This window comes from Salinadaptatus halalkaliphilus (assembly GCF_006543045.1).
GTDB lineage: Archaea > Halobacteriota > Halobacteria > Halobacteriales > Natrialbaceae > Salinadaptatus > Salinadaptatus halalkaliphilus.
The window spans coordinates 222,552-310,862 of record NZ_RBZW01000076.1; the positions used below are offsets into that span (position 1 = coordinate 222,552).

The window sequence follows — 88,311 nt, forward strand, 5'->3', positions numbered from 1 at the left end:
GACCGCATCGAAGCCGGTGACGCCGAGGATCGCCAGGACGTAGAGGACGACGAGGACGGCAATCCACGCAACGAGCGTAATCGCTGCCGCGTCGACCCAGCCACCGGGATACCGGGCGTTGATGACGGCGAGGTACGCCACGAAGACCAGCAACGGACCCAAGAGCGGGACCCAGCCGAAAAAGAAGCCGACGACGCCCCAGACGACCGCACCGATCAAGGCCGTTATAAGTGCGTAGGTGTAGTCTTCCGAGTCGACGATTGCTTTGGCACCGACGTAGATGCCGAGCGCACCGATCAACAGGCTGACGACGAAGACGATGAGGCTGTCTATCATACCGTCGATGTGGCCGTGGATACCGTTAGTTATCACTCACGTACACGAACGTAACGTCGAACGAGGGAGTTCACCAACTGGAATAATACCGATATAGCAGCCACCAGCTGGTCGAAATGCGGCGATACCGCCGCAACGATTGCTGGCCGTTTAGTGGGAGTCGTCAGTCGAACCGCAGTAAACTACCCCACCCTACTTCGCTGAAACGTCCCCGTTTCAGCCGCCCAGTCGGCCCTCGAGAGGCTGTATCGGTAGCAATCGACCGGGTTGCCATTCATAACCCGCCAGTTTCGGAGTCGACCCTCGCAGTCACCACCGTAGCGATCGATGACCCGCCCGACAGCGCGGTTCGAGCGATCGTTATCGACGTGGACGGTGATGGGTAACCACCTCGAGGTCGAGTCTGTCAAACGCGAGCGTGAAAACGGCGGCGGCGCGCTCGCCGGCGTATCGCCGGCCCCAGAACCGTTTTCGAAACCAGATACCCGGCTGTAGCGTTCGCTTCTCCCAGTCGATCTCGACGCTCGTGGTGCCGGCGATTTCACCGGCGCCGTCCTCGCCGTCCCGAGGACAAAGCACGTACACCGCGCCCGCGCTGTGTCGTACTGGTCGGCCGCGTGCTCGAGGAACTCGAGCGTCTCTTTGGGCGTCTGGTGGGATCCCAGGGGAGGTATTCGGTGGTCCGATCGACGTCGGGATCGTCCGAATACAGCGGATACAGTTCGGAGACATCGACCGGCGACGGGGTCAGTAGCTCGAGTCGGAGCCGATCGGTTTCGATCACCTCGGGTAACAGCTCGCGTACGTCGGTTATGACCCCGATTCAGTCTCGCGTTGCAACGAGAGGACCGTGCGGTCGAACTCACAGACGAGGTCGTCGGTTTGCGTGAAGACCTCGACGTGCATGGTAACGATTCCGCGCTCGCCGTCGCTGGTCTCGCGTTTGTCGGTCACCGTCGACTGGGCGCGGATCGTATCGCCGTGAAAGACCGGGTTCGGATGCTCGACATCGTCGTAGGACAGGTTCGCGACGATCGTCCCGTCGGTCGTTTCCGGAATCGTGATACCGACGGCCAGCGACATCGTATAGAGTCCGTTGACGAGTCGCTCGCCAAAGTCGGTTTCAGCGGCAAACTCCCGATCGAGGTGTAGCGGCTGCTGGTTCATCGTCATATCGCAAAAGCGCTGGTTGTCGCTCTCTGAAATCGTTCGTTTTCGCTGGTGTTCGATCGTTTCACCGACCTCGAACTCCTCGTAGTAGCGTCCCGCCATACCGATGCCATCGTGAAAGTTCTACAAAAACGTGTTGTCGGTACCGGCTCCAGTACGTTCACAGTGTCGGAGCACGGAGACGCTGTATGGCTCGCAGAAGTCTGCTGTTTGCTCCCGGCGATCAACCCGAACTGCTCCGAAAAACCCCTGCAACTGGCGCCGACACGGTCATCTTTGATCTCGAGGACGCCGTCACGCCCGACCAAAAGGACGCGGCCCGAGCGACCGTCCGCGCGGTACTCGCGGATCCGTCGTTCGATCCCGACTGCGAGGTCTGCGTTCGCGTCAATCCGACGGGATCGGTGATGGACGCCGACCTCGAGGGGCTGTTCGGAACCGACGACGCCGACGCGGTCCGGCCCGATAGTATCCTGTTGCCGAAAGTCGACGCACCGGCCGACATCCGAACACTCGCGGCCGAACTCGAGACCTACGATCGCTCGCTTCCGATTCTCGCGTTGCTCGAGAGTGCGGCGGGCATTCTGGCGGCAGCCGACATCGCAGCGGCGTCGGCGACCGACGCGTTGGTTTTCGGTGCCGAGGACTTTTCGGCGGATATCGGCGCGACGCGAACCGACGAGGGGACGGAGGTGCTTCACGCTCGCGAGCAGGTCGTTCTCGCGGCCAGCGCACACGAGATCGATGCCGTCGATACGGTCGTCACCGAGTTCGACGACCCCGAACGCGTCCGCGAGGAGGCCGACTTCGCCGTACAACTGGGGTACGACGGCAAAATCGCCATTCATCCGAGTCAGGTCGACCCGATCAACAGCGCCTTCTCACCGTCCGCGGAGACGGTCGAGTGGGCCCAAGCAATCCTCGAGGCCAAGCGCGACGCCGACGCCGACGACCGCGGCGTCTTCGAGGTCGACGGCGAGATGATCGATCCGCCGGTTATTGCACAGGCCAAACAGATCCTCGAGCGCGCCAGTGCGGCCGATCGGAACACGTGACTCGAGCCACCCCACTGATACGGATTACTGTACCGATGTACCGGCCCAGCCGCCGCCCGGGTCGCGGCTGGGCCGGAACTGACGTACAGTAAACCGTATGAACGCTCTGTCCCCTGAGAGGGTTAGAATTCACACACATACATCCGCGATTAGTATAGATATCAAGACCTAATATCGAGGATCGCTGACTAATTTGCTTTCGGTATCCTTATTTTGGTAACACCGGAACTGCCACGTAATGACAGAGAGTGCCAATCCGTTCGAGAGTCTGCAGTCTCAGATCGACGAGGCGGCGGCGTATCTTGATATCGACGACGATGTCATCGAGCGACTCAAACATCCAGAACGCGTTCTCGAAACGAATCTGTCGGTCGAGCTCGACGATGGATCTCTCGAGCGGTTCAAAGCCTTCCGATCCCAGTTCAACGGTGATCGGGGGCCGTACAAGGGGGGCATTCGCTACCATCCACAAGTCAGTCGTGACGAAGTAAAGGCGCTGTCGGGATGGATGACCTACAAAACGGCGATCGTCGACATCCCCTTCGGCGGCGGCAAAGGTGGAATCGTCGTCGATCCGACGGCGTACTCCGAGAGCGAACTCGAGCGACTCACTCGCGCGTTCGCCGTCGAACTGCGACCGCTCGTCGGCGAGGACCGAGACATTCCCGCACCCGACGTGAACACGGGTCAGCGGGAGATGAACTGGATCAAAGACACCTACGAAACGCTGGAAAATACGACTGAACCGGGCGTCATCACTGGCAAGAACCTCGCCAGCGGCGGCAGCGAGGGTCGCGTCGAGGCGACCGGCCGATCGACCGTTATCGCCGCCCGCGAAGCCTTCGACTACCTCGATACGGACCTCGAGGGCGCGACCGTCGCCGTTCAGGGCTATGGCAACGCCGGCTGGATCGCCGCGAAGTTGATCGACGAGATGGGCGCGACCGTCGTCGCCGCCAGCGACTCGAGTGGCGGCATCTACAACCCCGACGGCTTCGATCCGGTCGCCGCAAAGGATCACAAAAACGAGACCGGCAGCATCGTCGGCTACGAGGAGGGCCAGGAAGAAATCACCAACGAGGACGTCCTGACGATGGACGTCGATCTCCTGATCCCCGCTGCGCTCGAGAACGCGATCGACGGCGATCTCGCCGAAGATGTCTCTGCCGACGTCATCTCCGAGGCCGCAAACGGTCCGCTGACGCCGGAAGCTGATCGGGTTCTGGAGGGCGAGGACGTTTTCGTCATCCCGGACATCCTCGCTAACGCCGGCGGTGTGACCGTAAGCTACTTCGAGTGGGTCCAGAACCGCCAGCGGTTCTACTGGTCCGAACAGAAGGTCAACGATGAACTCGAAGGTCTCATCGTCGACGCCTTCGACGCGCTCGTCGACACGATCGAGGAACACGACCTCGACAACCCACGGACCGCAGCCTACGTCGTTGCGATGCAACGCGTCGCTGACGCGTTCGAAGAAGGCGGTCGCTTCCCCTGATACGGCTCGGTGTACCGATGTACCGGCGCGACCGCCACTCGGATCGCAGTCGCGCTGGAAATGACGTCCGGTGAACTGTATGCGACGGTCTGCTGTCTCGACGCGTCGGCACAATCGCAGGACAGCTCGGAGACACGCCGATACTGACCGACACCAGCCCGTCTACGTCCGACGCCACCGTCGTGACGGATTGCTAACTCGTCGTTGCGGGACTCGACATCTTTTTGAGGGCTGGTACGGACCGACTGACAGGGACCGAATGCTACGTGACCGGCTCAGTCGTTATCGTGATCGTGTGCGCCGCAAACTGACGGCGGCGTTCCGGGAAGAACACTCGCCTCACGAAGTCGCCTCGAGTTTCGCGATCGGCGTCTTCGTCACGGCGTTTCCGACCGGCGGACTGGGTATCGGGCTCTTTTTTCTCTTCATCTCGCTGTGGTCGTGGATCAGCAAACCCGCCATCTTCGCCTCCGTCGCGGTGATGAATCCCCTGATCAAGCCGGCCGTCTACCTGGCGAGCTTTCAGGTCGGCGGCCTGTTCGTCTCGACGCCATCGATCACGGCGACCACTACCGACGGATCGGCGACCGACATCGCCTGGGGGGCGATCCAGCAGTTGCTCGTCGGGAACGTCATCGTGGCACTCGTCCTCTCGCTCGCGGGCTACGTCACGGTCTTACACATGACTCGAGTCCATCGCGAACGAAAGCGCAATCGACAGGGGCCATCGCGACTGGCGACCGTCAGGAACTTCTTCCGGCGGCTATAGCCCCTCAGACGGTGTTGGACGGCAGTTCCGGCGCGACCGCATGACGGGTCGCTCTCGCGCCAGTACATCGGTCCAGCAAGCCGACCACACAGCCGTTCTGACGGCCATCGTCAGGCGATCAGGCCAGACCGATCCGCTCGCTGTAGGCGCCGTGCTGGGTTTCGAAGACATCCATGATCTCGCCCATCGTCGCATAGGATTTTACCGCATCGACAATGTACGGCATCGTGTTCTCGCCGCGCTCGCTGGCATCGGCAAGCGCCTCGAGCGCGTCGGCGACGGCGTCGTCGTCGCGTTCGGCTTTGACCGACTCGAGGCGCTCGAGTTGGCGCTGTTGGGCAGTTTCGTCGACCTGCAAGATGTCGGGACTGGTGTCTTCGTCCAGGGTGTACTCGTTGACGCCGACGACGACTTCCTCGCCGCGTTCGACGCGCTCTTGGTACTCGTAGGAGGCGTCCTGTATCTCCCGGTGGAAGTAGCCGTCGTCGATGCCCGTGAGGACGCCGTCTCGAACCGATCCCTCCCCGAGGTCGCGAATCTCCTCGATGTAGGCCATGGTCTCGGCTTCGATCTCGTTGGTGAGCGACTCGACGGCGAAGCTTCCCCCGAGCGGATCGACGATGTCGGCAACGCCCGACTCCTCGGCGATGATCTGTTGGGTTCGCAGGGAGACACGGACGGCCTCCTCCGAGGGCAACGCGAGCGCCTCGTCGAAGCTGTTCGTGTGGAGCGACTGGGTTCCACCGAGGACGCCCGCCAGCGCCTGGATCGTCACCCGGACGACGTTGTTCATCGGTTGCTGGGCGGTCAGCGACTGGCCTGCCGTCTGGGTGTGGAACTTGAGCCGCCGGGATTCCTCACGTTCGGCGTCGTACCACTCGTCCATTACGCGCGCGTAAATCCGCCGTGCCGCGCGGAACTTCGCGATCTCCTCGAAAAAGGAGTTGTGGCAGTTAAAGAAAAAGGAGAGCCGAGGGGCGAACGCGTCGACCTCGAGGCCGCGCTCGATCGCGTCTTCGACGTAGGCGAAGCCGTCGGCGAGCGTAAAGGCGAGTTCCTGGATCGCCGTCGAGCCGGCCTCGCGGATGTGATAGCCCGAAATCGAGATGGGATGAAATTTCGGCGTCTCCGCGGTCGAGAACTCGACGACGTCGGTGACGAGATCGAGCGACGGCTCGGGCGGGATCACCCACTCCTTCTGGGCGATGAACTCCTTGAACATATCGTTCTGGAGGGTCCCGCGGATCTGCTCGCGAGGGACGCCCTGCTGGTCGGCCAGCGCGACGTACATCGCGTAGATCACCGGCGCCGAGGGGTTGATCGTAAAGGACGTCGAGATCGCCTCGAGGTCGATACCGTCGAAGAGGACCTCCATATCACGCAGGGTATCGACCGCGACGCCTTCTTTCCCGACTTCGCCATCACTCATCGAATCGTCCGAGTCCAGTCCCATCAGCGTCGGCATGTCGAAGGCGACCGACAGCCCGGTCTGGCCCTCGTCGATCAGATAGTGAAAGCGCTCGTTGGTCTCTTCTGCCGTTCCGAAGCCGGCGAACTGACGCATCGTCCACGTCCGACCCCGGTGCATCGTCGGATAGGGACCCCGCGTATACGGCTCCTCGCCCGGAAAGCCAAGATCATCGAGATAGTCCAGATCGGCGATATCGTCGGGCGTGTAGAGTCGCTCGACCTCGTGGTTCGAGACGGTCGCGAACCGGTCCTGTCGCTCGCCGTGACGATCGAGAGTCGGCTCGAGCGTCTCGTGACTCCAGTCTTCGTCCGCTTCGCGAATCGCCTCGAGGTCGTCGTCGTCGTACATACTCGCAAATATTGCTTCGCTCGGCATTAAGGATTCGGGGAATGATACCACGAAACAGTATTCGAACCGACGGGTATCGCGACGGCCACTGAAGGTAGCTCATCGCCGGCGCGTTCGCGCCACTACCGGTCGTCTGGGCAGGACTCACAATGATCCGGGACGTTCCCGGATTTGATCAGCCCTCCTGTGGTTCAGCGCGGTGCAGGTCGGGGTGTCCTCCAGGTCGCCGGCTTCCTGACCCTGTTTACCGGCGGCACGACGGTGTGTTCTACACTACCGGGCGAGCGGAGCGAGGCGAAGATCAGGGTGGGACGAACCACGTCGCCGACGTAGCGTCGTCACGTCTCACCCCGTCGCTGACGGCCGAAGCCGCTCGAGCACACGACCGATCGGCTCGAGGCCGGGATAGCCATCTCGTCGCCAGAGCGCGACCGCGACAGCGGCGAAGACGAACTCCGAGAGAAAGTACGGGTCAGACAGCGAGTCGACGAAAAGTGCAAGCACGCTCGGCGCGCCGCTCTCGTACGGTTCGACCGCAGTCAGGGGCCACAGCAGGTGGGCGACGCTCTCCTCGGAGTCCCAGAGGATGGGCACCGCGTCGACGAACGTATGCGAGAGTGCGCCCAACGCGAATGCCAGCCCGTACTCCCCGCGGCCATATCGGCGCGCGAGGAGGTAGACGGCGACCGTCAACGGGACGAGCAACAGTAACGAATGCCCGAGCGTTCGCCCGGTCGGCAGGACGCCGCCGTACCACGCAAGCGGCTTGTCGACCAGGTCCGGAAACTGGCTGCTGGCGACGAGAATCAGCGTCGCGATCGATCCGGGTGGGGCGTCGAACCGCACTCGAGTCGAAACCGTATAACAGATGTAGGCGACGGCGACGTGTCCCAGTGGCCACATACTGGCTGAGACGATGGGTGAGTTGCGTAAATTCCTTCCGGGAATCGATCGGCGAACTCCGGTACGACGCTTCCGACTCGAGTTACTCCTCTCGCGTCGTAATATCCGCCGACAGTCCTTGGGCCATCTCGATCTCGTCGGCGTTGTTCATCGTCCAGGCGGTCCGCTCGGTGACGGCTTCGATGGCCTCCCGTGCAGAGGGATACCCGTTACCGGACTTTTTGACGCCGCCGAATGGCAACTGGACCTCCGCACCGATACACGGGAGATTCGCGTAGGCGAGTCCCAGCTCCGCGCGATCGCGGAAGTAGTTGATCTGACGGTAGTCCTCCGAGATGATCGCGCCGGCGAGGCCGTAGGGCGTATCGTTGTGGATCTCGACCGCCCGCTCGATGTCGCCGTCGTACTCGAGCAAGGCCACGTGCGGGCCGAAACACTCCTCTTTCAGACACCTGAGATCGCTATCGTACTCGATCTCGTAGACGAACGGACCGACCCAGTGGCCGTTCGCGTAGCTGGCGCGACGCTCATCATCGGCGGCAGTGGCTGCCCCCTCGTGCCCGTCGGGAATCTCCGCGTCCTCGAGTTCGAACCGATCGACCAGCACGTCGGCACCCTCCTGTTGGGCCAGTTCGTTGTGCCGACGGATCTTCTCGACGTGGTCGGCCTCGATCGCCGGTCCCATGAAGGTGTCTTCCTCGAGGGGGTCGCCGACGGCGACATCTTCGGCGAGGTCGACGAACCGCGATTTAAATTCGTCGTAGACATCGGTGTGGACGATCAGACGCTCGCTCGAGACACACCGCTGGCCGGTCGTCTTGAAGCTCGACATCACTGCCGAGTGGACGGCGATGTCGAGGTCTGCGTTCTCGGTGATCACGATGCCGTTCTTGCCGCCCATCTCGCAGGCCGCGAGCTTGCCGGGTTCGCCGCCGACGCTGCCGGCGATTTCGTGGCCGACTTCCGCGGAGCCGGTAAAGAGGACGGTATCGACGCGGTCGTCGTCGACGATCGCCGCGCCAGCGTCGCCGTAGCCCTGGATCATGTTGAAGACGCCGTCGGGAACGCCGGCGTCGTCCATCATCTCGGCGATAACCTGGCCACACCAGGGCGTCTGTTCGGCGGGTTTCCAGACGACGACGTTGCCCTCGACCAGGGCGATAGCCATGTGCCAGAAGGGGATCGCGACCGGGAAGTTCCAGGGCGTGATACAACCGATCACGCCGCGTGGCTTGCGTCGCATGTAGGCATCTTTGCCGGCGACTTCCGAGGGGACGACCTCGCCGTGTGGATGGCGGGCGTTACCTGCGGCCCACTCGACCATGTGCCAGGCTTCGGTCACGTCAGCTTTCCCCTCGGAAATCTCTTTGCCGCACTCCTTCGTGACGATCTCGCCGAGTTCCTCGTGGCGCTCGCGGAGTTCGTGATAAATATCCCAGAGGAACTCAGCCCGATCGATGGACGACAAGGATCGCCACTCCTCGGCGGCGTCGGTCGCAGCCGAAAGCGCGGCGTCGACGTCGGCGTCGGTACCGCGATGGAACGTCGCGAGCGTTTCGCCCGTTGCAGGATTGGCACTCTCGAAGGTATCCTCGCCGTCGCCGTCCGTCCACTCGCCGCCGATGTAGTGGCCGTCAGTCTCGGTTGTAGCTCGCTGGCTCATAGCCGACTGTACGTCGGGTGAGAGCAAAAGCACTGGTGGTGATTCACACGTCGCGGAGGACTGTGGTGGAGAGCCGAATCACTCGTCGTTGCGTCGCGGGTGTCTCTCGAGGGTCTTCTGGACCTGTCTGGCGGCTTCGGTTGCGGCTCGAGCGCGTTCGTCGGGGGTGACGTGTCGTTTCATGGGTGGAGGTTAGGTAGGTGAGTGGTTGTGGCCGAGCACCGCACACGCACAGTAGGCTCCGAGGAACCCGACTGCCGCGGACGGCGTCATCGTCACGATTCCGACGACGACCAGCAGGGGGACGAGCACGGGCAACAACACCGTCGTCCAGAACGCCGTCCCCTGCACGGCGCTGACGACGATCTCGATTCCGCTCACCGGCTGCGTGTCGGCCCACCGTGGGCGTCGATCAGTGTTCGTTGACGACGACATCGGTCTCACCTACTCGTCAGCGAGTGTCGCTAGCCCTATATAGCGGGCCGATGGTTCGATGAGATTCATCTCGTTTTAGGACAGTCAGTTATTCGTGACACTCACTGAAGGTTTTACGTCGGTTTCATACGTTTTCTGTCTTCGAGAATAATGGGTTTTAATTGCTCCAGATATTTTAAAGCTGCTTCTAAACCGCCAGTTCGGGTTGTCAGACAGTGCCAGTTTAGTTCAAAAGGGGACTCGAGTGAGCCCCCAGCAGAGCGATTCCCGCCGCTACTGGGCAGTTCGAAACGACAGGTCCAGTGTGTCGGCCGAGTGCGTGAGCGATCCCATCGAAATAATATCGACGCCCGTCGCGGCGTAGTCGGCGACCATTTCGAGGGTAATTCCGCCGCTGGCTTCCGCGAGTGTATCGTGTGCCTCGAGCAGGTCCACGGCCTCACTCGTCTCGGCGGGCGTCATGTTGTCGAGCAGGACGATATCCGCGCCAGCCTCGGCGGCTCGCGGCGCATCCGCCACGGATTCGACTTCGACATCCAACTGGGTCGCAAAGGACGTTCGTGCCTGAAAGTGGTCGATCGCGCCCTCGAGACCCATCTCGGCGACGTGGTTGTCCTTGACCATCACCATGTGCGAGAGATCGAGCCGGTGGCTGTCGCCCCCGCCTGCGACGACGGCCCGTTTCTCGAGGCCGCGCAGGCCAGGAGTCGTCTTTCTGGTCGCGGCGATCCTGACGTCCGACGATTCGGTTCTGGCGCGGTCGACGACCGCGCGCGTCCGCGTCGCGATGCCCGAGGCGTGGCCCGCGAGGTTGACAGCGACCCGTTCCCCGCGCAGAACCTCGCGTGCGGGCCCCTCGACCCAACAGACCTCGTCGCCCGTGTCGACCTGCGTGCCGGCCTCGAGCGCGTCGTGAACCTCGACGCCGAGATACTCGAAGACCGCCGTCGCCGCGTCGACGCCCGCGACGACGCCGTCTTCCTTTGCGACGAGTCGTCCCGTCGTCTCGCCGGGGACCTGATTCGTCACGTCGTGGTGCCCGATGTCTTCGCGGAGCCAGCGTTCGATTTGCGTGTCGGTGATCATCGTCAGTCGTCCGCCGCCGACTCGGTTTCGACTGGTTCGGCGCTCGAGTCGGCGACGACGTAGTGACAGCCCTTCGACTCCGTGTTCTCGCTTGCCGCCCGCGCGACCAACAGCGCCGTCACGCTCGCGTTGCGCAGTTCGTAGAGATCCCGCGCCGTCCGCGTGCGGACGTAGGCGTCGACTTCCCCTTTGAGTCGTCGAAGCACGGCGCTCGCACGGGCGATTTCGTCGGGGTTACGCTCGAGACCGAGAGATTCGTCCATCGTCCGCTTCAGCCGGACGAACTTTTCGGCGGCGAACCGGTCGGGGAGATCAGGGTCGCTGTTGCGAAGGTCGGGTGCCTCGACGATTTCGGGTTCGGTCCCCACGTCTGTGGCGTCCGCTCCCGCTCGCAGCCCCCAGACCAGCCCCTCGAGCAGGCTCGTACTCGCCAGGCGGTTCGCGCCGTGGACGCCGGTGCGGGCGCACTCGCCGACGGCGTAGAGCCGGTCGAGCGAGGTGCGGCCGCGGTCGTCGACGTCGATGCCGCCACAGAGGAAGTGCTCGCAGGGCGCGACGGGGATCGCCTCGCCCTCGATGCCGCGGTCGCGACAGTTCCGGGCGATGGCAGGATACTCGCGCTCGAAGTCGTCCTCGAGTGTGCTCACGTCCAGAACGACTTCACCGGTTGCCTCGCGCTCGGCGTCGACGGCGCGGGCGACGACGTCTCGCGGTGCGAGGTCGCCGTCGGGGTGGTAGTCGGTCATGAACCGATCCCCGTCGCCGTTTCGCAGGACTGCGCCCTCGCCACGCAGGGCTTCCGAGAGGAGGAAGGGATCCTCGCCCGCGTAGGCCGTCGGGTGAAACTGGACGTACTCGAGGTCCGCCACGTCCGCGCCCGCGAGGGCCGCCATCGCGATGCCGTCCCCGGTCGCGTCGTCGGGGTTGGTCGAGCGCGTATAGAGCGCGCCGATGCCGCCGGTCGCGAGGACGGTCGATCCGGCGTAGATCGGGTGGCCGTCGCCGGATTCGTCGGTGACGATACCGTGGACGCGCCCCTCGTGGGTGATCAACTCGAGTGCGGCCGTATCTTGCCGGAGCTCGATGCGTTCGTGGTCGTCGACGTAGTTGAGAAACGGCCGCAAAATGTGCGTGCCCGTCGCGGCGTCCACGTGGAGGATACGATCCTCGGAGTGGGCGGCTTCGCGCGTGTAGTCGAACTCACCGTCGGCCGCCTCGTCGAATTCGATTCCGAGGGTGTCGAGTAGGACATCGTCGACGGCGTCGTCGGCGTGTTCGACGAGGACATCGACGGCGTCGGGATCGGCAGTTCCGTCGCTGGCTTCGAGGATGTCGTCTTTCAGGCTCTCAGGATCGCCCCGCGTCGTCGAAATCCCCCCCTGGGCCCAGTCGGTGCTGGCGTCGTCCGGACGTTCGGCCTTGGTGACGAGCACGACATCGCCACCCGCACGAGCGGCCTGTAACGCGGCCCCACAGCCGGCGATGCCGCTGCCGACGACGAGGACGTCTGCGGTGTCGTATTCGGCTGGTGTCTCGGTCATGGTTAGATCTCGAGCATGCGATCGAGCGCGACTTCGGCGAGTTCTTTCTCCTCGGGGGCGACCTCGATGACGTTGCGTTCGCGACCCGCCACGAGTTCCTCCAAGACCCACGTCAGGTAGTTGGGGTCGATCTGGCGCATGGCGTTGCAGTCCATACAGGCGTCCCCACACAGCGGGAGGACGTTCACCTCGGGGTGCCAGCGCTGGAGGTGGTTCGTCAGGTGAATTTCGGTGCCGATCGCCCAGGTGTCGCCGGGATCGGCGTTTGCGATGGTCTCGCAGATGGTCGCCGTCGAGCCGGCTTTGTCGGCGGCTTCGACCACCTCGCGGCGACACTCGGGGTGGACGACGACCTTCGCATCGGGGTTGGCGTCACGAACCTGATCGATGTGCTCCACGCGGAAGCGTTCGTGGACCTGGCAGTAGCCGTCCCAGAGGATGATATCGCTCTCGGCGACGTCGGCCGCGTCCTTCCCTTCTGGATCCCAGGGGTCCCACTCGGCGATATCGTTTTCCATGCCCAGTCTGTGTGCAGTGTTCTCGCCGAGGTGTTTGTCGGGCAGGAACAGCACTTTGTCGCCCGTCTCGAAGGCGTACTCGAAGGCCTTGTGAGCGTTCGAGGAGGTACAGACCAGCCCGCCCTGACTCGCACAGAATGCCTTCAGATCGGCGTAGGAATTCATGTACGTGATCGGGATGATGTTCGCATCGGGCGCGGCCGCGGTGATCTCGGCCCAGGCGCTGTCGACCTGGAGGGCTTCTGCCATCCCGGCCATCGGACACGACGCCTCCATCGACGGCAGGATCACCGTCTGGTCGTCGTCGGTGATGATATCTGCACTCTCTGCCATGAACGTGACACCGCCGAAGATCACGTACTCGGCGTCGGCCGCGGCGGCCTCTTTCGAGAGTTGGTAGGAGTCCCCGACGAAATCGGCGTGGTCGACGATCTCCCGGCGCTGGTAATTGTGGCCCAGAATCACCACGTCGTCGCCCAGCGCCTCGAGCGCCGCGTCGATGCGTTCGGTTCGGTCGGTCTCCTCGAGCTCGCGGTATCGAGACGGTAGCTGTTCTAAGTTGTCGTATTTGAACAAACTCAAATCGGTTTCCAGCTCCGCCGTTTCCATTTTGACCATTCTACGTCACCTATGGTTGACTATACCTCATAGATCGCTATTGAATAACTTTTTCCTTCGAAGGTCAATTCCGGTTGCATACCACCGAGTGGTGTAATCATCGAAGAGAGTTACGTACGGATCGTGGTTTCGCCGGCAACGGTCGACAATTCGTATCAGTCGTCGAGTCCTCGGAGGCGAGGCCCGACAAAGGATGTTACTACGGCGGTGCCGGGATCGCGACCGAAAACGTCGAGCCGACGCCCGGCTCAGAATCGACCCAGATGTCGCCGCCGTGGCGCTGGACGATCCGTCGACAAAGCGCCAGTCCGATGCCGGTCCCATCACCGTCGTCACGGCCGTGAAGTCGCTCGAAGAGTCCGAATATCCGATCAGTATCGTCGGGGTCGATACCGATTCCCTCGTCGGTAACCGAGACGATCCACGTCTCGCCACTCCAGGAACCGTCGACAGTATCCGGCTGAACGCCCGCTTGCGGACCGACACTGCCCTCTACTGCACTCGAGGAACGGTCGGTCGACGCTGCAGTCGATTCGTCTGCCCACCGGGACGCCGAGACGGTGACGGTCGGTGGCCCGTCGCCGCTGTACTCGATCGCGTTGGCGAGCAGGTTCTGGAATACCTGGCGAAGTTGACTCGCGTCGCCCCTGACACAGGGTAGCGACTCGACGGTCACGTCGGCACCGGATTCTTCGATCTGTACCTCGAGGTCCTTTCGGACATCCGCGAGGACATCGTTCAAATCGACGGGCTCGAACGGCTCACCACGGGTCTCGACCCTGGAGTATTCGAGCAAGCCGTCGATCATCGTCCGCATACGCTCGGCGCCGTCGACCGCAAAGTCGATGAACTCCTGGCCGTCCTGATCGAGTTCGTCCTCGTAGCGCTGTTCGATGAGACCGAGATAGCTCGTGACCATCCGCAACGGCTCTTGGAGATCGTGGGAGGCGGCGTAGGCGAACTGTTCGAGGCGTTCGTTCGAGGCCTCGAGTTTGCGCTCGTAGCGGACCCGTTCGGTGACGTCCTGAACGACGAGCATCCCGGTGTGGTCGCCGTCGGGAGTGTCGACGGGAAGCGTATGCGCCCGGAACTCGCGGCCGCGATACTGGACATCGAACGCCCGCTCCTCGCCCTCGAGTGTCGCTCGAAGCTCCGATTCGATGTCGTCGACGAGGTCGTCGGGATATCGCTCACGGATACGCTGGCCGATCAGAGTGGTGCGATCGATGCCGAGATCCTCGAGTAGCTGTCCACCGGCCGCGGTATAGCGAAGGTCCTCGTCGTAGAGTGCGACCATGCCGTTGGGGAAGTGCTCTGCTAGCGTTCGATACCGCTGTTCGCTGGCCTCGAGACGCCGCTGGCGGTCTTTGCGCTCCGTGATGTCTCGAACGACACCAACCCGTTCGGGTCCCGTATCGGTCCGGCTGAACGCCGTTATCGTCGCCTCGACCGGAACCCACTCGCCGGCGCTCGTCTGGAGTTCGGTTTCGATCGTCGAGACGCTGTTGTCGTCCGCGGCGAGCTGTCTGGCACGTTCGACGGTCGCGTCGGTCGCGACGAGGGAGGCGTGAGCGCCGATCAGTTCCGATCGATCGTAGCCGGTGAGCTCGGTGTAGGCCTCGTTGACCGCGGTAAACTGACCGTCAGCGTCGAGGACGTAGATACCGTCGTCGACAGTTTCGATGATCCGTTCGTACTGGAGCAGTTGGTGCTCGCGAGCCTTCCGATCGGAAATGTCGCGGAAGTAGACCGATAGCCCGCTTTCGGACGGGTACGCTTGTACCTCCATCCAGATGTCTAACGTTTCCGAATACCGCTCGACCGAAACCGCTTCTTGGCTATCCATGGCCGTCTGGAACCGGTCGTAGAGATCCGATTCCCGGCCGTGATGGAAGATATCCCAAACGACCTCCCCGACGAGTTCCTCGGCCGAGTAACCGAGCAACGATTCGGCGCGGTCGTTGACGTGGGTGAACCGCCACTCCTCGTCGAGCGCATAGAACGCGTCCGAAATGCGACCGAGAATCTCGCTCAACTCCGTCTCCAGTTCCGTCTTCCGACGCTCGAGTTGTCGTTCGTGTCGTTTACGCTCCGTAACGTCTTCGGCGACCGAGATAACGCGGGCGACCGAGCCGTCGGCCGCATGGACCGGTGCCGCATTGACCGACACCCAGATTCGGTCACCCGTCGGCCCCTCGAGGACGAGTTCGCGATCGGTCACCGGTGTGCCCGTCGTCCGTGCACGGGCGACCGGGGCGTCCTCGGGTGCGAGTCGCTTGCCGGACCGATCGTAGACGTTCCAGCCGTCGATCGTGCCTGCTTTCCCCAGTGGGAGGCCATCGCTGACACCGAGCAGCTCCCGGGTTCGTCTGTTCGAGACAACCGTGTCGCCGGCCGCGTCTTCGACGGCGATCGCGACCGGCGCCGTCTGCAGAAGTTGTTCGGTCTGGGCGCGCTCGCGCTCGCGAACGCGTTTCTGACGGATCTGATCGAAGATCACCTCGAGACCCGAGGCGACGACCGTCGCGAGCGAGCGGTCCCCGTCGTCGAACGCCCGTGGCCGTTGGGACCCAGCCAATAGAATCCCATGATCGCCGATCGGGAGACAGATCTCGCTTCGAATCGGCGTCTCCGGATTGTAGACATCGGGGTCGGTTCTGACATCGTCGTAGATCTCCGGCTCGCCGGATTCGAAGACGCGCCAGGCGACGCCTTCGCCCGCCGCGAAGATCGGAACCTCGTCGAACAACTCGGCTGCCGGCTCGGACCATCCGGCCGGTCGGAGTGAGTCAGTCGCCTCGTCGTAGAGATAGATCCCGTTGATCTCGAGTCCGAGTATCGATCGGAGCTGTCGGCTCGCCGTGCTGGCGACGTCCTCGCGGGAGGGTTTCGTGACCCACTCCCGCAGGGAGTCGTTGAGCTGCCGCAACTGGACTGCGCGGTCGTGTTGCTCAGTAATGTCGTAGTAGAGTTCGACGCGTCCGCCGGCGAAGGGGCCGTGCTCGATCGGTTTGCTCCGATGCTCGAGTCGTCGTTCCTCGCGGTCGTCGTACGGGGTGACGTGACACTCGAATCGTTCGACGTAGGTGTTATCGTCGTACGTTGCTGTGACGGTCTCCTCGAACCGATCGGGATCGGCCACGCAGTCCCGGATCGTCTCTCGGATTACCTGGCGCTTGTCTCGCCCGAGCACAGCCGCTCGATCGATACCGAAGTACCGTTCCGTCGTCTCGTTGATCCACGCGACGTCGAAGTGCTCGTCGAGTACGAAAACACCGATCTCGGCGTCCTCGAGAACTGTTGTGGCTGCCTCGAACGCACTCGAGGCAGTTACGTCCGTTTCGGCTGGAGGCCGAGCCCCGTCCGCGTCGGCACCTACCGTCTCGATGTCGCCGTTCGTCGTCGATGAGGCCCGCTCGAGGGGCGTCAGAACCCCGACCGCCCCGTGGCACTGGTCGTCGATCCGGACCGGCGTTACCCCGAACCGGCAGTGTCGCCTCGTATTTGCTGCAGTGTACAGCCCGACGTCGATCGACGGCTCTCCAACGGCGTCTTGCTGCTCCGTGTCGGTAACCGACTCCTCGAGGTGTGCCACCGTCGCATCCGACAGGAGCAACGAGGCGTGTGCGCCCACCAACTCATTGTGGCCGTAACCGGTAATCTCGAGGAGCGTCTCGTCGGCCGCACAGATCCGAAGCGACCGATCGAACTGCACGACGCCACCGTCGATCGCTTCGACAAGGGACTGACACCATTCGTCCGGTGCCGGATCCCCGTCGGGAGTCCAGAACGACGATGGTGACGCGTTCCGTTCGCTCATTGCCTCTGTAACAGGACTCGGAGGCATAAGTCCCACGCACCCAGCGAGTGGTTACGATCGGTCCGGAGTATCGGAACGGTCCCCCGCGCTCGGCTGGGGGTCGACGTGTGGCGCAGGGAGTAACTGCTCACGCGGTCGGTCGTCGAGCCACTCGAGCAAGGCGACCAGTTGTTCGGTGGCGGCGTCGAAGAGTCGCTTGCCAATCTCGGGCGTCGCGTCGGTCTGATCACCGAAAACGCCGTTTTCGCTGTTTTCGATCGTGTCGTAGAACGTCGTCGCACCGTGGACGCGACCGGCGCCGTCGTCGAAGACGGTCCCGCCATCGCGGGCGTCCTCGAGGCGGTCCTCGCGGACGAGTTCCTCGGCGATGTGCATGATCATCGCGGTCTCTTTGGGGCCGCCGTGAGGACCAGGCGTCTCGAAGACTTCCTCGATGAGTTCGGGGATCGACTCGTCCCACATCCACTCGATGGCGTAGGCGGTCCCGTCGTCGTGCAGTCGGCGACCGACCTCACGAAGGTGGGCGACGTTACCGCCGTGGGCATTGACGTAGACGATCCGATCGATCCCGTGGGCGGTTAGATTCCGCGAGAAGCTCTCGACGTAGTCGCGGAATATCGGCGGCTCGACCCACATCGTGCCGTGGAACTGCCGGTGATGGGAGCTGACGCCGATGCGAACCGGCGAGGTACACAGAAAGCCCGACCGTTCGGCCGCCGCTCGAGCGAGCGCCTCGGCGATCATGTAGTCGGTGCCCTCGGGGAGGTGTGGGCCGTGCTGTTCGGTCGATCCGAGCGGCACGATGGCGACCGACTCGGTACCGACGTAGTCGGTAAGTTCCTGCCACGTTCGGTGGGGAAGGTACATAGCCGTATCTGGGAGTGGAACTCCAAAACATTGTATGGCCGACCGCCGTTTCGATCGCCTGCGTCTCGAGTCGAACGGACCGCGAGCCGAAAAACATAGTAAACCTTAATAGCTAACCGCCGACGAGTTATTATATGGCAGTCGTCAGCGTCTCGATGCCGGACGAACTTCTCGACCGGCTCGATCAGTTCGCCGAGGAGCACGGGTACACCGGTCGCAGCGAAGTCGTCAGGGAAGCTTCGAGAAACCTGCTCGGCGAGTTCGAGGACACCCGACTCGAGGACCGAGAACTAATGGGTATCGTCACCGTCTTGTTCGACTACGAGACCACGAGCGTCGAAGAGCGCATGATGCACCTGCGCCACGAACACGAAGACCTCGTGGCCTCGAACTTCCACAGCCACGTCGGCGATCACTACTGCATGGAGCTGTTCGTTCTCGAGGGCGAACTCGAGGATATCTCGACGTTCGTCGGCAAGATCCGTGCGACCAAAGACGCCCTGACGGTCGATTACTCCGTGATTCCCGTCGACGAGTTCGATCCGATCTCGCAGGGACGATAACCCCAAAGACAGCACTCGAGGCTACTACTGATACGGATTCCTGTACCGATGTCCCGGCGGTGAGTCGAACGGTGTGCAACGAGCCTCGGTCGAGGGGCGACGCGAGTCGACCGGCCCAGCCGCCGCCCGAGTCGCGGCTGGACCGGAAACGGCGTCCAACAGTCCCTACGAACGTCTACGGACCCCACAGAACGTGATCTCTGTCGTTTATAGAATGTAATGGTTCGTCTATAATACGAGCTATTAATCATCTATCTTATAGGTAAGGGTAGATATACTTCAGCCACCATACAATATGTGTGATGATTCGAATGCTTCAGAGCTTTCGTTCAGTACAATATTCTCCGATAGAGCACCAGATGCGCCTAGCTATTGTCTTTCGAATAGTATCCCGAACATCTTCACTAGGATATCCTATCAGTAAACATAATGTTAGTCTTCGGAGGGAATGCTCACATACTATCAGCCCCTCTATATACATTCGAAATATAGATGAGTGATAAACAGATGCGGCCTACCCCTCGTGGGTATCACGGTGTACGTGACGTGTGTCGACAGCGGAATCGTTTCGGAGCCAGTAGTGCCACTTCGATCTGATTTTATATCGGTGCAACAGGGCAAACCTGAATCGCGGATGCCCGGCGAGGTCCCACGGTGCAGACTCGAGGGCGGCTGTGACCGCCTGCATGAGGGCTGCGAGTTCAGCACCGTGGTCGTCGGGAATCGGCGAGACATCGACGAGGCAAACGCCAGCCGTCGCTCGGTCTCGAGCGTCCGTACGCGTCTCGATCTCGAAGGCAACGGCAGCGTCCTCGAGTGCCCCTGTGAGCGCCTCGAGAAACGTTGGGTGCGAGCAGCCACAGAACGTACGCCAGCGGTTCCCGACGAGAACGGCGTCGACGAGCCGACGGCAGTGATGGCGGAGCGAGCGCATCGGTGGTTACCAGCCGGCCTCCTCGTGGCCGAGTTGGTCTCGGAGGCGTTCGATCTTTTCGACCGACGGTGCGTCGGTGAGCAGCGAGACGCCGACGGTAACACACAGCGAGAGCAGTAAGGCGAGCAGGATCGCCCCGAACAGCGGGAGGAAGAGCCAGGCGCCGACGTAGCTCAGCAGGCCAACGGCCATGCCAGCGAGTGCGCCGGTCGCCGTCGTGCGCTTCCACCAGATGCCGAGGACCAGCGGGAAGAAGAACGCGGCCGCCATCATCCCGGTCGCGTCGGTGTAGAGGACGACGAGGATGTCCGGCGGATCGAGCGCGGCGATGGGGATCGACGGTGCCGTCGACATCGCCTACAGACACGAGATCGAGTCGGCCGACGATCCCGAGGGCCGCCGACAGGAGCTGATCGACCGATTCGAGGACCGAACCGACGCCGTCCGGGCCGCTGCACGCGTCGGCATCGACGGCGTGGTTCAACCCGAAGACACCCGTGACAGAATCCGGCGCGCGTTCGACCGGGCCGACGCCGACCGCGATCGAGACTGGCCGCCGAAGAAGCGAGCGATCAATCCGATATAGGCAGTTGTGGACGGGAGCGTCTCGTCTCCGAACGCCTCTCGACGGCGGACGGACGCGTCCGATCGCCCCGGATTCGATCGTACTGAAGATTTATGTAAGCGCTCGTGGTAGTGTCGGTGTATGCAAGAGATCGGTGACGGAAACGTCTTGCTTCGTATCGAAAACCACCGCGCGGACGTCGTGCTCAATCGGCCGGAGCGACGCAACGCGATGAACCAGGCGCTACTGGGCGATCTCCGGACGGCACTCGAGGAGGTCGAGGCCCGAGACGACGTTCGGGTCATGGTACTGAGTGGGACAGGGGACGTCTTCTGTGCCGGAATGGACCTCGAGATGATGAAACGACGCGGCGAGGACGACGCACCCGACTTGGAGATGGGTCTCGACGATATCACGCACTTCATCGACGACATGAGCGTCCCCTCGGTTGCGAGCATCAAGGGGGCCGCCATCGCGGGCGCGTTCGAACTCGTGTTACCGGTCGACTTCAGAATCATCAGCGAGGACGCAAAGTACGGCGTCATCGAGGTCGAACTCGGGCTGTTCCCGTCCGGCGGTGCGACCCAGCGGCTCCCGCGGCTGGTGGGTCTCTCGAAGGCGAAAGAACTCGTCCTCACCGGCGAGTACATCGATCCTTACGAGGCCGAACAGTGCGGGCTCGTCCACGAGGTCGTCGAGGATCGGTCGGCGACCGACGACCGCGCTCGCGAGTGGGCTGACTCGTTGGCCGAGAACGCGCCGCTTGGGATGGCGTACGCACGACAGATGCTGAACGCCGCGCTGGAAACGCCACTCGAGCACGGGCTCGAGCGCGAGGGTGAACTCGGCGAGATGCTGACCGAGACCGACGACTACACCGAAGGGTTCACGGCGCGACTCGAAGGGCGCGAACCCGAATTCGAGGGCAGGTAGTGCCGTGGGAGGGTCGTAGTGGATCAACCGTCAGTTTTCGGTATGGTCGCGGTATACGTCGACGTACGTGACGGTGAGTTATCTCTCGCACACCCGCTGTCGTTTCTCTCGACCGACGGCCGTCCGACACTATCGGATAGATTTATTTTTCGACCGGCGTGGTATGTGGTATGGCACAGCAGGGCCCGGGAACGAAACAGCTCAAATCGGTCCGGACGACGTTCAAGATCGTCGAGTATCTCAAACACGAGACGACCGGAAGTGTCTCCGCAATCGCAGACCAGCTCGAGTTACCCAAAAGTACGGTCCACTCGCACCTGACGACGCTCAACCAATTGGGGTATCTCAGAAACGACGATGGCACCTACCGGCTCGGCTATCGACTCGTCCATCTGGGTCGGACGATCGAGCAGTCCGACGAGTTACGCCGGATCGTCGCGCCGACGATCGAAACCCTGGCCAACGAAACGGACGAACAAGCGTACTTCGCTATCGAAGAGAACGGATTGGCCACGAATATCGTCGTCGCAGAGGGTACCTGTTCGATACGGAGGGAGTTTTTGCCCGGCGGCCAGGCCAGAATGACCAACACGGCTACCGGGAAGGCCATTCTGGCACACTTGCCGCCCGAACGGATCGACGAAATCATCCAACGATGGGGGATGCCAGCCGAGGCACCGGGAACGATCACGGACGAGGACGAGCTCTACGCCGAACTCGAGACGATTCGCGCCGATGGCATCGCGTACGCTCGAGCCGAGAGCATCAAAGGGTTGCTCGAGATCGCGATGCCGATACTCGACGACGACGGGCAGCCCCACGGCGCCGTCGAGGTCGCAGGGCCGATCAAACGGCTCGACGACGAGTGCCGCGAGCGACTCGTCGACGACATCGAAACGGCCGTCAACGAAATCGAGGTCAATCTCTCACTCCGTTGATCGCGTCCACCGTCGATCGGAAATCCGCTCGAGGAGCGTCACGCTGGCGGACGGTAACTCGAACCGTCAGCGAGCTGGACGAGAGGCCGAAGATCGTCGTCACAGCACACCAATTCCTGCCCGGATCCCGATTTGTGACATCGGTGTGGGTGTAAACCGAAAACGGGCTCGAGAGGGCAGTCCTAGTCCGTCACGAACTCACGCACCATGCGCTTGTACTCTTCGGATCGAAGCAACTCGGAGCCGGCGACGTGTTCTCGCTCGAGAGACTCCTCGTATCGGACCTCGCTGCCGCAGTTGAGCAGCGCTTTCGTCGCGGCGACTGCGGACCCGGAGTTCGACAGCACCGACTCGATGACGGTCTCGACTCGCTCGGAGAGTTCCGCTTCGGGGACCGATTCGGCGATCAACCCCATGTCGGCCGCGTCGCGTCCCGAAAAGTACTCTCCGGTGAGCGTCAGGAGTTTCGCACGCTGGAGGCCGACCGCCCGCGGAAGCAAGTTCGTAACACCGTTCGTGATCGAGAGCCCGACGTTCGTCTCGGGGAATCCAAACCGCGCGTCGTCGGCCGCGATAGCGATATCCGAGATAACTGCCAGTTCCAGTCCGGCACCGAGGGCGTTGCCAGTTACCTCGGCGACGACGACCGTATCGGCGTCGCGGATCATCCGGCTGAGGTTCTGCAGCGCGACGATGCCGTCGACGTGGCGCTCGTAGTTCTCGTAGGACATCCCCGAGAGGTCGTCCTCGAGTTCGCCAATATCGAATCCCGAACAGAACGAGTCGCCACGACCCGTGAGGTGGAGTATCGAGATGTCGTCGTCCGCATCGATATCACGAAACGCCGACTCGAGTTCGACCGCGAATTCGCCGCTGATGGCGTTGAGAACGTCCGGTCGATCGAGTGTGAGGCGGCCGATATTCCCGTCCGTCTCGTAGGCATAGTTGTCTGTAGTTGCCATACCACACGATCAGAACGGAATTATATAAACATGGCGGGCATCCGTCTCAGCGAGACCCGTCAGAGGAGGGTGGCGTTCAGCATTGCTGGATTTTGCCGTCCGGTCACCACTGCTCGGCCTTCAACGTCACCGCGTTGGCGGTCGCCAACAGTGCCTCGATAACAGTCGAGTGGACGGTGTCGCGTTTCAATCGGTGCTCGGGCCCGGACACCGATATCGCGCCGAGGACGGTTTTGTCGACGACGATCGGCGCTGCGACGGCGTAGACGCCGTCGACCTCCTCGCCGTCGTTGATCGCGTACCCTCGGTCACGGACGCGCTCGAGCGTCTCGAACAACGCGTCGCGGGAATCGATCGTGCGGTCGGTCGCCGCCGGAAGCCCGTGTCGATCGACGATCGCGTCGACCCGATCGGCGGGTAGTTCGGCGAGGATCGCCTTCCCAGCGGCGAGGTAGTGCATGTGTGATTGCCGACCGATGCGACCGCGAGTGTGAAGCGCTCTGTCGCCGGTTGCGCTATCGAGATAGATACACTGACCGTTCTCTTCGGTGACGACCCAGACGGTCTCGCCGGTCTCGGCAGCTAACTCCTCGATTTCGGGGTGAGCCACGGTCGAAATCGGTTGGTCTTCCCTCGCCCGATACCCAAAATCGAGAAAGCGAAGGCCGAGTCGATACTCCTTGCCCTCCTGTCGGAGCAACCCCTCGTCCTCGAGGGTCTGGAGGTGGAGGTGGACGGTGCTCTTTGCCATCTCGAGGTCGTCGGCGATCGTCGACACTCTCGCACCGTTTTGATCGGCGACGATATCGACGATATCGAACGCCTTCCCGATCGATTTGACCCGGTTTCGGTTCTGGCTTTTCTCGGTCACAGGTACTGGTTGGGGAAAACACGATAATAATGTTTCCCAGTTCGTGTATCAACCGGTATTTACAAAAGTACAGTCGTAATTATATGTCGGCGGCTGCGGTCCGTTCAGTATTGCTGAACGGCTACCGGGATGGATCGTCTACCGAGACGTAAACCGTCTTCTCCTGGGTGTAGTGGCGAAGCGCGTCCTTACTCAGCTCTCGGCCGATCCCCGAGCGCTTGAATCCGCCGAACGGGCCGCCGGGACGCGGTGTCGCGTAGCTTCCGTTGACCCAGATCGAGCCAGCATCGATGTCCGCAGCGGCTCGATGTGCACGATCGATATCGCTCGTCGCGACGCCGGCAGCCAGCCCGAACGGAACGTCGTTGGCGAGGTCGACGGCCTCCTCGTACGTCGAGAAGGTGATCACGGTCAACACCGGCCCGAAGATCTCCTCCTGGGCGATTTGCATGTCGTTGGTCGCGTCGGTGAAGACGGTTGGCTCGACGAACCAGCCATCGTCTACTGGGCTCTCGTCTGCGACGCCGCCGGTTTCGAGCGTCGCCCCCGCGTCGGTACCGCGCTCGAGATACCCCGTGACCGTCTCGAACTGCGCTTGCGAGATGATCGGGCCGAGCGTCGTTCCCTCCTGGAGCGTATCGCCGACCTCGAGCGACTCGGCACGATCGACGAGCGCATCGAGGAACTCCTCGGCGATGTCCTCGTGGACGAGCAATCTGGAACAGGCATCGCAGGACTGACCGGCATTGTAGAAAATGCCGTGTGCAACGTCGCGGACAGTCTCGTCGATGTCGACGTCGGGAAACACCACGTACGGCGATTTGCCGCCGAGTTCGAGTGTCACCGGCGTGACGGTCGACGCTGCCGTCTCCATGATCGTCTCGCCGGTCGTATCCGCACCGGTAAAGGAAAGCTTCCCGACGGTCGGGTGGCTCGAAAGCGCTGCGCCCGCCTCCTCGCCGTAGCCCGTGAGAACGTTCACGACGCCGTCTGGGAAGATCGATTTCGACAGTTTCGCCGCGTAAAGTGCCGAAAGCGGCGTCTGTTCCGCGGGTTTCAGTACGACCGCGTTGCCGGCTGCCAACGCGGGCCCGAGCTTCCATGCAGCGATGATGAACGCGTAGTTCCAGGGAACGATGAGCCCGACGACCCCGTAGGGTTCGGTTCTGGTGTAGACGTGCTGGTCGTCGCTCGTCGGCAACGTGATCCCTTCGTCGGCGCGAACCACGTTGGCGTAATATTCGATGAATTCGATGCCGAACTCGATCTCCGCTCGAGCGTGACTCAGTGGCTTCCCACCGTCGAGACTCTCGACGAGTGCCAACTCGTCGATGTGCTCGCGCAGCGTCTCGGTCCACGCCAGGATGGCTCGCGATCGGTCGGCCGCCCCGAGCGATCCCCAGGTGGCGTCGAACGCCGACTGTGCGCTTTCGACCGCACGATCGACATCGGCCGCCCCACAGCGGGGGACCGAGCAGATCGGTTCCTGTACGACCGGATCGATCGTCTCGAACGTTTCCCCGTTGGCGGCCGGCGCCCATTCGCCGTCGATCCACGTCTCGAACGCGCCGAGTACCTCGAGGTCGGCGCGCGCATCGGCGTGATTCTGACGAACGCTATCGGTGTAGTACTGGATAGTCACGTGTATCGCCTCCGTTGGCTCTCTTGGTGCAGCCTGCAATAACTGTTGTGACTAGCTGCCACGCCGGGCGTGGGCCTGGTCGGACCGATCATTACCAGCTCATCTCTTCGATTTCGTGACAGTACTCGTTGACGATTTCCTCTCGTTCCATGACTGCATCGAGGTCGGCAGCGTGGTTGAGCACGTGTTTGTTCAATCTGAGTGCAGTGTGGGATTTGTTCTCGACGAGATCCAGTGCGACATCGCGCACCTGCTGGTCTAACTCCGTGCGGTCGTAGACGCCGGCAACCAGTCCGAGTTCCTCGGCTTCCCGTGCGTCTAACTCCCGGCTGGTGTAGATGAGTTCCTTGGCTTTGGGACTGCCGATAGCCATCGGCAGGAGCAACGACGAGCCGTTCGTGATCGTCACGCCGACCTCCGACTCGGTGAGTTTAAAGGTCGTATCCGGTGCTGCATAACAGATGTCGAACGAGAGTGTCCACTCGAACCCGCCACCAACGACCCAGCCGTGGAGTTTACCGATGACGATACCGTCGAACGCCCGAACCGCGTGTGTGATCTCCTGGAAGAGATCGCCGGCGCTCTCCTCTTCCTCGAGATCGGCACCGGCGGTAAATGCGTCGCCAGCGCCCTCGATGATCAGTACCTCGTACTCGCCGTCCGCCTTCGAAATCTCCGATGCGAGACGAGACAACAACTCGACGTTGAGCGCGTTGAGCGAATTCGGCCGATCGAGCGTGAGACGGAGTACCTCGTCGGTCATTGCCGCTGTCTGTAGGGGCATACGACTCTGAGAGAGAACCACACACAACTTAAATCTCGCGGTCGCCGAGTCACACGCCGTGTGCGATGTCGACCTCGATGACATCGACGGCTCGCTCGAGCGGCCTGAGCACCTGCTCGAGGAATTCCTCGTTTCGCATTCGGCGCGTACTACTGTAGACGCTTACGGCAGCGATTACGTCGTTCGACGGCGAAAAGATCGGTTTCGCGACGCCTTGCATACTGAGTTTCCCCTCTTCTCGATCGAGTGCGTATCCTTGCTCGCGAATCGACGCCAATTCGCGGTGCAGTTCGTTTTGGTCCGTGATCGTGTGCTCAGTGTTGCTCGGGAGCCCATAATCGTCGATCAGCTGATCGACCCGTTCACGGTCGGCATACGCCAAAAACACCTTCCCCAGCGCATTGGTGTGTAACCACGTGTGAGACCCATCCGCCTGCGTCGACCGGGTCGTATACTCGCCTTCCGTGCTGTAGACGAAGACAGCATAGTCGTCTTCCTCGACAGCAAGCGTCGCCGGTTCGCCCGTCTCTTCGGTTATCTGGCGCAGTTTCGGCCGTGCAACGTGATAGAGATCCTGATCGAACCGGACGTGTCCACCCAACTTCAGAAACTGCAGCGTCGGTCGGTACGTTCCATCGTCCTTTCGAACGTATCCGAGATCGCAAAGGGTCTCGAGGTGATCGTAAACGGTCGTCTGGGGCGTTTCGACCGCTTCCGTGAGCTCCGAAAGGCTCGCTTCTTGTTTGGTGACGAGTGTCTCGATGATCGCGAACGAGGTCTCCGTCGCCTTGACCCGATGTCGTCCCATACTCCCATCGAGACACCCGACTACAATATAGTTTGGGCATCGCCCAACGCTAGCTCGAGCGACAGCTGCCGAGACAGTAGCGAGATCGTGGTCTCGACAGCGCCCACACACTACATTCAATCGTATTTCGACCCAAGAGTTACGCATTCGAGAGACTTCACGGCCGAAATCACGCGGTTACTATCCGATTAGACAATGGGTGATGCCCAGCGAAATAGTATGTGAGTAAGACCCACAGCACGTGCGCCACATGTACACGGCCAGCGTTGTAGACCACAAATCATCAAATATTAATTTTCATGTTTTTTTAATGATATAGCAAACGGTCGCGAGCCGGAGAGTGGATCGGTATTGGGTGATGCCCAATCGGAGGCGTCCCGAGGCGAGCCCGGGAGGATTACCCGGCGCTGACGAATTGTTGGTCTGTGAGAATAGCGCCGATCGGCTGTCGGTCCCCCGCTACGGTGTGCGCTCGACGAGCGTTCGGGTTTCCGCGACCACGACCGCATCGTCGGTCTGATTGATGGCCGTTTCTTCGAGGACGACGACGCCACTATCCTCGTCTTTCGGCTCGAGGTCGAGAACTGTCAGTTCCGTATGGATCGTATCGCCAATCGCGACCGGTTCGACGAACCGTGCTTCGTCGATGCCGTAGAAGGCGATTACCGAATCCTCGATGACTCCCGTCTGGACTTTTTGCCCCTCCATGACGTTGAGCACGAGGTAGCCGTAGACGAGTCGCTCGCCGAACGGCGAGTCGGCCATCCGTTCGGCGTCGAGGTGGATCGGATCGTAATTCCCACTGAGTGCGGCGTAGTTCAGTTGATCGGCTTCGGTGATCGTCCGGCCGTTGGTCGTGATGGTCTCGCCGGTCTCGAAGTCGTCGAAGTATTTCGTCTCCATACACACTGTGGACGAACTGGTGTGGTAAGTGTTGGCTTCGCGGTCGTCCTCACCGCGTACTACTGGCGCTCGAGAAACGCCTGGATTCGTTCGTCGGCTTCGTCGGTCTCGAACGCTTCGTAGAAGTTGAGCAGTTGGTGCAGGGTCGCCTCCTCGAGGTCGTTGTCGCGGGCGGCGACGAGGGTTTCCTTGGTCAATCTGACCGACGGTTCGGTCTTTTCGACGACGCTGTCGGCAAGAGTCCGAATTTCCGCCTCGAACTCCTCGGGTTCGACGACGCGATTGAAGAGGCCGAGTTCACGGCCTTCCTGTGCATCGACGGTTCTGCCGGTGAGACAGAGTTCGGCGGCCTGCCCGTAGCCGATGGTGTCGATCAGTCGCTTCGCGAGCGGGACGACGCCGACGTTGATTTCGGCTTCGCTGAACGCAGCGTCGGTCGATGCGACCCGCATGTCACAGGCCAGAATCAGCTCGGCACCACCGCCGAACGCCACGCCGTTGACGCCCGCAATCGTCGGTTTCGACCCCGAATCGAGCAGGTCACAGAGCTCCGTCAGTCGCTGGTTGTACTCGAGTTGCTCGCTGGCTTCTCGTATGGCGAACTCTCCGACGTCCGCGCCCGCCGAAAACGCCCGCTCACCGGCGCCGCGAACGACGATGAGTCGAACGTCGTCGGTCGTCAAAAGCGTCTCGACGGCCGTGGTGAGGTCGTCGATGACAGCCAGACTGAGCGCGTTGTGCTTGTCGGCCCGGTCGATCGTCGCCCAGGCAATATTATCCTCTATTGACACGTCTACGACATCCAATTCGGCGTCCATACGTTCCTTCTACGGACAGGTATATTTATAGTTATGGACCAGCCGGCACTGGGTAGGACGCTCGCAGTCGCACGGCCCTGGGATCCACTACCAGGAATACGATTACTGGCGTACGGGTACACAGCGGGTACACAATCACCAACACAGTCACGCAGCTGATACGAGCGATGCCGGTGTCAGGTACCTTTATCAGGATCCATTCGGAGTACTGTGATATGGACGTCTACGACCACAAGCCGTTGATCTCTCACTACGACTCGTGGGAGACCGCACACGATCAGTTTGAGTGGGATATCCCCGAGAGGTACAACATCGCGACCGACCTCGTCTCGAGCCACGGCGATCGACGAGGGCGTCTCGCACTGGTTTTCGAGGATCAGGATGGCGGCGTCGAGAAGTACACGTTCTACGATCTCGACGTCCGCTCGAACCAGATCGCGAATCTACTTGCCGATCTGGGAGTCACGCGCGGGGACCGAGTTGCGGTGAGTCTGCCGAACGTGCCCGAGACCGTGTTGCTCCACTTCGCGGTGTACAAACTTGGTGCGGTGATCGTCCCGCTCTCGAAACTTTTTGGCACGGACGCCATGGCGTATCGGCTCCGGGACTCCGGCTCGACGGTCCTCGTGACGAACGACGCTGGCCTCGAGAAGGTCGAGGACATCGCGGAGCTTCCGGCTCTCGAGACGCTGGTGAGCCTCAAGGCCGACGAGCGAAGCGACGTGAATCTGCGCGAGCGCTATCCGACGTACAGTCGGTCCTTCGAGACCGTCGAGACGCACAGGGACGACGACGCGTTGCTCATCTACACGAGCGGGACCACCGGCGACCCGAAAGGGGTGTTGCACAGCCACCAGTACGTCGCCGGCTACTATCCCGGATTCGAGATGTGGAACGATCTCGACGTCGGCGACGATCAACTCTACTGGTCACCCGGCGATTGGGCGTGGGTCGGCAGCCTGGTTGCACACCTCTACTGCGCCTGGCACTTCGGCAAGCCGTACGTGACGCGGCTCAAAGGCGGCGGGTTCGATCCGAAGTGGGCGTTCGAGACGATCGAGCGCCACGGCATTACGAACGCATTCATCCCGCCGACGGCGCTCAAGATGATGATGGGCCTCGGCGACGAGATCGAACAGTACGATATCGACGACCTGGACAATATCTCGACCGGCGGCGAACCCTGTGGCGCCGAGGTCGTTCGATGGGTCGAAGACGAACTCGACGCGACCCTGGTCGATCTCTTCGGCCAGACGGAGGCGAACATGCTCGTCGCGAATGCACCGAGCTGGTTCGATATCAAGCCGGGAAGCATGGGGAAACCGGTACCGGGTCGGACGATCGAGCTGATCGACGACGACGGGGAGCCGGTCGATGTCGGCGAGATGGGCGAAATCGCCCTGCGACAGCCCGACCCGGTGATCTTCAAACGCTACTGGAACAAGCCGGAGAAGACCGAGGAGGCGTTCGTCGGCGACTGGATGTGTACCGGGGATATGGCCGAGAAAGACGACGACGGCTACTTCTGGTACCAGTCCCGGAAGGACGACGTCATCATCACCGCGGGCTACCGCGTCGGGCCCGCCGAGGTCGAGGAAACGCTCGTCGAATACCCGGACGTCGAGAACGCAGCCGTCGTCGGCGAGGAAGACGCAGAACGGGGCGAAATCATCAAAGCGTTCGTGAAACTCGCGGGAGAAACCGAGCCGTCGGACGACCTTCGGAACGATATCACGCAGTTCGTCAAGGATCGGCTGGCCAAGTACGAGTACCCTCGCGAGATCGAGTTCGTCGAGAGCTTCCCGACCACGACCACGGGGAAGGTACAACGGCGGAAACTCCGCGAGGAGTGACCGAACCGAACGCACCGGCGTTGCACCAGCTGGCGGTTTCGGTATCGAACGCTTCCACCCGACACCGGCCGGTCGATATGGTCGTCGAAACCGGCGATTGTAGCACCTGACGGAACAGTATTTTTCTCTAACAATCTTCGGCCGATATTTATTGTCCTGGTGACACTAACCGACATACATATATACTTGGAGTAAGTGGGAGTGAGACATGGTACGAGAAGGCCTCTCACGACGAGACGTGTTGGCAGCAACGGGAACCGGTGCTGTTGTTGGACTTGCGGGTTGCTCAAGCGACAGTGGTAACGGGAACGGGAACGGCGGTGGGGGCGGTGGCGACGATGTCTTCAGAGTGGGACTCGTCGCGTTTCAGTCCGGACCGTACTCGGCGTTTGCACCCGACATCCAGGACGCCTTCGAGATGCTCATCGACGACTGGAACGATATGGGCGGCGTTCAGGGAATGGAAGTCGAAGGGTTCAACCGGGACAGTGAAGCCGCGCCCGAGACGGCGATTCAACGGGCACAGGAGTTAATCGACTCGGAGGGAGTCGACATGTTAGCGACGTTCCTCAGTACCGACGAGGACGGTGGTGTGATGAACGTCGGCGGCCGAAACGGCGTGCCGACGGTCACCTGCGCAACCGGCGCACGACTCCTCGTCGACGAGCAGTGTAACCCCTACTCGTTCCGAGCACCGACGTCGACGCTGACGAAAGCGAAAGCCGGAGCGGCCGGTGGCGTCGACCTCTTCGGCGAAGAGGTCTTCCAGCTCAACCCCGACTACAGCTGGGGACACGAGATCCAGGAAGACTGGGAGCGAACCATCGAGGAAGCAGGCGGCACGGTCGTCGATCAGGGATGGGCCGAACTCGGCGCGAGTGACTTCTCGACGCACGTCGGCGCGATTCAGGATGCCGATCCCGACTGGATCCAGTTCGGGTTCGCGGGATCCGGCGCCGTCGCGTTCATGACCGAAGCCCAACAAACCGGTATCGACATTCCGCAGTTCCACCACGTCGCCTACGAACCAACGATCCTCGGCGCCGGCTCGAGTGTCTTCGACGAAACGCGCGTGTACACGCCGACGGAGTACACCTACGACATCGATACGGAAGCCAATCAGGACTTCGTCGATAGATTCGAGTCCGAAACAGGTCGATTGCCAGGGCTCGCCGCCGGCCAGGCCTACCGTCACATCGAAGCGGCCCTCCGGGCGGCAGACGGCGCCGACGGGACGGGTCCCGACACGTTGGTGTCGGCGATTCGAGAGTGGAGCGGCGAGGTGATTTCCGGCGAGTACAATATGCGATCGTGCGACCACCAGGCCTCCTATCCGATGTACATTGCAGAGGTCGACAGCGCGGACGACGACCAGATCTATTGGTCGGTCGAGGAGACGATCCCGGCGGACGAGGTCCTGGCCTCCTGTGACGAGGTTACGGGCCGAATGGAGTGTAGCGTCGAGTAATACGGACGGGTACGAATTACGAATTAGTTATGGTATTACCGCACAATACGCTACTGCAGATAAGTGTCGACGGGATCGTCCAGGGGCTGTACAGTGGCATCTCGTTCGGGATGATTCTCGTGCTCACAGCCGCCGGATTGACGCTGATTTTCGGTCTCATGGGCGTGGTCAATTTCGCCCACGGCGAACTGTACGCCGCGGGTGCGTACGCCGGGTTCGTTCTCTTTGGCGTGACGGGGAATTTCGCGGTCGCGGTCGTCGCCGCGGTCATCGCCGGCTTCGCGATCGGTGCGATCATGGAAGTGAGCATCATCCGGCCGCTGTACGACCGAGAGCCGCTGTATCAACTCGCCGTGACGTTCGGGGCCGCGATCATCCTCATCGAACTCATCGAGGTTATCATCGGCCCGCAAAGCCAGCCGTTTCCGATTCCGGATCTACTGTCGGGGTCGATCGCCGTCGCCGGCTACACCTTCGGGACGTATCGGATATTCCTGATCGTCGCCGGAGGGATCCTCGTGACGGCGCTGTGGCTGTTTCTTACCAAGAGCAAATACGGCCTCATCATTCGAGCAGCGATCTTCGATACGGAGATGGTCGAGTCGATGGGATACGACGTCAATCGTGCCTACACCTTCATCTTCGGCTTGGGTGCAGCCTACGCCGCCATCGCGGGCGTACTCGTGGCACCGCTTTTCGGGCTCTTTCCCGAGATGGGGGCCGAAATCATCATCCTCATCTTCGTCGTCGTCGTCGTCGGCGGACTGGGGAGTTTCAAAGGCGTCATCGTCGCCGGGCTGTTGATCGGAATTGCACAGTCCTTCGGACAGATCTACGTGCCGTGGGCCGCTGAAGCGATCCCGTTCGTACTAATGGTCGCCGTCATCCTCTATCGACCGCAGGGGCTGTTCGGCGTTGAAGGGGTGTTCACCGAATGACATCGATCGGACTCAAACCACGACTGAAAGCCACACAATCCAGATTCGTTACGGTCAAGACGGACATCGAAGAGACGCTACCGCCACAGGTACTGCAATTCCTCCCGGTCATCGCGGGGGTTGCGCTCGCAGCATTGGGATTCGTGTTGCCCGCCCATCCGCTGCAGGTGATGACCCATATCGTGATTCTCGCGATTTTCGGCGTCGCCTACGACCTGCTGTTTGGCTACACCGGACTACTGTCGTTCGGACACGCCGCGTTCTTCGGGACAGGCGCGTACGTATCGATCTATCTCACCACGGCGATGGAGTGGCCGCTGCTGGCGATCCTCGTCGTCGCGATCCTCGCCGGAGTCGTCTTGAGTCTCGTCATCGGCATCATCTCGCTGCGCACACACGGGGTCTACTTCGCCATGTTGACGCTCGCGCTCGCACAACTGCTCTACATCATCGCCTACCGGCTGGACGTCACTGGCGGCGCGTCGGGACTCCCGACCTTCATGCGACCGGAAACGATACTTCCCGTGGTGGATCTGGGGAACAACGTCCACTTCTATCTCCTCTGTGTCGCGATCCTCGTGATCACGTATCTCGTGATGAAGCGCATCCTCTCCTCGCCGATGGGCGACGTCTTCCGAGCGATCCGGGAGAACGAAGAGCGCGCACAGATGATCGGCTACCACACGTTTCGGTACAAACTCGCCTCACTGACGATATCCGGCGTCTTCTCCGTGCTTGCGGGCTCGTTGTTCGGCCTGTTTCTCTACTTCGCGTCGCCGCGGTTCCTCTACTGGCAGATGTCGGGAGAAGTACTCCTGATAACGCTGTTCGGCGGCGCAGGAACGCTGATCGGACCGTTCTTCGGTGCGACGTTCATCGTCCTTCTCGAAGAATTCCTGAGCCCGGTCACCGACCACTGGCTGCTGTTCGTTGGTATCGCGTTCGTCTTCGTCGTGATCCTCTTCCCGAAAGGTATCGTCGGTACGCTCACGCAGGAGGACTAATATCATGCTACTGGAAACAACCGATCTAACGAAACGGTTCGACGGGCTGGTCGCCGTCGACCAGGTCGATCTCTCCGTCGAGAAGGGTGAGATCCAATCGATTATCGGCCCGAACGGCGCTGGCAAGACGACGACGTTCAATCTGTTGACCGGAATGCTCTCGCCCTCCGACGGCGAGATTCGTTTCAACGGCGAAGATATTACCGACGAGTCGTCCGAGAAACGGGTCAAGCGCGGTATTTCGCGCTCGTTCCAGATCACGAATATCTTCCCCGAACTCACCGTCCGAAAGAACATTCGCATCGCCGTCCAGGAAGAGTACGGCTACGGCTGGAACTTCTGGACGAAGACCGAGGACATTCCGGAACTCGAGGAACGAACCCTCGAGATCATCGATTACGTCGGCATCACCGCCGACCCCGACGCCGAGGCATCGACGCTCTCACACGGCGAGAAGCGACTGCTCGAGTTAGCGATCGTCGTCGCCCGAGATCCGGAGTTGATCATGCTCGACGAACCCGCTGCGGGGATGTCCGAAGAGGAGACCAAGGAGGTCGTTGACTTGATCCACTCGCTCAACGAGGAGTATACGATCCTGCTCATCGAACACGACATCGATCTCATCATGGAACTCTCCGACACGATTACGGTCTTGGCCAACGGTGCGGTGATCGCCCAGGGAACCCCCGAGGAGGTCGGATCGAGCGACCGTGTCCAGGAGGCGTATCTCGGAGGTGAGTTCGTATGAGCCCGTTGCTCTCGGTCGAGGGGATCGACACCTACTACGGCGATTCACACATCCTCCACGGCACCTCCCTCGAGGTCGCCGAGGGGGAGGTCGTCGGACTCCTCGGTCGCAACGGCGTTGGGAAGTCGACGACGCTGCGAAGCATTCTCGGCCATACGCCCCCCGAACGAGGCGAGATTACCTTCCGCGGGGACTCGATCACCGATCTCAAGCCGAACGACATCTCCAAGCGAGGGATCGGCTGGGTGCCGGAAGATCGACGGATCTTCCCGGCGCTGACCGTCGAGGAAAACCTCAAGCTCGCCCGGCGGACCGACACCGTGCCGTTCGAGACGGCCTACGACTACTTCCCGAAACTCGAGGAGCTATCGTCCTCGACGGGCGGACAGCTAAGCGGCGGCGAACAGCAGATGCTCGCCATCGCTCGCGGCATCCTCGGCGATTTCGACCTGTTGCTGATCGACGAGCCGACCGAGGGGCTCGCGCCGATGATCGTCGACGACGTCGTCGACGCGCTCGAGGAGATCCAGTCGGAAGCGACGATTCTGCTCGTCGAACAGAGCGTCGACGTCGTCAACGCGCTGGCGGATCGGATATACATCATGGACAAAGGACGGATCGTCGCCGAAACGGACGACATCGAGCGTGACTCGGAACTGATCGACCAACACCTCAAGGTCTCGACCGAGTAACCGAACTACGCTCGCTGCTCGAGCGACTGTTTGTCGAGTTTTCCGACGTCGGTTACCGGGAGCGACTCGAGTATCGTCACGTCCCGCGGTCGCTTGTAGGCCGCCATCTCCGAGTCGGCCCACGAGAGGATATCGTCGGCCTCGAGCGAGTCGTCGGCGAGCGTGACGAACGCGACGACTTCTTCGCCTCGAGTCTCGTGTGCCCGACCGACGACGGCGGCGTTGTCGATGCCCTCGTGTTCTTTGAGGATGGCCTCGACCTCGGCCGGTGACACCGAGTAGCCGCTGGATTTGATCATCGCCTTGCGCCGCCCGAGGAAGTAGAGACAGTCGTCCTCGGTCAGCTTCCCGACGTCGCCCGTCAGCACGTACTCGCCGTAAAACGCGTCCTCGGTCCGGTCGGGTTTGTTCAGATAGCCGACCATCGTCGACGGCGATGCGACGCTGATCTCTCCTTTCTCGCCGCGAGGGAGTTCCTCGTGGGTTTGCCAGTCCCGGACGACGATGTCGACGTCGTGTGCGGGCCGACCCATGAAGCCGTCCTCGACGGTGCCGAGACCGCGAGTGAATGTATCCATCGTGTGGGTCTCGCTCAATCCGTAGGCAGCCTCGAACATCTCCCCACCAGTGATCGACTCCCATCGCTCACAGAGCGCCTCGGTGAGCGACTGGCCGAAACTCGTCGTCGGATTGCGTTCGAACGACGTGAGATCGTACGCCTCGAGCTCCGGATGGTCGACGACGCCACGAACCATCGGCGTCGTCAGCCAGCCGATCGTCGGTTCGTGGGCATCCGCGGCTTCGAGCAGTGCGTCCGGCGAGTACCGCGTCAACAAGACGACGGTGCTGCCGTGTATCAGCGGCGTATCGACGGCGAACAGTTTCCCGGCGACGTGGAAGATCGGCATCACCTCGAGTAACCGTGTGTCGTCACCGTAGCCGGTGACCGCCGCGTTGCTGGCGGCTTTGGTGAGGATCGTCTCGTAGGTGTGTTGACAGCCCTTCGGTTGCCCGGTGGTCCCGGAGGTGTACTGGAGCAAGACCACGTCGTCCATCGCCGTCGACGGCTCGTCGTACGCCGCGGGGGCGTCCTCGAGTGCCTGTCCGAAGTAGAGGGTCGAATCGTCCGTCGGTTGTCGGTTGACGGCGGTCGCGTCCGCCATATCCTCGTGGATCGGCGGCGTCGGATCGTCCGGGAGGTACGCCTCGAGGCGCGTATAGACCACGTCCGAGAGCGGCGACTCGTCGCGAACGTCCTCGAGAACGTCCGCGTAGGCGTCGAGTGCAAGCACGACGTCGACATCGCCGTCCTCGAGTTGATAGGAGACGCGGTGTGCTTTCGCCATCGGGCTGCAGGGACTCACCCGCATGCCGAGCCGGTGGGCGGCATGGTAGCCGACGTAGTACTGCGGACAGTTCTGGAGAAACAGCATGAGCGTGTCCCCCTTCCCGTAACCGCGGTCGGCGAGAACGCCTGCGAACGCGTCGACGGCGTCGTTCAACTCCCCGTAGCTGATCTCGGTGCCGTAGTAGATCAGCGCCGGTTTCCTCGGCGTTTCCTCGGCGTGGCGTCGAAGATACTCGTGAAGCGGTCGCGTCCCGTGTGGAACCGTCGGTTCAGCCGGGACCTCGTCGGGAAACTGCGCTGGCTGTGTCGTTACCATGTCTACGAATACCATGTGACGCACCAACTATAATAGGTGCGGAATACGAGACCGAGTGGCCGGCTGCTCGAGGGAGAGAAAGCGGTGTCGAAAAGCCGTGTCGGCAGTTAGAACTCGTTGATCACGGGAATGCCGGCCGTCTCGTAGTTCGTCATCGCGGCGAGTTTGTCGGAGACGTCCTCGAGACCGACGGTCTCGGAGACGACCCGGCTGGGATCGAGTTTCCCGCTCTGGACCATCCGGAGGATCTCGTCGTACCGCGGGGGCTGCATCCCGAACGAGCCGATGAACTCGATCTCTTTCATGACCATCAGGTCGGTCGTCAACGGGACGACGCCCTGTTCTTCTTCGGAGGTGAGGCCGATTTGGATGTGCTGGCCGAGTCGGCGAAGACACTGGACCGAGTTCTGTGCCGTCTCGGCAATGCCGAGCGCGTCGATCGAAACGTCTGCACCGCCGTCCGTAATCGCCTGGATCTCACGGGCGACGGTATCGACATCGCCGACGTTGACCGTCTCGGTCGCGCCGAGTTCCGTCGCGGTCTCGAGTTTGTCGGCTTTGATATCGACGGCGACGACGTGTGCGCCGAGCGCGTCGGCGATGTGGACCGCAGAGAGCCCGACGCCGCCACAGCCGTGGACGGCGACCCAGTCGCCGGCCTCGAGGTCGGCGCGGTGGGCCAGCGCGTGGAACGCGGTCATGAACCGACAGCCCAGCCCGGCCATGTCGACCGAGGAGACGCCCTCGGGGAGCGCCACGGCGTTGAAATCGGCGCTTGGAACGTGGACCTGTTCGGCGAACGCGCCCTGTACCGACTCGGCGAAGCCGAGCGGACGGACGTTTTCACAGATGTTCGAATGGTCGGTCAGACAGCAGTGACAGGTCCCGTCGGCGATGTTGAACGGGACGGCGATTCGATCGCCGACCGAGACCGTCTCCACGTCAGTTCCGACTTCGACGACGGTACCTGCCGGTTCGTGGCCGAGAATCTGGCCTTCCGGTGGCTGTGCGCCGATCCAGCCCCAGTCTCCCTGCCAGCCGTGCCAATCACTCCGGCAGATACCACAGGCTTCGGTTTCGATGACGACGCCGTCCTCGGCAGCCGAGGGGCTCGGAACGTCTTCGATCTCGAGTGGCTCTCCGTAGTCGCTGAGTACTGCAGCTCGCATGATTGTCACACGATGCCACATCGATAAAGCACTTTCTGTCCCGGCTATCGACGGCCGGCCACTGTCGCGAGGACGTACAGCCCGGTTTCGAGACCTTCGGGAGGCGACGATACTCCCTATGAACGAGATGTAGACACGGAAACGGCTCGAGTCCGGGCGTGTCGATACAAACGTTTATTGTGGTGTTATGTGTCATCAGCACCCATGAACGAGTGGACGACCAGTTACGATCAGCAGCCACTGCTTTGCGTCACGCTTTCCGATCTATTGCGAAATCGCGCCGATCAGATCGGCGATCAGCCCGCAATCGTGTACGGGCCAAGCGATCGAACGTACACGTTCGACGAACTGAACGACGTCGCGAATCGAATCGCGAACTCGCTGCTCGAGGCGGGGATCAATCACCAAGAGAAGGTGTCGGTCATGGCGAGCAACCCACTCACAGCCGTGCTCTCGATGGTCGGGATCAACAAGGCAGGGATGGTGTACTCGCCGATCAATTTCGAGTACAAGGGGGATGCGCTGTCGTACCAGATCAACGATACAGCACCAGAACTACTGATTATCGAGGAGCAGTACGTCGATCGACTCAACGCTATCGCCGACGGCATACGATCGGTTCCCGACGTCGTTGTCGTCGAGGCCGACGACGAGGGCGAGTCGCCTGCGGATCAGTTTTCGGCGACATCCTTCGACGAGCTTCGGGACGGAAACGACGACGAGCCGCCGGTCGAGGTATCCTGGGACGACGAAGCGAGCATCGTCTATACGTCGGGGACGACCGGGATGCCGAAGGGGGTCGTGATCCCCTACCGGTGGATTTTCGCCAACTACACGCTCTTTCGACAACAGCTGCTGAACAGCGACGACGTCGTCCACACCTCGTTACCGATGTATCACGTCGGCGGTGTGTACTTCGATCTTCACAGCGGCTGGATTGCGGGCGCGCCGACGGTCCTCTGGGATCGATTCAGTCCGACCGACTTCTGGGACCGCATCGACGAGTACGAGGCCACGACGGTGACGCTCGTGTCGGTAATGGCGACGTGGCTCGAGAAACAGGGCCAGCGAGACACACCGACGACGCTCAACAAAGTCCACATGCAGCCGTTGCCCGAACAGTACGAACGGATGGCATCCGATTTCGGCTTCGATTTCGTCACCGTCGGCTTCGGACAGACCGAATCGGGGATGCCCATCGCTGGAGCTATTCGCGCGGCCCGGGGTGACGATGCGACATCGACCGACGTTCGTCGCGGAAAGCCCCCGGAGACGATCGCCAACGATGTCGAGAGCATCGGCGCACCCGTGATCGACGCCGCCCCGGACGACCGATACATGGGTCGGCCGATCGAATCGATTATGGAGGTGACGACGCTCGACGACCGCGACGAACGGACGGATACCGGCGTCCCAGGGGAACTCGCGGTCCGTCCGAAACTACCCGGAATCATCCTGAAAGCATACTACGGCAAGCCGGAACGAACGGTCGCGGCGTTTTCGAATCTCTGGTTTCACACGGGTGATTCGGCCTACGCCGACGATCGAGACAACTATTTCTACGTCGATCGGCAGGGAGATGTCATTCGTCGACGCGGCGAGAATATTTCGTCCCTGCAAGTCCAGGAGATACTCAACAGCCATAGCGAGGTCGAAACGACGGCCGCGTATCCAGTTCCGGCACGCGAAGGCGGCGAAGACGAAGTCGCAGTGACGGTCGAACCCGTCGCCGGAGCCGAACTCACCGAGCGCGACCTGCGAGCGTTCGTCGACGATCGAATGCCCGAATTCATGCGACCGGCATACATCGATTTCACGGACCAGATGCCGACGACCAAGACGAACAAGTTAGAAAAGTATAAACTTCGACAGCGAACTGTCGACCGGGAAAATCTCTGACTCGTGATAGTTGTCGATAGCCACCCAGATGAACCCATAATAGAAGGTATGAATGATTAGCATAATAGATATATAAAATATATCTATATTCCGATCATTTATGGCAGGCACAGCTAGTCGCCACATAACGGCGCTAATACGTACAAATACACATACTTCGAATTTCTATCGCTCGATGTCTCATAGCCGAACGTTATCCATAACACCATCGTAAAAACTATCTGGGAGCATATTATCGTCTGCAAGCTTGTTTCTCCATTAGAGCAGACAATATATCACCCACTATATAAATCATCTGAATACCCAGAGTTCAAATATATTCTTCGGGCGACATCTGGTCACCTCGAGATCGGAGGACGAACGCGTAGTTTTACTGCTACGGGCCCGAAGACAGACGTATGACCTACCGGAAGGTGAACTACGAAGACGTCGATCAGGTCTCGAGTGCGATGCACTTTCTCAGCGACCCCCTCGAGACGGAACAGGTCGGCGTAACCGTCGCTCGCTGCGATCCGGGCTGGAACAGCCGCCCACACGATCACGCGGACAACGACCACGAGGAAGTGTACGTCCTCATCGAGGGCGAAGCGACGGTCGTCATCGACGACGAACCGATCGAGATGGAAACCGGCGACGCCGTCTGGATCTCGCCGGAATCGACCCGCCAGATCAAAAACGGTAACCAGGAGAGCGCGTTCGTTCTCGTGAGTGCGCCCAGTATCGGCGACGAGAACGGCGACGATGGCGAGTGGTTGCTCACTGGCTTTGCCGGATGATTGCGGTCGAGACGGTCCCCAGTATGATTTGAGTGGATCGACGAGGAGGCGAGGAATCGACGAGGTGCTTCGTGGTCGAACGCTCGCGGGAAGTACCTGACGCGAGAATCGGCGAGACGATTTAGTGTGTCCGTGTCGTCCATCGAGCGTAGGTGAGAACCGATCTACTCGAAACACCATGCCGCCATTTCCCTGCTCGTGACCGCCGGTCTCGTCGTCGTGCTCCCGCCAGTGTCGGTCTCCGGGGTCGCCGTTCCAACCATCGGCGTGCTCGTGTTCGGGACCGCACTCGGGGTGCTCGTCGACCTCGATCACTTCGTCATCGCGCGGTTCAAAACTGGCTCCTGGGACGCCGCCCAGTTCTGTCTGGGCCACCCTACTGCAGTCTTTACCGACCAGGGGCGGATTTTCGACCCGGGGGACGTCGGCGTCCTCTCGAGGCTGTTGAGTCACCTGCTCGTCACGGGCGTGCTCGTTTCGATCGTCGCCCTCTCGAGCGTCCCGTTGGCAGTCATCGTCGCTGGCGTCCTCTATGCTCACATCTGTGCCGATATCGTCTGGGACATCTGGCGCGTCGACAGTCACGCCAACGGGGCGGCCGACACTGGCGAGCTCGCTCGAGCGTTTCGCTGACCGAACCGACGGTCGTTGGGGCGCTGCCGCCGACGCCACGAAACACGAACGGCCGTCCAGCGCAGCCCCCGGCTATATTCCGCGTCCCGTGGTGGGCCACGGCATGAAGTTGCTCGAGGACAGCATCGTTCCCGACCACGCCCACGACATCAAACAGGAAGCCAGGGAGTTCGCCCACGAGCACATCGAACCCGCCGCGACGGAGTACTTTCGATCGGGCGAGTATCCCGAGGAGATACTCGAGGCCGGCCAGGACGCACAGCTCGTCGCCCAAGACATCCCCGAAGAGTGGGGTGGGCGCGGTCTCGACCTGCCACAGTTGCTCGCGATCACCGAGGAGTTCTACCGAGCGGACGCCGGCATCGCGCTGACGCTGCAACTGGCGAGTTTCGGCTGTGAGATGACCTACGAGTACGGTACCGACCAGCAGTGCGAGGAGTATATTCGCCCAGTCGCCGAGGGCGATCAGCGTTCGGGCCTGGCCGTCTCGGAGCCGGACACCGGCAGCGACCTCGCGGGGATGGAGACGACCGCCGAACGAGACGGCGACGAGTACGTCATCGACGGCGAGAAGTACTGGATCGGCAACGGCGTCGAGGCCGATTGGGTGACCCTGTATGCCCGCACCGGCGACGACGAGACCAACCGGTACGGCAACCACTCAATGTTCATCGTACCGACCGATACCGACGGCTACGACGCCGAACACATTCCCGAAAAGATGGCGATGCGCGCCTCGAAACAGGCCCACATCGAACTCGAGGGTTGTCGCGTCCCTGAAGAGAACCTGATCGGTACCGAAGGGGCCGGCTTCTGGATGCTCGCGGAGTTCTTCAACCAGGGACGGCTGGTCGTCTCGGGTCACGGCCTCGGGTTGGCAGCGGCCGCCATCGAGGAGGCCTGGGAGTTCGTCCACGACCGCGAGGAGTTCGGGCGGACGATCAGCGAGTTTCAGGCGGTACAACACGGCCTCGCCGACATGCTCCTCGACTTCGAGCGCGCTCGCGCGCTCACCTGGCGCGCCTGCGAGAAGGTCGAGAGCGGCGAGAACGCGGGCTATTGGGCGGCGCTGGCGAAGACGACCGCGACGGAGGCGGCAGTCGACGTGGCCGAACAGGGGATGCAGTTCCACGGCGGCCGCTCGATTCTCGACGAGCGACGGATCGCTCGCGTCTATCGGGACGCTCGGATCCCCGTCGTCTACGAAGGCGCAAACGAAATCCAGCGGAATCTGATCTACGGGCAGGCGTCTTGATGTGGACTGCTGTAGTCTGGTACCGTTCCAACCGTCGACTGATGGGCCGCAACCAGCACAGCTGGATTCGACCCACGCCGCGGATTCGACCCTGCAGTGCAGGCGTGGGACGCTACCAGCCAGCGCGACTGCGACCCGTCATGCGGTCGAACGGAATACCGGTACGAGAGGCCGTCTGAGACGGCGACTATCGTTCACCCCAGTCGATGTCGAGAACAGTTCAACACAGTGACCGGCTTGAGCGACATGTCGAAAGAACAATCTCGCTCGAAACGGAGTGTCCATTCGAACCCGTCGGATCGCACGGCTGGGTGCACGGACTGCTATGAGTCGACCACGCGTCCTCTGTGTGAGCAACGACCGGGCAACGCGGGCAGCCGTTACGCTGTCGCTGACGGACGTCCCAGTAGATGTCGTCATCGCGCAGGACTCGTCTCGAGCTGTCGAGCGCCTCGAGACCGAGGGGATCGACGCCGTCGTCATCGACGCGAGTACGGTGGCGACCGTCCCGACCGTCGTCGACGCCGTCGATACCCAAGCGCCGGATATTCCGACGTTCGTCCACTGGGGCGAAGACGGCGATTCCGTTGCCGTCCTGAGCGAGGTCGTCGCCCGGAGCGACGAGACGGAATCCAGGACGCGGCTGACGGACGCGATTACCGATCGCATCGTCACCGGCATCGATACGGCACTACAATCGGGATCGGAGCCAGTCACCGGGGATTCGGAGCCACGCATCGCAGATGCGCCGGACGACCTCGAGGAACTCTTAGAGCGCGTTCGCTACCGGCTCGTCGACGCCCGTTCGCCAATCGTCGTCGAACGCGTCATCCGAGAGGAGTGTCAGCGCATCGATCGCTTCTCGTTCGCCTGGGTTGGCGAGTACGACCGGGGCGAACGCGAGATCGTCCCCTGGCTCACCGATCCGACCGCGACGGACTGGCCCTTGCAACGAACCTTCGGCGTTGGCAGCGGCGAGCAGCCACTCTTCGAGCAGGCGCTCCAACGTGGCGAGTTACAGCTGCTCGAGGACGTTGGCGCTAATCGGGACGCTGTACCGCTCGCCGACCACGCACTCGAAGCCGACGTGGAGTCGGTCGCGGTCGCGCCACTTGCCTCGGCGGAGGATCGATACGGCGTGCTCGTCGTTTATACACGCGATACACTGTCGATGGCGGACCAAGCGGTCATCCGATCACTCGCCGACACCGCCTCGTCGGTGCTCGAGACGATCGCCGTTCGTGGTCGCCTCGCTCACCGGGAACGTGCCCTCAATCGATACGAACGGCTCGTCGAAACGGCAGGCGACGGTATGTACGTCCTCGACGATCAGGGTCATTTCACGACTGTCAACGATGCACTCGTCGAGATGACCGGCTATACGCGTGCCGGCTTGCTCGGCGAACACGCGTCGATCCTGTTTGACGAAGCGGACGTCACGGCCGGTCGAACGACGATCCGGTCGTTACTCGAAGACGGCGATCAGACCGATACCGTCGAGATGACACTCGAGACGAAAACCGGCGATCGCATTCCGAGCGAAGCACAGATCGCCATCCTCGTAGACGACGGCGAGTTCCTCGGCTCGGTCGGTGTCGTCCGGGACATTACGGAGCGAAAACGGAGCGAACGGAAACTGCGCGAACAGAACGAGCGCCTCGATGCCTTCGCCAGAATCGTCAGTCACGACCTCCGAAATCCCCTCGGCGTCTCGCAGGGCTATCTCGATCTCGTCGAGGAAACGGGGTCGATCGACCACGTCGATCAGGTCCGAGACGGGCTCGATCGGATGGAGTCGATCATCGACGACGTGCTCGCGATCGCTCGCGACGGCGAGTGGGCCGCCGACACCGAGACCGTCGCACTCGAAGACATCGCCGCCGACGCGTGGGAACACGTCTCGACCGAGACGGCGGCGCTCTCGATCGACACCCAGGCGACGATCGTCGCCGATCGGTCGCGACTCCTGCGGCTGCTCGAGAACCTCTTTCGGAACAGCGTGGAACACGGTTCCACGAGCAGTCGGCCACAGGCCGACGACAGTGTCGAAGACGACGGTATCGCGGTGACTATTCGTGTCGGCTCGTTCGACGCCCCCGATCGACACGGATTTTACGTCGAAGACGACGGCACTGGACTGCCGGCGGACATTCGTGACGACCTGTTCGATCCCTCGGTGTCGTCGGGGACGGACGGTCTTGGGATCGGGCTCTGGATCGTTCGAGAAGTTGCGACTGGCCACGGCTGGTCGGTCACGGCGAGCGAAAGCGAGAACGGCGGGGCGCGGTTCGAGTTCGATTTCGACGAGGAGTAATCTACGACAGATCCTGAAATGCACCGACGAAATCGTCGTGTGAGGACATGCCGGAGACCGTCTCGTTGACCTGTGACTCGAGGTCGGTGACCCGATCGCAGAGTTGCTGATACTCCTCGTTGGTTTCGAGCTCGCGATCGGGTTTTTCGGACTCGAGCAGCGCTTTCTTCGAGACGAGTGCGTAGTACTCCTGAATGTCGGTTTCGTAGGCCGACCGCGTCGAGACGTCTTCGACCATCTCGAGCAGTTCGTCCTTCGAGACCGGCTTGACGAGGTAGTCGTCAAAGCCCATCTGAATGATATCGAAGTCCGGGTCGACCGCCGTCACCATGACGACGCGGCTGTCGTACTCCCGGTCGCGAAACTTCTCGAGGACTTCGTCGCCGGAGAGCCCGGGCATCCGCCGGTCCAGCAGAACGACATCGACACTCTCGCTCATCGCCTCGAGTGCCTGCTCGCCGTCGTAGGCGGTCTCGACCGACCAGTCGGCCTCGAGCCAGGCCGCAAATAGATCCGCGAGTCGAGACTCGTCGTCGACGACGAGGATCTTCCCCTCGCCACTCATTGGGTTACCCCTCCGTTCGTTCCGTCCATTACTGCCACGAGTCACTCATTGAGCCTCTGGGACATAAAACTCGCGACCAAATGTAAGATACCATACTATTATTCCGTCGGTGGCGGTTGTGATTCGGGAGCGACCGGACGGTGAGACGGACCACCGTCATACGGAGTGGTGTCGACCAGACCGAAACCAACTGACCGAAAACGAGTCCGTCTCGGGACAGTCACCGTCGCCGCTCACCTCGAGGTCGACGCTTACTTCCCTTCGAAGTTCGGCTCCCCGTCGCCCATGAAGGCCGTGATTCCCTCCATGAGGTCGTCGGTTGCCATCAGGTGGCCAAAGGCCGACGCCTCGTACTCGAGACCGGCCTCGGTGTCGTCCCGACCCGCGAGCATCGCGCGTTTGGTGTACTTCTGGGCGATCGGCGGCCCGCCGGCGAGATCGGTCGCCAACTCGAGGGCGCGCTCTGCGAGGGCGTCGTTGTCGACGACCTCGTTGACGAAGCCGTAGTCGGCCATCGTCGCGGCCTCGTAGCGCTCGGCCGTGAGAATGATCTCTTTCGCACGGCCCTCGCCGACGATGTGTTTGAGTCGCTGTGTCCCGCCCCAGCCCGGCAACAGACCGAGATCCAGTTCCGGCTGGCCGAACTCCGAGCGCTCGCTGGCGACGCGCATGTCTGCGCAGGTGGCAAGCTCCATCCCGCCGCCGAGACAGAAGCCGTCGATACCGGCGACGACTGGCATGTCACAGGTCTCGAGCGTGCCGAACGTCTGCTGGCCCTGTTTGGAGAGCTCCTGGGCCGCAATCGGGTCCGCCCCGCCGGCGGCCATACTCTGGACGTCCGCGCCCGCGGAGAACGCCTTCTCGCCCTCGCCCGTAATCAGGATCGACCGGACGTCATCGTCGTCCTCGAGCAACTCGACCGCCGCGGTGAGTTCCTCGAGCAGTTCGTCGCTGATGGTGTTCATCCGGTGGGGCCGATCGAGGACGATATGACCGACCATCTCGCCGGGGTACTCGACGCGAATCGCCTCGAAGTCGACGCCCTCGCCATCGTCGTCTGCCGACTCGTAGAAGCCACCCTCGCCCGCTCGCTCCTCGAGGTAATCGGCGGGCGCGTACCGTTCGTGGCCCGTCTCCTCGTAGGCCGCTTCGAGGGCCTCGAGGGCGTTCTCGAGGCCGAACTCGTCGACCATTGTGACGGGGCCGTCGGGGAAGCCGGCACCGAGTTTGGTCGCCTCGTCGATCGATTCGGGCGGTGCAACGTCGTTGCCGATCAGCTTCGCGGCCTCGTTGGCCATCGACGCGAGCAGTCGCTGCTTGACGAGGTCGGACTGTTCGTCGGTCGGAATCTCCGCGCCCGGGCCGTCCTCGTAGTCGTAGAAGCCCTTGCCCGTTTTCTTGCCGAGTTCATCGTTCTCGACCGTGCGCTCGAGGAGCGGACACGGCTCGTAGGGCTCGCCCAGCACCTCGTGCATGTACTCGAGGACGTGGTAGCTGACGTCGTTACCGACCTGATCACCGAGTTCGAAACTGCCCATCGGCAGTCCCATCTCGAACTTCGTCGTCGAGTCGACCTCGGCGATGGTCGCTTCGTCGCTCTCGACGAGCCAGCAAGCCTCGTTCATCAGGGGCACGAGAATTCGGTTGACGATGAAGCCGGGCGAGTCCTTGTGGACGCGTACGGGTGACTTGCCGATATCGTCGGCCAGTGCTTCGATCACGTCCAGCGTCTCCTCGTCGCTCTCGGCACCCGAAATGACCTCGACGAGATCCATCCGGACCGGCGGGTTGAAAAAGTGCATCCCGCAGAACTGCTCGGGTCGGTCGGTGAACTCCGCGAGCTTCGAAATAGAGAGACTCGAGGTGTTCGTCGCGAAGATCGTTCGCTCTGGCGCAACGGACTCGAGTTCCTCGTAGACATCCTGTTTTATCTCCATCTGTTCGGGAACGGCCTCGACGACGACATCGACATCGCCACACGCTTCCGCCATGTCGACCAGCGGCGAGATCCGATCGAGAGCTGCCTCGGCTTCCTCGTCGCTCAGCTGGTCGTTCTCGGCGAGCTTCTCGAGCGACCACTCGATCTGCTCGTAGCCGTTCTGGACGAACTCGTCGTTGATATCGCGCATGTTCACGTCGTAGCCGGCCATCGCGAGGACTTCCGCGATGCCGTGGCCCATATTGCCGGCTCCGAGAACTGCGACAGTGTTGATATCTTCTAACTCCATGCTCGAACATGTGTCGGGCGGCTGTTTCAACGTTTCCCTATTCACCGAAGAAACTCTCGTTCGGTTCACATCGGGTTACAAAGGACTATACAACGCCGGTTGGAATGTGTAAGCATGGAATTCGGTCTCACCGAAGAACAGCAACAGATTCGCGAAGAGGTACAGCGCTTCGCCGAGAACGAAATCGTCCCGCAGGCGACGGCGTTCGACGAAGAGGAGACGTTCCCCCACGACATCGTCGATCAGGCAGCTGAGATGGGCCTCGTCGGCTCGTCGATCCCGATCGAGTACGGCGGTGCCGGCTACTCGACGCTCGATACCGTCATCATCGCCGAGGAACTGTTCTCCTACGACCCCGGGATCGCGCTCTCGATTCTGGCCTGTTCGTTTGGCACCGAGGCAATCATGGAGTTCGGAACCGAAGGCCAGAAAGAGCGCTTCCTCGAGCCGGTTGCAGCCGGCGAGAAGATCTCCGGGGCTGCCATCTCCGAACCCGACACCGGCTCGGACGTCTCCTCGGTCTCGACGAAAGCCGAGAAAGACGGCGACGAGTGGGTCGTCAACGGCAACAAGATGTGGATCACCAACGGTACCGTCGGCGACTTCTTCGTCGTCCTCTGTAAGACCAATCCCGACGCCGAGGGCCGCTACAACGGCTTCAGTCAGATCGTCGTCGAATCCGACCGCGACGGCTTCGAAGCCGACAAGATCACCGGCAAAATGGGGATTCGGGCCTCCGACACCGCCGAACTCATCTTCGACGACGTTCGCGTCCCCGAGGAGAACCTCATCGGCACGCGCGACGCCGCCTTCATGCAACAGATGCAGTTCTTCGATGCCACCCGCGCCGGCGTCGCCGCACAGGGCGTCGGGATCGCGAAAGGCGCCCTTCGCAACGCCCTCGAGTACGCCCAGGACCGCGAACAGTTCGGCCAGTCCATCTCCGAGTTCCAGGCCATCCAACACAAACTCGCCGAGATGGCGACCGAAACCGAGGCCGCTCGCAACCTGACCTACAAGGCCGCCTGGAACGTCGAACAGGGCAACGACGTCACCAAACTCGCCTCCATGGCCAAGGAGCACGCCTCTCGGACCGCCGTCGAGGTGGCCAACGAGGCCCTCCAGATCCACGGCGGCGCCGGCTACGTCAACGACTTCCCCGTCGAACGCTTCTACCGCGACGCCAAGATCACCCAGATCTACGAGGGCACCACCGAGATCCAGAAGAACGTCATCGCCCGCGAACTGCTCGGCAAAGGGTTCTAGAAACCGAAGTTTTGCTCTGGGGGTACGCCTTGGCGCACCCTCGGCAAAAATTCGATTACAAGCGCTCCTCCTTTCCCTTCGCTCGTTTCACTCGCTCCGAGTCATACGGGCACGGGCCGGCTTCCGAAAGAGGAGGTGGGCTTTAGTTGATAGCGCGTTTACCTGCCCGTATGAGCGAGCGCGGAGCACAGACGCAGTGCCGACCCGATTACCGTGGCGGCCACAGAACGCGCTCGCCGAACCCGACTGACGGGGACCGATACGAATGAGCACAGACACGATCACGCTGACTCGTGATGCCGACGAGTGGATCGCCATCGACGAAGCAACCGGTGTTGAAGCCCGGGGTGAAACACGGACGCAAGCGCTCGAGCGACTCGACGACACAGTCTCGCGTGACGACGAGGCGCGGGTCGTCAAAACGCCCGAGACGCTCGGTGGCAAGCCCCGACTTGAGGGTACGCGTATCGGGGTGTTTACGATCGGCGAAAGCATCCGTGAAGGGGGGCAAACGGTCGAGGAGATTTTGAACGGCTACCCCGACCTCTCTAGACGACAGGTGCGTGTTGCACTCGAGTACTACGACGACCATCCCGAGGCGATGGACGTGATTCGAATGCAGCGGAAAGCGACGAAGTACCGGCTTCGAAGCCAGAGTCGTGCCCCCAGCACCGAAGAGTCCGAGACGGGAGCGTAACCGTGCGACTGTTGTGCGACCACAACGTCAACGAACAGTACACCGAGGCGTTCCGACAGCCGGACTGGATCACCGTCGTGACGGTCCGTGAAGTGCTCGCACAGGACGCTCAAGACGACGAAATTGGACGATACGCAGCGGCGAACGACTGGGTCATCTTCACCGAAGACGACGATCACCTCGAGTACGAGCAGGATCGCGGCGTCGTGCTATATCACCAGACCGAACTGCCATCACCGGGTGACGTCACTGCCGCACTCGCGGCTATCGACGCCGTCTATACAGACCGTAGCGACGTTCGAGAATTCGTACCGGGCGAGTGGGCTTGAGCGGTCACCGTGTCGCCCCAGTATATTACGTCGGAGCGAGAACGGCGAGCCATGACGACGCTTTCAGTATCCGGCGGCCGCGTCCTCCTGCCCGATCTGTCGATTTCTCGCGCCGACGTACTGATCGATCAGGACGACGGGACGATTCTCGAGATCGGTCCTCGACGCCGAGCACACACTCGTGACACCGGGGTTCGTCAACGGCCACTGTCATACCCCGATGACGTTGCTCCGGGGGCTGGCCGACGACAAGCCGCTGGATCGCTGGCTCGAGGCGGACATCTGGCCGGCCGAGAGCGAGTTCGAACCCGAAGATATCCGCGCTGGTGCCGAACTGGGCGTCCTCGAGATGATCAAATCCGGGACGACCGGGTTCGCCGAGATGTACTTTCACGTGCCGGAAATCGCCGACGCCGTCGAGCGAGCGGGCGTCCGCGCGATGCTCGGCCACGGTATCGTGACCGCTGGGAAGGGCGACGAGCCAGCACGGGCCGACGCCGAGGAGAGTCTCGCGTTCGCCCGCAAGTACGACGGCGCGGCCGACGGGCGCATTTCGACGGCGTTCATGCCCCACTCGCTGGTGACCGTCGGCACCGAGTATCTCGAGGAATTCGTCCCGAAAGCTCGCAACCTCGGCGTGTCGATCCACTACCACGCAAACGAGACGCTGAACGAGGTGACGCCGATCGCCGAGGAGTACGGCGTTCGGCCGCTGTCTTACGCCGCCGAATACGGCCTGCTCGAGCCGGATGACTTCGTCGCCCACGGCGTCCACGTCGACGACACCGAGATCGAGTTGCTGGCCGACGCGGGAACGAGCGTGATCCACTGTCCCGCCTCGAACATGAAACTCGCCAGCGGGATGGCTCCCGTACAGCGCATGCTCGAGGCCGGCGTGGCCGTCGGCCTCGGTACCGACGCGGCCTCGAACAACGATCTCTCGATGCTCGGGGAGGCCCGCGATGCCGCCATGCTCGGCAAACTCGCCGCTGATGACGCCAGCGCCGTCGACGCCGAGGCAGTCGTCCGGATGCTCACGGCGGGCAGCGCCGACGCGCTCGGATTCAATTCGGGTCGTCTCGCAGCCGGCGCGCCCGCCGATCTGGCGGTGATCGACCTCGAGTCGGCACATCTGACCCCGGCACATGACCTCGTGAGCCACCTCGCGTACGCGGCGCGGGCCGACGACGTGCGCCACACCGTCTGTGACGGGCAGGTGCTCATGCGGGATCGCGAAGTCCAGACGCTCGAGGAGCGTGCCGTGCTCGAGCGCGCGCGAGACGCGGCAACGAACCTGTAAGACGGCCACCGGCGGACCGATTCCTCTCTGACCGATCGAACCGAAAGGCAATTCTGGGCAACAGGAGAAGGATCCGCCATGCTTTCGATCGCGCTTGCCGGAAAGCCAAACGCCGGCAAGTCCACGTTCTACACCGCGGCGACGATGGCGGAAGTCGACGTCGCGAACTACCCCTTCACGACGATCGACGCGAACCGGGGCGTCAGCTACGTCCGGACCGACTGCCCCTGCCTCGAGCGCGGGGAGCGCTGTAACGCCGACAACTGCGAGGACGGCAAGCGCTACGTCCCGGTCGAGTTGCTCGACATCGCGGGGCTCGTGCCGGGTGCCCACGAGGGGAAGGGACTGGGCAACCAGTTTCTGGACGAACTGACCAACGCCGACGTGATAATCAACGTCGTTGACGCCTCCGGCGGCACCAACGAGAAGGGCGAACCCGTCGACGTCGGCACACACGACCCGCTCGAGGACATCGACTTCGTCGAGGAAGAGATGGATCTCTGGCTTGCCGGTATCGTCGAGGACAACTGGGAGTCCGTCGAGCGCAAATCCCGATCGCCCGACTTCGACATCGACGATGCGCTGACGGAGATGCTCTCGGGCTTTGGCGCGTCGCCGACCCAGATCGCGAAGGTACTGCGTGAGCTTGAGTATCCCGCGGACCCGATCCAGTGGGAGGACGACCACCGCGAAGAACTCGCGGGACTGGTCCGCGAGCGAACCAAACCGATCGTCGTCGCGGCGAACAAGATCGATATCGCGCCCGCGGAGAACATCGAGAAACTACTCGAGCTCGACAAACCCGTGATTCCGACCACCGCCGAGGGCGAACTCGCGCTGCGTCGGGCCGCCGACAACGGCCTCGTCGACTACGATCCGGGCGACGATACCCTCGAGATCGGCGACGGCGTCAGCGACGCCCAACGTGAGGCCCTCGAGGAATTAGCCGACACGATGGCCAAGTGGGACGGCACCGGCGTCCAGTCGGCGCTGAACGACGCCGTCTACGACCTGCTCGAGCACCTGACCGCCTACCCGGTCGAGGACGCCTCGAAGTGGTCCGACGGGAGCGGGAACGTCCTGCCCGACGCCTTTCTGCTACCCGACGGCTCGACGCCCGTCGACCTCGCTTACGCCGTCCACTCCGACATCGGCGACGGCTATCTCCACGCGGTCAACGCGAAATCGGACCGCGAGATCGGCGACGACTACGAACTCGAGGAGGGCGACGTAATCAAGATCGTGAGTACTAATTGACGAACAACCTCCACGGACAACGATGGGTCCACGCCGCCACTCGGAGTTCGCGAACGCTCGATCGCTCGAGCAGCCGACCTGCGGGCTCGTTCGGGAAGCAGAATGGACGTGGCCGAGCCGTATCCATGCTGTGGTCGGGCTTCCATGATCGACAAAGAGAGACTGCGACGCTGCCTTCACTGCTGAAATCAACACTCGGTCTGACAGCCAGGCGAGGCAAGCGATCAACCGCCGAGGAAGTCCTGTCGAACCTGGTCGTCGGCGAGTAGCGCGTCGCCGCTGTCCTCGTATCGGTTCTGGCCCTGGACGAGCACGTAGCCTCGATCGCAGCGACGCAGCGCTTCCTTGGCGTTTTGCTCGACGAGCAAGATTGCCGTCCCGTCGTCGTTGATCTCGTCGATCCGATCGAACATGTCGTCGACCAGGTCGGGGGCAAGGCCGGCACTCGGTTCGTCGAGCATCAACAGATCCGGCTCGAGCATCAGCGCCCGTCCCATCGCGAGCATCTGCTGTTGGCCGCCGCTCATGGTGCCCGCCTTCTGACTCTTGCGCTCCTCTAAGATGGGAAATCGGTCGTAGATGCGCCGCATGCGATCCTCGGGGACCTCGTCTAAGATGTAGGCACCCATCTCGAGGTTTTCCTTGACCGACAGCGACGGGAAGACGTTGTCGTTTTGGGGGACGTAGCCGATGCCCGTTCGAATGATATCTTCGGGACGGTAGCCGTGGATTCCCTCGTCGTCGAACTCGACTGCGCCGCCCATATACGCCGTCAACCCGAAGATCGATTTCATCACCGTCGATTTGCCGGCACCGTTCGGACCGACGATGGTGACGTACTCGCCGTCGTCGACAATGAGGTCGACGCCCTCCAGGATCTGTAAGTCGCCGTAGCCGGCGTCCAAATCCGCAACCTCGAGCAGCGCCATCAGACCTCACCTCCGAGGTAGGCCTCGATGACCTCGTCGTTCGATTTGATTTCGGCCGCCGGACCTTCGGCGAGGACCTGTCCTTGATGCATGACGATGACGTGTTCGCAGTGGTTCATGATGACGTCCATGTCGTGTTCGACCAAGAGGAACGTATAGCCCTGTTCCTGGAGTTCATGGACGTGCTCGAGCAGTTTCTTCTCGAGGGAGGGGTTGACCCCGGCCATCGGCTCGTCGAGCAGCATCATCTCGGGATCGGTCAACAGCGCTCGTGCCATCTCGAGGAGTTTTCGCTGGCCGCCCGAGAGGGTGCCGGCGTAGTCGTGAGCGAGATGATCGATCTCGAAGAACTCGAGGGTGTCCCAGGCGCGCTGGCGAAGTTGTTCTTCCTCGCGGACGACCTCCCGACGTGCGATCGGGGCGACCGACCGCCACAACGATTCGCCCAGTTGGCCCTGGGGTGCAAGCATCATGTTCTCGAGGACCGTCATCTCGGGGAGTTCGCGAGCGATCTGGAACGTCCGGACCAGCCCTTCGGTGGCGATCTGATGGGTCCGGCGACTCGTGATGTCCGTTCCCTCGAAGACGACCGACCCTTCGCTTGGTTCGTGAACGCCAGTAATGCAGTTGAACGTCGTCGATTTTCCGGCCCCGTTGGGCCCGATCAGCCCCGTGATAGTGCCGCGTTCGACCTCGAAGCTCGCGCCATCGATCGCGGTAATACCGCCGAATCGTTTGACGAGGTCGTCGACGCGCAAGATCGGCATCTCGTCCAGTCGGCTCCCGGTCGCTTCAGTACTGTCCTCGCTCGTGGTCGTCGCGGCGTCGGCTGTCGGTTCGGTTTCGACATCACTCATCGGTCTCACCTCCGGTCGTTGCCGCCTCCTCGCCCGTCTGCCCGCCGTCGGTTGCGGTCGGTCGTCGCGAGAGATCGGTCGCCGCGGCGATTTCCTTGCGGTGGCCGAGCAGTCCGTCCGGTCGCCAGATCATGAGCAAGATGAGGACGACGCCGACGAGGATGAAGCGAATTTCGTCGAGCGTTCCGATCATGTAGCCGACGAGCGCCAGCGGATCGCCACCGCCGAGTGCGACGAACGCGTCGTAGATGGTCGGCGGTGCACGAACGTCGGCGTGCGTGCGGACGATCGTTCTGATGAATCGCGGTCCTTCCCAAAGGAAGGCGGCGAACGCGAAGCCGCCGATGACGCTGCCGGTGTTCGAGCCCTCGCCGCCGACGATCAGTGCGACGAAGATGTAGAAGGTGACGATCGGCATGAAGCTATCCGGACTAACCAGACTTCGGCTGCCCTGCCAGAGGATTCCGGCCAGCCCCATCAGTCCACAACCGACCATGAACACGATGATCTTCGTTCGATCCGTGTTCTTCCCGAGCGACCGTGCAGCGAGTTCGTCTTCCCGAATGGCCTTGAGCAGCCGACCGAACGGCGAGTACGTGATCCGAGTCAACAGCAGGTAGAACGCGACGACGAACACGATCAAGACACCAGTATAGAGGGCGCCCTGAATCACGGACGGCTGGATACCGAGTATGGTCCCGAGGGCGAACAACTGGTCGCCGACGAAGCCAAAGACCGGACGCTCGAGGAGCCACGGGATGACGCTGTCGACGGGCGTGTACCGAATGCCGCTGCCGCCGCCGGTACCGTACTCCGTGCCGCCGATTTCGAACGAACGGAGGGCGCCGGAGAGCAGCGAAAGCCGGATAATCTCCGAGAGACCCAGCGTGACGATGGCGAAGTAGTCGGCGCGAACGCGAAGCGCCGGGAGTGCAGCGACGAAGCCGACGAGGGCGGCCGCGATCATCCCGCCGACGACGCCGATCGGGATCGGGAGTCCGAGTCCGGCCGGGGAGCCATCGGGTGCGGCGGTCAAGATCGCCATCGTGTAGACGCCGACGGCCATGAAGCCGGCCACACCGATGTTGAACAGCCCCGTATATCCCCAATGAAGGTTCAACGCGAGCGCCACGAGCGCGTAGACGGCCGCGTAAAACGTCACGGTCTGGAGGAATCCCGCGATGGCGTTGACGCTGACGCCGGTAAGCAGGCCCAGTACCGCGAACCCGACGTAGGTTGCGAGGACGATGCCGGCGATAAGTCCCAGATCGGTGGCCCACTGTGGCAGATCAGACTCGCGGACGCCGTCGAGCAGTCCGTCCCCGGTGGTCCGATCGTCACTCATGCCGTCTCCACCCCGCCGAAGAGGCCGTCAGGTTTGAAAATCAACACGAGGATCATCAGCGTAAACGCGGCGATCTCGTTCATGTCGGCCGGAATCCAGACCAGCGAGAGGTTGATCGTCAGGCCGATCACGAGCGAGCCAGCGAGTGCGCCGTAGATCGAGCCGATACCGCCGAGAATGACTGCAGCGAAGATCAACAGTAGCAGGAACCAGCCGAGGTTGATGGTGATCTGGCCACGATCGAGGACGATCAGGTAGCCGGCGACCCCCGCCAGTCCGGAACCGATAACCCACGTCGCGAAGATCACGCGTTCGGTCGGAATCCCCGTAATGAGCGCGAGATCCTTGTTGTCCGACATCGCCCGCATCGACTTGCCGAGTTTTGTATACTGCAAGAGGAGGTGGATGCCGAGAATCAACGTCAGTGCAGAGATGACGAGCGTCGCTTCGTGCAAATTGATCGTCTCCATCGGGAGGAAACCGGGTGCTTCCGGCTGGGGCGCCGATGCGACGACGCCTCGCGTTTCGGTCGTGTAAAAAAACGCGATCAGATATCGGAGCGCGAGCGCGACCCCGACGCTGGCGATGAGCAACGGAATCCCACCGGCGTCACGAAGCCGCTTGTAGACGAGTCGATCGATCGCCAGCGCGACGCCGATCGTGATGATCGCGGCGACGATCAGCCCGACGACGATCGCAAGCGGCGCAGAGAGGACATCCATGCCGACAGACCCAGGCTGTGCGCCGCCGTCGGCTCGAAGTAACAATCGACTACTCAACTCGGCCACGCCGAGTCCGCCGACGAGGTAGGCGGCCGTCCACCCGGAGAAGGCACCCGTCGTCACGAGATCACCGTGCGAGAAGTTCGCGAATCGAAGAATGCTGTAGGTCATCGAGAGACCGATCGCGGCAAGTCCGATGTACAGCGAGTCGACAATTCCGTTCCATACGTACGCCCACAACCGCCCCAGTGGTAGACCACCGGTTACGACCAGCCGTATCAGATCGAGAATCAGAACGGCGATCCCAAGTAACAGTAACCCACCAACGACGTCTTGGGCCGTCACATTCGAAAATCGTCCCTGTCCACTGCCTGTACTCATACGTGCGAGTGTTACACCGGGAGTTGAAATACCTCACGACAGATAATCCACGCCAGTCGCCGATCGAAATAAAAATAGTCGAATAAACTATACGTATATCTGACCGTTTTCGAACAGTAGTACGGGTGGGCCGACATCCTCGAAGCGACTGCGTACGACCGGACCGCGTTACACCGACTGATATCGCCCTAACCGCGTTCCGTCCAGCAAGTATGCGTCGCCATCCGCCAGGCCCGCAGGGAGAAACGGCGAGAGAAACGACTGATCTGGACGGTTGATCCACGTCCCACCGACGAGGTCGTTGAACGCCGGGACGACGATCAGCCGCGGCGGTGAACCGTCGGTCAGCCAGCCGACGTCGTCGTACTCGGGCCGGGAGCGAAACGGCGTCGAATCCATCCGACCCCGGAGCCACGCCCGCTCGAGGCGGCTCCCGCCGATGTCGTCCTCGAGACGGACGCACGGATGTTCGTGGCCGAGACAGACGATGTCGCTGTCGAGGACGGCCGGCGACGGCCAGGTATGACCGTGACAGAAGCCAATACCGTCGATCGAGACGCCCGAACCGTCCGTAACGGTAACTGGCGGGTACGCGGTCACCGCGTCCGCCCTACCGCCGGTCGGCAGCCAGGATTCGATGTCGCCGTCGTGGTTCCCCTTGATGACAGCAATCTGGCACGAGTCCGGAAGGGACTCGAGTAAGACCTCGAGTTCGCCGCGTTCGGCCCCGCCGGGCTCGCCGATCGAGTGCATGAAATCGCCAAGCACGACGAGCCGATCCGCGTCGGTTCGCTCGAGGAGCGCGAGCAGCCGTTCGCGACGATCGGGTGCCTGACTGGGAACGTCGACGCCGCGTTCGTCCCGCAGTCCGGCCTCGTAGCCGGCGTGATAGTCGGCCACGAGGAGCGCACGGCCATCCTCGAGGGCGACGGTCGCGGCCGGCTCGTCGGGCACGGGTTCGATCCGAACGTCGGACGGTCGCGGCGGCGCCATCGTGCGGTTAGATCGCTTTCAGCTTGTCGTCGGCGGGTTCGTAACACTGGCCGCCCATCAGCGCGTCCTGGATCGCGTCCTCGACATCGGCTTCGGGGGCGCCGGTCTCGTCGACGACCGTCTCGAGGACGGTCATCCGGTCGGCACCGTCGCCGTCGTCGAGGTCGTCCATCGTCTCGACAACGTAGCGCTGGAGATCGACATCCTCGTCGGGTTCGTCGTCGGTCGCGTCGCCGCTTACGTCGTCACCGGACGAATCCTCGCCGGCACCGCCGGCGTCACCAGCCTCGAGGGTCGTCCCGTCGTCGGTCGCGTCGGCGCCAGCCTCGAGGCTCGACTCGGGACTGTCACCCAGTTCCGGTTCGGGGTCGGCCTCGAGCGTCGAGGTCGGCGCCTCGGCGAGATCGTCGCTGGCACTTTCGTCGTCGGTCTCGAGTGGGTCGGTCTCGTCGTCACCGACACCACCCTCGTCGGCTGGCTCGGGGACATCGATATCGGATTCGCCGGGGGCGTCGACTTCGCTTCCGGTCGTAAATTCGGCACCGAACTCGTCCTCTAGCTGCTCGCGTTCCTCGTCGTCCATCTCGTACATCCCGTCGTCGAAATCGTCGACATCGAGATCGTCAGTGTCGTCGGTCGCCGGTTCGGTTCGATCGTCGGTTTCGGCAGTTTCGCCGGTTTCGGCGGCCTCAGTCGATGCAGAGACGACAGCCTCGGAATCACTCGAGTCACCGGAATCGGTAACTGACCCCGCGGATTCGTCGGCCGGCCCTGGCTCGTCGTCGATAGCGGCAGTCGATTCGACCCCGCTCGAGTCGGGCTCGAAAGCCGCGTCGTTCGGTTCCCCGACGTTGGTGTCGTCCGTTACGGAGTCAGCGGTCTCCGTTGGCGACGAATCGTCCGTAGCAACCGTTGACGATTCGACCGCACCCGTTGCACTGTCGGTCGCTGCTGTCGCCTCGAAGTCGGTCGACGGCGGCTCCGCCGGCGCATCCGTGCCGGTGTCTACGATCCCATCGCTGAGCCCGACGCTCGCGAGGTCGGCGAGCGACTCGAACGTCGCATCGCCGCCGCGTTCACCGCTGGGAGCGATCTCGAGGCTCGCTACCTGATCGCGCTCGCCGGCGACGACCGCGACGGCCTCGAGGGCGCGGTCACGAAGCGCGTCGAGATACGACGGCGTCGTGGCGTAGTGGTCCTGTGCGAGCGAGAGTCCGGCCGCGAGCCCGCGTTCGACGCCGGCATCCTCGAGGAGATTCGTCAGTTCCTCGCCGCGTGCGTCGACGGCGGCTGCCTCGGCGTAGGTACCGATGCGCTCGAGCGTCTGTTCGGCCGCGGTGACGACCCAGCGGTCGCGCGTGTCGGCGTCGACGGTCGCGATGCTTTCGGGCCGAACGGAGGTGTAGATCCGGTCGCCGTCGTCGGGTTCGAACGTCCGGGCCTTGCCGGTCACCGCGACGAACGCCGGCGGTTCGATCGACTCGAGGGTCGCCAGCGCGTCGGGCTGGTACTGGCCGGCGTAGACGACGAACGCGCCGGTTGGGTCGACGACGCGTGCGCGAACCATCTCCTCGTTGACCGACGTTACCTCGGTGAGCGTGCCGACGGCGAACAGCCGGTTGAGGCGCGCGCCAGTCGGCGAGATGACGTAGTTCGGGGCGCGCTCTTCGTCGCTTTCTGTGTGAGAGAGCGAGGCGTCGTCGTACTCGGCGGCGAAGAGACGATAGGCAACTTCTCGCCTGGGAATCTCCTCGTCGTCGCTCGCGCTCATCGGCTCACCTCCGCGGTCGTCGCGAGGCCGTCGTGGTCCTCGAGGAAGTCCCGGGCTCGCTCCTCGGGATCGTGCTCGCTCTCGGCGAAGGATTCGGCATCGAGGTTCGCGCCGTACTCGTCGACTGAGAGGTGGCCGCGCACGCGGTACTCCCGTCCGACCACACGGTCGCGAATCTCGTCCGCGACGACTTCCTGATCCATCGCCTCACGGGCGGCCTCGAGTGCGTCCTCCAGGGTACCGCCGTAGACCTGTTGAGTCAACTCATCGTCGAGAACGACCGTCAACGCGCCGGTGCCGTCGTCGAGAATCGCTTTCACCCGCAGATCGTCGACGCCGTCGACCTCGCCGTGGGTGCGACACTGGCCCTTCTGGATGACGCGGTAGCACTCCGGACAGCGCTGGATGAGCCCGGAGCCGTCTCGGATCGCGATGACGTTGCCGACGAGTTCGACATCGTAGATGCCGCCGGTGTCGACGGCCTCGCCGACGGCCATCGTCGTCGTCTCCGCACCGACATCGACCTCGCGCTCGAGGGTGCTCACCTGCGAGAATTCCGAGACGTTGACTTCCGGGACGCCACGGAACTCCTGGACGTAGGCGTTTTCGATGCGGACGGCATCGCCATTCTCGATCTCGGGCGCTGGATCCCAGTTCGTAAACGGCAGCCGACCGCTTTCGTCGCCGAAGACACCGCTCAGGATGTCCGTCTCGCCATCTCGACCGTCTATCGTCCGGCGTTCACACTCGAGGACGGCCACCTCGACGGTCCGCGCGCGGTCGCCCGTCTCGAGGGCCGCAAGTTGGGCCTCGCCGCCGATCTCCGCACGCAACTCGTCGTCGATCGCGGGTGCGTCCTCGGCGACCGACAGTGACGTGCTCTCGCCGAGGTTGAGCTCGGGCTGGCCATCCCACTCGCGGACGCCAGCGTTGCCCGCGGTGATCGTATCGCCCGGTTCGAGACCGAAGTCTTCCCAGGCGGTGTAGTCGATCGCGCCGGTGTCGTCGGCGAATCGCCCTTCGACGATGACGTGGTCGTCGCCCTGATAGCGGATCGAGCGCTTACCGGCGGTCAGGACGACGCCCGTAACGGTAACGTTGCCGTCGTCCGGCGAGACCTCGCCGACATCCTTGCTCGAGGGGGTCACACTCCCGCCGCTCGAGCCGTCGCCGTACTTCCGGCGCAGGCTCTGGGTCGCTTCGTCGAGCGGAACGCTGTACTCCACCAAGTTCTGCAGGTCTGCTTTGACCTCCTCTTTGTCGACACCGAGGTCGGAGGCGAGATCCTCGGCACGTTCGTCGAGTTCCATCAATGGCCATTCGTACGGCGGATTTAAAAGCGTCCCGGGGAGAACGGGCGACCCGACGGCCGCGACGACCGATTCCCGCCGGTCGAACGCAGTACGTTCATTTCGATTGCGCTAGAACGGGTCGTATGGAACGTCTCCGCGCCGCCCTCGGCGGGGTGGTCTTCGTCGTCGCGATCTTCGGCGGTATCGTCGTCATCAGAGTCCTGACGCGGGCGCTGTACGCTGCCATCTGGTTTGCCGAAACCGTCGCCACGTTCGCGTTCGCGGCCCTGATCGGCTACGTCGTCTATCGCATTCTACTGGGCTCGAGCGACGATCCGCGACGGATCGACTGACGAGGTGCCCGCGAGACGACGGCTTCGCGGAACGACGAACTGCGTTGTGGCGATCTACGGTAAATCCGTGACGGTGCGAACGCTTTTGTCCGAGAACCTGAAACCCGAATATCAGTGGTTTCACTCGCCGAAGTCGTCGTGATCGCGGGGCTTGCCGGCGCGGCGACCGGATTCGGTGCGCTGCCGGTGTTCGTCACCGAGCGAATCAGCCACCGGTTCTACGACGCTGCCGTCGGACTCGCCGCCGGCATCATGTTCGGCGCCGCCGTCTTCGCGCTCGTCGTTCCGGGCCTCGAGGTCGGATCGCTCTGGGAGGTCGTCGCCGGCGTGTTCCTGGGTGCCGTCTTTTTGCTCGTCGCGAACCGGCTCGTTCCGCACGTCCACTTGCTCATCGCCGAAGAAGCCGAGGGGGACGGACAAACCTACCCGGAGACGGCCGCCGAGGAGACCGTCGACGCCGACGAGATCACCCTCGAGGGTGGAGCAGCAGGACCGTCCGAACTGGACGAATCGGACTCCGGTGCCGACAACGACGGCGACGACCCCGCCGAGAACCGCCGTCGTGCGCTGCTGGTCGCCAGCGCGATCACCATCCACAACGTTCCGGAGGGACTGGCGATCGGCATCGCCTTCGCCGGCGGCCTCGAGGGCGTCGGCGTCGCGCTCGCGCTCGCGATCGCGATCCAGAACGTTCCGGACGGATTTGCGATGGCCGTTCCGGCGAGTCGAACGGGTCTCTCGAACGCGAAAACCGTGTTGTACACGACACTCTCGGGTGCGGTACCGGAACCGATCGCCGCGGCGGCGGGGTTCGCACTCGTCGCCGTCGTCACCGGGATCTTCCCCCTCGCGGCCGGCTTCGCGGCCGGGACGATGATCGCCGTCATCTTCCGCGAGTTGATCCCCGCCAGTCACGGCCACGGCTACGCCGACATCGCGACGCTGACGTTCGTCGCCGGGTTCGCCGTCATGCTCGTCGTCGACGTCGGACTCGCGGTCTGATACCGTCTGTCGTACCGCTGTGCCACCAACCGAGCACTCGAGTCACGACTCGAGGAAACCGAGAGTGACGACGAATCGAGCGTGGACACGGTGTCTTCTTTAGGAGTCGCCACGCAGCCGGACGTATATGCACGTCGTCGTCAACGCCGCGACGAGCGCGGACGGCAAACTCTCCTCGAGACGCCGCGAACAGATCGCGATCAGCGGCGAGGCCGATTTCGCCCGCGTCGATCGCCTCCGGGCCGACAGCGACGCCGTCGTCGTCGGCGTCGGCACCGTCACGGCAGACGACCCCCACCTGACCGTCAAAGACAGTGCGCTGTGCGAGCAGCGACGTGAGCGGGGCGACCCTGCACAGCCAGCTCGCGTCGTCGTCGACTCGAGCGGGAAGACGCCAGTCGATGCGGAGATTCTCGACGACGCCGCGACGACCTACGTCTGCGTGAGCGATCGCGCATCGCGAACGCGGCGGGAGAAACTGGCCGAACGGGCGACGGTCGTCGTCGCGGGCGAGGAGCGCGTCGATCTCACAGCAGCGTTCGACGAACTCGAGGCCGACGGCTGTGAACAGGTTATGGTCGAGGGCGGCGGCGAACTCATCTTCTCGCTGATCGAGGCCGGGCTGGTCGACGAACTCCGGGTCTTCGTTGGCCCGAAACTTATCGGCGGACGCGACGCACCCACCCTGGCCGACGGCGAGGGGTTCGTCGCGGACTTTCCGTCGCTCGCACTCGAATCCCTCGAGCGGGTCGACGACGGCGTGTTACTGCGCTGGGTAGTCGAGGACTGATCGGACTCCCGTCCCACACTCCCGTTACTATTCGAACTCCGGCTCTCGGTCCTCAAGAAACGCCGCCGCGGCAGGGGACCCCAAACGGCTCCCGAGACGGCGTCCGCTCACAGCGCCGACAGCGGGGGGTTCGCCAGCAGATTAGGCTCGTACTTTCTCGCGGAACTTCTCGCGCACCTTCTCGACCTTCGGCTGGGCGTGCATCGTGCAGTAAGCGTCCCGTGGATTCTTTTCGAAGTAGTCCTGGTGGTTCTCCTCGGCGCGATAGAAGGTCTCGAGGGGCTCGATCTCGGTCACGATCTCGTCGTCGTAGCCGCCCGCTTCCTCGAGTGCGTCGACATAGGACTCGGCGATCGCCTGCTGGTCGTCGTCGTGAGTCAGGACGATCGATCGGTACTGGCTCCCCACGTCCGGTCCCTGGCGGTTCAACTGAGTGGGATCGTGAACCGTGAAAAACACCTCGAGGACGTCCTCGTAGTCGAGTTCGGCGGGATCGTACTCGACCTGGACGACCTCGGCGTGGCCGGTGGTGCCGGCACAGACCTCCCGGTAGGTCGGCTCCTCGACGTGGCCGCCAGCGTAGCCCGAGGTCGTCGACTCGACGCCCTCGAGTTCTTCGAACGCCGCCTCGACGCACCAGAAGCAGCCGCCGCCAAGCGTTGCAGTGTCGGTCATGCGTAGAGCAAGGCGGTCGATCCGTATGTATGTGACGTGGGACTGTCTCGATCCAGGAGCGCCTCAGGACGATCTCGATCCAGCAGACCGTATCACGACTGTAACGAGCCCGAGAGCACCTTCGCCGCCACGAGCACCGGATCCCACGTCGAGTTAAACGGTGGTGCGTACGCCAGGTCGTAGTTCTCGAGGTCGAAGACGGTAGCGCCGGACTCGAGGGCGCCGACGAGTGCGTGACTGCGATGGACCGCCCCCTCGCCGTACTCGCTGACCAGACTGCCACCGAGGAGTCGCCCCGTCTCGCGGTCGGCCGAAAGCGTGATCGTCACCTCGCCGCCCTCGGGATAGTAACCCGCGCGTGACTTCGCCGTTACCGTCTCCGTGACTGGATCGAAGCCGGCCGCGCGAGCGTCCTCGTGATCCAGCATGCCAGTCCGAGCGGCCTCGACGTCGAAGGCCTTGACCGCGGCCGTCCCCGCGACGCCGCCACCCTCCGTCGGCGTACCGGTGACGGTCTGGCCGACCGCGCGTCCGTGGCGATTGGCCGTCAACGCCAGCGGGACGTAGACTGGGTCGCCGGTCACGACGTCGAGTGCCTCCGCACAGTCGCCCGCCGCGTAGACGTCGGGGACGTTCGTCTCGCGGTAGGGGTCGGTCGCGATCGCGCCCGTCGCCCCACACTCGATGCCAGCTGATTCGGCGAGCGCCGTTCGTGGACTGACGCCGGTGCCAAGCAGCACCATCTCGACCGGAACTCGGTCGTCGTCGGTAACGACGGCTGAGACCCGGTCCTCGCCCGCGAGTTCGCGAACTCCAGCGTCGAGATGGAGCGCGACGTCCTGTTCGCGCAGGTGGTCGGCGACGACTTCGCTCGTCTCCTCGCTGAAGCCCGTCAGCACGCGCTCGCTGCGCTGGAAGAGGTTCACCTCGAAGCCGTTCGCGGCCAACGCCTCGGCCATCTCGATGCCGATATAACCGCCACCGACGACGCCGACCGGCCCCTCGCAATCCTCGAGGTACGCACAGGCCGGCCCCCTATCGGGCTGGTGGAACGACTCGCCCTCGCGCGCTCGAGCGACGTACTCCCGGAGCTCCTTGCCGTCGCTCATCGAGCCGAGCGTGTAGACGCCCTCGCGGCCGACGCCGTCGATCTGAGGGACGACAGCCGCCGCGCCGGTCGCCAGCAGTAGGTGGTCGTAGGATTGAACGATCGCCCCGCCGTCGTGCTCGGCCGTCACCGTCCGCTCGTCGGGATCGATCGCGACCACCTCGTGGCCCGTCCGCAGGTCGATGTCGCGGTCCTCGCGGAACTCCTCGGGCGTCACCGAGACCAGGTGTTCGAGCGACTGGATCTCACCTTTGACGTAGTACGGCAGGCCGCAGGCGCCGTAGGAGACCCACTCCCCTTGTTCGAAGACGACGATCTCGAGGTCTGGGTCGTCGCGTTTGGCTTTGCTCGCTGCGGACATGCCCGCTGCGTCGCCGCCGACGATGACGAAGGTGTCCATCGGTGGCTTCTACGCGGGGGAGTGCCTTGAAAAATCGGTCACCGTCAGCGACGTGGTACAACGCTCGATTCATACGGATTACTGTAACGATTTACCGGTTCTCGCTGTCCCGTTCGAGCGAACACCGGTAACGAACGCCAACGGACCGTACCAGTGGTGTTCGTTTCGATACGAACAGCAAACAGCCGTCCCCGACGGCTTTATGCCCGTCGAAGCCGTGTTACTGACGGGTCATGAACAACATCAGGACGGGATTGAGCTACGGAGACGTGCTGCTGGTGCCACAGCGGTCGCCGGTCGACAGCCGTGACGATGTCGACCTCGAGACGCAACTGACGCCGACTATCGACCTCGAGACGCCACTCGTGTCGGCGGCGATGGACACGGTGACGGAGGCCGAGCTGGCGATTGCGCTGGGGGAAGCCGGCGGCATCGGGACGATCCATCGGTTCCTGACGGTCGAGGAGCAGGCCGACGAAGTCGCGACCGTGGCTGACGCCGGCGTCCCCGTCGCCGCTGCCGTCGGAATCGACGAGGACTACGTCGCCCGTACCGCCGCCGTCCTCGAGGCGGGCGCGACGGCCGTCGTCGTCGACGTCGCCCACGGGCATCTCGAGGCGACGCTCGAGGCTACGGCGACGATTCGCGAGACGTTTCCCGACTGCGAACTCGTCGTCGGAAACGTGGCGACGCCCGAAGGGGTCGAGGATCTCGCCGCGGCAGGTGCCGACGGCGTGAAAGTCGGCATCGGACCGGGCTCACACTGCACGACGCGGAAGGTTGCGGGTGCGGGCGTACCGCAAGTGACCGCGATCGACGACTGTGCCGAGGTAGCGACCGAACTCGGCGTCACGATCGTCGCCGACGGCGGCATCCGAACGTCCGGCGACGCGGTGAAGGCGCTGATGGCCGGTGCGGATACGGTCATGCTCGGGAGTCTCTTCGCCGGCACCGAGGAGGCACCGAGCGAGGTCGTCGAAGTCGACGGCGTCCGGTACAAACGTTCACGCGGGATGGCGACGACCGCCGCCGCCGAAGCGCGTTCGGACAAGGGCGAAAACGTCCGCGCCGACGAAGGAGTCGAGGGGCTGACCCCGTACAAAGGTCCCGTCGCCGACGTCGCGGCGTCGTTCCACGCGGGCATCAAGTCCGGCCTCTCCTACTGTGGCGGCCACACGATCCCGACGGCTCGAGAGCGTGCGGAATTTGTCCGCGTCGCGCCGAGTGCACAGGAACGAGAAGGCGCCCACACCGACAACGAGTGGGAGACGGTCAGCGTCGACAGCACGGACAAGGCCGGCGTCGGGACAGAGACAGCCGACACAGCCGACGCGGCGGACGACTAACCGTTCGCAACCAAATCCATATCTGTCGTCCGAGCGGAGATGGTGTGATGAAACTCGTCGACGGACAGGTTGCGGTTATCACGGGCGCAGCGTCAGGAATCGGCCGTACAACTGCAGAGACGGTTGCGGACCACGGCGCATCGGTCGTCGTCGCCGACGCCGACGGCGCCGCGGCGACGGCGAGACGATCGAGGACGCCGGCGGCGACGCGACGGTCGTTCGGACGGACGTCGCCGATCCCGACGATGTCGAGGAAATGGTCGAAACCGCCGTCGAGACGTACGGCGGACTGGACATCCTCTACAACAACGCGGCCATCGAAGGCCCCGTCGCGTCACTCGCCGAGTACGCCGAGGACGGCATTCGAGCCAACGCTATCGCGCCGGGGATCGTCAGAACCGAGATGATCGAACGGACGATCGAAGAGCACCCGGAGATGGAAGCACAGTTCGAGGAGACGGAGCCGATGCCGGGACTGGCCGATCCCGAGGAGATCGCACACGCCGTGGTCTTTCTTGGCTCGAACCTCTCCTCGCGGGTCACCGGCGTAACGTTACCCGTCGACGGCGGCTATCTCGCACAGTAGTCGCTCGCAACGTCTGGGGTGGAAAAACGAGTCGATACGACGGTCTTACGGCTCTCGTCGAACGTTCGACCAGATGCCGAGCGCGCGGTTCGGCGATCGGTCGACGGTCGCCCGGAGTTCACGATCGTCGTCGAGATCGACCGTGACTCGATCGAAGTCGGTCACGTACCGGGCTTTCTGATAGCGGCCACGCCGAACGCCGGTCGTTTCGGTGACCAGGGACGCCTCGGTCAGTCGATCGAGCTTGCGATAGGTCGTCGACTGGGGCTGGTCCGTCGCCTCGGCGATTTCGTCGACGGTCATCGGCTCCTCGAGGACGGCGACGATCCGTCGACAGCCGGCGTCGTTCAACACGCCGACGACGGTCTCGAGATCTTGCTCGTCGGCAGGCGAGGAACGCTCGAGTGCCATTGTGATGCACCCACGTTAGGAGTGGAGACTCAAGACACGTTTGGTCATCTATTAAGAATATTACATTTTTTGGCCGCTCAACGGGATCGAACGACCGGTTCGATTATAGGCTCGGCCCCAGTCGATGTGACAATGAGCGACGAGCGATCATCTGCCGACCTGACACCCGAATCGACGCGCGAGCAGACGCCAGGCGAGGGGCGGGCGCCGGCCGCCGAGCGGATCGAACCGACCGCACCCGAGGCGTTCGGCCTGGTACAGGTCTGGTGGGGTGATGGGAAAGGAAAGACGACGGCGACTCTCGGCATGGGGATGCGCGCAGCCGGCCACGGCCATCGCGTCCACGTCTTGCAGTTCATGAAAGGCGGTGCGGCGAGCGTCGACGCCGTCCGCGGCGAGTACAACGCGATGGCGGTGTTGCCGGGAATGAGCTACGAAAACCTCGGTCACTACGGCTGGCACGGGATGGCCGACGGCAGCGAAGATGCCGATCACGAGGCCCAGGCACAGGCCGGTCTCGAGCGCGCCCACGAACTGCTCGAGGCGGCGTCCGCTACCGACCTCGAGTCGCCGATCGATCTCGACGCTCCGCCCGAAGCAGGCGTCCACATGCTGATACTCGACGAGATTCTCTACGCGGCCGATCGAGGTCTGGTTAGCGAAGACGACGTGCTCGACCTGCTCGAGGCAAAACCGGCGAATCTCGAGTGTGTCCTCTCGGGGAGCCACACCGAACCCTCGTATCTGGCGGGTCGAGCGGACCTCATTACGAACGTCCGCAAAGTGGCCCACCCGATCGACGACGGGCAACGTGCCAGACGCGGTACGGAGTTTTGAGGCGGATCGGGGTTTCCGGTCGCCGGTACACGCACAAATCCCGTTTGCGGTCGCACGGGGAGTGACTGATACGGATTCCTGTACCGATTTGCCGGCCCAGCCGCCGTCCGGGTCGCGGCTGGGCCGGAACTGACGGACGGGAAACCGTATGACGACTACGTGTCTGCCATCGCCCGCTCGAAAACCGCCTCGGCGAAGTCAACGATCGACGTCGGTAACTCGACCTCCGTCGAGATGACGAGTCCACCGGTTTCGCTCAACGGGAGGAAAATGAGCAGTGCGTCTTCGAAGCGCCGAACGGAGTAGTGAAACTCACCGATATCGTAGAGCTCCTCGAAGAAGTGGACGTTCAGCAGGTTCGACATCCGTTCGACGCTCATGCGTTCGAACTGCGATTCCGTGTAGAGTCCCGCAACGTCGTCGCGAATGTACAACGTGTCGTACTCGCTGCGCTCGAAGTAATCGACCGCGCGAAGCTGCTCGCCGAGTTCGTCGCGTGCGAACGCGACGACGCCCTCGAGATCGGGTTCAGTTTCGGCCATACGAGCATCTCCTCGGGCCGAACTCATTACGTTGACGCTGTCAGGACCACGAGTGGGCAACTGCGGGAGAAGGAGACTTGACCTCTCGAACCCAACGTCGCTGTATGAACGTTGCGGTCGTCACGGTCGGAGACGAACTGCTCGCCGGACGGACGACGGATACGAACGCCACGTGGCTCTGTGAGCAACTGGCCGACCGGGGCGTCACCGTCGAACGGGTGACGACGGTCCCCGACCGAGTCGGCGACATCGCCCGGGTCGTCAACGAGTATCGCGCGGCCTACGACGCCGTGATCGTCACCGGCGGACTCGGTCCCACCCACGACGACGTGACGATGGACGGCGTCGCCGCCGCACTCGGCCGGCCGATGACCGAACACGACGACGCACTCGCATGGCTCGAAGACCACGGCTACTCCCGTGACGATCTGACGACGGGGACTGCCGAGTTGCCAGCCGGCGGTCGGGCGCTGCACAACGACGTCGGCGTCGCCCCCGGAGTCACACTCGAGGGCGTCTATGTCCTGCCCGGCGTCCCCGCCGAAATGAAGGCTATGTTCGAGCGAATCGAATCGGATTTTTCCGGCCAGCCAGTCTACCGCGAGGTCGTCGTCGCCGACGAACCCGAGAGCGCGTTGCTCGATCGTCTCACGACGCTACGCAAGCGCTACGATGTCGACGTCGGCAGCTATCCCGGCGACTCGGTTCGGATTACGCTCGAGAGCACCGACGAGGAAACCGTCGTCGCGGCCGCGGCGTGGCTTCGCGACCGCGTCGATCGGGAGTAGCGAGATTACGTGGCATCTCTCGAGGGAAGACTAACCGGCGACTTCGTTCGCTTCGCGGCGAGCCCGCATCGTCGTGACGGCGATGTAGGCGCCGCCGGCGACGAGCAACACCATTCCACCCAGTACCTGTAGCCCACTCGAGGCGAACGCGACGAGTGCGAGGCCGACGCCCGCGGCCGCGTGTGCAACAGCGAAATCCCGGCGACCGTAGGCACCATGGAGGAGAGCGACCGCAGCGAACGTTCCAGCGAACGCCAACAGGCCGAGGTTCCTGGCATCGAAGCCAAGCAGCGCCTCGTCGACGAAGATTCCGTAGCCATAGAGGGCGAACGCGAGTATCGATCCGGCGCCGATCGTCTGCTCCTGGACGTCAACCTGGGTCGCCATTCGCCCGGTCGTTCGACCGCCCGACGCAAAGCCCTGCCGTTCTCGATTATTACAGCGTTCGGTACTGGCCACGGCTCTCGCTAACCGCACCGCGCCGAACGAGTTTCTCGAGTGCCGTTCGGACGTACTCGGCCGACACGCCGTGCTCGCTGGCATAATCGATGACCTCGTCTTCGGTCGGTCGATCGAGGTCCGCGAGCGCCCGTTCGACGATTTCCTTCTTGCTGCCGGTACGGCTGGGTCCGCGCGGATCGCGGTCACCGGCGGTCTCGAGCTCGTCCACGTCGAGTCCCGACGCCTCGAGGTACGCTGTGTCGTCGACGACGCCGTCTTCGACGGTCGACTCGAGGTCGGCGAAGGAATCGACCGCCGCGAACGCCTCGCCTTCGCCCTGGCGACTCGCGAGCATCGACGCACGGACCTCGCGAGCGTGGTCGACGTCGTCGGTCTCGACGAACTTCTTCCGGCGCTCGTAGGATCGGCGCGATCCACAGCGAGGGCACTGGGTTGTCTCCGAGCGCCCTTCGAGCAGCCAGAGGTGTGAACACTCGTTACAGCCGACGACGGCGTACATGTCTCGTCTCGAGGTGAGCGGGCAGGATAGTTCAAGCTTGGGCAAGCGGGGCGAAAGTGGGCTGCAGCGATCGGCCTGTGGCTCTATGTATCGTCGCCTCCTCTCAAGGCGTATGGAACGCGTGTCGCTGTCCGAGTGCGAACCGACGGAAGCCGCCGAGGGCGTCCACCTGGCGCTGCTGGCCGGAGCGGATGCGATGAATATCCAACACTTCGAGATCGAATCCGGCGCGGTCGTTGACGAACACAGTCATCCCCACGAGCAGACGGGATTCATCTACGAGGGCGAACTGGTGTTTCTGACCGACGGTGCGGAAATCGTCTGCGGGCCCGGTGACGGCTACGCGATTCCAGGCGACCAGCCCCACGCCGTCGAGAACCGCGGCGACGAACCCGCTCGGGGTGTCGACATCTTCAGCCCGCCTCGAGCAAACCCTGCCTGGCAGGAGTGAGGCGGTCTGCTGTAACGATGTAGCGGCGAAACCGCGACCCGTCTGCGGTTTCGGCAGTAACGACTTCCAGCAGTCCGAACGACACTCACCATCGCCGGATCCGATCGAGTGCCACAGGGAACGCTCACCAGGCCGTCGGGAGGACAGCAAGCGCGACGAGGACGGCCCAGCAGTTGACCAGCAGGTGCATCAGCCAGGCACCCACGAGGTTGTCGTACCACAGACGGAGAGCGGTCAGTAGCGTGCCCAACACCGCCGTCGCGATGACGCTCGAGAGCCCGGCGACGAAGACGTGCATGAGCCCGAACAGCAGTATCGAGAGAGCCGCCGCGACGAGAATTCCATAGCCGCGACTGATCAGATGTCCCAACAGCAGTCCGCGAAAGAGGATCTCCTCGACGACGGGCGCAACGAGCAACGATCCGACTGCCAGACTCACCAGTCCAAGCGTCGTCGCGGCCGTCCCCGGGTCGTGTGGGGCGACGCCGAGTGTCCGTGCCAGTCGATTGAACGCGATCAGAAAGGCGATCCCGACGACCGTCGCGAGAAGGGACGCACCGATCTCGTTTCGTGATGGACGACGGAAAACTGCACTCGCACGCCACGTCGCTCGGTCCCAGCGCCAGTAGAGAAATCCGACGACGGCGACGCCGGCGATCCCCAAGGGCAGGTTCGCGAACTGCGGCGGAAAGCCGGGGTCGTCGCCCATCGCGAGGGTATAGCCAGCCGCGATAGTGACGACGACGGCGACGACGGGAACGAACGGCACGACCAGCACCCACGGCAGGGATCGATCCGCGAGCGGTTCGCTCGTCGCCTCGAGACGCGCTCGTCTTGACATGTCTGGGAGTGTCTGCATTGTCACACATATAACTACTCGTCGATGCTGTCGGGCCCGTTACTGACGAATACCACGGAGTTATATAGTTCAGTTTACAAGGGCGTCCGATGGCAACACAGACGGAATCGACGAGCGGTACAGTTGGGCGGATGGGGGCCTTCGTCAGGCGGTTGGGGCCCACCTGGCTCGCCGGTGCGATCGCCGCGGGGCCGGCGACGATGGTGAGCCTGTTGGTCGCGGGCGCGAGCTTCGGCTACACACTGTTGTGGGTCGTCGTCCTCTCGGCCGTCCTTGGAACCGTCGGGCAGTATCTCGCGATGCGACTCGGGATACTCACCGAGGCGGGAATCGTCTCGGTCGTCGAAGACCACCTCGGCTCGTTCTGGGCGTGGGTACTCGTCGTCGACGTCGTCCTCGCGGCGGGGCTCGCACAGCTCGCGATCATGCTAACCCTCGCCGATGTCAGCGCGACCATCGTGGGTAACGCGGGCATCGGTATCGCGATGCTGGCGGACCCGCGCTTCTGGGGTGTCACCTGGGCCGTGATCCTCGCCCTCGGACTGGCCGGGGGCGGTTACCGAGTGGCCGAAATCGGTGCGAAACTACTGGTCTCGCTGGTCGTGCTCGCGTTCGTCGTCTCGGCGTTCGTCGTCCCGATCGAACCGGCCCAGGCCGTCGGCGGACTCGTCCCCGAGATGCCGGGCGTCGGCGGTGCGGTCGTCGCGGCCGGCGTCCTCGGCGGCGCCGTCCACATCACGCTGCTGACGATGCAGAGCTACACGATGCGTGCACGCGGCTGGACCGACTCCGACCGCGACATCGCCACGTTCGACGTCGTGAGTTCGATGCTCGTCGCCTTCGGCGTATTCAGTCTCGCCGTCTTCCTCGTCGCCGCGAGCGTCCTGCCGGAGGTCGTCACCGATCCCGCAGCGATCGACGAGATCCAGGCCGCCGAGGCGCTCGTCCCGGTCGCCGGCGAGCACGCGATGTGGATCTTCCTGCTCGGTCTCTGGGGTGCGGCCGTCTCCACGCTCGGGGGCAACACCATCGTCCCGCCATACCTGCTGGCCGACAAACTCGGCTGGGAGCAGTCCGTCGACGATCCTCGATACCGGGCCGCGATCGTCGTCGTCGCGTTGGCCTCGGCGATCGGCGCGTTCCTCGGCGCTGCGTTCTTTCAGGTACTCGTGCTCGTACTGGCGTTCGGCCTCGTCGGGACGCCCTTCGCACTCGCACTCATTCTCTACCTGCTGAACGATCCCGACGTCGTTCCCGAGACAAACTCTCTCCTGCTGAATCTCGGCGGCCTCGTCCTCTTCGGCGTCGCCGCCGTCCTCGCCGGCGAGTTCGTCCTCGAGGAACTCGAGACCGTCACCGAGCCCGTCTCGGCGTTCGTCGTCGCCTTCGCCGCGGTGATGGCGCTCGCGATCGTCGGCCTCCTCGTCAAGTACGTTCGCGAGCGGATGCTCGAGGCCTGATCATCGACGTTCGTCGGTACCACCTACCCCATTGCGGGGTCGTCGCTCGAGCAAACTTTCTTGCCAGTCGAGAGCGATTGTCACGCCATGTCAACACTCGAGAACGACGTCGTCATCGTGACGGGCGCGAGCCGCGGCCTCGGTCGTGCGATGGTCGACCGCTTCGCAGACGAGGGGGCCCGCGTCGTGCTCACCGCTCGAGACGAGTCCCGGATGGAAGACATCGCCGCGGAACTACCGAGCGACTCGCTCGTCGTCCCCGCCGACGTTCGCGATAGCGACGCGGTCGAACGGGTGATCGACCGCACTATCGAGAAATTTGGACACATCGATACCCTCGTCAACAACGCAGGTGTGAGCCAACTCGGGATGCACGACTCGCGAAACCACATCGTCGACATCGCCGACGACGACTGGGATACGATCCTCGAGGTCAACCTCAAAGGCGTCTTCCTCTTTACGCGGGCGGCCCTGCCACATATGTACGAGCAAGGACGGGGCAACGTCGTCAACATCTCCTCGGGGCTCGGCCGGCGTGCGGCGCCGGGAGCCGCCGCGTACGTGAGCTCGAAGTGGGGGCTGGAGGGACTCACGCAGACGGCCGCCCTCGAGAGCGACGAATACGGCGTCAACGCCAACGCCCTCGATCCCGGCGGTCGGGTCGATACCGACATCTGGGCGCACCTCCCCGACGAGGAACGCGAACAGATCCTCGATCCGGACGTAATGAACGACGCCGCCGTCCTGCTCGCCGCGCAGGGTCCCGATGGCGTCACCGGGGAGTCGATGACCGCCACGGAATGGGAAAAACGGCTTGGATGAGATCGGGCTCACTCTCTCGAGTTTCGACAGCGGGCGCTCGATCGACGTACATCCGAGATCGACGCCGATACCGTCGGTTCCGAAACCCCTATTCGCCTGCTGTCCCGAATGCGGACAATGAGTCACCAGCTTCCGGACGTGCAGGCAACGTCGCCCGACGTCACCGTCGGTCTGAGTCAGGTCGGCGTCACTGGCGTCGAGAAACTCGTCAAGATCGCCCGCGAGGGCAAGCGCCCGCTCGTCTTCACTGCCGAATTCGAGGTCTTCGTCGACCTCCCCGCCTGGCGAAAAGGTGCGGACATGAGTCGCAACATGGAGGTCATCGACGAAATTCTCGAGGATACCACCCGCGAGGAGGCCTACCACGTCGAAGAGGTCTGTGGCGACGCCGCCGAGCGTCTCCTCGAGAAACACGAGTACACCTCGAAAGCCGAAGTGTCGATGGAAGCCGAGTTCATGCGCCGCGAACAGACCCCCGCCAGCGACCGCGAGACCCAACATACCGTCGACATCGTCGCCTCGGCGACGGCGACCGACGAGGGAACCCGCGAGGAGATCGGCGCGACCGTCACCGGGATGACCGTCTGTCCGTGTTCCCAGGGCATGTCCGCCGCGCGGGCGAAAGAGACCCTCGAGGATCTGGAGGTCGACGAGGAGACCATTACTGAGTTCCTCGAGGAAGTGCCACAGCCGGGTCACTCCCAGCGGGGCCACGCGACGCTGACCGTCGAGGCCGGCGGCGATCCGGAGGTCGACCTGAACGACGTGATCGACATCGCCCGCGACGCGATGAGCGCGCGAATCTACAACCTCGCGAAGCGACCCGACGAGGACCACATGACCTACGCGGCCCACTCCGACGCGAAGTTCGTCGAGGACTGCGTGCGCTCGATGGCCGAAGGCGTCGTCGAGGAGTTCGATCATCTCCCGGAAGACGCCGTCATCACGATGAAACAGTCCAACGACGAGTCGATCCACCAGCACAACGCCCACGCCGAGCGCGTCGTCGAGATGGCGACGCTTCGCGACGAACTGAACGGCGAACACTAACAACCCGTCGTTCGCGTTTTTGAGGCCGGTCTCGGCTACCGACGCCGGAGGGCGACGATTGCGACACAGAGCGCGACGACCGCGACGCCACCGCCGAAGCCGGACAGCCCGTCCGCAACACCATCTGTGTGCTCGGAGTCGCCGTCTTCACCACCCTCGAGTTCGCTATCGCTGTGTGGATGCTGGCTGTCGCCGTCGCCAACAGCCGTCTCGTCGCCGATACCCGACTCGACGGAGAGTTCGTTCGGGAGGTCCTCGCCAGTCCACGTCGCGACGTTGCCCGAGACCTCGTCGGCGTTCGTATCGGTGACCGGACCAGGCATCCTCACGTGATGTGTCGCCGTCGTCTCCTGTGGGCCGGCAGCCGGCGCGACGACCTCGAGTTCCTCGTAGACGACGGTTTCACCTTCCCTGTATACGTCCAGCCGATCGACGGCATCGGTCTCGAGGTCCTCGAAGACTATCGTAAGCTGGTGACCACCCTCGAGATCTTCCCTCGAGACCGAGACCGTCCCGATCCACGGCTCGTCCGCATACAGCGACTCGTACCAGTCGGTGACGTCGTCGTAGCCGGCCTGCTGGGCACTCATCTCGAGCACGTCGTACCCTGCATCGTCGACGGTCACGACGCTTTCGACCGACTCGATCGCTCCCTCGTCGGTGACCACCGTCTCGCTCGTCGTCTCGGAGCCGGTCGATCCGGAACCGACTACGGTTCCACACGAAGCGATCACTAGCACGACAACCATCACGAACCCAATAGCTCCGATCGACCCCGACGCGTCGACGTTCATACGACGGTTCGCCAATCTATCGGATATAAACTCTCGCTCGAACGACGCGTGTGTTTCGCTCGATTTCAGCCGTCGCTCGTCGCGATGCTCCGCGATCGTGTATTGACGTCGGCAGAAAGCGCCCGGAGCGGGATTTGAACCCGGCAGAGACGGTCCGGGCGTGCGGCGCTTCGCGCCGTTCCGGGCGTGCGACTCTTTGTTTTCAAATCCCTCGTCGGCGTTTCGCTGACGCCGCTACTCCTTCGTCGTTACACTCCTCACTCGTAGGTTGGCGTCAGCAGAAAGCGCCCGGAGCGGGATTTGAACCCGCGTCACAACCGTGACAGGGTTGTATGATGGGCCACTACACCATCCGGGCTTACCACATCGTTTCCCGGTCGAAGTATTAAGGGTTGTGTTCTCGTCGTCTCGAGTGGCCTGCTAACTTCTCACAGCACTGGCAGTACCGGGCCCGCCGCTCGAGTCGGCATTTCATCCGTTCCATATCAGTTGTCACTCGACGCGACGCGGCCTGATAGGGATTATCGTCGGAGTTCATAGATTTCCCGGTCCGGGATCGAAACACGGTATCAATCCCTGCGAGGCGACACATCCGGCTGGCTACGATAATCCCTATGAATACGTGGTTTCGTCGCCTAACTCGGTCTCGAACTGATTCACCAGCGACTGCAATTCCTCGGCGGCATATGACGATTATTTGAGATTCGTTGCGATCGCATCTCCCCGCGAGCGGCCTCCGTCGTTCCGTCGTCCTCGAGCGGGCGGCTCTCTATAGCCGGCTACCACTCGAGGTCGGTGTCTGCTCGGTTTCCGCGACTACTCGAGAAATGAACGCTCAATTCTGGCCCGGTAGTTTTTATCGCTTTTGGCCACTCTGGTTAAAAAACGTTTCCAGTGCCATCATTGCCCCTGCGTACGATGCGGCAATCACAGCAGCGAGGAGCAACAGAACGAGGAGGGACGTAAAACTGAACAGAATGTAAAGGGACCAGTACGCAGCTATGACGGCCATAAGGAACACTACTGCAAGGAACGGCATGAAGTAGGACGGAATCCTAGCTCCCATGATATTATAATATTCTGAGACGTAATGTATAATTTTTGGTCCCTGGGGTTTCAGGGTTATCGAATGGCTAATTCACTGAGTTAAACGTGGCACAAGCGAAGCCACCGTTCAGGACTCAGTGAACAATATAACTCGTTCACAGACGATGAGACAACTTCCGAGAAATCGCCACAAGATGTGGCGTCTACAAAAGCAAATATGCCGTAAGACAACAAATCCAACGCTGGATAGTGATTCACCACGGCCCTCAAGTTCAACCCTCGCTCGTCTCTCCGCTTCTCGCTCGTAGTTGGCGTCAGCAGAAAGCGCCCGGAGCGGGATTTGAACCCGGCAGAGACGGTCCGGGCATGCGGCGCTTCGCGCCGTTCCGGGCATTCGACTCTTTGTTTTCAAATCCCTGTTGAGGTTTTTCACAGACGAGCGACTCGCTCCGCTCGTCGTATTAGTCTGTGAAAAACGCCCGGAGCGGGATTTGAACCCGCGTCACAACCGTGACAGGGTTGTATGATGGGCCACTACACCATCCGGGCTTACACCACATCGTTTCCCGCTGGTAGTCTTAAGGCTTTCCAATCGATCGGCCTTTGGTACGGGGAATCGGGACACGACGATGCCCTCGAGTCCGCCCCTGCATGTCAGTATATGCCACGACCCACAAGGAATTTAACCGAGAGTCGGGAACTGTGACGTGTGATCGGCTCTCCCGGTCAGGGTCGCCCGGTCGGTTAGCCCTGCTTCTGACTCGAGTTAGTAACGCTTAACTGCGTCCCACCGGTAGGAGACTGTAGTATCTCGTGACAGCCACTTCTCTCCCCATAGCCCACAGGCACACCGACACATGGTAGACGTAAGTAAACACGAACTCGTTCCGGAGCATACCATCCTCGAGGACGACGACCTCGAGGAGGTGCTTTCGGAGTACGACATCGACCGTACAGACCTTCCGAAGATCAAGCGCACCGATGCTGCGTTGCCCGACGATGCGGAGATCGGCGACGTGATCAAGATCGTTCGGGACTCGAGAACGACCGACCAGGCAGTCGTATACCGACTCGTGGTGGAATAAATGGCAACAGAACTCAACAGAGCAAAACGACGGGACATCTCACGCGAGTACTTCTCGCGCGAACGACTCGCAGAACACCACTATCGCTCGTTCAACGCCTTCCTCAACCGAGGCATGCAGGAAGTCGTCGACGAGAAGGAGACGATCGATACGGACATCGGCGACAAGGAAGGCGAGGAACCGGTCCACGTCGAACTCGGTGACGTCCGGGTCGTGACGCCCCGCGTTCGCGAGGCCGACGGCTCCGAAGAACTGCTCTACCCGCAGGAAGCACGACTGCGCAACATCACCTACTCCGCGCCGGTCTTTATGGAGATGTCGATCGTCAAAGGCGAGGAAGGCGACGAACGGGTCGTCGACTCGACGGAGACCAAGATCGGTCGGATGCCGATCATGGTCGGCTCCGATAAGTGTAACATCGCCGGCTTCTCCGACGAGGAACTGATCGAGATCGGTGAGGACCCCGCCGATCCCGGCGGTTACTTCATCGTCAACGGCTCCGAGCGCGTGCTGATGACCAGCGAGGACCTCGCACCGAACAAGATTCTCGCCGAGTACGACACCAAATACGGCGACGAGATTCAGGTCGCCAAGACGTTCTCCCAACGGCGTGGCTACCGGGCCTTGGTCCTCTGTGAGCGCACCCGCGACGGCCTGCTCGAGGTGTCGTTCCCCTCCGTGTCGGGTTCGATCAACTTCGTCACGCTCGTTCGCGCACTCGGTCTCGAGTCCGACGAGGAGATCGTCCACAAGGTCTCGAACGACCCCGAGGTCGTCAAGTACATGCTCGAGAACTTAGAGGAGGCCGACGTCCAGACCGAGCAAGAAGCAATCGAGGAACTGGGCAAACGCGTCGCGTCGGGCCAGGGCAAGAACTACCAGCTCAAACGCGCCAACTACGTCATCGACCGCTACCTCCTGCCGCATCTCCACGAGGATGGCGTCGAGGAAGAAGACGTCCGCATCAACAAGGCACACTACCTCTGTCGGATGGCCGAGGCCTGCTTCGAACTCGCGCTCGGCCGTCGCGAAGCGGACGACAAGGATCACTACGCGAACAAGCGCCTGAAGGTCAGTGGCGACCTGATGAAAGACCTGTTCCGGACCGCACTCAACAAGCTCGCCCGGGACGTCAAATACCAGCTCGAGCGCGCGAACATGCGAAACCGCAATCTCTCGGTCTCGACGGTCGTCCGCTCGGACGTCCTGACCGAACGCCTCGAGCATCCGATCGCGACGGGCAACTGGGTCGGCGGCCGCTCCGGCGTGAGCCAGCTGGTCGATCGCACCGACTTTATGGGGGTTCTCTCTCACCTTCGCCGTCTTCGGAGTCCGCTCTCCCGGTCCCAGCCACACTTCGAGGCACGGGACCTCCACGCGACGCAGTGGGGTCGTATCTGTCCCTCCGAAACGCCTGAGGGACCGAACTGTGGGCTGGTGAAGAACTTCGCACAAGCGATGGAACTTTCCCAGAACATCGAGGACGAACAGGGACTCAAACGCGAACTGGCATCGATGGGCGTCGAGGGCATTCCGGGCCTCGAGGGAATCAGCCAATCGACGCCGGCCGACGATTAACGATACATGAGCAGCCAACAACGCGAAGCCAAAGTCTACGTCAACGGGTCGCTGGTGGGGACCCATCCCGATCCGCACGAACTAGCCGAACAGATCCGCGAAGCACGCCGCATCGGCGATGTCTCCGAGATGGTCAACGTCTCGGTCAAAGACCGCACCCGAGAAGTCATCATCAACGCCGACGCCGGCCGCGCACGCCGACCACTCCTGGTCGTCGAGGGCGGCGAACCGCGCATCTCCGACAGCGAAATCGAGGCGCTGCAAAACGGCGACCTCGAGTTCGAGGACCTCGTCTCGCACGGTTACATCGAGTTCATCGACGCCGAGGAAGAAGAGGACATCCTCGTCGCCGTCGATGAGGACGATTTGACCGACAACCACACCCACCTCGAGATCGATCCACAACTCATCTTCGGGATCGGTGCCGGAATGATCCCCTACCCCGAGCACAACGCCAGTCCGCGTATTACGATGGGGGCCGGGATGATCAAGCAGTCGCTGGGGTTGCCGAGCGCGAACTACCGTATTCGGCCGGATACGCGCCAGCACCTGCTGCATTACCCACAGCTCTCGATGGTCAAGACCCAGACGACCGAACAGATCGGCTTCGACGACCGACCCGCAGCACAGAACTTCGTCGTCGCCGTGATGAGCTACGAGGGGTTCAACATCGAGGACGCGCTGGTCATGAACAAAGCCAGCGTCGAGCGCGCACTCGCTCGCTCGCATTTCTTCCGGACGTACGAGGGCGAGGAACGCCGGTATCCGGGCGGACAGGAAGACCGATTCGAGATTCCGAGCCAGGACGTCCGCGGAGCCCGCGGCGAGGAAGCGTACGCCCACCTCGACGAGGACGGTCTCGTCAATCCGGAAACGACGGTCGACGAGAACTCCGTCCTGCTCGGGAAGACGAGTCCGCCGCGATTCTTAGAGGAACCGGACGACATGGGCGGCCTCTCACCACAGAAACGCCGCGAGACCAGCGTCACGATGCGCTCGGGAGAGAGCGGCGTCGTCGACACCGTCACGCTGATGGAAGGCGAGGACGGCTCGAAGCTCTCGAAGGTCTCGGTGCGCGACGAGCGTATCCCCGAACTCGGGGACAAGTTCGCGTCCCGTCACGGCCAGAAGGGGGTCGTCGGCCACCTCGCACCCCAGGAGGACATGCCCTTCACCGAGGAGGGTGTCGTCCCCGACCTCGTTTTGAACCCGCACGCGCTGCCGTCGCGGATGACCGTCGGTCACATCCTCGAGATGATCGGCGGGAAACTCGGTGCGATGGAGGGACGACGCGTCGACGGGACGCCGTTCCTCGGTGAGGACGAGGACGAGCTTCGCCAGGGCCTCGAGGATGCCGGCTTCGATTCGGCGGGCAAGGAGACGATGTACTCCGGCATCTCCGGCGAGAAGATCGAGGCCGAAATCTTCGTCGGGATCATCTTCTACCAGAAGCTCTACCACATGGTCTCGAACAAGCTCCACGCCCGCTCTCGCGGACCGGTACAGGTGCTGACCCGCCAGCCGACGGAGGGTCGCGCCCGCGAGGGAGGTCTTCGTATCGGGGAGATGGAGCGAGACGTCTTCATCGGCCACGGGGCCGCAATGACGCTCAAAGAACGCCTGCTCGACGAATCCGACCGCGAGTTCATCAACGTCTGTGGACAGTGTGGGATGAGCGCAGTCGAGAACGTCGAGCAACGTCGGGTCTACTGTCCGAACTGCGACGAGGAGACCGACATCCACGAGATCGAGATGAGCTACGCGTTCAAGCTGCTCTTAGACGAGATGAAGGCCCTGGGTATCGCGCCACGACTGGAACTATCGGACGCCGTCTAAATCATGCAAAACAGCACACCAAAAGATATCGGATCGATCAATTTCGGGCTGATGGAGCCCGAAGAGTATCGAGAAATGAGCGCGACGAAGATCATCACCGCCGACACCTACGACGACGACGGCTTCCCCATCGACATGGGGTTGATGGACCCGCGTCTGGGCGTGATCGATCCTGGCCTCGAGTGCAAGACCTGCGGCAAACATTCGGGTTCGTGTAACGGCCACTTCGGCCACATCGAACTGGCCGCACCGGTCATCCACGTCGGCTTTACGAAGCTCATTCGGCGGCTGCTCCGCGGAACGTGTCGGGAGTGTTCGAAGCTCCTGTTGACCGAAGACGAACGCGAGGAGTTCCGTGACGACATCACGGAATCGCGCAAACTCGGCCGCGACTTAAACGACGTCACGAAGGCCGCGATTCGTCAGGCCCGAAAGAAGGATCGCTGTCCTCACTGCGGCGAGATCCAGTACGACATCGACCACGAGAAGCCCACGACCTACTACGAGGTCCAGCAGGTCCTGACCAGCGAGTACTCCCAGCGCATCGCGGGCGCGATGCAAGGCGACGAGGAAGCCGGCATCGACCGCACCTCGCCGGACGAACTCGCCGAGAAGACCGAGATCGAACTCTCTCGGATCAACGAGATTCTGTCGGGGTCGTTCCGACCACGCGAGGACCAGCGCAAGGCCATCGAGAAAGCGCTGGACATCGACCTCACCGAAGAGGACACCAACAAGCTGATGCCAAGCGATATTCGGGACTGGTTCGAGAACATTCCCGACGAAGATATCGAGGTGCTTGGTATCGATTCCGATCGGTCCCGGCCGGAGTGGATGATCCTCACCGTGTTGCCGGTTCCGCCGGTCACGGCGCGACCGTCGATCACGCTCGACAACGGCCAGCGCTCGGAAGACGACCTCACGCACAAGCTAGTCGACATCATCCGGATCAACCAGCGGTTCATGGAGAACCGCGAGGCCGGTGCGCCACAGCTGATCATCGAGGACCTCTGGGAACTGCTGCAGTACCACGTCACCACGTTCATGGACAACGAGATTTCGGGGACGCCGCCGGCCCGCCACCGCTCCGGTCGGCCGCTCAAGACGCTCTCCCAACGCCTGAAGGGCAAGGAGGGGCGTTTCCGTGGCTCGCTGTCGGGCAAGCGTGTCAACTTCTCGGCCCGAACCGTCATCTCGCCTGACCCGACGCTCAGCCTGAACGAGGTCGGTGTCCCCGACCGCGTCGCCAGCGAGATGACCCAGACGATGAACGTCACCGAACGGAACGTCGAGGAGGCGCGACGCTACGTCTCGAACGGACCCGAGGCTCACCCTGGTGCGAACTACGTTCGCCGTCCCGATGGTCGCCGACTGAAAGTGACCGAAAAGAACTGCGAACAACTCGCCGAGAAGGTAGACGCTGGCTGGGAGGTTAACCGCCACCTCGTCGACGGCGACATCGTCATCTTCAACCGCCAGCCGTCGCTGCACCGGATGTCGATCATGGCCCACGAGGTCGTGGTCATGCCATACAAGACGTTCCGACTCAACACCGTCGTCTGTCCGCCGTACAACGCTGACTTCGACGGCGACGAGATGAACATGCACGCCCTCCAGAACGAGGAGGCCCGCGCCGAGGCCCGCGTGCTCATGCGCGTCCAGGAGCAGATCCTGAGTCCGCGCTTCGGTGAGAACATCATCGGGGCGATCCAGGACCACATCAGTGGGATGTACCTGCTGACCCACAACAATCCACGGTTCAACGAGACCCAGGCACTGGATCTCCTGCGAGCAACCCGAATCGACGAACTGCCGGAACCAAGTGGGATCGACGACGAGGACGACCCGTTCTGGACCGGTTACGACGTCTTCTCCGAGCTGCTGCCCGACGATCTGAACCTCGAGTTCACCGGCACCGTCGGCGAGGATGTCGTCGTCGAAAACGGCCAGCTGATCGAGGGGACGATCGCTGAAGACGAGGTCGGCGAGTTCGGCGGCGAAATCGTCGATCGGATCACGAAGGAGTACGGTAACACGCGTTCGCGAATCTTCATCAACGAGGTCTCGACGCTTGCGATGCGGGCGATCATGCACTTCGGGTTCTCGATCGGGATCGACGACGAGACGATTCCCGGCGAAGCCCAGAATCGCATCGACGAGACGATCGACGACGCCTACGACCGCGTCCAGGAGCTCATCGAAGCCTACGAGCGAAACGAACTCGAGTCCCTGCCGGGTCGGACGATCGACGAGACGCTCGAGATGAAGATTATGCAGACGCTCTCGCGTGCACGTGACAACGCAGGAAACATCGCTGACGAGCACTTCACCAACGAGAACCCCGCCGTCGTCATGGCCGAGTCCGGTGCACGTGGCTCGATGCTCAACCTGACCCAGATGGCCGGCTGCGTCGGCCAGCAGGCAGTTCGTGGCGAGCGGATCAACCGCGGCTACGAGGACCGTACGCTCAGTCACTACGAGCCCAACGACCTCTCGGCGGAAGCCCACGGCTTCGTCGAGAACTCCTACACCAGCGGGCTGACCCCACGGGAGTTCTTCTTCCACGCGATGGGTGGCCGCGAGGGTCTAGTCGACACGGCAGTCCGGACCTCGAAGTCCGGCTATCTGCAGCGCCGGCTCATCAACGCACTGTCGGAACTCGAGACCCAGTACGACGGGACGGTCCGGGATACCTCGGATACGATCGTCCAGTTCGAGTTCGGCGAGGACGGGACCTCGCCGGTCAAGGTCTCCTCGGGTGACGAGAACAACGTCGACGTCGAGGAAATCGCCGGTCGCGTGCTCGACTCGGAGTTCGACTCCGAAAGCGACCGAGCGGACTTCCTCGGCATCGACCGGGAGGTAACGAACCTCTCGGAGCATGCAGACGATCGCCTGACCGAGCACACGGAGGTGCCCTCCGATGACTGAGGTCGCCTTCGACGTCGACGACGACACGATCGCGGTCGTCGAAGACACCGACCTCCCGCGGCGACTCAAGGACAACGTCTACGAGGAACTCGAGGGTCGACCCGACGCGACCGTCGAGGACGCCGACGAGCTCGCGAAGGCCGTCGAGGCCCGCTACGTCGACACCCGCGTCGAACCGCTCGATCCCGTCGGCACCGTCTCTGCCCAGTCGATCGGCGAACCTGGTACGCAGCTGACGATGAACACGTTCCACTACGCCGGTGTCGCGGAGATCGACGTGACACAGGGGCTGCCGCGACTGATCGAGCTCGTCGACGCCCGGAAGACCCCGGATACGCCGATGATGACGGTGTATCTCGAGGACGAGTACGCCACCGAACGCGAGAAGGCCCACGAGGTCGTCTGGAACATCGAGGCGACGAAGATCCTCGCGTTGGGTGACGTTTCGACGAACGTCGCGGACATGCGCGTTCAGATCTCGCTCAACCAGGATACTCTGACCGAGCGGATGATCACGGCCGAAGAAGTCGCCGAGATCATCGAGGACAACCTTGGGGTCTCGACCGTCCAGAACGGCACCGAGATCCAGTTCGGTCCCGAGGAGCCGTCCTATCGTGACCTCTTGCAGCTCGTCGAGGAACTACGTGACATCACGTTCAAGGGAATCGAAGAGATTTCCCGGGTCGTCATCCGTCGCGAAGAGATGGACGACGGCAGCGAGGAGTTCATCCTCTACACCGAGGGATCGGCCTTCGGCGACGTCCTCGAAATCGAGGGCGTCGACGCCTCCCGGACGACGTGTAACAACATCCACGAGATCCATCACAATCTCGGGATCGAAGCCGCCCGCGAGGCGATCATCGAGGAGACGAACAACACACTCGCCGAGCAGGGTCTCGACGACGTCAACGTTCGCCACCTCATGCTCGTCGCGGACATGATGACGAACAACGGTGACATCGAATCGATCGGTCGCCACGGTATCTCCGGATCGAAAGAATCGGTACTCGCTCGTGCAGCGTTCGAGGTAACCGTCAATCACCTGCTCAACGCTGCGATTCACGGCGAGATCGACGAGTTAGACGGGGTCACCGAGAACGTCATCGTCGGCAAGCCGATCAAGCTCGGTACCGGAGATGTCGATCTCCGGATGGGGTCGACGGGGCCGAGTACGCAAGCTGACTGATCGATGACGATTTCCCTCGACGACGACGCACGGCAATATCTCTCGCTGTTCGAGGACGTCACCGGCGCAACCGGTACCGACTGCATCCTCGAGGGTACAGCCGAGGACGAAAGCGACGAGGCCGACCAACTGATCGTCGTCGTCTCGAAGGGGCAGATGGGGGAAGCGATCGGGCCCGGCGGACAGACCGTCCAGCGCTACGAGGATCGGGTTAGCCTCCCGGTCCGACTCGTCGAGGCGGCCGACGAACCGGAAGTGTTCGTCGCGAATACGCTTGCACCCGCGGCGGTCTACAACGTCACGATCAGCGAGAACAACGACACCGTCGCCTACGTGGAGGTCGCCGAGGACGACCGCGGCGTCGCCATCGGCTCGAACGGTCGAACGATCGAGGCCGCCCGAACACTCGTGGACCGCCACTTCGACATCGACGACGTCCAGTTGGTCTAACGGCCGTCAGTTGGCGCTATTGGTTGCGAAGAATCGATTTTCCGACACCGTTTTTTGACATGACAAGTAACCAAATAAATAAACAGCTGCCACCAGTACGTGGAACTGATGTCCGACACGAACGCCACAGCTGACGATGCAATCGACGTAGACACACTCGAGATCGCACCGGAAACGGGGTGGAACAACCTCTATCTCGACGGCGAGTGGGTTTCCGCTGGCGACCGGGAATCGATTGACATCGAGAATCCCGCGACACGGACGACGATGGCGACAGTCCCCTCGGCGACCGTCGAGGACATCGACGAGGCGTACGCGATCGCAGAGACGGCCCAGGATGCGTGGGCCGAGCGGCCGCCACAGGAACGCGCCGGGATCGTCACCGAGGCCTGTCAGCGTCTTGGGGCGTACGCCGAGGATCTCGCGACGCTGTTTGCGCTGGAGTGTGGCGGCGTTCAGCTGAAAGCCGACTTCGAGACACAGCTTGCCCAGGGGACGATGGAGGTCGGTGCCGGACTCGCGATGCGAGACGGCGGCCGCCGCAAGGAGTCGGTCACTCCGGGCAAGGAGAACCTGCTCGTTCGCGAACCGGCGGGTGTCGTTGGTGTCATCACCCCTTGGAACTTTCCGCTGTATCTCTCGAGTCGCGTCGTCGCGCCGGCCATCGCCCTTGGTAACAGCGTCGTGTTGAAGCCCGACGAACATACGCCGATTACGGGCGGGCTCGTCCTCGCGACGGTCTTCGAGGAAGCCGGGCTTCCCGACGGCGTGTTGAACGTCGTTCCCGGCTACGGCCACGAGATCGGCGACCACTTCTCGGGACACCCGACGCCGTCGGTGATGTCCTTTACCGGCTCCTCGGAAGTGGGCCGCGGCGTCGGCCAGCGTGCCGTCGGCTCGTATACGGAGCCGGCACTGGAACTGGGCGGCAACAACGCCCACATCGTGCTCGAAGACGCCGACCTCGAGCGGGCGATCGACGCCGGTGCGTTCGGCTCCTTCACGCACCAGGGCCAGGAGTGTATCTCGATCAACCGCCATCTGGTCCACGAATCGCTCTACGACAAGTACGTCGCCGGGCTGGCCGACCGTGCCGAACAGTTACCCATCGGCGACCCACGCGAGGAAGGCGCGCTCGTGGGGCCGGTCATCAATGAGAGCCAGCGCGACAAGATCGTCGGCTTCGTCGATGAGACCATCGCACAGGGGGCGACCCTCGAGGCCGGTGGCGACCACGACGGATTGTTCGTCGAACCCACGGTGTTGTCGGACGTAACGGGCGAGATGCCGGTGGCCTGCAACGAACACTTCGGTCCAGTCGCGCCGGTGATCCCGTTTGCGACCGACGAGGAAGCGATTCGTATCGCCAACGACACCGAGTACGGGCTCTCGGGCTCGGTTCACTCCACGGACGTTTCGCGGGCACGTGACGTGGCCGATGCGTTAGAGACGGGCATGGTTCACATCAACGATCAGCCGTTGAACGACGAACCCCACGTCGCATTCGGCGGCGTCGGCGCGTCGGGCATGGGTCGGTACAACGACGAGTGGATCTTAGAGACGCTGACGACGGTCAAGTGGATCTCGGTTCAACGCGAGCCACGAGAATACCCCTACTGACCGGTTCTGCTCGCGGGTTCGTGACGACACACAAGTTGGATTCACTTTAGGACTCGGTCAAAACCACTCGACGCGATACTCACAGCGTATGTGTTTAGCCCGGGCTGATTTCGGTACTCTCTCGTAGGAAGCGTTCAACGGACGCGATATGAACAGGCAGCAGACATCGGATACGATTCTCA

The 88,311-nt window shown here is 62.6% G+C and carries 79 protein-coding genes, 2 tRNA genes and 2 pseudogenes (1 of these 83 cut by a window edge); 41 read left to right on the forward strand and 42 right to left on the reverse strand.

All coding sequences use genetic code 11. The annotated features are described in order from the left end of the window. The 3 genes from D8Y22_RS21250 to D8Y22_RS21260 form a co-directional block, all read right to left on the reverse strand. Window positions 1-336: the 5' portion of a hypothetical protein gene (locus D8Y22_RS21250; protein WP_141466635.1), read on the reverse strand. It extends 18 nt beyond the left edge of the window; only the first 336 of its 354 coding nucleotides appear in the window; the start codon lies at window positions 334-336; the stop codon falls past the left edge of the window. A 360-nt stretch (window positions 337-696) separates the two neighbouring features. Then, complete coding sequence (locus D8Y22_RS23055) at window positions 697-921, reverse strand: GNAT family N-acetyltransferase (protein WP_246084542.1); 225 nt, start codon at window positions 919-921, stop codon at window positions 697-699. Between the two features lie 225 nt (window positions 922-1,146). After that, window positions 1,147-1,608: a MaoC family dehydratase gene (locus tag D8Y22_RS21260; protein WP_141466636.1), complete on the reverse strand. Its 462-nt coding sequence runs from the start codon at window positions 1,606-1,608 to the stop codon at window positions 1,147-1,149. A gap of 86 nt (window positions 1,609-1,694) precedes the next feature. Here D8Y22_RS21260 and D8Y22_RS21265 point away from each other — a divergent pair, with 86 nt between their 5' ends. The 3 genes from D8Y22_RS21265 to D8Y22_RS21275 all read left to right on the forward strand — a co-directional run bounded on the left by D8Y22_RS21265 (window position 1,695) and on the right by D8Y22_RS21275 (window position 4,825). After that, complete coding sequence (locus D8Y22_RS21265; RefSeq protein ID WP_141466637.1) at window positions 1,695-2,561, forward strand: HpcH/HpaI aldolase/citrate lyase family protein; 867 nt, start codon at window positions 1,695-1,697, stop codon at window positions 2,559-2,561. 238 nt (window positions 2,562-2,799) lie between these two features. Beyond that, window positions 2,800-4,056, forward strand: coding sequence for a Glu/Leu/Phe/Val family dehydrogenase (locus D8Y22_RS21270; RefSeq protein WP_141466638.1), 1,257 nt, complete (start codon window positions 2,800-2,802; stop codon window positions 4,054-4,056). A 259-nt stretch (window positions 4,057-4,315) separates the two neighbouring features. Then, entirely contained in the window at window positions 4,316-4,825 is a 510-nt protein-coding gene (locus D8Y22_RS21275) for a DUF2062 domain-containing protein (protein ID WP_141466639.1), read from the forward strand. A 118-nt stretch (window positions 4,826-4,943) separates the two neighbouring features. Here D8Y22_RS21275 and D8Y22_RS21280 read toward each other — a convergent pair whose 3' ends face one another. The 9 genes from D8Y22_RS21280 to D8Y22_RS21320 all read right to left on the reverse strand — a co-directional run bounded on the left by D8Y22_RS21280 (window position 4,944) and on the right by D8Y22_RS21320 (window position 18,095). Next, window positions 4,944-6,644 carry an acyl-CoA mutase large subunit family protein gene (locus tag D8Y22_RS21280; RefSeq protein ID WP_141466640.1) on the reverse strand — a complete coding sequence of 567 codons (1,701 nt, stop codon included), beginning with the start codon at window positions 6,642-6,644 and terminating at the stop codon, window positions 4,944-4,946. 345 nt (window positions 6,645-6,989) lie between these two features. Then, on the reverse strand, window positions 6,990-7,547 hold the full coding sequence (locus D8Y22_RS21285) for a metal-dependent hydrolase (protein WP_141466641.1): 558 nt from the start codon (window positions 7,545-7,547) through the stop codon (window positions 6,990-6,992). Between the two features lie 82 nt (window positions 7,548-7,629). After that, window positions 7,630-9,210 (reverse strand): aldehyde dehydrogenase family protein, encoded by a 1,581-nt coding sequence (locus D8Y22_RS21290; RefSeq protein WP_141466642.1) that lies wholly within the window; start codon window positions 9,208-9,210, stop codon window positions 7,630-7,632. A 192-nt stretch (window positions 9,211-9,402) separates the two neighbouring features. Then, window positions 9,403-9,591: a hypothetical protein gene (locus tag D8Y22_RS21295; protein WP_141466643.1), complete on the reverse strand. Its 189-nt coding sequence runs from the start codon at window positions 9,589-9,591 to the stop codon at window positions 9,403-9,405. A gap of 327 nt (window positions 9,592-9,918) precedes the next feature. Next, the gene (gene nadC, locus D8Y22_RS21300) at window positions 9,919-10,731 is read right to left on the reverse strand and encodes a carboxylating nicotinate-nucleotide diphosphorylase (protein ID WP_141466644.1); all 813 of its coding nucleotides are present in this window, start codon (window positions 10,729-10,731) and stop codon (window positions 9,919-9,921) included. A gap of 2 nt (window positions 10,732-10,733) precedes the next feature. Then, window positions 10,734-12,272 (reverse strand): L-aspartate oxidase, encoded by a 1,539-nt coding sequence (locus D8Y22_RS21305; protein WP_141466645.1) that lies wholly within the window; start codon window positions 12,270-12,272, stop codon window positions 10,734-10,736. A gap of 2 nt (window positions 12,273-12,274) precedes the next feature. Next, window positions 12,275-13,408, reverse strand: a complete 1,134-nt coding sequence (gene nadA, locus D8Y22_RS21310; RefSeq protein ID WP_141466646.1) for a quinolinate synthase NadA — start codon at window positions 13,406-13,408, stop codon at window positions 12,275-12,277. A 199-nt stretch (window positions 13,409-13,607) separates the two neighbouring features. Continuing rightward, on the reverse strand, window positions 13,608-17,228 hold the full coding sequence (locus D8Y22_RS21315) for a PAS domain S-box protein (RefSeq protein ID WP_141466647.1): 3,621 nt from the start codon (window positions 17,226-17,228) through the stop codon (window positions 13,608-13,610). 51 nt (window positions 17,229-17,279) lie between these two features. Then, window positions 17,280-18,095 carry a creatininase family protein gene (locus D8Y22_RS21320; RefSeq protein WP_141466648.1) on the reverse strand — a complete coding sequence of 272 codons (816 nt, stop codon included), beginning with the start codon at window positions 18,093-18,095 and terminating at the stop codon, window positions 17,280-17,282. Between the two features lie 134 nt (window positions 18,096-18,229). Here D8Y22_RS21320 and nikR point away from each other — a divergent pair, with 134 nt between their 5' ends. After that, complete coding sequence (nikR, locus tag D8Y22_RS21325; RefSeq protein WP_141466649.1) at window positions 18,230-18,658, forward strand: nickel-responsive transcriptional regulator NikR; 429 nt, start codon at window positions 18,230-18,232, stop codon at window positions 18,656-18,658. Between the two features lie 514 nt (window positions 18,659-19,172). Here the strand turns inward: nikR and D8Y22_RS21330 are convergent. Continuing rightward, a complete protein-coding gene (locus tag D8Y22_RS21330; RefSeq protein WP_141466650.1) occupies window positions 19,173-19,592 on the reverse strand; it encodes a hypothetical protein in 420 nt (139 codons plus the stop codon). A gap of 6 nt (window positions 19,593-19,598) precedes the next feature. Beyond that, window positions 19,599-19,946, reverse strand: a complete 348-nt coding sequence (locus D8Y22_RS21335; protein WP_246084543.1) for a sodium:solute symporter family transporter — start codon at window positions 19,944-19,946, stop codon at window positions 19,599-19,601. Here D8Y22_RS21335 and D8Y22_RS21340 point away from each other — a divergent pair. The 3 genes from D8Y22_RS21340 to D8Y22_RS21350 all read left to right on the forward strand — a co-directional run bounded on the left by D8Y22_RS21340 (window position 19,921) and on the right by D8Y22_RS21350 (window position 22,028). Continuing rightward, the gene (locus D8Y22_RS21340) at window positions 19,921-20,178 is read left to right on the forward strand and encodes a carboxyl transferase domain-containing protein (RefSeq protein WP_246084544.1); all 258 of its coding nucleotides are present in this window, start codon (window positions 19,921-19,923) and stop codon (window positions 20,176-20,178) included. The two genes, D8Y22_RS21335 and D8Y22_RS21340, sit on opposite strands and share 26 nt — an antisense overlap. 120 nt (window positions 20,179-20,298) lie before the next feature. Next, window positions 20,299-21,090, forward strand: coding sequence for an enoyl-CoA hydratase/isomerase family protein (locus tag D8Y22_RS21345; protein WP_141466651.1), 792 nt, complete (start codon window positions 20,299-20,301; stop codon window positions 21,088-21,090). A 170-nt stretch (window positions 21,091-21,260) separates the two neighbouring features. Then, window positions 21,261-22,028, forward strand: coding sequence for an IclR family transcriptional regulator (locus D8Y22_RS21350; RefSeq protein WP_141466652.1), 768 nt, complete (start codon window positions 21,261-21,263; stop codon window positions 22,026-22,028). 182 nt (window positions 22,029-22,210) lie between these two features. On the opposite strand, the gene D8Y22_RS21355 is transcribed toward D8Y22_RS21350, so the two are convergent. The 7 genes from D8Y22_RS21355 to D8Y22_RS21385 all read right to left on the reverse strand — a co-directional run bounded on the left by D8Y22_RS21355 (window position 22,211) and on the right by D8Y22_RS21385 (window position 28,816). Beyond that, window positions 22,211-22,990, reverse strand: coding sequence for an enoyl-CoA hydratase/isomerase family protein (locus D8Y22_RS21355; protein ID WP_141466653.1), 780 nt, complete (start codon window positions 22,988-22,990; stop codon window positions 22,211-22,213). Between the two features lie 103 nt (window positions 22,991-23,093). Continuing rightward, window positions 23,094-23,861: an IclR family transcriptional regulator gene (locus D8Y22_RS21360; RefSeq protein ID WP_141466654.1), complete on the reverse strand. Its 768-nt coding sequence runs from the start codon at window positions 23,859-23,861 to the stop codon at window positions 23,094-23,096. Between the two features lie 121 nt (window positions 23,862-23,982). Continuing rightward, window positions 23,983-25,503: an aldehyde dehydrogenase family protein gene (locus D8Y22_RS21365; protein ID WP_141466655.1), complete on the reverse strand. Its 1,521-nt coding sequence runs from the start codon at window positions 25,501-25,503 to the stop codon at window positions 23,983-23,985. Between the two features lie 91 nt (window positions 25,504-25,594). Further along, a complete protein-coding gene (locus D8Y22_RS21370; RefSeq protein WP_174811938.1) occupies window positions 25,595-26,287 on the reverse strand; it encodes an enoyl-CoA hydratase/isomerase family protein in 693 nt (230 codons plus the stop codon). A 49-nt stretch (window positions 26,288-26,336) separates the two neighbouring features. Next, a complete protein-coding gene (locus D8Y22_RS21375; protein ID WP_174811939.1) occupies window positions 26,337-27,095 on the reverse strand; it encodes an IclR family transcriptional regulator in 759 nt (252 codons plus the stop codon). 459 nt (window positions 27,096-27,554) lie between these two features. Next, window positions 27,555-27,998: a MaoC/PaaZ C-terminal domain-containing protein gene (locus tag D8Y22_RS21380; RefSeq protein WP_141466658.1), complete on the reverse strand. Its 444-nt coding sequence runs from the start codon at window positions 27,996-27,998 to the stop codon at window positions 27,555-27,557. Between the two features lie 59 nt (window positions 27,999-28,057). Beyond that, entirely contained in the window at window positions 28,058-28,816 is a 759-nt protein-coding gene (locus D8Y22_RS21385) for an enoyl-CoA hydratase/isomerase family protein (protein WP_141466659.1), read from the reverse strand. 215 nt (window positions 28,817-29,031) lie between these two features. On the opposite strand from D8Y22_RS21385, the gene D8Y22_RS21390 reads away from it, so the two are divergent. From D8Y22_RS21390 to D8Y22_RS21415, 6 genes are all read left to right on the forward strand, one after another. Next, complete coding sequence (locus D8Y22_RS21390) at window positions 29,032-30,669, forward strand: acyl-CoA synthetase (protein WP_141466660.1); 1,638 nt, start codon at window positions 29,032-29,034, stop codon at window positions 30,667-30,669. 208 nt (window positions 30,670-30,877) lie between these two features. Beyond that, window positions 30,878-32,137 (forward strand): ABC transporter substrate-binding protein, encoded by a 1,260-nt coding sequence (locus D8Y22_RS21395; RefSeq protein ID WP_141466661.1) that lies wholly within the window; start codon window positions 30,878-30,880, stop codon window positions 32,135-32,137. 29 nt (window positions 32,138-32,166) lie between these two features. Then, window positions 32,167-33,075, forward strand: a complete 909-nt coding sequence (locus D8Y22_RS21400; protein ID WP_141466662.1) for a branched-chain amino acid ABC transporter permease — start codon at window positions 32,167-32,169, stop codon at window positions 33,073-33,075. Next, window positions 33,072-34,079 (forward strand): branched-chain amino acid ABC transporter permease, encoded by a 1,008-nt coding sequence (locus tag D8Y22_RS21405; RefSeq protein ID WP_141466663.1) that lies wholly within the window; start codon window positions 33,072-33,074, stop codon window positions 34,077-34,079. Before D8Y22_RS21400 ends, D8Y22_RS21405 begins: the two co-directional genes overlap by 4 nt. Before the next feature lie 4 nt (window positions 34,080-34,083). Next, a complete protein-coding gene (locus D8Y22_RS21410) occupies window positions 34,084-34,827 on the forward strand; it encodes an ABC transporter ATP-binding protein (RefSeq protein WP_141466664.1) in 744 nt (247 codons plus the stop codon). Then, window positions 34,824-35,519 carry an ABC transporter ATP-binding protein gene (locus tag D8Y22_RS21415; protein WP_141466665.1) on the forward strand — a complete coding sequence of 232 codons (696 nt, stop codon included), beginning with the start codon at window positions 34,824-34,826 and terminating at the stop codon, window positions 35,517-35,519. The genes D8Y22_RS21410 and D8Y22_RS21415 overlap by 4 nt, the downstream gene beginning before the upstream one ends. Before the next feature lie 5 nt (window positions 35,520-35,524). Here D8Y22_RS21415 and D8Y22_RS21420 read toward each other — a convergent pair whose 3' ends face one another. Then, the gene (locus D8Y22_RS21420) at window positions 35,525-37,183 is read right to left on the reverse strand and encodes an AMP-binding protein (protein ID WP_174811940.1); all 1,659 of its coding nucleotides are present in this window, start codon (window positions 37,181-37,183) and stop codon (window positions 35,525-35,527) included. Between the two features lie 107 nt (window positions 37,184-37,290). After that, window positions 37,291-38,352 (reverse strand): zinc-dependent alcohol dehydrogenase family protein, encoded by a 1,062-nt coding sequence (locus D8Y22_RS21425; RefSeq protein ID WP_141466667.1) that lies wholly within the window; start codon window positions 38,350-38,352, stop codon window positions 37,291-37,293. Window positions 38,353-38,556: 204 nt separating this feature from the next. Between D8Y22_RS21425 and D8Y22_RS21430 the strand changes: the two genes are divergently transcribed. The 5 genes from D8Y22_RS21430 (at window position 38,557) to D8Y22_RS21450 (ending at window position 45,229) form a co-directional block, all read left to right on the forward strand. Then, window positions 38,557-40,251, forward strand: coding sequence for a class I adenylate-forming enzyme family protein (locus tag D8Y22_RS21430; RefSeq protein WP_141466668.1), 1,695 nt, complete (start codon window positions 38,557-38,559; stop codon window positions 40,249-40,251). Between the two features lie 398 nt (window positions 40,252-40,649). After that, entirely contained in the window at window positions 40,650-41,027 is a 378-nt protein-coding gene (locus D8Y22_RS21435) for a cupin domain-containing protein (protein ID WP_141466669.1), read from the forward strand. 198 nt (window positions 41,028-41,225) lie between these two features. After that, window positions 41,226-41,660, forward strand: a complete 435-nt coding sequence (locus tag D8Y22_RS21440; protein WP_141466670.1) for a hypothetical protein — start codon at window positions 41,226-41,228, stop codon at window positions 41,658-41,660. A gap of 103 nt (window positions 41,661-41,763) precedes the next feature. After that, entirely contained in the window at window positions 41,764-42,915 is a 1,152-nt protein-coding gene (locus D8Y22_RS21445) for an acyl-CoA dehydrogenase family protein (protein WP_141466671.1), read from the forward strand. Between the two features lie 325 nt (window positions 42,916-43,240). Then, window positions 43,241-45,229, forward strand: coding sequence for a PAS domain S-box protein (locus D8Y22_RS21450; RefSeq protein WP_141466672.1), 1,989 nt, complete (start codon window positions 43,241-43,243; stop codon window positions 45,227-45,229). Between the two features lies 1 nt (window position 45,230). Here the strand turns inward: D8Y22_RS21450 and D8Y22_RS21455 are convergent, their stop codons facing one another. Together D8Y22_RS21455 and D8Y22_RS21460 are read right to left on the reverse strand one after the other, a co-directional pair. Further along, entirely contained in the window at window positions 45,231-45,794 is a 564-nt protein-coding gene (locus tag D8Y22_RS21455; protein ID WP_141466673.1) for a HalX domain-containing protein, read from the reverse strand. Between the two features lie 251 nt (window positions 45,795-46,045). Continuing rightward, window positions 46,046-48,022 carry a 3-hydroxyacyl-CoA dehydrogenase/enoyl-CoA hydratase family protein gene (locus D8Y22_RS21460; protein WP_141466674.1) on the reverse strand — a complete coding sequence of 659 codons (1,977 nt, stop codon included), beginning with the start codon at window positions 48,020-48,022 and terminating at the stop codon, window positions 46,046-46,048. Window positions 48,023-48,136: 114 nt separating this feature from the next. Here D8Y22_RS21460 and D8Y22_RS21465 point away from each other — a divergent pair, with 114 nt between their 5' ends. From D8Y22_RS21465 to D8Y22_RS21485, 5 genes and pseudogenes are all read left to right on the forward strand, one after another. Next, on the forward strand, window positions 48,137-49,288 hold the full coding sequence (locus D8Y22_RS21465) for an acyl-CoA dehydrogenase family protein (protein ID WP_141466675.1): 1,152 nt from the start codon (window positions 48,137-48,139) through the stop codon (window positions 49,286-49,288). Between the two features lie 265 nt (window positions 49,289-49,553). Next, complete coding sequence (locus tag D8Y22_RS21470; RefSeq protein WP_141466676.1) at window positions 49,554-49,985, forward strand: DUF433 domain-containing protein; 432 nt, start codon at window positions 49,554-49,556, stop codon at window positions 49,983-49,985. Between the two features lie 2 nt (window positions 49,986-49,987). Next, window positions 49,988-50,314 (forward strand): DUF5615 family PIN-like protein, encoded by a 327-nt coding sequence (locus D8Y22_RS21475; protein ID WP_141466677.1) that lies wholly within the window; start codon window positions 49,988-49,990, stop codon window positions 50,312-50,314. Window positions 50,315-50,365: 51 nt separating this feature from the next. Then, a pseudogene (locus tag D8Y22_RS21480) lies at window positions 50,366-51,614 on the forward strand (amidohydrolase). 78 nt (window positions 51,615-51,692) lie between these two features. Further along, complete coding sequence (locus D8Y22_RS21485) at window positions 51,693-52,871, forward strand: redox-regulated ATPase YchF (protein ID WP_141466678.1); 1,179 nt, start codon at window positions 51,693-51,695, stop codon at window positions 52,869-52,871. Window positions 52,872-53,095: 224 nt separating this feature from the next. Here the strand turns inward: D8Y22_RS21485 and D8Y22_RS21490 are convergent, their stop codons facing one another. From D8Y22_RS21490 to D8Y22_RS21520, 7 genes are all read right to left on the reverse strand, one after another. Then, entirely contained in the window at window positions 53,096-53,800 is a 705-nt protein-coding gene (locus tag D8Y22_RS21490; protein ID WP_141466679.1) for an ABC transporter ATP-binding protein, read from the reverse strand. Continuing rightward, window positions 53,800-54,657: an ABC transporter ATP-binding protein gene (locus D8Y22_RS21495; RefSeq protein ID WP_141466680.1), complete on the reverse strand. Its 858-nt coding sequence runs from the start codon at window positions 54,655-54,657 to the stop codon at window positions 53,800-53,802. Before D8Y22_RS21495 ends, D8Y22_RS21490 begins: the two co-directional genes overlap by 1 nt. Beyond that, entirely contained in the window at window positions 54,650-56,002 is a 1,353-nt protein-coding gene (locus D8Y22_RS21500; protein WP_141466681.1) for a branched-chain amino acid ABC transporter permease, read from the reverse strand. Before D8Y22_RS21500 ends, D8Y22_RS21495 begins: the two co-directional genes overlap by 8 nt. Further along, window positions 55,999-57,105: a branched-chain amino acid ABC transporter permease gene (locus D8Y22_RS21505; protein WP_141466682.1), complete on the reverse strand. Its 1,107-nt coding sequence runs from the start codon at window positions 57,103-57,105 to the stop codon at window positions 55,999-56,001. Before D8Y22_RS21505 ends, D8Y22_RS21500 begins: the two co-directional genes overlap by 4 nt. Before the next feature lie 168 nt (window positions 57,106-57,273). Beyond that, entirely contained in the window at window positions 57,274-58,098 is an 825-nt protein-coding gene (locus D8Y22_RS21510; protein WP_141466683.1) for a metallophosphoesterase, read from the reverse strand. 7 nt (window positions 58,099-58,105) lie between these two features. Further along, window positions 58,106-59,869: a hypothetical protein gene (locus D8Y22_RS21515; RefSeq protein ID WP_141466684.1), complete on the reverse strand. Its 1,764-nt coding sequence runs from the start codon at window positions 59,867-59,869 to the stop codon at window positions 58,106-58,108. Further along, window positions 59,866-61,179, reverse strand: a complete 1,314-nt coding sequence (locus D8Y22_RS21520) for a Single-stranded DNA binding protein (protein WP_141466685.1) — start codon at window positions 61,177-61,179, stop codon at window positions 59,866-59,868. The genes D8Y22_RS21515 and D8Y22_RS21520 overlap by 4 nt, the downstream gene beginning before the upstream one ends. A gap of 125 nt (window positions 61,180-61,304) precedes the next feature. Here D8Y22_RS21520 and D8Y22_RS21525 point away from each other — a divergent pair, with 125 nt between their 5' ends. From D8Y22_RS21525 to D8Y22_RS21535, 3 genes are all read left to right on the forward strand, one after another. Further along, on the forward strand, window positions 61,305-61,514 hold the full coding sequence (locus D8Y22_RS21525) for a hypothetical protein (protein WP_141466686.1): 210 nt from the start codon (window positions 61,305-61,307) through the stop codon (window positions 61,512-61,514). Between the two features lie 114 nt (window positions 61,515-61,628). Continuing rightward, window positions 61,629-62,516 carry a ZIP family metal transporter gene (locus D8Y22_RS21530; RefSeq protein WP_141466687.1) on the forward strand — a complete coding sequence of 296 codons (888 nt, stop codon included), beginning with the start codon at window positions 61,629-61,631 and terminating at the stop codon, window positions 62,514-62,516. A gap of 127 nt (window positions 62,517-62,643) precedes the next feature. Continuing rightward, window positions 62,644-63,306 carry a 2,5-diamino-6-(ribosylamino)-4(3H)-pyrimidinone 5'-phosphate reductase gene (locus D8Y22_RS21535; RefSeq protein WP_141466688.1) on the forward strand — a complete coding sequence of 221 codons (663 nt, stop codon included), beginning with the start codon at window positions 62,644-62,646 and terminating at the stop codon, window positions 63,304-63,306. 141 nt (window positions 63,307-63,447) lie between these two features. Here the strand turns inward: D8Y22_RS21535 and msrA are convergent, their stop codons facing one another. Both msrA and D8Y22_RS21545 read right to left on the reverse strand, forming a co-directional pair. Beyond that, window positions 63,448-63,981 (reverse strand): peptide-methionine (S)-S-oxide reductase MsrA, encoded by a 534-nt coding sequence (gene msrA / locus D8Y22_RS21540; protein ID WP_141466689.1) that lies wholly within the window; start codon window positions 63,979-63,981, stop codon window positions 63,448-63,450. 92 nt (window positions 63,982-64,073) lie between these two features. Next, window positions 64,074-65,489: an FAD-dependent oxidoreductase gene (locus D8Y22_RS21545; protein ID WP_141466690.1), complete on the reverse strand. Its 1,416-nt coding sequence runs from the start codon at window positions 65,487-65,489 to the stop codon at window positions 64,074-64,076. A 233-nt stretch (window positions 65,490-65,722) separates the two neighbouring features. Here D8Y22_RS21545 and D8Y22_RS21550 point away from each other — a divergent pair, with 233 nt between their 5' ends. Both D8Y22_RS21550 and D8Y22_RS21555 read left to right on the forward strand, forming a co-directional pair. After that, complete coding sequence (locus D8Y22_RS21550) at window positions 65,723-66,835, forward strand: guanosine monophosphate reductase (protein ID WP_141466691.1); 1,113 nt, start codon at window positions 65,723-65,725, stop codon at window positions 66,833-66,835. A gap of 47 nt (window positions 66,836-66,882) precedes the next feature. Continuing rightward, window positions 66,883-67,421 (forward strand): annotated as a pseudogene (locus D8Y22_RS21555) (SDR family NAD(P)-dependent oxidoreductase). A gap of 45 nt (window positions 67,422-67,466) precedes the next feature. Here the strand turns inward: D8Y22_RS21555 and D8Y22_RS21560 are convergent. Further along, window positions 67,467-67,832 (reverse strand): winged helix-turn-helix domain-containing protein, encoded by a 366-nt coding sequence (locus tag D8Y22_RS21560; protein WP_141466692.1) that lies wholly within the window; start codon window positions 67,830-67,832, stop codon window positions 67,467-67,469. A gap of 132 nt (window positions 67,833-67,964) precedes the next feature. Here D8Y22_RS21560 and D8Y22_RS21565 point away from each other — a divergent pair, with 132 nt between their 5' ends. Beyond that, entirely contained in the window at window positions 67,965-68,669 is a 705-nt protein-coding gene (locus D8Y22_RS21565) for a cob(I)yrinic acid a,c-diamide adenosyltransferase (RefSeq protein WP_141466693.1), read from the forward strand. Between the two features lie 155 nt (window positions 68,670-68,824). Here the strand turns inward: D8Y22_RS21565 and D8Y22_RS21570 are convergent, their stop codons facing one another. Beyond that, on the reverse strand, window positions 68,825-69,211 hold the full coding sequence (locus tag D8Y22_RS21570) for a DUF7522 family protein (RefSeq protein WP_141466694.1): 387 nt from the start codon (window positions 69,209-69,211) through the stop codon (window positions 68,825-68,827). Window positions 69,212-69,315: 104 nt separating this feature from the next. Between D8Y22_RS21570 and D8Y22_RS21575 the strand changes: the two genes are divergently transcribed. Further along, complete coding sequence (locus tag D8Y22_RS21575) at window positions 69,316-69,999, forward strand: competence/damage-inducible protein A (RefSeq protein ID WP_141466695.1); 684 nt, start codon at window positions 69,316-69,318, stop codon at window positions 69,997-69,999. A gap of 30 nt (window positions 70,000-70,029) precedes the next feature. On the opposite strand, the gene D8Y22_RS21580 is transcribed toward D8Y22_RS21575, so the two are convergent. Both D8Y22_RS21580 and D8Y22_RS21585 read right to left on the reverse strand, forming a co-directional pair. Then, window positions 70,030-70,386 (reverse strand): hypothetical protein, encoded by a 357-nt coding sequence (locus D8Y22_RS21580; protein WP_141466696.1) that lies wholly within the window; start codon window positions 70,384-70,386, stop codon window positions 70,030-70,032. Window positions 70,387-70,435: 49 nt separating this feature from the next. Then, a complete protein-coding gene (locus D8Y22_RS21585) occupies window positions 70,436-70,960 on the reverse strand; it encodes a DUF5817 domain-containing protein (RefSeq protein WP_141466697.1) in 525 nt (174 codons plus the stop codon). Between the two features lie 112 nt (window positions 70,961-71,072). Between D8Y22_RS21585 and D8Y22_RS21590 the strand changes: the two genes are divergently transcribed. After that, window positions 71,073-71,411 (forward strand): cupin domain-containing protein, encoded by a 339-nt coding sequence (locus D8Y22_RS21590; RefSeq protein WP_141466698.1) that lies wholly within the window; start codon window positions 71,073-71,075, stop codon window positions 71,409-71,411. Between the two features lie 124 nt (window positions 71,412-71,535). On the opposite strand, the gene D8Y22_RS21595 is transcribed toward D8Y22_RS21590, so the two are convergent. Then, window positions 71,536-72,252: a CPBP family intramembrane glutamic endopeptidase gene (locus D8Y22_RS21595; protein ID WP_174811941.1), complete on the reverse strand. Its 717-nt coding sequence runs from the start codon at window positions 72,250-72,252 to the stop codon at window positions 71,536-71,538. Window positions 72,253-72,359: 107 nt separating this feature from the next. On the opposite strand from D8Y22_RS21595, the gene D8Y22_RS21600 reads away from it, so the two are divergent. The 3 genes from D8Y22_RS21600 to mptA all read left to right on the forward strand — a co-directional run bounded on the left by D8Y22_RS21600 (window position 72,360) and on the right by mptA (window position 75,602). Then, a complete protein-coding gene (locus D8Y22_RS21600) occupies window positions 72,360-73,730 on the forward strand; it encodes an NRAMP family divalent metal transporter (protein WP_141466700.1) in 1,371 nt (456 codons plus the stop codon). An 87-nt stretch (window positions 73,731-73,817) separates the two neighbouring features. Then, complete coding sequence (locus tag D8Y22_RS21605; protein WP_141466701.1) at window positions 73,818-74,552, forward strand: SDR family oxidoreductase; 735 nt, start codon at window positions 73,818-73,820, stop codon at window positions 74,550-74,552. Window positions 74,553-74,669: 117 nt separating this feature from the next. Beyond that, window positions 74,670-75,602 (forward strand): GTP cyclohydrolase MptA, encoded by a 933-nt coding sequence (gene mptA, locus D8Y22_RS21610; RefSeq protein WP_141466702.1) that lies wholly within the window; start codon window positions 74,670-74,672, stop codon window positions 75,600-75,602. A 35-nt stretch (window positions 75,603-75,637) separates the two neighbouring features. Here the strand turns inward: mptA and D8Y22_RS21615 are convergent, their stop codons facing one another. The 3 genes from D8Y22_RS21615 to D8Y22_RS21625 all read right to left on the reverse strand — a co-directional run bounded on the left by D8Y22_RS21615 (window position 75,638) and on the right by D8Y22_RS21625 (window position 77,992). Next, a complete protein-coding gene (locus D8Y22_RS21615; protein ID WP_141466703.1) occupies window positions 75,638-76,396 on the reverse strand; it encodes a hypothetical protein in 759 nt (252 codons plus the stop codon). A 285-nt stretch (window positions 76,397-76,681) separates the two neighbouring features. Continuing rightward, window positions 76,682-76,754, reverse strand: a tRNA-Asp gene (locus D8Y22_RS21620). A 1,165-nt stretch (window positions 76,755-77,919) separates the two neighbouring features. Then, window positions 77,920-77,992: transfer RNA gene (locus D8Y22_RS21625), tRNA-Asp, on the reverse strand. A gap of 308 nt (window positions 77,993-78,300) precedes the next feature. Here D8Y22_RS21625 and D8Y22_RS21630 point away from each other — a divergent pair. From D8Y22_RS21630 to D8Y22_RS21660, 7 genes are all read left to right on the forward strand, one after another. Beyond that, the gene (locus tag D8Y22_RS21630) at window positions 78,301-78,528 is read left to right on the forward strand and encodes a DNA-directed RNA polymerase subunit H (RefSeq protein ID WP_141466704.1); all 228 of its coding nucleotides are present in this window, start codon (window positions 78,301-78,303) and stop codon (window positions 78,526-78,528) included. Then, window positions 78,529-80,106, forward strand: a complete 1,578-nt coding sequence (locus tag D8Y22_RS21635) for a DNA-directed RNA polymerase subunit B'' (RefSeq protein WP_141466705.1) — start codon at window positions 78,529-78,531, stop codon at window positions 80,104-80,106. A 6-nt stretch (window positions 80,107-80,112) separates the two neighbouring features. After that, complete coding sequence (rpoB, locus tag D8Y22_RS21640; RefSeq protein WP_141466706.1) at window positions 80,113-81,942, forward strand: DNA-directed RNA polymerase subunit B; 1,830 nt, start codon at window positions 80,113-80,115, stop codon at window positions 81,940-81,942. A 3-nt stretch (window positions 81,943-81,945) separates the two neighbouring features. Further along, entirely contained in the window at window positions 81,946-84,873 is a 2,928-nt protein-coding gene (locus D8Y22_RS21645; protein WP_141466707.1) for a DNA-directed RNA polymerase subunit A', read from the forward strand. After that, window positions 84,866-86,059: a DNA-directed RNA polymerase subunit A'' gene (gene rpoA2, locus D8Y22_RS21650; RefSeq protein WP_141466708.1), complete on the forward strand. Its 1,194-nt coding sequence runs from the start codon at window positions 84,866-84,868 to the stop codon at window positions 86,057-86,059. The genes D8Y22_RS21645 and rpoA2 overlap by 8 nt, the downstream gene beginning before the upstream one ends. Before the next feature lie 3 nt (window positions 86,060-86,062). Then, window positions 86,063-86,509, forward strand: a complete 447-nt coding sequence (locus D8Y22_RS21655; RefSeq protein ID WP_141466709.1) for a NusA-like transcription termination signal-binding factor — start codon at window positions 86,063-86,065, stop codon at window positions 86,507-86,509. A 108-nt stretch (window positions 86,510-86,617) separates the two neighbouring features. Then, entirely contained in the window at window positions 86,618-88,129 is a 1,512-nt protein-coding gene (locus D8Y22_RS21660) for an aldehyde dehydrogenase family protein (protein WP_141466710.1), read from the forward strand. The last annotated feature ends 182 nt before the right edge of the window (window positions 88,130-88,311 follow it).

Bases quoted from the DNA above. Each gene is read 5' to 3' on its own strand.
- D8Y22_RS21320 (WP_141466648.1), bottom strand. From the start codon at position 18,095: ATGTACCTTCCCCACCGAACGTGGCAGGAACTTACCGACTACGTCGGT.
- D8Y22_RS21505 (WP_141466682.1), bottom strand. From the start codon at position 57,105: ATGAGTACAGGCAGTGGACAGGGACGATTTTCGAATGTGACGGCCCAA.
- D8Y22_RS21605 (WP_141466701.1), top strand. From the start codon at position 73,818: ATGTCAACACTCGAGAACGACGTCGTCATCGTGACGGGCGCGAGCCGC.
- D8Y22_RS21580 (WP_141466696.1), bottom strand. From the start codon at position 70,386: ATGGCGACCCAGGTTGACGTCCAGGAGCAGACGATCGGCGCCGGATCG.
- D8Y22_RS21355 (WP_141466653.1), bottom strand. From the start codon at position 22,990: ATGGCAACTACAGACAACTATGCCTACGAGACGGACGGGAATATCGGC.
- D8Y22_RS21515 (WP_141466684.1), bottom strand. From the start codon at position 59,869: ATGAGCGCGAGCGACGACGAGGAGATTCCCAGGCGAGAAGTTGCCTAT.
- D8Y22_RS21265 (WP_141466637.1), top strand. From the start codon at position 1,695: ATGGCTCGCAGAAGTCTGCTGTTTGCTCCCGGCGATCAACCCGAACTG.
- D8Y22_RS21520 (WP_141466685.1), bottom strand. From the start codon at position 61,179: ATGGAACTCGACGAACGTGCCGAGGATCTCGCCTCCGACCTCGGTGTC.
- D8Y22_RS21405 (WP_141466663.1), top strand. From the start codon at position 33,072: ATGACATCGATCGGACTCAAACCACGACTGAAAGCCACACAATCCAGA.
- rpoB (WP_141466706.1), top strand. From the start codon at position 80,113: ATGAGCAGCCAACAACGCGAAGCCAAAGTCTACGTCAACGGGTCGCTG.
- D8Y22_RS21305 (WP_141466645.1), bottom strand. From the start codon at position 12,272: ATGACCGAGACACCAGCCGAATACGACACCGCAGACGTCCTCGTCGTC.
- D8Y22_RS21450 (WP_141466672.1), top strand. From the start codon at position 43,241: ATGAGTCGACCACGCGTCCTCTGTGTGAGCAACGACCGGGCAACGCGG.
- D8Y22_RS21445 (WP_141466671.1), top strand. From the start codon at position 41,764: ATGAAGTTGCTCGAGGACAGCATCGTTCCCGACCACGCCCACGACATC.
- D8Y22_RS21645 (WP_141466707.1), top strand. From the start codon at position 81,946: ATGCAAAACAGCACACCAAAAGATATCGGATCGATCAATTTCGGGCTG.
- D8Y22_RS21655 (WP_141466709.1), top strand. From the start codon at position 86,063: ATGACGATTTCCCTCGACGACGACGCACGGCAATATCTCTCGCTGTTC.
- D8Y22_RS21570 (WP_141466694.1), bottom strand. From the start codon at position 69,211: ATGGCCGAAACTGAACCCGATCTCGAGGGCGTCGTCGCGTTCGCACGC.
- D8Y22_RS21590 (WP_141466698.1), top strand. From the start codon at position 71,073: ATGGAACGCGTGTCGCTGTCCGAGTGCGAACCGACGGAAGCCGCCGAG.
- D8Y22_RS21495 (WP_141466680.1), bottom strand. From the start codon at position 54,657: ATGAGTGATGTCGAAACCGAACCGACAGCCGACGCCGCGACGACCACG.
- D8Y22_RS21470 (WP_141466676.1), top strand. From the start codon at position 49,554: ATGAGCACAGACACGATCACGCTGACTCGTGATGCCGACGAGTGGATC.
- D8Y22_RS21500 (WP_141466681.1), bottom strand. From the start codon at position 56,002: ATGAGTGACGATCGGACCACCGGGGACGGACTGCTCGACGGCGTCCGC.
- D8Y22_RS21490 (WP_141466679.1), bottom strand. From the start codon at position 53,800: ATGGCGCTGCTCGAGGTTGCGGATTTGGACGCCGGCTACGGCGACTTA.
- D8Y22_RS21400 (WP_141466662.1), top strand. From the start codon at position 32,167: ATGGTATTACCGCACAATACGCTACTGCAGATAAGTGTCGACGGGATC.
- D8Y22_RS21510 (WP_141466683.1), bottom strand. From the start codon at position 58,098: ATGGCGCCGCCGCGACCGTCCGACGTTCGGATCGAACCCGTGCCCGAC.
- D8Y22_RS21535 (WP_141466688.1), top strand. From the start codon at position 62,644: ATGCACGTCGTCGTCAACGCCGCGACGAGCGCGGACGGCAAACTCTCC.
- mptA (WP_141466702.1), top strand. From the start codon at position 74,670: ATGAGTCACCAGCTTCCGGACGTGCAGGCAACGTCGCCCGACGTCACC.
- D8Y22_RS21420 (WP_174811940.1), bottom strand. From the start codon at position 37,183: ATGGTAACGACACAGCCAGCGCAGTTTCCCGACGAGGTCCCGGCTGAA.
- nadA (WP_141466646.1), bottom strand. From the start codon at position 13,408: ATGGTCAAAATGGAAACGGCGGAGCTGGAAACCGATTTGAGTTTGTTC.
- rpoA2 (WP_141466708.1), top strand. From the start codon at position 84,866: ATGACTGAGGTCGCCTTCGACGTCGACGACGACACGATCGCGGTCGTC.
- D8Y22_RS21660 (WP_141466710.1), top strand. From the start codon at position 86,618: ATGTCCGACACGAACGCCACAGCTGACGATGCAATCGACGTAGACACA.
- D8Y22_RS21335 (WP_246084543.1), bottom strand. From the start codon at position 19,946: ATGTCGACGGCACCGTCGATCCCCATCGCCGCGCTCGATCCGCCGGAC.
- D8Y22_RS21575 (WP_141466695.1), top strand. From the start codon at position 69,316: ATGAACGTTGCGGTCGTCACGGTCGGAGACGAACTGCTCGCCGGACGG.
- D8Y22_RS21290 (WP_141466642.1), bottom strand. From the start codon at position 9,210: ATGAGCCAGCGAGCTACAACCGAGACTGACGGCCACTACATCGGCGGC.
- D8Y22_RS21380 (WP_141466658.1), bottom strand. From the start codon at position 27,998: ATGGAGACGAAATACTTCGACGACTTCGAGACCGGCGAGACCATCACG.
- D8Y22_RS21465 (WP_141466675.1), top strand. From the start codon at position 48,137: ATGGAATTCGGTCTCACCGAAGAACAGCAACAGATTCGCGAAGAGGTA.
- D8Y22_RS21390 (WP_141466660.1), top strand. From the start codon at position 29,032: ATGGACGTCTACGACCACAAGCCGTTGATCTCTCACTACGACTCGTGG.
- D8Y22_RS21395 (WP_141466661.1), top strand. From the start codon at position 30,878: ATGGTACGAGAAGGCCTCTCACGACGAGACGTGTTGGCAGCAACGGGA.
- D8Y22_RS21415 (WP_141466665.1), top strand. From the start codon at position 34,824: ATGAGCCCGTTGCTCTCGGTCGAGGGGATCGACACCTACTACGGCGAT.
- D8Y22_RS21430 (WP_141466668.1), top strand. From the start codon at position 38,557: ATGAACGAGTGGACGACCAGTTACGATCAGCAGCCACTGCTTTGCGTC.
- D8Y22_RS21280 (WP_141466640.1), bottom strand. From the start codon at position 6,644: ATGTACGACGACGACGACCTCGAGGCGATTCGCGAAGCGGACGAAGAC.
- D8Y22_RS21285 (WP_141466641.1), bottom strand. From the start codon at position 7,547: ATGTGGCCACTGGGACACGTCGCCGTCGCCTACATCTGTTATACGGTT.
- msrA (WP_141466689.1), bottom strand. From the start codon at position 63,981: ATGACCGACACTGCAACGCTTGGCGGCGGCTGCTTCTGGTGCGTCGAG.
- D8Y22_RS21345 (WP_141466651.1), top strand. From the start codon at position 20,299: ATGCAAGAGATCGGTGACGGAAACGTCTTGCTTCGTATCGAAAACCAC.
- D8Y22_RS21385 (WP_141466659.1), bottom strand. From the start codon at position 28,816: ATGGACGCCGAATTGGATGTCGTAGACGTGTCAATAGAGGATAATATT.
- D8Y22_RS21375 (WP_174811939.1), bottom strand. From the start codon at position 27,095: ATGGGACGACATCGGGTCAAGGCGACGGAGACCTCGTTCGCGATCATC.
- D8Y22_RS21425 (WP_141466667.1), bottom strand. From the start codon at position 38,352: ATGCGAGCTGCAGTACTCAGCGACTACGGAGAGCCACTCGAGATCGAA.
- D8Y22_RS21600 (WP_141466700.1), top strand. From the start codon at position 72,360: ATGGCAACACAGACGGAATCGACGAGCGGTACAGTTGGGCGGATGGGG.
- D8Y22_RS21545 (WP_141466690.1), bottom strand. From the start codon at position 65,489: ATGGACACCTTCGTCATCGTCGGCGGCGACGCAGCGGGCATGTCCGCA.
- D8Y22_RS21485 (WP_141466678.1), top strand. From the start codon at position 51,693: ATGCTTTCGATCGCGCTTGCCGGAAAGCCAAACGCCGGCAAGTCCACG.
- D8Y22_RS21615 (WP_141466703.1), bottom strand. From the start codon at position 76,396: ATGAACGTCGACGCGTCGGGGTCGATCGGAGCTATTGGGTTCGTGATG.
- D8Y22_RS21585 (WP_141466697.1), bottom strand. From the start codon at position 70,960: ATGTACGCCGTCGTCGGCTGTAACGAGTGTTCACACCTCTGGCTGCTC.
- D8Y22_RS21410 (WP_141466664.1), top strand. From the start codon at position 34,084: ATGCTACTGGAAACAACCGATCTAACGAAACGGTTCGACGGGCTGGTC.
- D8Y22_RS21435 (WP_141466669.1), top strand. From the start codon at position 40,650: ATGACCTACCGGAAGGTGAACTACGAAGACGTCGATCAGGTCTCGAGT.
- D8Y22_RS21370 (WP_174811938.1), bottom strand. From the start codon at position 26,287: ATGCCCCTACAGACAGCGGCAATGACCGACGAGGTACTCCGTCTCACG.
- D8Y22_RS21350 (WP_141466652.1), top strand. From the start codon at position 21,261: ATGGCACAGCAGGGCCCGGGAACGAAACAGCTCAAATCGGTCCGGACG.
- nikR (WP_141466649.1), top strand. From the start codon at position 18,230: ATGGCAGTCGTCAGCGTCTCGATGCCGGACGAACTTCTCGACCGGCTC.
- D8Y22_RS21330 (WP_141466650.1), bottom strand. From the start codon at position 19,592: ATGCGCTCGCTCCGCCATCACTGCCGTCGGCTCGTCGACGCCGTTCTC.
- D8Y22_RS21550 (WP_141466691.1), top strand. From the start codon at position 65,723: ATGAACAACATCAGGACGGGATTGAGCTACGGAGACGTGCTGCTGGTG.
- D8Y22_RS21275 (WP_141466639.1), top strand. From the start codon at position 4,316: ATGCTACGTGACCGGCTCAGTCGTTATCGTGATCGTGTGCGCCGCAAA.
- D8Y22_RS21460 (WP_141466674.1), bottom strand. From the start codon at position 48,022: ATGGAGTTAGAAGATATCAACACTGTCGCAGTTCTCGGAGCCGGCAAT.
- nadC (WP_141466644.1), bottom strand. From the start codon at position 10,731: ATGATCACCGACACGCAAATCGAACGCTGGCTCCGCGAAGACATCGGG.
- D8Y22_RS21340 (WP_246084544.1), top strand. From the start codon at position 19,921: ATGGGGATCGACGGTGCCGTCGACATCGCCTACAGACACGAGATCGAG.
- D8Y22_RS21630 (WP_141466704.1), top strand. From the start codon at position 78,301: ATGGTAGACGTAAGTAAACACGAACTCGTTCCGGAGCATACCATCCTC.
- D8Y22_RS21315 (WP_141466647.1), bottom strand. From the start codon at position 17,228: ATGAGCGAACGGAACGCGTCACCATCGTCGTTCTGGACTCCCGACGGG.
- D8Y22_RS21565 (WP_141466693.1), top strand. From the start codon at position 67,965: ATGAGCGACGAGCGATCATCTGCCGACCTGACACCCGAATCGACGCGC.
- D8Y22_RS21635 (WP_141466705.1), top strand. From the start codon at position 78,529: ATGGCAACAGAACTCAACAGAGCAAAACGACGGGACATCTCACGCGAG.
- D8Y22_RS21270 (WP_141466638.1), top strand. From the start codon at position 2,800: ATGACAGAGAGTGCCAATCCGTTCGAGAGTCTGCAGTCTCAGATCGAC.
- D8Y22_RS21260 (WP_141466636.1), bottom strand. From the start codon at position 1,608: ATGGCGGGACGCTACTACGAGGAGTTCGAGGTCGGTGAAACGATCGAA.
- D8Y22_RS21525 (WP_141466686.1), top strand. From the start codon at position 61,305: ATGGAACGTCTCCGCGCCGCCCTCGGCGGGGTGGTCTTCGTCGTCGCG.
- D8Y22_RS21560 (WP_141466692.1), bottom strand. From the start codon at position 67,832: ATGGCACTCGAGCGTTCCTCGCCTGCCGACGAGCAAGATCTCGAGACC.
- D8Y22_RS21455 (WP_141466673.1), bottom strand. From the start codon at position 45,794: ATGAGTGGCGAGGGGAAGATCCTCGTCGTCGACGACGAGTCTCGACTC.
- D8Y22_RS21595 (WP_174811941.1), bottom strand. From the start codon at position 72,252: ATGTCAAGACGAGCGCGTCTCGAGGCGACGAGCGAACCGCTCGCGGAT.